Origin of the sequence: Gilliamella sp. B3892, assembly GCF_026536305.1 — a bacterium.
Taxonomy (GTDB): domain Bacteria; phylum Pseudomonadota; class Gammaproteobacteria; order Enterobacterales; family Orbaceae; genus Gilliamella.
In genome coordinates, this window is the sequence record NZ_JAFNOK010000005.1 from 1 (window position 1) to 115,343 (window position 115,343).

The 115,343-nt window shown below is 37.2% G+C and carries 101 protein-coding genes (1 of these 101 running past the window's edge); 40 read left to right on the forward strand and 61 right to left on the reverse strand.

The features are described 5' to 3' along the window. Positions 1–942: 942 nt before the first annotated feature. The 6 genes from J3U74_RS06445 to murA form a co-directional block, all read right to left on the reverse strand. Positions 943–2,013, reverse strand: coding sequence for an acyltransferase (locus J3U74_RS06445; RefSeq protein ID WP_267329490.1), 1,071 nt, complete (start codon positions 2,011–2,013; stop codon positions 943–945). 152 nt (positions 2,014–2,165) lie between these two features. Beyond that, positions 2,166–2,417 carry a GNAT family N-acetyltransferase gene (locus J3U74_RS06450; RefSeq protein WP_267329489.1) on the reverse strand — a complete coding sequence of 84 codons (252 nt, stop codon included), beginning with the start codon at positions 2,415–2,417 and terminating at the stop codon, positions 2,166–2,168. A 238-nt stretch (positions 2,418–2,655) separates the two neighbouring features. Further along, a complete protein-coding gene (gene pfkA / locus J3U74_RS06455) occupies positions 2,656–3,618 on the reverse strand; it encodes a 6-phosphofructokinase (protein ID WP_220218747.1) in 963 nt (320 codons plus the stop codon). Between the two features lie 92 nt (positions 3,619–3,710). After that, on the reverse strand, positions 3,711–4,607 hold the full coding sequence (locus J3U74_RS06460; RefSeq protein ID WP_267329488.1) for a cation diffusion facilitator family transporter: 897 nt from the start codon (positions 4,605–4,607) through the stop codon (positions 3,711–3,713). Positions 4,608–4,614: 7 nt separating this feature from the next. Then, positions 4,615–5,190 (reverse strand): DJ-1 family glyoxalase III, encoded by a 576-nt coding sequence (locus J3U74_RS06465; protein WP_267337965.1) that lies wholly within the window; start codon positions 5,188–5,190, stop codon positions 4,615–4,617. Positions 5,191–5,245: 55 nt separating this feature from the next. Continuing rightward, positions 5,246–6,496: a UDP-N-acetylglucosamine 1-carboxyvinyltransferase gene (murA, locus tag J3U74_RS06470; RefSeq protein WP_267329486.1), complete on the reverse strand. Its 1,251-nt coding sequence runs from the start codon at positions 6,494–6,496 to the stop codon at positions 5,246–5,248. A gap of 291 nt (positions 6,497–6,787) precedes the next feature. On the opposite strand from murA, the gene J3U74_RS06475 reads away from it, so the two are divergent. The 4 genes from J3U74_RS06475 (at position 6,788) to can (ending at position 10,006) form a co-directional block, all read left to right on the forward strand. Continuing rightward, complete coding sequence (locus tag J3U74_RS06475; RefSeq protein ID WP_220218743.1) at positions 6,788–6,985, forward strand: YbdD/YjiX family protein; 198 nt, start codon at positions 6,788–6,790, stop codon at positions 6,983–6,985. 17 nt (positions 6,986–7,002) lie between these two features. Continuing rightward, a complete protein-coding gene (locus J3U74_RS06480) occupies positions 7,003–8,043 on the forward strand; it encodes a CobW family GTP-binding protein (RefSeq protein WP_267329485.1) in 1,041 nt (346 codons plus the stop codon). Between the two features lie 178 nt (positions 8,044–8,221). Next, entirely contained in the window at positions 8,222–9,283 is a 1,062-nt protein-coding gene (locus J3U74_RS06485; protein WP_220218741.1) for an FAD-binding protein, read from the forward strand. 60 nt (positions 9,284–9,343) lie between these two features. Further along, entirely contained in the window at positions 9,344–10,006 is a 663-nt protein-coding gene (gene can, locus J3U74_RS06490) for a carbonate dehydratase (RefSeq protein ID WP_220218740.1), read from the forward strand. Between the two features lie 2 nt (positions 10,007–10,008). Here can and nrdG read toward each other — a convergent pair whose 3' ends face one another. From nrdG to trxA, 5 genes are all read right to left on the reverse strand, one after another. Further along, positions 10,009–10,482: an anaerobic ribonucleoside-triphosphate reductase-activating protein gene (gene nrdG / locus J3U74_RS06495; RefSeq protein ID WP_267329484.1), complete on the reverse strand. Its 474-nt coding sequence runs from the start codon at positions 10,480–10,482 to the stop codon at positions 10,009–10,011. A gap of 17 nt (positions 10,483–10,499) precedes the next feature. Then, a complete protein-coding gene (gene nrdD, locus J3U74_RS06500) occupies positions 10,500–12,635 on the reverse strand; it encodes an anaerobic ribonucleoside-triphosphate reductase (protein WP_220218738.1) in 2,136 nt (711 codons plus the stop codon). A 380-nt stretch (positions 12,636–13,015) separates the two neighbouring features. Next, positions 13,016–14,431 carry an NADP-dependent phosphogluconate dehydrogenase gene (gndA, locus tag J3U74_RS06505; RefSeq protein ID WP_267329483.1) on the reverse strand — a complete coding sequence of 472 codons (1,416 nt, stop codon included), beginning with the start codon at positions 14,429–14,431 and terminating at the stop codon, positions 13,016–13,018. A 182-nt stretch (positions 14,432–14,613) separates the two neighbouring features. Further along, on the reverse strand, positions 14,614–15,876 hold the full coding sequence (gene rho, locus J3U74_RS06510) for a transcription termination factor Rho (protein WP_220218736.1): 1,263 nt from the start codon (positions 15,874–15,876) through the stop codon (positions 14,614–14,616). A gap of 358 nt (positions 15,877–16,234) precedes the next feature. Then, positions 16,235–16,561, reverse strand: a complete 327-nt coding sequence (trxA, locus tag J3U74_RS06515; protein ID WP_220218735.1) for a thioredoxin TrxA — start codon at positions 16,559–16,561, stop codon at positions 16,235–16,237. A gap of 159 nt (positions 16,562–16,720) precedes the next feature. On the opposite strand from trxA, the gene rhlB reads away from it, so the two are divergent. Further along, positions 16,721–17,947, forward strand: coding sequence for an ATP-dependent RNA helicase RhlB (gene rhlB, locus J3U74_RS06520; protein ID WP_220218734.1), 1,227 nt, complete (start codon positions 16,721–16,723; stop codon positions 17,945–17,947). Between the two features lie 119 nt (positions 17,948–18,066). On the opposite strand, the gene J3U74_RS06525 is transcribed toward rhlB, so the two are convergent. Next, positions 18,067–18,675 carry a TfoX/Sxy family protein gene (locus J3U74_RS06525; protein WP_220218733.1) on the reverse strand — a complete coding sequence of 203 codons (609 nt, stop codon included), beginning with the start codon at positions 18,673–18,675 and terminating at the stop codon, positions 18,067–18,069. 317 nt (positions 18,676–18,992) lie between these two features. Here J3U74_RS06525 and J3U74_RS06530 point away from each other — a divergent pair, with 317 nt between their 5' ends. Beyond that, positions 18,993–19,637 carry a hypothetical protein gene (locus J3U74_RS06530; RefSeq protein WP_267329482.1) on the forward strand — a complete coding sequence of 215 codons (645 nt, stop codon included), beginning with the start codon at positions 18,993–18,995 and terminating at the stop codon, positions 19,635–19,637. Position 19,638: 1 nt separating this feature from the next. On the opposite strand, the gene glnB is transcribed toward J3U74_RS06530, so the two are convergent. Together glnB and J3U74_RS06540 are read right to left on the reverse strand one after the other, a co-directional pair. Then, a complete protein-coding gene (gene glnB / locus J3U74_RS06535; RefSeq protein ID WP_065586186.1) occupies positions 19,639–19,977 on the reverse strand; it encodes a nitrogen regulatory protein P-II in 339 nt (112 codons plus the stop codon). 22 nt (positions 19,978–19,999) lie between these two features. Next, a complete protein-coding gene (locus J3U74_RS06540; RefSeq protein ID WP_267329481.1) occupies positions 20,000–21,601 on the reverse strand; it encodes an NAD+ synthase in 1,602 nt (533 codons plus the stop codon). Between the two features lie 120 nt (positions 21,602–21,721). Here J3U74_RS06540 and aroB point away from each other — a divergent pair, with 120 nt between their 5' ends. After that, positions 21,722–22,801 (forward strand): 3-dehydroquinate synthase, encoded by a 1,080-nt coding sequence (aroB, locus tag J3U74_RS06545; protein WP_267329480.1) that lies wholly within the window; start codon positions 21,722–21,724, stop codon positions 22,799–22,801. 93 nt (positions 22,802–22,894) lie between these two features. Here the strand turns inward: aroB and J3U74_RS06550 are convergent, their stop codons facing one another. The 3 genes from J3U74_RS06550 to J3U74_RS06560 are packed head-to-tail and all read right to left on the reverse strand — an operon-like array spanning position 22,895 to position 27,172. Then, entirely contained in the window at positions 22,895–24,109 is a 1,215-nt protein-coding gene (locus J3U74_RS06550; protein ID WP_220218729.1) for an OFA family MFS transporter, read from the reverse strand. Beyond that, complete coding sequence (locus J3U74_RS06555) at positions 24,093–26,549, reverse strand: flavocytochrome c (protein WP_324099760.1); 2,457 nt, start codon at positions 26,547–26,549, stop codon at positions 24,093–24,095. Before J3U74_RS06555 ends, J3U74_RS06550 begins: the two co-directional genes overlap by 17 nt. Beyond that, entirely contained in the window at positions 26,546–27,172 is a 627-nt protein-coding gene (locus tag J3U74_RS06560; RefSeq protein ID WP_220218727.1) for an NADPH-dependent FMN reductase, read from the reverse strand. The genes J3U74_RS06555 and J3U74_RS06560 overlap by 4 nt, the downstream gene beginning before the upstream one ends. A 243-nt stretch (positions 27,173–27,415) precedes the next feature. Between J3U74_RS06560 and J3U74_RS06565 the strand changes: the two genes are divergently transcribed. Next, positions 27,416–28,372: a LysR family transcriptional regulator gene (locus J3U74_RS06565; protein WP_267329479.1), complete on the forward strand. Its 957-nt coding sequence runs from the start codon at positions 27,416–27,418 to the stop codon at positions 28,370–28,372. Positions 28,373–28,388: 16 nt separating this feature from the next. Here the strand turns inward: J3U74_RS06565 and J3U74_RS06570 are convergent, their stop codons facing one another. Then, on the reverse strand, positions 28,389–29,309 hold the full coding sequence (locus J3U74_RS06570) for an FAD:protein FMN transferase (protein ID WP_267329478.1): 921 nt from the start codon (positions 29,307–29,309) through the stop codon (positions 28,389–28,391). Positions 29,310–29,637: 328 nt separating this feature from the next. Between J3U74_RS06570 and J3U74_RS06575 the strand changes: the two genes are divergently transcribed. Then, the gene (locus J3U74_RS06575) at positions 29,638–30,723 is read left to right on the forward strand and encodes a 3-deoxy-7-phosphoheptulonate synthase (RefSeq protein WP_220218724.1); all 1,086 of its coding nucleotides are present in this window, start codon (positions 29,638–29,640) and stop codon (positions 30,721–30,723) included. A 51-nt stretch (positions 30,724–30,774) separates the two neighbouring features. Here the strand turns inward: J3U74_RS06575 and purL are convergent, their stop codons facing one another. After that, on the reverse strand, positions 30,775–34,677 hold the full coding sequence (gene purL, locus J3U74_RS06580) for a phosphoribosylformylglycinamidine synthase (RefSeq protein ID WP_267329477.1): 3,903 nt from the start codon (positions 34,675–34,677) through the stop codon (positions 30,775–30,777). 363 nt (positions 34,678–35,040) lie between these two features. On the opposite strand from purL, the gene J3U74_RS06585 reads away from it, so the two are divergent. Continuing rightward, the gene (locus J3U74_RS06585) at positions 35,041–37,758 is read left to right on the forward strand and encodes a DUF2339 domain-containing protein (RefSeq protein WP_267329476.1); all 2,718 of its coding nucleotides are present in this window, start codon (positions 35,041–35,043) and stop codon (positions 37,756–37,758) included. Positions 37,759–37,968: 210 nt separating this feature from the next. On the opposite strand, the gene glnS is transcribed toward J3U74_RS06585, so the two are convergent. The 3 genes from glnS to J3U74_RS06600 form a co-directional block, all read right to left on the reverse strand. Beyond that, entirely contained in the window at positions 37,969–39,645 is a 1,677-nt protein-coding gene (gene glnS / locus J3U74_RS06590; RefSeq protein WP_267329475.1) for a glutamine--tRNA ligase, read from the reverse strand. A gap of 477 nt (positions 39,646–40,122) precedes the next feature. Beyond that, positions 40,123–41,466: an ATP-binding protein gene (locus J3U74_RS06595; RefSeq protein ID WP_267329474.1), complete on the reverse strand. Its 1,344-nt coding sequence runs from the start codon at positions 41,464–41,466 to the stop codon at positions 40,123–40,125. Then, positions 41,463–42,191 (reverse strand): winged helix-turn-helix domain-containing protein, encoded by a 729-nt coding sequence (locus J3U74_RS06600; RefSeq protein ID WP_267329473.1) that lies wholly within the window; start codon positions 42,189–42,191, stop codon positions 41,463–41,465. The genes J3U74_RS06595 and J3U74_RS06600 overlap by 4 nt, the downstream gene beginning before the upstream one ends. 159 nt (positions 42,192–42,350) lie before the next feature. Between J3U74_RS06600 and J3U74_RS06605 the strand changes: the two genes are divergently transcribed. Genes J3U74_RS06605 through J3U74_RS06620 form a run of 4 tightly spaced genes read left to right on the forward strand, consistent with a single transcriptional unit; the run spans position 42,351 to position 44,685 of the window. Next, positions 42,351–43,079, forward strand: a complete 729-nt coding sequence (locus tag J3U74_RS06605) for an MtnX-like HAD-IB family phosphatase (protein WP_220218718.1) — start codon at positions 42,351–42,353, stop codon at positions 43,077–43,079. Between the two features lie 13 nt (positions 43,080–43,092). Then, complete coding sequence (locus J3U74_RS06610) at positions 43,093–43,926, forward strand: alpha/beta hydrolase (RefSeq protein WP_267329472.1); 834 nt, start codon at positions 43,093–43,095, stop codon at positions 43,924–43,926. Continuing rightward, on the forward strand, positions 43,926–44,282 hold the full coding sequence (locus tag J3U74_RS06615) for an EamA family transporter (RefSeq protein ID WP_220218716.1): 357 nt from the start codon (positions 43,926–43,928) through the stop codon (positions 44,280–44,282). The genes J3U74_RS06610 and J3U74_RS06615 overlap by 1 nt, the downstream gene beginning before the upstream one ends. A gap of 1 nt (position 44,283) precedes the next feature. After that, on the forward strand, positions 44,284–44,685 hold the full coding sequence (locus tag J3U74_RS06620; RefSeq protein ID WP_220218715.1) for a DMT family transporter: 402 nt from the start codon (positions 44,284–44,286) through the stop codon (positions 44,683–44,685). A 78-nt stretch (positions 44,686–44,763) separates the two neighbouring features. Here the strand turns inward: J3U74_RS06620 and J3U74_RS06625 are convergent, their stop codons facing one another. The 3 genes from J3U74_RS06625 to J3U74_RS06635 all read right to left on the reverse strand — a co-directional run bounded on the left by J3U74_RS06625 (position 44,764) and on the right by J3U74_RS06635 (position 48,158). Further along, positions 44,764–45,633, reverse strand: a complete 870-nt coding sequence (locus J3U74_RS06625; protein WP_267329471.1) for an arginase family protein — start codon at positions 45,631–45,633, stop codon at positions 44,764–44,766. Next, positions 45,630–46,679, reverse strand: a complete 1,050-nt coding sequence (locus J3U74_RS06630) for a GNAT family N-acetyltransferase (RefSeq protein ID WP_267329470.1) — start codon at positions 46,677–46,679, stop codon at positions 45,630–45,632. The genes J3U74_RS06625 and J3U74_RS06630 overlap by 4 nt, the downstream gene beginning before the upstream one ends. 69 nt (positions 46,680–46,748) lie before the next feature. Further along, positions 46,749–48,158, reverse strand: coding sequence for an aspartate aminotransferase family protein (locus tag J3U74_RS06635; protein ID WP_267329469.1), 1,410 nt, complete (start codon positions 48,156–48,158; stop codon positions 46,749–46,751). A gap of 156 nt (positions 48,159–48,314) precedes the next feature. Between J3U74_RS06635 and J3U74_RS06640 the strand changes: the two genes are divergently transcribed. The 7 genes from J3U74_RS06640 to gyrB all read left to right on the forward strand — a co-directional run bounded on the left by J3U74_RS06640 (position 48,315) and on the right by gyrB (position 57,577). Next, complete coding sequence (locus tag J3U74_RS06640; RefSeq protein WP_220218711.1) at positions 48,315–49,079, forward strand: MipA/OmpV family protein; 765 nt, start codon at positions 48,315–48,317, stop codon at positions 49,077–49,079. A gap of 125 nt (positions 49,080–49,204) precedes the next feature. Further along, entirely contained in the window at positions 49,205–50,113 is a 909-nt protein-coding gene (locus J3U74_RS06645) for a recombination-associated protein RdgC (protein ID WP_267329468.1), read from the forward strand. A 151-nt stretch (positions 50,114–50,264) separates the two neighbouring features. Further along, a complete protein-coding gene (gene ompA / locus J3U74_RS06650; protein ID WP_220218709.1) occupies positions 50,265–51,365 on the forward strand; it encodes a porin OmpA in 1,101 nt (366 codons plus the stop codon). A gap of 160 nt (positions 51,366–51,525) precedes the next feature. Next, positions 51,526–52,881, forward strand: a complete 1,356-nt coding sequence (gene dnaA / locus J3U74_RS06655) for a chromosomal replication initiator protein DnaA (RefSeq protein WP_220218708.1) — start codon at positions 51,526–51,528, stop codon at positions 52,879–52,881. A gap of 14 nt (positions 52,882–52,895) precedes the next feature. Further along, on the forward strand, positions 52,896–53,999 hold the full coding sequence (dnaN, locus tag J3U74_RS06660; protein WP_220218707.1) for a DNA polymerase III subunit beta: 1,104 nt from the start codon (positions 52,896–52,898) through the stop codon (positions 53,997–53,999). 50 nt (positions 54,000–54,049) lie between these two features. Next, entirely contained in the window at positions 54,050–55,123 is a 1,074-nt protein-coding gene (gene recF, locus J3U74_RS06665) for a DNA replication/repair protein RecF (RefSeq protein WP_220218706.1), read from the forward strand. A 42-nt stretch (positions 55,124–55,165) separates the two neighbouring features. Further along, positions 55,166–57,577: a DNA topoisomerase (ATP-hydrolyzing) subunit B gene (gene gyrB / locus J3U74_RS06670; protein ID WP_220218705.1), complete on the forward strand. Its 2,412-nt coding sequence runs from the start codon at positions 55,166–55,168 to the stop codon at positions 57,575–57,577. A 420-nt stretch (positions 57,578–57,997) separates the two neighbouring features. On the opposite strand, the gene J3U74_RS06675 is transcribed toward gyrB, so the two are convergent. The 9 genes from J3U74_RS06675 to gss form a co-directional block, all read right to left on the reverse strand. Continuing rightward, complete coding sequence (locus tag J3U74_RS06675) at positions 57,998–58,483, reverse strand: hypothetical protein (protein WP_220218703.1); 486 nt, start codon at positions 58,481–58,483, stop codon at positions 57,998–58,000. Between the two features lie 2 nt (positions 58,484–58,485). Continuing rightward, positions 58,486–59,175 carry a hypothetical protein gene (locus J3U74_RS06680; RefSeq protein ID WP_220218702.1) on the reverse strand — a complete coding sequence of 230 codons (690 nt, stop codon included), beginning with the start codon at positions 59,173–59,175 and terminating at the stop codon, positions 58,486–58,488. Beyond that, on the reverse strand, positions 59,172–60,791 hold the full coding sequence (locus J3U74_RS06685) for an SUMF1/EgtB/PvdO family nonheme iron enzyme (RefSeq protein ID WP_267329467.1): 1,620 nt from the start codon (positions 60,789–60,791) through the stop codon (positions 59,172–59,174). Before J3U74_RS06685 ends, J3U74_RS06680 begins: the two co-directional genes overlap by 4 nt. Next, positions 60,748–61,971 (reverse strand): ABC transporter permease, encoded by a 1,224-nt coding sequence (locus J3U74_RS06690; protein WP_267329466.1) that lies wholly within the window; start codon positions 61,969–61,971, stop codon positions 60,748–60,750. Before J3U74_RS06690 ends, J3U74_RS06685 begins: the two co-directional genes overlap by 44 nt. Before the next feature lie 2 nt (positions 61,972–61,973). After that, positions 61,974–62,690, reverse strand: a complete 717-nt coding sequence (locus tag J3U74_RS06695) for an ABC transporter ATP-binding protein (protein WP_267329465.1) — start codon at positions 62,688–62,690, stop codon at positions 61,974–61,976. A gap of 2 nt (positions 62,691–62,692) precedes the next feature. Then, positions 62,693–64,648, reverse strand: coding sequence for a vWA domain-containing protein (locus tag J3U74_RS06700; protein ID WP_267329464.1), 1,956 nt, complete (start codon positions 64,646–64,648; stop codon positions 62,693–62,695). 12 nt (positions 64,649–64,660) lie between these two features. Beyond that, positions 64,661–67,141 carry a hypothetical protein gene (locus J3U74_RS06705; RefSeq protein WP_267346918.1) on the reverse strand — a complete coding sequence of 827 codons (2,481 nt, stop codon included), beginning with the start codon at positions 67,139–67,141 and terminating at the stop codon, positions 64,661–64,663. A gap of 111 nt (positions 67,142–67,252) precedes the next feature. Continuing rightward, the gene (locus J3U74_RS06710) at positions 67,253–68,077 is read right to left on the reverse strand and encodes a virulence factor SrfC family protein (RefSeq protein WP_267329637.1); all 825 of its coding nucleotides are present in this window, start codon (positions 68,075–68,077) and stop codon (positions 67,253–67,255) included. Positions 68,078–68,238: 161 nt separating this feature from the next. Continuing rightward, positions 68,239–70,134 carry a bifunctional glutathionylspermidine amidase/synthase gene (gene gss, locus J3U74_RS06715; protein ID WP_220218695.1) on the reverse strand — a complete coding sequence of 632 codons (1,896 nt, stop codon included), beginning with the start codon at positions 70,132–70,134 and terminating at the stop codon, positions 68,239–68,241. A 198-nt stretch (positions 70,135–70,332) separates the two neighbouring features. On the opposite strand from gss, the gene ybeD reads away from it, so the two are divergent. Then, positions 70,333–70,602, forward strand: coding sequence for a DUF493 family protein YbeD (ybeD, locus tag J3U74_RS06720; RefSeq protein ID WP_294954205.1), 270 nt, complete (start codon positions 70,333–70,335; stop codon positions 70,600–70,602). Between the two features lie 66 nt (positions 70,603–70,668). Then, positions 70,669–71,946: a bifunctional O-acetylhomoserine aminocarboxypropyltransferase/cysteine synthase gene (locus tag J3U74_RS06725; protein WP_267329636.1), complete on the forward strand. Its 1,278-nt coding sequence runs from the start codon at positions 70,669–70,671 to the stop codon at positions 71,944–71,946. Positions 71,947–72,006: 60 nt separating this feature from the next. On the opposite strand, the gene adk is transcribed toward J3U74_RS06725, so the two are convergent. The 11 genes from adk to putP all read right to left on the reverse strand — a co-directional run bounded on the left by adk (position 72,007) and on the right by putP (position 83,061). Next, positions 72,007–72,651: an adenylate kinase gene (gene adk, locus J3U74_RS06730; protein ID WP_220218692.1), complete on the reverse strand. Its 645-nt coding sequence runs from the start codon at positions 72,649–72,651 to the stop codon at positions 72,007–72,009. 38 nt (positions 72,652–72,689) lie between these two features. Continuing rightward, positions 72,690–72,941, reverse strand: coding sequence for a zinc-ribbon domain-containing protein (locus J3U74_RS06735; RefSeq protein WP_220218691.1), 252 nt, complete (start codon positions 72,939–72,941; stop codon positions 72,690–72,692). A gap of 3 nt (positions 72,942–72,944) precedes the next feature. Further along, on the reverse strand, positions 72,945–74,411 hold the full coding sequence (der, locus tag J3U74_RS06740; RefSeq protein ID WP_267329635.1) for a ribosome biogenesis GTPase Der: 1,467 nt from the start codon (positions 74,409–74,411) through the stop codon (positions 72,945–72,947). Between the two features lie 18 nt (positions 74,412–74,429). Continuing rightward, the gene (gene bamB, locus J3U74_RS06745; protein WP_267329634.1) at positions 74,430–75,602 is read right to left on the reverse strand and encodes an outer membrane protein assembly factor BamB; all 1,173 of its coding nucleotides are present in this window, start codon (positions 75,600–75,602) and stop codon (positions 74,430–74,432) included. A 46-nt stretch (positions 75,603–75,648) separates the two neighbouring features. Beyond that, positions 75,649–76,353, reverse strand: coding sequence for a YfgM family protein (locus tag J3U74_RS06750; RefSeq protein WP_220218688.1), 705 nt, complete (start codon positions 76,351–76,353; stop codon positions 75,649–75,651). A 23-nt stretch (positions 76,354–76,376) separates the two neighbouring features. Continuing rightward, a complete protein-coding gene (gene hisS / locus J3U74_RS06755; protein WP_267329633.1) occupies positions 76,377–77,654 on the reverse strand; it encodes a histidine--tRNA ligase in 1,278 nt (425 codons plus the stop codon). Between the two features lie 24 nt (positions 77,655–77,678). After that, positions 77,679–78,788 (reverse strand): flavodoxin-dependent (E)-4-hydroxy-3-methylbut-2-enyl-diphosphate synthase, encoded by a 1,110-nt coding sequence (gene ispG, locus J3U74_RS06760; protein WP_220218686.1) that lies wholly within the window; start codon positions 78,786–78,788, stop codon positions 77,679–77,681. Positions 78,789–78,874: 86 nt separating this feature from the next. Then, positions 78,875–79,315 (reverse strand): helix-turn-helix domain-containing protein, encoded by a 441-nt coding sequence (locus J3U74_RS06765; protein ID WP_220218685.1) that lies wholly within the window; start codon positions 79,313–79,315, stop codon positions 78,875–78,877. Between the two features lie 59 nt (positions 79,316–79,374). Beyond that, entirely contained in the window at positions 79,375–80,241 is an 867-nt protein-coding gene (pdxY, locus tag J3U74_RS06770; protein WP_267329632.1) for a pyridoxal kinase PdxY, read from the reverse strand. 4 nt (positions 80,242–80,245) lie between these two features. Continuing rightward, positions 80,246–81,517 (reverse strand): tyrosine--tRNA ligase, encoded by a 1,272-nt coding sequence (tyrS, locus tag J3U74_RS06775; RefSeq protein ID WP_220218683.1) that lies wholly within the window; start codon positions 81,515–81,517, stop codon positions 80,246–80,248. A 50-nt stretch (positions 81,518–81,567) separates the two neighbouring features. Beyond that, positions 81,568–83,061, reverse strand: a complete 1,494-nt coding sequence (gene putP, locus J3U74_RS06780) for a sodium/proline symporter PutP (protein WP_416379788.1) — start codon at positions 83,059–83,061, stop codon at positions 81,568–81,570. A gap of 259 nt (positions 83,062–83,320) precedes the next feature. Between putP and nth the strand changes: the two genes are divergently transcribed. Together nth and smrB are read left to right on the forward strand one after the other, a co-directional pair. Then, positions 83,321–83,959, forward strand: coding sequence for an endonuclease III (nth, locus tag J3U74_RS06785; RefSeq protein ID WP_267329630.1), 639 nt, complete (start codon positions 83,321–83,323; stop codon positions 83,957–83,959). A gap of 6 nt (positions 83,960–83,965) precedes the next feature. Further along, positions 83,966–84,496, forward strand: a complete 531-nt coding sequence (gene smrB / locus J3U74_RS06790) for an endonuclease SmrB (protein ID WP_267329629.1) — start codon at positions 83,966–83,968, stop codon at positions 84,494–84,496. Positions 84,497–85,069: 573 nt separating this feature from the next. Here smrB and cgtA read toward each other — a convergent pair. From cgtA to rplU, 4 genes are all read right to left on the reverse strand, one after another. Next, positions 85,070–86,239 carry an Obg family GTPase CgtA gene (cgtA, locus tag J3U74_RS06795; RefSeq protein WP_267329628.1) on the reverse strand — a complete coding sequence of 390 codons (1,170 nt, stop codon included), beginning with the start codon at positions 86,237–86,239 and terminating at the stop codon, positions 85,070–85,072. Then, the gene (locus tag J3U74_RS06800) at positions 86,239–87,204 is read right to left on the reverse strand and encodes a DMT family transporter (protein WP_220218679.1); all 966 of its coding nucleotides are present in this window, start codon (positions 87,202–87,204) and stop codon (positions 86,239–86,241) included. The genes cgtA and J3U74_RS06800 overlap by 1 nt, the downstream gene beginning before the upstream one ends. Before the next feature lie 86 nt (positions 87,205–87,290). Then, a complete protein-coding gene (gene rpmA, locus J3U74_RS06805; RefSeq protein WP_025314437.1) occupies positions 87,291–87,551 on the reverse strand; it encodes a 50S ribosomal protein L27 in 261 nt (86 codons plus the stop codon). Between the two features lie 15 nt (positions 87,552–87,566). Then, complete coding sequence (rplU, locus tag J3U74_RS06810) at positions 87,567–87,875, reverse strand: 50S ribosomal protein L21 (protein ID WP_220218678.1); 309 nt, start codon at positions 87,873–87,875, stop codon at positions 87,567–87,569. A gap of 214 nt (positions 87,876–88,089) precedes the next feature. Between rplU and narX the strand changes: the two genes are divergently transcribed. Further along, positions 88,090–89,913 (forward strand): nitrate/nitrite two-component system sensor histidine kinase NarX, encoded by a 1,824-nt coding sequence (narX, locus tag J3U74_RS06815; protein WP_267329627.1) that lies wholly within the window; start codon positions 88,090–88,092, stop codon positions 89,911–89,913. Between the two features lie 4 nt (positions 89,914–89,917). Further along, entirely contained in the window at positions 89,918–90,571 is a 654-nt protein-coding gene (gene narL / locus J3U74_RS06820; protein ID WP_220218676.1) for a two-component system response regulator NarL, read from the forward strand. Between the two features lie 142 nt (positions 90,572–90,713). Here narL and cysG read toward each other — a convergent pair whose 3' ends face one another. The 4 genes from cysG to nirB are packed head-to-tail and all read right to left on the reverse strand — an operon-like array spanning position 90,714 to position 95,759. After that, complete coding sequence (gene cysG, locus J3U74_RS06825; protein ID WP_267329626.1) at positions 90,714–92,087, reverse strand: siroheme synthase CysG; 1,374 nt, start codon at positions 92,085–92,087, stop codon at positions 90,714–90,716. A 10-nt stretch (positions 92,088–92,097) separates the two neighbouring features. After that, the gene (nirC, locus tag J3U74_RS06830) at positions 92,098–92,871 is read right to left on the reverse strand and encodes a nitrite transporter NirC (protein ID WP_267329625.1); all 774 of its coding nucleotides are present in this window, start codon (positions 92,869–92,871) and stop codon (positions 92,098–92,100) included. Between the two features lie 25 nt (positions 92,872–92,896). Next, positions 92,897–93,232 carry a nitrite reductase small subunit NirD gene (gene nirD / locus J3U74_RS06835; RefSeq protein ID WP_267329624.1) on the reverse strand — a complete coding sequence of 112 codons (336 nt, stop codon included), beginning with the start codon at positions 93,230–93,232 and terminating at the stop codon, positions 92,897–92,899. A gap of 1 nt (position 93,233) precedes the next feature. Next, positions 93,234–95,759 (reverse strand): nitrite reductase large subunit NirB, encoded by a 2,526-nt coding sequence (gene nirB / locus J3U74_RS06840; RefSeq protein WP_267329623.1) that lies wholly within the window; start codon positions 95,757–95,759, stop codon positions 93,234–93,236. Positions 95,760–96,318: 559 nt separating this feature from the next. Here nirB and J3U74_RS06845 point away from each other — a divergent pair. The 11 genes from J3U74_RS06845 to agp all read left to right on the forward strand — a co-directional run bounded on the left by J3U74_RS06845 (position 96,319) and on the right by agp (position 106,787). Next, complete coding sequence (locus J3U74_RS06845; RefSeq protein WP_220218671.1) at positions 96,319–96,816, forward strand: MarR family winged helix-turn-helix transcriptional regulator; 498 nt, start codon at positions 96,319–96,321, stop codon at positions 96,814–96,816. 76 nt (positions 96,817–96,892) lie between these two features. Further along, entirely contained in the window at positions 96,893–98,005 is a 1,113-nt protein-coding gene (locus J3U74_RS06850; RefSeq protein ID WP_267329622.1) for an HlyD family secretion protein, read from the forward strand. Continuing rightward, the gene (locus J3U74_RS06855; RefSeq protein WP_267329621.1) at positions 98,002–99,171 is read left to right on the forward strand and encodes an ABC transporter permease; all 1,170 of its coding nucleotides are present in this window, start codon (positions 98,002–98,004) and stop codon (positions 99,169–99,171) included. Before J3U74_RS06850 ends, J3U74_RS06855 begins: the two co-directional genes overlap by 4 nt. A 431-nt stretch (positions 99,172–99,602) precedes the next feature. Further along, positions 99,603–100,385 carry a transcriptional repressor AgaR gene (gene agaR, locus J3U74_RS06860; RefSeq protein ID WP_220218668.1) on the forward strand — a complete coding sequence of 261 codons (783 nt, stop codon included), beginning with the start codon at positions 99,603–99,605 and terminating at the stop codon, positions 100,383–100,385. 50 nt (positions 100,386–100,435) lie between these two features. After that, complete coding sequence (locus tag J3U74_RS06865) at positions 100,436–101,602, forward strand: SIS domain-containing protein (RefSeq protein ID WP_267329620.1); 1,167 nt, start codon at positions 100,436–100,438, stop codon at positions 101,600–101,602. A gap of 45 nt (positions 101,603–101,647) precedes the next feature. Beyond that, positions 101,648–102,136: a PTS N-acetylgalactosamine transporter subunit IIB gene (gene agaV / locus J3U74_RS06870; protein ID WP_267329619.1), complete on the forward strand. Its 489-nt coding sequence runs from the start codon at positions 101,648–101,650 to the stop codon at positions 102,134–102,136. 15 nt (positions 102,137–102,151) lie between these two features. Then, positions 102,152–102,934 carry a PTS N-acetylgalactosamine transporter subunit IIC gene (gene agaW / locus J3U74_RS06875; protein WP_220218665.1) on the forward strand — a complete coding sequence of 261 codons (783 nt, stop codon included), beginning with the start codon at positions 102,152–102,154 and terminating at the stop codon, positions 102,932–102,934. After that, the gene (locus J3U74_RS06880) at positions 102,924–103,820 is read left to right on the forward strand and encodes a PTS system mannose/fructose/sorbose family transporter subunit IID (protein ID WP_220218664.1); all 897 of its coding nucleotides are present in this window, start codon (positions 102,924–102,926) and stop codon (positions 103,818–103,820) included. Before agaW ends, J3U74_RS06880 begins: the two co-directional genes overlap by 11 nt. Positions 103,821–103,829: 9 nt before the next feature. Further along, on the forward strand, positions 103,830–104,267 hold the full coding sequence (gene agaF / locus J3U74_RS06885; protein ID WP_220218663.1) for a PTS galactosamine/N-acetylgalactosamine transporter subunit IIA: 438 nt from the start codon (positions 103,830–103,832) through the stop codon (positions 104,265–104,267). Further along, a complete protein-coding gene (gene nagA, locus J3U74_RS06890; RefSeq protein ID WP_220218662.1) occupies positions 104,257–105,414 on the forward strand; it encodes an N-acetylglucosamine-6-phosphate deacetylase in 1,158 nt (385 codons plus the stop codon). The genes agaF and nagA overlap by 11 nt, the downstream gene beginning before the upstream one ends. Before the next feature lie 113 nt (positions 105,415–105,527). Continuing rightward, positions 105,528–106,787 carry a bifunctional glucose-1-phosphatase/inositol phosphatase gene (agp, locus tag J3U74_RS06895; protein ID WP_267329618.1) on the forward strand — a complete coding sequence of 420 codons (1,260 nt, stop codon included), beginning with the start codon at positions 105,528–105,530 and terminating at the stop codon, positions 106,785–106,787. 123 nt (positions 106,788–106,910) lie between these two features. Here agp and J3U74_RS06900 read toward each other — a convergent pair whose 3' ends face one another. The 8 genes from J3U74_RS06900 to gatA form a co-directional block, all read right to left on the reverse strand. After that, positions 106,911–107,573, reverse strand: a complete 663-nt coding sequence (locus J3U74_RS06900; protein ID WP_267329617.1) for an HAD-IA family hydrolase — start codon at positions 107,571–107,573, stop codon at positions 106,911–106,913. Position 107,574: 1 nt separating this feature from the next. After that, positions 107,575–108,429 (reverse strand): tagatose bisphosphate family class II aldolase, encoded by an 855-nt coding sequence (locus J3U74_RS06905; protein WP_267329616.1) that lies wholly within the window; start codon positions 108,427–108,429, stop codon positions 107,575–107,577. 26 nt (positions 108,430–108,455) lie between these two features. Beyond that, complete coding sequence (gene lacC, locus J3U74_RS06910; RefSeq protein WP_267329615.1) at positions 108,456–109,394, reverse strand: tagatose-6-phosphate kinase; 939 nt, start codon at positions 109,392–109,394, stop codon at positions 108,456–108,458. A gap of 205 nt (positions 109,395–109,599) precedes the next feature. Further along, on the reverse strand, positions 109,600–110,373 hold the full coding sequence (locus J3U74_RS06915; protein ID WP_267329614.1) for a DeoR/GlpR family DNA-binding transcription regulator: 774 nt from the start codon (positions 110,371–110,373) through the stop codon (positions 109,600–109,602). 93 nt (positions 110,374–110,466) lie between these two features. After that, the gene (locus tag J3U74_RS06920) at positions 110,467–111,510 is read right to left on the reverse strand and encodes an alcohol dehydrogenase catalytic domain-containing protein (RefSeq protein WP_220218656.1); all 1,044 of its coding nucleotides are present in this window, start codon (positions 111,508–111,510) and stop codon (positions 110,467–110,469) included. A 96-nt stretch (positions 111,511–111,606) separates the two neighbouring features. Next, positions 111,607–112,992, reverse strand: a complete 1,386-nt coding sequence (locus J3U74_RS06925) for a PTS galactitol transporter subunit IIC (RefSeq protein ID WP_267329613.1) — start codon at positions 112,990–112,992, stop codon at positions 111,607–111,609. 4 nt (positions 112,993–112,996) lie between these two features. Further along, entirely contained in the window at positions 112,997–113,269 is a 273-nt protein-coding gene (gatB, locus tag J3U74_RS06930) for a PTS galactitol transporter subunit IIB (protein ID WP_267329638.1), read from the reverse strand. 30 nt (positions 113,270–113,299) lie between these two features. After that, positions 113,300–113,752, reverse strand: a complete 453-nt coding sequence (gatA, locus tag J3U74_RS06935; RefSeq protein ID WP_267329612.1) for a PTS galactitol transporter subunit IIA — start codon at positions 113,750–113,752, stop codon at positions 113,300–113,302. 293 nt (positions 113,753–114,045) lie between these two features. Between gatA and gntK the strand changes: the two genes are divergently transcribed. Next, on the forward strand, positions 114,046–114,576 hold the full coding sequence (gene gntK / locus J3U74_RS06940; protein ID WP_267329611.1) for a gluconokinase: 531 nt from the start codon (positions 114,046–114,048) through the stop codon (positions 114,574–114,576). Positions 114,577–114,622: 46 nt separating this feature from the next. Continuing rightward, positions 114,623–115,343, forward strand: the 5' portion of a protein-coding gene (gene edd, locus J3U74_RS06945) for a phosphogluconate dehydratase (RefSeq protein ID WP_267329610.1). Its footprint extends 1,085 nt past the window's final position; 721 of the gene's 1,806 nt are visible here — the first part of the coding sequence; the start codon lies at positions 114,623–114,625; its stop codon lies off the right edge, out of view.

Genomic DNA, 115,343 nt, shown 5'->3' on the forward strand with positions numbered 1-115,343 from the left:
TGTTAAGCCTGCCGCCAGCGTTCAATCTGAGCCATGATCAAACTCTTCAATTTAAAGTTTGATGCTCAATAACTGTCTCTGACATTATTCAAATGAATCTTCAGTGTCACTTATCAAGACTTAATTTTTTCAGTCCGTAGACTTTTAATTTTTCGTCTCGCAAGTGCCCACACAGATTGTCTGTTTCTTATTTTTAAAGAGCTGACAGCTTCAATTTAACTTCACAATTGCTTGCTTCAGTTTGCTGTCTCAAGGGCTGCGTATACTACGCTACACCTTTTTATTCGTCAAGATCTTTTTTTAAAAAATTTGATCTTGCTCACTAATCACTTTTCCCGTCTGCTTTCGCTGACGCCGTGTCAGTGGATGCGCATTATAGGCACTTCATTTTTTTTAGCAAGCAAAAAATTGGCATTTTTTTTCGTTTGTCTTATATTTGTTCAGATCAATGCTTTTGGCAGATTTGATTTTCTACAAATATAAATAGGAACATTACGAAAAAACAGATTATTAGCAGAAAAATTGTTGATAAACTCATATGGCAAGCATTATCGCAAAATTATTTATCTAAATGACCAGAATAAAACTAAGGCGCCATATAAAACAGTGAGAATATCTATCAAGCTGCACACCATTTCAAGGCTAAGCGCCATGTTATGCGATGATATTTTACCGTCTTGGATTGTCTATATAGGTTCAATTGTATAAATATCAAGCCCCTCTACTTACAATATCAATAAAGTAAATTGCTTGAGATCAAATCATACGCAGTAACAATTCATTTTTATCATAAGATTTGATCTTTCAATCTATTTTGCTGCTGATCAATAACAAAGAGTGAGGAAACAAAAAACCAGTGCTTCGACTTGAATGCACTGGCTTTTTCGGTCAACTAATAATTATTCTTTAATCGTAGTTGATTTGAATGTGGATCAATGAATCCTATCGACTACCACCAATGAGAAATTTGGCTTTATCTTTGAAAATAAATTTTATTAGATTAGCAATTAGCACACTTATTAATAGTGTTGAGATTAAAAAGCTTATTGCTCCTAAGGCAGCTAGCTCACCATTACCAGTTTTAATGATGTCGCCAAATGGTGAGGCGATAACTTGTCGCTCTAACAATAATATGACAATTTCATGTATAAAGTAGACAGGAAAACTGATGTTAGCCATATAAGAGAAGAATTTATAAACTTTCCCTTCATTTGTTTTATGATTAATACTATCTAAAAAATAGAGTGCTAAGATAAATAAGACAATTTTTTGTAGCGTATCATAATAAAGGTTTTCTACGCCAAAATAACTAACATAACGATAAGCATAGGGTATAAACAGACACAGGCAGAAAAAGAACATAACCAAAATTAAGTTATCTTTAACCGCTTTCATGATCTTTTCATAATTCTGCTTAATCATCATACCGGTTAAATAAACTGGTCCATAATGTAAGAGATTCAATAATGGCTTAGTAAAGTCAGGTTTAGTAAACATCACAACCCAAAACATGCAAATTAAACCGGCTATAATCAAACTTTTTTTAGACCAAGAATAAAGTAGTGGCCCCATTAAATAGATAATAATTATCATCGGCATAAACCATAAAGGTAAAAGCGCAGTACCAGTTAACATCATTTTAACTATGGCACTAACCATGCTTGTTTCTGTTGATGAATAAAATGGTAAACCGGATAAATATTGATAATTGAAAAAGAAGAAGCAGAATATCGATACGGATATATAAGGACAAACAACGGTCTTAAATTTGGATAAATAGTAGGTTTTAGTATCAAATTTATAAGTGAGATGTTGAAATAAAAAACCGGCGATTAAAACAAAAAAAGTAGTAAAGTTAAATGCAAATAAATTCAAAAAAGAAAACAGATAACTATTAGCAATTAAACCACTATTTTTAAATACCCCTAAGCTGTGGCTAAATACAATCATAATAATTGCTAAACCACGTAATACATGGATAGAATGAATTTTCTGAGCTTTTACTGATGTCATTTTCAAATACGGATAGTTAACAGATTTAATTTGCAATACATTAACACATATTCTTACAGAGAAAACTAGCTTTTACAAAAATAAAAAAACAAAATAAATCTTGACAAAAATAGACTTTAAATCCTTACATTATAATAAATATTTTCGCTTCGCTATTTTGCTAACTTTTTAGCTGCAAATGAACAGATAGGAATAATTTCCCGTTGTTCTTGCTGTAATTTATCAACCACCCGATCTAATAATTTATCAGCAATGCCTTGCCCACGATAAGACGGCTCTATATAAGTATGATTAATCGTTGCTTTATTTTGCCCAATACGAGTAAAGGTCATTTCACCAACTTGATTATCATTTTCATCACAAACATAAAACCGATTTTTATCTTCTAAATAATGTAGTGACATAAGTTCTTTCCTCATTGGCCGTTTTTAAGATTTATCGAGCGACTGCTAAGCTCACAGATGATTAAGAAAGGTAAAGACTACTTTAATATAAACGAAAAATTTGCAGAAACGAAGTTTAAATCTAAAAGGTGAATTTTTGCCGATAATAACTTTAGCGCTATAAACTTCAAAATTTCACCTAATTGTTAGTTATATTACTTTGATTAACATTGCTTGAGCAATTTAAAATCAATCAATATTAAAATAAGCGTTTTGCTGTATTATATAAATCCATATCAAATGGTCGTTTCATGGTGTTGATCGCTTCGATAATATCGTGATGTACTAATTTGCCATTTTGTACACCGACACAGCGCCCAGCGTGTCCTTGCTGTAATAATTCTACCGCAAAAGCACCCATACGAGAACCTAAAATACGATCGTAAGGCACTGGTGAGCCACCACGTTGTACATGGCCTAATACTGTTGCCCTTGTTTCATGATGAACCGCAGCTTCAATATCAGCAGCTAGCTTATTCACATCGCACATATGTTCTGTAACAGTGACGATGGCATGTTTTTTCCCTTTTGCAAATCCTAATTTGATCTCTTCAATTAAGTCTTCTTTAGTATAAGAAACTTCAGGAATAATCATAAATTCACAGCCGCCAGCAACCGCTGCATTTAAGGTTAAATCACCACAATCACGTCCCATAATTTCGATAACCGAAATACGGTGATGCGAAGAACAAGTATCACGTAATCTATCAATTGCTTCAACGGCAGTGCTTAGTGCAGTGAAATAACCGATTGTGTAATCAGTCCCACGAATATCATTATCTATTGTGCCTGGTAGACCAATACATGGAAAACCTTCTTCCGTTAATCGCATTGCTCCCATATAAGAGCCGTCACCACCAATAACGACTAATGCATCGATTTGATGTTGTTTTAAGTTAGCAATAGCTTTTTGCCTAACTTCTTTATCTTTGAACTCCGGAAATCTTGCAGAACCTAAAAAAGTACCACCTCGAGTAATAATATCCGATACACTCGAACGGTCTAACTGTGTGATTCGATTTTCACAAAGACCTAAATAACCGTCATAAATACCAAAAACATCCAGACCTTCTGTTAGTGCAGTTCTTACTACACCACGAATAGCTGCATTCATCCCCGGTGCATCACCACCACTGGTTAAAATACCTATTTTTTTTATCATACAAAATAACTCCAAATTATTGACTTTTGGCTATTATAGAGTCTTAACAGATATCTAACAATAGAAGATAAAAGCTATTTTGAATGATTTTTCTACTGATTTTTTTCAGTAGGTACAACCGAGAGAGGATCTTGATGAATAATAACTTTTGCCGGAGAGAACTCTTTTGAGATGCTTTTTTCGATAGCATCAGCAATAGCATGCGCTTTAATTAACGGTAAATTATCATCCAGTTCAATATGCAACTGAATAAATTTAACCGGGCCGGCTTGTCTGGTTTTGAGATCATGGAAACCATGCACATCTGAATACATCGCAACAATTTCAGCGATTCTAGTGTTATCACTATCAGGTAATGCACGATCAAGTAGATCTTGAATGGCATTGTAAGCAATTTTACAAGCATTATAAAAAATATAGAGCGATATAAAAAATGCAAAGCCAGCATCGGCATAAGCAACCCCGTACCAACTTAAACATAAAGCAATAACAACAGCAATATTCATAAACAAATCAGAAGAGTAATGCAACATATCCGCTTGTATGGCTTTACTTTTTGTGACTTTAATGACATGTCTTTGATATAAAATTAATGTTGCAGTAAAAACAGTAGAAATAGTTGATACCAAAATACCTAGTAACGGCGTTTGAATACTGGTTGGATAGATCATTGATTTGATACTTGATAGCAATAACACCGTTGCAGAGCCGATAATAAAGGTACCTTGCGCTAAAGCCGCTAGCGATTCAGCTTTACCATGACCAAAGGTATGGTCGTCATCAGCAGGTTTTAATGCATAACGAACCAAAAAGAAATTAAGACCAGACGCTAATAGGTCGATACCGGAATCTAACAATGACGCAAATAAGCTCATCGACCCAGTTAGCCAACAGGTAATTAATTTAATGATTATCAGAAAAGTAGAAATTAAAACAGCACTTAATGTCGCTCTTTTAACTAACTTTTCATACAATGCTGAAGATTGCATGTAATGGCTATTGATAGTTATCGATGCCAAGCGGTAAAACAAGTTGCTTTGCAACTTCCGCCGCTTTATCAGCCCCTAATAAAGCATCAATGATTTTTAATGCAAAATCAATTGACGTTGCCGGGCCTTGACTGGTGATCACTTTGTGTTTTACATCAAAATAAGCCCTATCAGATTTCCAATGTTTAAATGCATCTTTAGTCGTCGGATAACCGGTCATGTATGCATCAGGAAGTAAATTATGATATTGGAACACCATTGCTGGTGATGCGCAAATCGCAGCGATAATGTTACCGGCTTGATGCGTCTGTTTTAATTTTTCAATTAGCGCCGGGCAATCTCTGAAATTTTCAGCGCCTTTTAAGCCGCCCGGTAAAATCACAATATCAAAATTAAGGTCTTTAACTTCGTTAAATGTTTTTTGCGCTAAAATTGTTACGCCTCGTGAACATTTAACTTCACGTGTTTGGGAGATACTGGCATCGGTCACTTCAATGCCAGCACGGGTTAAAAGGTCAATAACAGTCACTGCTTCTGTTTCTTCACAGCCTTCTGATAAAAAGATTAATGCTTTTTTAGTCATCATTACACTCCTTTTAACCCTAATGATTTAACACAAATTTGACAGCGCAAAATTATTAGCATCTTTCAATTTTGGCCCCTAACTTTCTTAATTTGTCTTCTATATTGTCATAACCACGATCGATATGATAGATACGATCAACAATAGTTAAGCCATCGGCAATACAACCGGCTAACACCAAACTAGCTGACGCACGTAAATCAGTTGCCATAACTTGAGCGCCACTAAGTTTTTCAACGCCATGAGTGATTAAGGTATTACCTTCGATTTCAGCTCTTGCACCCATACGAATAAGTTCAGGTACATGCATAAATCGATTTTCAAAAATGGTCTCTTTAATAATACCGGTACCTTGTGCAACCATATTAAGTAAAGAGAATTGTGCTTGCATATCAGTTGGAAAGCCCGGATGTGGTGCGGTATGGATATTAACCGCTTGAGGTTGTTTACCTTGCATATCTAAACAGATCCAATCATCACCGGTTTGGATATCTGCACCGGCTTCTTTTAGTTTTGATAATACGGCGTCAAGTAAACTAGGGTCGGTGTTACGACAAGTAATTTTACCTTTTGATATAGCTGCTGCAACTAAAAAAGTGCCGGTTTCGATACGATCAGAAACAATTTCATGCACTCCGCCACCTAAACGTTCAACCCCTTCAATCTCAATACGAACAGTACCGGCACCTGTTATTTTCGCGCCTAGAGTATTTAAAAATTTAGCTGTATCCACAATTTCAGGTTCACAAGCAGCATTTTCAATAATGGTTTTACCTTCTGCTAATGTAGCTGCTGACATAATTGTCACAGTCGCACCAACACTGACTTTATCCATTACAATATGTGCGCCTTTTAATCGACCATCCACTGATGCTTTAACATAGCCTTCATCAAGGGTTATGGTTGCCCCGAGTTGCTGTAAGCCGGTAATGTGTAAATCAACGGGTCTTGCACCTATCGCACAGCCACCGGGTAATGAAACCTGTCCTTGACCAAAACGAGCAACTAATGGTCCTAAAGCCCATATCGATGCACGCATTGTTTTAACTAAATCGTAAGGTGCGCAATAGTTATTAAGTTGGCTTGCATCAAGTTTAATGGAGCCATTACGTTCACACTTCACCCCTAATTGACTTAATAAAGCTAAAGTCGTATCAATATCTTTTAATTTAGGAACATTTTGTAACTCAACAGGATCTTGCGCCAAAATTGCAGCAAATAAGATAGGTAGTGCCGCATTTTTAGCACCAGAAATAACAACTTCGCCATTTAAAGATGTTGGGCCGATTACGTGAAACTTTTCCATTATTAACTCGTTATTGTAAAAAATTGTCGGTATTATAAAAGTTATTTTAAGATAGATAAATGCATTTTATTAAATATTGTTATCTTTAGGCTTTAAATAAGTTACAACAAATATAAATGATATAAAATAACGTATTTAACCATGGTTACTGTTAATCAATGATTGACTCTAATTAATTGACATTTTATAGTGAAATGTCTTTAGTTGAATAATTTTGCTAGTTTATAAGAAACTAAAAAGTTATCATTTATAATATTATGCAATAAAACTTTACTGAGTAAGAGAAAATCTATGTTTGATTCAATTGCCAAAGCAGGAAAATACCTCGGTCAAGCAGCTAAACTCATGGTGGGCATTCCCGATTATGATACCTATGTGCAACATATGAAGTTGACGCATCCCGATCAGACCCCAATGACTTATGAAGAGTTTTTCAAAGAGCGGCAAGATGCACGTTACGGCGGTAAAGGTGGTTTTAAATGCTGTTAACCGTTGAGAGATAAGTAATGACAGACCAGCTCCCTTCTTCTTTACTGCCCGTCACTTTATTAACTGGTTTTCTCGGTTCCGGTAAAACAACGCTGATCAATTATCTGTTGAAACATCATCATGATGAGAAAATAATCATCATTGAAAACGAATTTGGTCCGGTCAACCTTGATAGTGAATTATTAACTACCAGCACAGATATTCAAATTGTCGAAATGACGAATGGTTGTATTTGTTGTACCGTGCAGGGTGAACTTACCGAAGCACTACATCAATTACATGCTCAACGAGCCAGCGGAGAGCTGCAATTTGATCGGCTTATTATTGAAACTACAGGTCTTGCCGATCCCGCACCGATTATTCAAACGTTTTTTATTGATGATTTAATCCGTCAAACCATTGAACTTGATGCAATTATTACTCTCGTTGATGCCCAACATATTACTCAACAGTTAGATGAGCACCGTGTTGCGCAATCACAAATTGGGTTTGCCGATCGCATAATTATCACAAAAACAGATTGCATTGATGATGAGCAAAAATCTCAAGTATTAAATAGAATCAATAAAATTAATAATAAAGCACAAATTTTTCAAGCCATTAAGGGGGAAATCCCGAAATCACAATGGCTAGACATTCATGCCTTTGATTTGAACGATGAGCTTAATATTAATCAAGGCTTTTTTGTCATCAACCCTTCAAAAAATCAAGAAGTTAATTTCAAATCTATCCCCTATGCCAAACCGTCTAACGCTTGGAATGATAATATCTGTTCTTATCTGTTTGAAGCCGGAGAACTTGATCTTAAAAAGATTGGCAGTTTTATGGAAAGTTTAGTCGAGCAGTACGGAAATGACATGTTACGTTACAAAGGGGTATTGGCAATTAAAGATAATGAACAACGTTTGATTGTTCAAGGTGTACATAAAGTGGTTGGATTTGACTATGGCTCACCATGGCAAGATCCAGCGCAAAAAGTGTCTCGCTTAGTGGTGATTAGTCGTAAATTACCATTTGAAACATTAAATGAAGCATTTTTAAAAACGGTTGCCAATTAACGCTTTGATTGAAAAAGCACATTTAATATTTGTTTTTTATACTGAAACGTAGGGTATTTCTGAAAGTTCTTGACAAAAATAACGAATCTCATCAATCATTGTACGAATAAACACATTTTGCAATAAATTGTGTTAATATAAGCGCCATTCAAAAGCTCAAAACTAACGAAATAAAAGCATGGATTACGATATTGCAATTATTGGTCTTGGACCAGCCGGCAGTACACTAGCGCGTCTACTTAGCTCATCTTTCAAAGTTATTGCATTAGATAAAAAACATCAAACTGGTGATGAAGGGTTTCATAAGCCATGCGGTGGATTATTGGCCGATGATGCACAAAAAGCTTTTGTCAGACAAAATTTAAATTTACCAAAAAGTATTTTGACCGATCCTCAAATCTTCAGTGTCAAAACATTTGATTTACAATCAAAACTTGTGCGTAATTATCAACGCAGTTATGTCAGCTTTGATAGGCACAAATTTGATCTTTGGTTGAAATCTCTCATCCCGGAAAATGTCACGGTTCTACATAATACATTATGTAAAGAAGTGAGAAGAGTCATTGATGGCTATCAAGTTACTTATCAAGACGAAAATAAAGTAGAACATAACATCACCGCACAATATGTTGTCGGGGCTGATGGTGCTAATTCAGTTGTCCGAAGAATGCGTTATCCAAATCATTCTATAAGGCAATATGTTGCCATTCAACAATGGTTTGCTGAAAAAAATCCGCATCCTTTTTATTCATGTATTTTTGATAATGCGACCACTAATTGCTATGCCTGGAGCATTTCTAAAGACGGATACTTTATTTTTGGTGGTGCCTTTGCCAAAAAAGAAGCCAATGAACATTTTGAGTTATTAAAAGAGAAATTAACTCAGCAAGGATTTGTTTTTGGTGAGCCATTAAAAACCGAAAAATGTTTAGTCGTTTACCCAAATCGATTCCGTGATTTTTATACCGGTAATGAAAACATATTTCTAATCGGCGAAGCCGCAGGATTTATCAGTGCCAGTTCGTTAGAAGGAATTAGCTACGCGCTTGATAGCGCTGAAATTTTAAGCAAAATATTCAATGATCGGCACCCCAAACCGAATAAACGTTATTATCAAAAAACCATGCCACTACGCATCAAACTGTATAGCAAAATCATTAAGGCCAAATTTTTAACCACACCATTATGGCGTAAATTAATCATGGCAAGCAAAATCCAACACATAAATACAATAAAGTAATTAGTACGTGTTAGCAGTTAACTCTGTCAAATAGTAATGAAATAAAAGGAAATAATGAGTATGTTTGATGTAAACGATCTGATTCGTTTTAATCACGAATGGTCAGAAAAAATAGAATTAGAAGATCCGGATTTTTTTAAACAGCTTGCAATTGCTCAAAATCCTAAGTTTTTATGGATTGGTTGTTCTGATAGCCGAGTCCCTGCTGAAAAGCTGATCAAATTAAAGCCCGGCGAATTATTCGTTCATCGTAATGTCGGTAATTTAGTCATTCACACCGACTTAAATTGTTTATCAGTCGTACAATATGCGGTTGATGTGCTTGAAATAGAAGACATTATTGTATGTGGTCATTTAGGCTGTGGTGGTATTCGTGCGGCGGTTGAAAATCCGGATTTAGGCTTGATCAATAATTGGTTATTGCATATTCGTGATTTATGGTTTCGTTACAGTTCGTTAATTGGTGAATTTCCGGCTAATATCCGTATGGATATTTTGTGTGAACTAAATGTTATTGAGCAAGTCTATAACCTTGGCCATTCAACCATTATCCAATCGGCTTGGCAACGAGGAAAGAAAATCAACTTACATGGCTGGGTTTATGGTATTGATAATGGCAAGATCACCGATTTACACATCAGCTCATCCAGCAGTGAAAATTTAGAAATCAATTATCGTGAAGCGATTTCTTACCTGTTAAATCTACACAAATCACAACAATAATTTTAGGATGGATCTTTAAAACGGTAGATGACTTGATTGCTACTTCCTCGCCATAATAGCCTTGGATCGGCAAGTTCTTGCACAAACTTGCCATCGATAAGTACATCAATATAAGGAATAACCGCTTGTTGTTCAGCGGTTAATTCGTCAAGTTTATACCCTGTCCATAACCAGATATCTTTATTCTCACACTCAGATTTTACCCGTTTAACCAATTTTAATATTGCCGGGACATTTTGCGGATGCAACGGATCACCGCCGGAGAGGGATAACCCTTGACGTTTAATTTCGGTGTCTTGTAAATCTTTAATAATTTGATCTTCAAGTGATTGTGTAAATGGCGAACCAGAGTTTAATCCCCAAGTACTTTTGTTATAGCAGCCGGGACACTGATGTACACAGCCTGCTACAAAAAGTACACAGCGAGTCCCTTCGCCATTAACCACATCGACTGGATAGTAACGATGATAATTCATAAGTTTTTCATGAATAATTAGCCAATTTGACCATTATTTAAGTGTTTTACTCGTCGCTTCACTTCTTCTTGCTTGCCAGCATTAAACGGACGAGCATCAGGACTACCTAAATAACCACAAACACGACGGGTCACAGAGACCTTTGATGAATCATGATTGCCACAACTAGGACAAACAAATCCTTTGCTGGTACATGAAAATTCACCCGTAAAGCCGCATTCATAACACTCATCAATCGGAGTATTAGTACCATAATATGGAACACGAGTATAACTATAATCCCATACATCTTCTAATGCTTTAACATTATTGATCATATTTGGGTATTCGCCGTAGCAAATAAAGCCACCGCTGGCAACGGGTGGATAAGGTTTTTCAAACTCGATCTTCTCGTATGGATTGACCTTTTTCTCAACATCAAGATGAAAACTATTTGTATAGTAACCTTTATCCGTCACGCCCGGTATGACACCAAATTCAGCCGTATCTAACCGACAAAAGCGATCGCATAGATTTTCACTCGGCGTACTATATAAACTAAAACCATATCCGGTTTCGGCTTTCCATTGTTCGACAGCTTTACGCAGATGTTCAACAATTGCCACACCTTTAGCTCGTAATGTGTCATTATCAAACGGATGTGTTTGGTTGCCATAAAGTGCATTTAAGGTTTCATGAAGCCCGATATATCCTAATGAAATTGATGCACGACCATTTTTGAAGATTTCAGAAACGCTGTCATCCTCTTTTAGCCTTACGCCACATGCCCCTTCCATATATAAAATAGGTGCAACACGGGCTTTAACACCATCAAGACGAGCGATACGCGTCATAAGTGCTTTTTTGCAAAGTGCAAGACGTTTATCTAATATTTCCCAAAAACGCGTTTCATCACCTTTAGCTTCAATAGCGATACGTGGTAAATTTAAGCTAATTACGCCCAGATTATTTCGCCCATCATGAATTTGCTCGCCGTCTTGTTCATAGACGCCTAAAAAGCTTCGGCATCCCATTGGCGTTTTAAATGAACCGGTGACTTCGACAACTTTATCGTAATTCAAAATATCCGGATACATACGCTTACTTGCACACTCTAAAGCAAGTTGTTTGATGTCATAATTTACATCACCTTGTTTATGATTTATGCCATCTTTAATCGCAAAAACCAATTTTGGGAATACGGCAGTTTTATGATTTTTACCTAAACCTTGAATACGGACTTTTAAAATAGATTCTTGAATCAAGCGTGATTCCCAGCTTGTTCCCAAACCAAAACCAAACGTCACAAATGGCGTTTGACCATTAGCAGTATGTAACGTGTTGACTTCATACTCTAAAGATTGGAAAGCATCATAACACTCTTTTTCGGTACGACTTTCAGCATAAGCTTCCGGATTTGGAATATCCCATTGTTCAGCAATTTTTTTATGTTTTTGATAACTGATTGTGACAAATTTTGCCAAAATCTCATCAATACGATTAATGGTTGTGCCACCATAAATATGGCTTGCAACTTGCGCAATTATTTGTGCGGTTACTGCTGTGGCTGTCGCAATCGATTTTGGTGGTTCGATTTCGGCATTTCCCATTTTAAAACCATTTGTTAACATGCCATCTAAATCGATTAACATACAGTTGAACATGGGGAAAAAAGGCGCATAATCTAAATCATGATAGTGAATTTCACCGCAATCATGAGCATGAGAAATGTCTTTCGGTAATAAATATTGTTTAGCATAGTGCCTTGCAACAATTCCAGCGAGTAAATCACGCTGAGTTGGGATCACTTTGCTGTCTTTATTAGCGTTTTCATTTAAAATAGCGACGTTACTTTGTTCAATCAACCCTCGAATATCTTGATTTAAACGACTGCGCTCTTCACGAGCACGATCACGATCATGACGATATTCAATATAAGTTCTGGCTAGTTTTTTATAAGGACCTGACATCAACTGATTTTCAACAGCATTTTGAATTTCATTAATATCAACACTGTCTCGTTCTGCCATTTGATTGGTAACAACTCGAGCGACAGCTGCACAATAATCAGGATCTTGAACGTTAGCTGCAACAGCAGCTCTGACAATAGCATCTTTAATTCGAGTCTCATTAAACGCAGTTTGACAGCCATCTCGTTTGATTACAACAGGCATATATACTCCCCTCAACATTCATTAATAATTAGCGCTTGGCATAGGCTTGGTATCAACATAAATATTCATTGTAATTATTAAGAACAATTTATTTTTTGTCAGAATATTTGGTTTTACTTGATAAAGACCAGGATTTTCACATCGCTTAAACAACACTATATATAGTGGATATAAATGAATTATACACCATATATTGTGCTTTTCTAGATTTTTTAATAAATAAATTTGCTTGACAACGCTAAAGCTAATCGCCGCCAGTATTTTTTTTCATAGCGAAAAAAGAAACGGCATAAAACAGATTAATCAAGAAAAGATAACTGAATTAGAGTGCAATTTTCATTGCACTCAATTTGAAAAGTTCAATAACAAAACAACACTATTTATGACTCAATGTTTAACCAATCAGTATGGAAAACACCTTCTTTGTCGATTCGTTTATAAGTATGTGCACCAAAATAATCCCGCTGAGCTTGAATCAAATTAGCGGGTAGCACAGCTGAACGATAGCTATCGTAATAAGCTATAGCTGAAGATAATGTTGGTACCGGGATCCCTTGTTGAACAGCTAAAGACACAACATCCCGTAACGATTGTTGATAAGCTTCAACTGTTTGGCAAAAATAAGGGGCAAGCAGTAAATTATCGATGTGATTATCAGCCGTATATGCATCGGTAATTTTTTGTAAAAACTGAGCACGTATAATACATCCGGCTCTAAAAATTTTAGCTATCTCGCCATAATTAAGTTGCCAATTATAGTGCTGTGAAGCCGCTTTTAACTGTGAAAAGCCTTGCGCATAAGAGATGATTTTACCCATATATAGCGCTTTACGCACTTTCTCTATTAACGCTTGTTTATCACCCGTAAAAGCAACCTGTTTTGGACCTTTCAAAATATTCGATGCCGCAACACGTTGCTGTTTAATGGCTGAAATATAACGTGCAAAAACCGACTCAGTTATCAATGATAAAGGTTCACCAAGATCTAAAGCGCTTTGGCTTGTCCATTTACCGGTACCTTTATTCCCGGCGGCATCTAAGATTTTATCAATTAAATAATCACCATTTTCATCTTTAAATCTGAAGATATCAGCGGTAATTTCTGTCAGATAGCTATCTAATTCACCTTTATTCCAATCCGCAAAGACATCAGCAAGTTCATCATTAGTCAAACCGACGACATGTTTTAATACCCAATAGCTTTCAGCAATCAGCTGCATATCACCATATTCAATTCCATTATGTGCCATTTTGACATAATGACCGGCACCATCGGGACCAATATAAGTTACACATGGCTCACCATTTACCGTTGCGGCAATTTTCTCTAAAATTGGGGCAACTAATTCGTATGCCTCTTTTTGACCGCCTGGCATGATAGATGGTCCTTTTAATGCACCTTCTTCACCACCAGAGACACCTGCACCAATAAAGTTAAACCCTTCATCAGAAAGCATCTTATTGCGGCGAATGGTATCTTCAAAATAGGCATTACCGCCATCGATAATAATATCACCTTTATCTAATAGTGGTCTTAATTCATTGATAACAGCATCAGTACCTTTACCAGCTTGTACCATAATTAAGATTCGGCGAGGCTTTTCTAAAGAGTTAACAAAATCTTCAATGGTAAAATAAGGAACCAAGTGCTTATCAGAATGTTCAGCCATGACTTGTTCTGTTTTATCTTTTGAACGATTATAAATCGAGACAGAAAATCCGCGACTTTCAATATTCAGCGCTAGATTTCGCCCCATAACGGCCATTCCAATAACACCGATTTGTTGTTTAGACATGATTTGGCTCCTTAATTTAATCTCAAATAACCCTGTTAATAAGGTTGTTTTTACAACATCTTTAATTTAAAAAGTTCTATAAATTATAAATTACGCTATATTTTGCCACAAAAAAAGCCGTATCAGTATATAACACGGCTATTTTTCATTACTTTAATAATATTTTGTACTGACTGCGCAAATCATGAACGCTTCATCATTTCAAAAAACTCGTCATTGGTTTTAGTCATGGCAAGTTTATCGATTAAAAATTCCATTGCGTCAATCTCACCCATTGGGTTAAGTATTTTGCGTAAGATCCACATTTTTTGTAGTTCATCAGGTGAGGTCATTAAATCTTCTTTACGCGTACCGGAACGGTTAAAGTCAATAGCAGGGAATACACGGCGCTCAGCAATTTTACGCGATAAATGGACTTCCATATTACCCGTACCTTTAAACTCTTCGTAAATAACTTCATCCATTTTAGAGCCGGTATCAATCAGTGCAGTAGCAATAATGGTTAAGCTTCCGCCCTCTTCGACATTACGAGCAGCACCAAAAAAGCGTTTAGGACGATGTAAAGCATTTGCATCTACACCACCCGTTAATACCTTACCAGATGAAGGAATAACAGTGTTGTATGCACGTGCCAAACGAGTAATTGAATCTAATAAAATAATGACATCTTTCTTATGTTCGACAAGACGTTTTGCTCGTTCAATTACCATTTCAGCGACTTGAACATGGCGAGCCGCTGGCTCATCAAATGTTGATGCAACAACTTCACCTTTCACTAATCGTTGCATTTCGGTCACTTCTTCCGGGCGTTCATCAATCATTAAAACAACTAATTCACATTCAGGATGATTGACCGCTAAACTTTGTGCAATATTTTGTAGCAACATTGTTTTACCCGCTTTAGGTGGGGCCACAATCAAACCACGTTGACCTTTACCGATAGGCGATGCTAAATCAAGAACTCTGGCTGTAATATCCTCAGTTGAGCCATTTCCGCGTTCCATGCGTAATCGAGAGTTGGGGTGAAGTGGAGTTAAGTTTTCAAAAAGAATTTTATTGCGGGCGTCTTCAGGTTTATCATGATTTACTTCATTAACTTTTAATAAAGCAAAATAACGCTCACCTTCTTTCGGTGGTCTAATTTTACCGGCGATGGTATCACCCGTTCTTAAATTAAACCGTCGAATTTGGCTAGGAGAAACATAGATATCGTCCGGACCTGCTAAATAAGAACTATCGGCCGAGCGTAAAAAGCCAAATCCATCTTGCAAAATTTCCAGCACACCATCACCAAAGATATCTTCTCCACTTTTGGCATGTTGTTTTAAGATTGCAAAGATAATGTCTTGTTTTCTAAGGCGGGCAAGGTTTTCAAGCCCCATTGTTTTTTCCCCAAGCGCTACAAGCTCAGAGACAGAAGTGTTTTTTAATTCAGTTAAATTCATAATTTTAAAAATTCTTGAGGATAAAATTGATATGTTTGCAATTACTGCTAAATTTGTATATTTCTTTCATTTACTTATAAAAAATTCTCTTTCTAACAATTCACAAACTTAATCTATTGTTAAACTTTTGATGATAATTATGTGTATAGGTTTATAGAATTTTCACCACTTTACCAAGAAAAACAAAGGATTGCTGAAAGGGGTTCTTGTAAGAAGCTAGCAATGTACACTAAAAAAACGGGCATGTCTATATTAAATTATAGATTTTGCCCATTTTTAAGCGAAATAGTGTAGAAAAACAAAATAAGCGTAACAATAATTACGCTTATTTTATTGTAATGGTGGATAGAATAAGAAACTAAAGTTGGGCATCAATAAAGCTTTTTAGCTGAGCTTTAGATACTGCACCTACTTGTGTTGCGACCACTTTACCGTTTTTAAAAATTAATAAAGTTGGTATTCCACGAATGCCAAATTTAGGCGCAATATTTGGGTTTTCTTCGACGTTTAATTTGGCAATAACAATCTTATCACTATATTCTGATGCAACTTCTTCCAAAATTGGGGCAATCATTTTACATGGTCCACACCACTCAGCCCAAAAATCCACTAAAACAGGTTTTGTTGATTCGTTGATAGTTTTATCAAAAATACTTTCTGAAAGTGCAACGATATTATGACTCATAGTCGTAATCTCCAATAATATAAATTTTATGGTTTTAATGTTAGGACATTTTACCGCTCTGTGCTAGTAATTATTTTAATAGGACATAATTATTAGTGATGCACTAGCTGTTAATATGTTATAATCGAAAAATTCTGATAATTATCTTTGACAACCACAATGATTCAATCATATCTTACAAAAACGACTTTTAGTCAGTTTCCTTTACATCCTTTAGTTATCAAAGCACTTGAAAAAAAGGGTTTTACTTATTGTACGCCTATTCAAGAACAAACGTTACCTTTTACTACAAAAGGTATTGATATTGCAGGACAAGGGCAAACAGGAACAGGCAAAACTATCGCTTTTTTAGCCTCAACCTTTAGTCACTTATTGAATCACCAACCGCTTGCTGATCATAGTATTAATCAACCTCGAGCAGTTATTATTGCGCCTACCCGTGAATTAGTTGTACAAATTTACAATGATGCGCAAATATTATCTGAGGAAACCGGTTTAAAATTAGGTCTTGCTTATGGTGGCGATGGTTATGATAAACAATTAAAAATGCTATCAGCAGGTGTGGATATTTTGATAGCCACTACCGGACGATTAATCGATTATGCTAAGCAAAATTACATCAATCTGGAATCGATTCAAGTTGTGGTGTTAGATGAAGCAGATCGGATGTTTGATTTAGGATTCATTCGTGACGTTCGTTGGATTTTCAGACACATGACACCACCACAAAAGCGCTTAACAATGCTCTTTTCAGCAACCTTAACCCACAACGTGCGTGAACTTGCCTTTGAGCATATGAACAATCCACAATATGTAGAAGTTGAACCCGAACAAAAAATTGGCCACCGTATTAAAGAAGAGCTGTTTTTTCCTTCTAACGAAGATAAACTGGCTTTGCTACAGACCCTTATTGAGGAAGAGTGGCCTGATCGTTGTATTGTATTTGCTAATACCAAAGTTGCTTGCGAAAAGATTTGGCGCCATTTAGTCGCTGACGGTCACCGTGTTGGATTACTAACCGGTGATATCGCACAAAAAAAACGGCTATCGATTCTTGAGCAGTTCACTCGCGGTGATTTAGATATTTTAGTGGCAACTGATGTTGCTGCACGTGGATTACACATTCCAAATGTAACACATGTATTTAACTATGATCTGCCTGATGATTGTGATGATTATCGACATCGGATTGGCCGCACCGGTCGAGCGGGTGCTGAAGGCTATTCTATTTCATTGGCTTGTGAACGTTATTCACAGAATTTACCTGCAATTGAAAAAGCTATCGATCATGCCATTCCGGTAAGCCAATATGATCCTAATGCGTTGCTAACCAATTTACCTGTACCTAAAACATTTAAAAGAACAACACGAAGAAGAACGTCATAAAAAGATGAACCTCATAAAATAGTTGCAACGTTAGCTAAAACAATTAAATACCATCACTAAGGTGCTTATGCCTGTGATGGTATTATCTTAATCAACAATTAATTATAAGCTATTAATACCTACTCTTTTTTTTCTAAAAAAGATTGGTAATCTTTTTCAATTTCTTTGATTAATGTTTCAGATAACGATGCAACATGCCGACCATTTAGCGAACCATATAACGTAAATAACAGATTGCTTGAAATATCTGGTTTTTTATTCTTTATTCGGTAAAAAGCTTCTAAATATCCGATTTCGATAAATTTTTCTAAATCTGTAATCCCAACACTGTACAACAATTTTTCCAATGAAAAAGTAATATTCGGTAGTGATTTAATACGCTTCTGTTTTTGTTCTTTTTTTTCATGCAGATCAAGTTCAGCATATTCAATTACCATTTTTACAATGGGAAGTAATTTTTGATGATCTTTCAACAAATCATCGCTAACTTTATAATAGTCAAGCTGCTTAGTTGCAATCCCTGCAGGTAAATTTAAAGGTTGCATGCCCAATTCAATAAAAATTGAGCGATAAAAAGCGTGCCCTCTTAAATAAAAATTTTGTTTATCAATCCAACCAAACATGATCTGCTTGCTGTTAATGCTAAACCCACCAAAAAACGTTTTAATCGACACATCTTCAAGACAAGAAAATTGTTTTAAGATTTCATTTGCAAATATAGAACTCATAATTTACTTCCATTTAAACTTAATAAAACAAATAACTTACATAAGTTACTACTCAATTTAAACTATCTTAAAATTTCTAATCCACAAACTATTTTTTTGATAAATTCATCATTATGGGATCTTCCTTCCATAAATGAATATAAAAAATATTTGTGCTTGATAAATTGAATTTTTGTGGGGCTAAATTCATTTATGATATTTGGTTGTTTATTAAGTAGACTGTTCTTAATAAATCTTTAAAAAGAAAAGCTGCTTTTACATTGTTATTCTGCTTAAATAATAATACAATCAGTACTTATTCGTTTAATGGTGCTTTTTTGTCAGATATAATCAATATGATCAAAAACCTTATTACTTTATTTTTTGTGTTTTGTTCATTTATCGCTTCAGCCGATAAAGTACCGTTAATAGAGTCACTAGCGCTTTGCTCGCCTGAGTTTTTTAAGGATGTTTATGCATCGAAAGATGAATTGAAAGCGCATACCAATATTGAAGTTTTTAATCAAAATCAAGCTTATATTCCTGTTGAAAATCGCGCCGATACAACCAAAAACTATATTTACTTTAAAACCCCAATTTTATATAAAAATCTTAAGATTATCGGTTATTATGATAGCGCAATGAATCTGGATAAAATGGGTAAATACTATTTTTGGGGATTTATTATTGATAATGATATCGATCAGATTAAAGATGCTTTAAATTTTCTCAATTGGAAAAATATGGAAGATAATTTGCTCTATATTGCTAATCCAATGATTCGCAACATCAACGATGATATTCAAGTTTGGCGTAAAAACACTGGCGCCGTTGTTGGTGTTAAAACCATTCCAGCACCGAATACCACTGAAAAACTACTGTTACTTGAGAAAGGTGATAATATGCGCCTTCTAATCTGTTCTATTCAAGGGGTCGTAACCCAAGAGTTACTTAAACAGGAAAGACCGGATATTCGCTACTAAGTTAAATAGCGGATTCATCCATTTCCCCGGTACGAATTCGTATCACTTGCTCCACGTTGTAAACAAAGATTTTACCGTCACCGATCTTGCCTGTTTGAGCCGTTTTCATAATTGTTTCAATGCACATTTCTAAAATATCATCAGGTACAATAAGTTCAATTTTAACTTTAGGTAAAAAATCGACCATATACTCTGCACCACGATAAAGCTCGGTATGCCCTTTTTGGCGACCAAAACCTTTAACTTCTGTGACTGTCATACCGGTAATACCTTGATCGGCTAGTGCTTCTCGAATGTCATCGAGTTTAAATGGTTTGATGATAGCTTCAATTTTTTTCATAGTTTTTGCCCTTAATTCGAGATTACCAGTTCTTAAATCCAAAAGCAGATGTAATTGGATATCGTCTGCCTTTACCAAAGTTGCGTGCTGTAATTTTTGGTCCTACCGCTGACTGGCGCCGTTTATACTCATTAATATCCACCAATTTAATGACACGTCTTATTGTTGATTCATCATAACCTTGCTCAATAAGTTGTTCAACGGAAAGATCCTGCTCTACATAACCTTTTAAGATACCGTCTAAAATATCATATGGCGGTAAGCTGTCCTCATCTTTTTGATCAGGTGCAAGCTCTGCTGAAGGTGGACGGGTGATCACTCTTTGTGGAATTACATAAGAACGTGAATTACGATATTTTGATAACGCAAAAACCATTGTTTTTGGCACGTCTTTAAGTACATCAAAACCACCAGCCATATCGCCATAAAGTGTTGCATATCCGACCGACATTTCACTTTTATTACCGGTTGTTAGTACTAATCGACCACGCTTATTCGAAAGCGCCATTAAAATAACACCCCGACAACGTGCTTGTAAATTTTCTTCTGTTGTATCTTTTCGGGTACCTGCAAACATTGGGCTTAAAGATGACATAAATGCATCAAACATTGGTTCGATCGATATAATATCAAATTCAACGCCTAAAATTTCGGCTTCTTCTTTAGCATCAGCAACGCTGATATCAGCGGTATAACGAAACGGCATCATCACCGCTTGAACTTTATCTTTACCTAATGCATCAACAGCAATAGCTAGTGTTAAAGCTGAATCAATACCACCTGATAGCCCTAAGACAGCACCGTTAAAACCATTTTTGGTGATATAATCTCGCGTTGCCAGTACAAGCGCATCATAAACAGACGCAAGCACATTATCTTCTTGGCTATCAATTGCTTTATAAGCTTGCCCTAATTGAAAACGAGCGACTTGCTCTTCAAAAGATTTTAATTGGCAAACGATATCGCCATGCTCATTACAAACAAAAGAGTCACCGTCAAATACCAGCTCATCTTGACCACCGACTTGATTGACATAAACAATCGGTAATTGTGTTCTTATTGCATGGTGCTTAACCAGTTCATGCCGATATCTTGGCTTCTCAATATCATAAGGGGAAGCGTTAACGGTAATGATAATATCCACTTGTGCTGAACTTAGCTGATCAATCGGTTCATCTTGCCAAAGATCTTCACAGATCAATAATCCCAGTTTTTTTCCTTTAAAATCGACAACACAACTTTGATTACCTGCGGTAAAGTATCGTTTTTCATCAAATACATCATAATTTGGTAAACACTGCTTATGGTAACAAGCCAATTGTTTGCCATTTGAAAATAATGAAAGAGCATTATAAATATGTCCGTTTTGCCAATGTGGGTGACCCACAATAACTGCGCACTGCTTACTTGCTTGCAAAATAGAGTCTAACGCTTTTTGACAACGATCTTTGAAATCAACACGATAAATTAAATCTTCCGGCGGGTAACCACAAATTGCCAGCTCAGAAAACACAATAAGATCATCAGCGGTATGGTTGCGCATCAGCTCAATAATTTGTTGGGTATTTGTTTCAATATCGCCAACACGCCAGTTTTTTTGCGCTAAAACAATAGATAAAGACATATAATATTCAACATCGCTTTTAAAAATTGGCATTAATTTTAAATGATTCTATGTTGCGCTGCCACATTTTTATCGCTAACATGCAACAATATATCGACTTTGAATTGTCCGGAAATCATCATGCAAAAGATCTTAAATGTTGCCCTCGAAAACCGCAGTTATCCTATTACTATCGGTGAAAACCTCCTGTCCCAGTTTCAACCATTTAAACTCAAAGCAGGTCAACGAGTTCTTATTGCAACCAATGAAACTATCGCCCCATTGTATTTAGCTACGTTAACTGAAATGTTGGAAAAAAACGGCATTAAAACAGATTCTGTAATTGTTCCTGACGGTGAAAAATATAAAACCATGGAAACATGGAATACCATGCTAACTGCCTTATTAGCTAATAATCATACCCGTAGTAGCACACTTATTGCGCTCGGTGGCGGTGTGATTGGCGATGTAGCGGGATTTGCAGCCTCTGCTTATCAACGTGGTATCAAGTTTATTCAAGTTCCAACAACGTTACTTTCACAGGTTGACTCCTCTGTTGGCGGTAAAACGGCTATTAATCATCCGTTGGGAAAAAATATGATTGGGGCATTTTATCAACCGCAATCTGTTGTCATTGATCTTAATTGCTTAAAAACCTTACCTCAGCGTGAACTGTCAGCCGGTTTAGCTGAAGTGATCAAATATGGCATTATTTTAGATAGTGCGTTTTTTAGCTGGTTAGAGCAGCATATTGATGATCTATTAAATTTAGATGTTAATGCATTAAGCTACTGTATTTATCGTTGCTGTGAACTTAAAGCGCAAGTTGTCGCCGCTGATGAAACTGAACAAGATATGCGAGCAATTTTAAACCTTGGCCATACTTATGGTCATGCAATTGAAGCTGAACTTGGCTACGGTAACTGGTTACATGGTGAAGCAGTTAGTGTGGGAATGGTTATGGCAGCTCAGACTGCTGCCCTATTGGGTAAGCTTTCTGTAACGGATATTGATCGCATCAAAAATTTACTGATTAAAGCGAAGTTACCGATTACTAAACCGGCGCAAATGTCAATTGAGTCCTATATTCCGCATATGCTTCGTGACAAAAAAGTCTTGTCTGGCAAACTTAGATTGGTTATTCCAACTAAAATTGGTCATGTGGAAGTGATTGACGGCATAGATAAAACTATCGTGTTAGAGTCAATTGCACGTACTTAAACGCTACGTTGAAATTAGCTTATCTGCAATAAAAAAAACAGGAGTACAATTGATGTACTCCTTTTACTTTATATTTTGCTAAGCAAAATTACCTTATCTTTTTTTAACCCATTTATAAATCATATTTAATACTAAGCCAATAAATGCAACCCCAATTGCCACATAAAAGGCGTTAGTATAATTTCCACCGTTATTGGCCAAGATATCTGCTGTTAATTTTGGCGCAAAGAAAGCAGCCGATGAGTAGCCAATAAAGATAACACCATAATTCACGCCTTGATTAATCGGGCCATAATTTTCCATTACCATTGGCGGAAAAACGCCCATAACACCACCAAAACATAAACCGAGTGCAATAATACCTATGGCAAAGCCAATTTGAGAGGGGATAAATAAAAATGAAACAAAAGCTAGGATGATAACTGAAAAAATGATATCTAACGTTTTGTTACGCCCTAGTTTGTCTGATACCGTTCCCCATACCACTCGCCCGGCACAATTACTTAATGAATACAAACTGACATAAAATGCCGCAATAGCCGACGTTAATCCGAACATTTTTTGCCCAATGCCAGATGCATTTGAGGCTATCATTAATCCGGAGAAAGCGCCGGCACCTAACATAAAAAATATGAGGTAAAAATATGGCGTTTTAAGCATCTGTTGCCAATTTTTATTCACAATAGCTTTAGCTTGTTGATTATTGGCCGGTGTCCAACCCGCAGGTTGATAGTTGGCGGGCGCAACTTTAATGAATAAACTTGCTATGATAATGACAACCATATAAGCAAAGCCTAAAAACTTAAATGCGCTAAGCACATCATAGTGTTCAATTAAAGCATTTCCGATAGGTGCAGCAATAATTGCTGCACCGCCCATACCGGCGGTAATAATACCGGAAGCAAGCCCCCTTTTGTCCGGGAAAAATTTAATGGTATTACTTAAACATCCCGAGTAAGCAAGCCCTTGCCCAAAACCGCTTAATAAACCATAGGTAATATAAAGCATGAAAGGCGAGGTAACAAAACCAGTCAATACAAAGCCAAGCGCAAAGAGTAATCCACCTAAAACGCTCGACCATTTTGCCAGTCCCTTATCAGTCAAAAAGCCACCGAGAATCATTGGGATCGGACCGACTGCCGAATTAATTGCAAAGGCAGTCATGACCTCTGACATACTCCAACCTTTTTCGATACTTAAAGGACCTGCAAACACGCTGAAAGCATAAATTGCACCGGTACAAAGTAAAATAGAGGTTGATGCAATGAGTATAAGCCATCGATTAGTATACTTATTTTCCGTCACCATAATTAGACTCCATTCTTGAACTTAAATCCTTTAATGCTGTTTTTCCGGCAATTCGACCAAACGTAAATATGTCTGTTAATGAATTACCACCGAGTCTATTACCTGCATGAATTCCGCCTGCGACTTCCCCGGCAGCATATAAACCAGAGATTTGATGCCCAGCTTCATCAAGCACATGTGTTTGGGTATCAATTTTTAGTCCGCCCATGGTATGGTGCACTGCCGGTTTTCTTGGCGTGGCATAAAATGGGGCAATTTCGACTTTTAAATCGAACACATCTTTACCAAACTCAGGATCATATTTTGCATCGACATAGGCGTTATAATTGGTAATTGTCTGTTTAAAGACTTGCGCATCCATACCCAGTTTTTCGGCTAATTCCTCTAAAGTATCGGCGCAAAACAGTGTGCCAGCGGCAATTTGTTTATCAATTTTTTCTTGCGAAGTATTATAAGCTGTCTTTTTAATGGCCTCATCGGCGATTAAGTAAAATAATCCACCATTATCAATAGCTGCTTGAGTGAGTTTATCCCGGCTACCATACTCATTAACAAAACGCTTACCTTGTTTATTAACCATAATAAAATTTTGCGGCGGCACTTGTAATCCACTAAACAAAGCACCGGTATCAGGGTCAGAAACAGGCATCATTTGTGAAAATCCCATACCAACTAAATCAGCACCAACACTTTGCCCTAATAGAATTCCATCACCGGTAATCGCAGGAGAGTTAGAGGTCTTGATATCATCATCAATTTCAGTCCAATACGTGTTGTACTGTTTGAGCATTTTGGTATTGGCGCCAAAGCCACCAGAAGCCAGAATAACCGCCTTAGCTTCCACGGTAACTTTTTTATTATTCAGACCTTGACCAATCACACCACAAACATGCCCATTATCGACAATTAACTCTTTAACGGCTGTATCAGTAATGATGATGCCACCATGATCTTCGACATATTTTTGTAACGCAGAAACATACGCATAACCTTCGCTTTTTAAAGGTTTATGACCTCTACGCCATAACGCGCCAACGGGCATAGTCACATCATGTTTATCAAATTCAACGCCAATATCTTCGAGCCATTTAACTGATTCTAGCGCTTCATCAGTTAAGATTTTAACGAGGTCATATTGACCATAAATCACATTACCGAGCTGGTCTGTTCGTTTACCGCCCAGATAAGTTTGAATTCGGTGAAGCAATGGCGAATCAAACAAGTAACCGGTTTTATCTTTATTTTCTGCTAAATAGGCATTAATTTGATCTTTTAAAGCTTTAAAGTCTGCCAGATACTCCGGATCAATCGTCGTTTCATCAATAGCGACGATTTCTGATAGCGTGTGGCTTTCTCCAGCAATAGCATTAAACGTGTTTTGCCATTTAGGATTTGCCGCATTCATTGGCCCCCCTGTTCGAACGGTATTACCGCCAACAGCCGGGAATTTTTCAACCACGATGACCTTTTTACCTTCTTGTAAAATACTGGCTGCGGCTGATAAACCGGCACCTCCGGCACCCACGACAACCACATCGGTGGTATATAGCGCATCACTATTATCAACTGCACTTGGGGCTTTCGGTCTTTTTCGTAACACATCAGGATTAGCACCAGCCATTTTAATTGCTTTGGCAACCCCATCAATCACCCCATTACTGGTTACCGAAGCACCCGATATAAGATCAACATTGAGCGTTTGACCTTCCAGAATTTGAGACGGAATACGTTTAAATACGACATCGGCAATACCTTCTGATTCGCCTTGCGTATCAATATCGATCGATTCAATGCGATCGCTCGATAGGGTAACAATCATCGGCAAATCGCCATTATGTCCCGGTGCTGTCACGCTATATTTTCCCGGCTCATAGCTGATTTCTTCAGGAACATTAAGTAAGTTAACAACTTGTGTGAAACGTAAGAAACGTAAAAAACAGCTATCGAGAAAATCAATGGTACGTTCAGATTTCAAATTGCCCTCTTCATCAAAAGCTTGATGAGCGCGCCCGAGTAAAAATTCAGACCCCGGCATCACCGTAGCATTCACGCCTGGCGCATCAAGAATTTGACGCAAATGAAGTTGCGCGCGTGATGATCCTTGCACATCATAAGATGCACCAACAATCATAACGGGCTTACCGTCAAAAGGATGTAAATTGAAAGACAACCATTCAATAATACTTTTCAAGGCTGAAGGTATAGAGTGATTATGCTCTGGCGTGGCAATAATCACGCCGTCTGCTTGCATAATCTTCTCATTAAAATTTTGAATAACAGGGCTATTAGATTGATCATCTGTTTCATTAAACATTGGCACATCGGTCAATTCTAATAGTTCAATTTCAGCTTTGTTGGCAAAATGTCGTTGCATAAATTGCAGCAACATACGGTTATAAGACTCTTTAGCATTCGTGCCTACAATTCCGATTAATTTCATGATGATGCTCCTTCTTCTGCCGCTTGTTTCCAACTAAATTTTTTATTTTGTTCAGTATTAAATTTACCTGTTTGCAGTAACTTATTTGTTAATTCCACAAATAATAAAAATTCATCGAAACACTCATCCAATTCTTTAACTTTATCGGCATAAACAAGATTACCTTGCTCATCAAAAGCTTGTAACGATTGCCCTAGCAAAAATTCCGAGCTAGGCATAATACGTGCTTTTAATTCCGGCGCATCTAAAATTTGGCGCAAATGCGCTTGTGCTCTTGAAGAACCAAGCATGCCATGAGAGGCACCAACAATCATGACACATTTATTAATGAGAGGGCGAGTTGTATAAGAAAGCCATTCAATAACACTTTTTAATGCTGCTGTTATTGAGTGATCATATTCTGGCGTTGCAATTATGACTCCGTCAGCCGCCTCAATTTTATCGGATAACGCTTGAACTGCGGCCGGTGGTGTTTTATCACTTGGCTCATTAAATGCAGGTAATGATTTAATTTCGCACACTTCAATTTCTGCTTTATCGGCAAAATGCGTTTTCATAAAATGGAGTAATTTTCTATTAGTGGAACGATCGGAATTCGTCCCAACTATACCAACAAATTTCACTTTAAAACCTCACTTAGTACCTTTCGGCACAATTTTTTAATATCAATATTTTATAATACAAATTCTTTCGCAAATGGCACAAAATGATAGAATCAATTATTGTTATTTTAAGTATGTTGACTAATGTGCAAATGATTATGTAAGCTAGTGTAGAACAGAAAAAAATATTTGTGAAATAGCTGATTAATTATAGACTTATAAGTAATTTGTTATAATTAAGTGGGATAGAGCGAGATAACTAGAATGGCTAAAATTAATTCACTTATTATGTTGCAATATATTGATGTTTTACTAAAGCACGGCAATTATACTAAAGCCGCCCAAAATCTGTATATATCACAATCATATTTAACCCAAACTATCAAAAAAATTGAAAGTGATCTGGGTACCGAAATTATCAACCGGCAGACAACACCGTTACAATTGACCGAAGCTGGAAAAATCTACTATGAATATCTTGCTTCATTAGTCGATAAACAAGAAACATTTAGAAAGAAAATCCAAAAATATACTGACAACAACTATACTGTTATTCAAATCGGCGTCTTACCCAGCCTGGGTACTTATTTATTACCGCTATTTTTACCGACTTTTATGCAAAAGTTTCCCAATATAAAGATCGAATTACACGAATATGTCCCCAAAAATAGTGAAGAAAAAACCGAAAATCAAACACTCGATTTTTTTATCGGGCAAAACGCTGAAACGATTTCACCAAATTTAATCAGTCATAAATGTGGTAAACACTGTTACTATGCACTGATACCGGAAAGCTCAAAATTGTATCAAAAAAATGCCAAAAACATTGCTTATAATCATGAGTTTATGAAAGGTTTATTACAAGAAAAGCTACTGCTAACTTCACACGGTTCCACCATTCGACATCAAATTGAATATCTCATTCAAAAATATAAAATCCAACCAAACATCATATTGGAAAGTAGTAATATTTTTACGATTGTTGAGCTTGCCAAAAAAGGGGTTGGTGTGACTTTTATACCGGAAAGTGTCAGCATCAATAATAAACCGGATGATGTTGCTTACAACTTGATTCCATTACCTTTGGAACTCATTTCACTGAGTTATTTTATTGCATACTCTGCCAATAAAACGCTTAGTGTTGCAGAAAAGGAGCTGATCAAACTTTTTGTATCATCTTTTGATAAAAAGGAACAGACCAATAATTTAAAAGTTAAATAAAACCAGTTAATTAAATTTAAATCAACAACCCTTTTGAGCTCGCAAATTCACGATTTACGGTCACAACCATTCCTTCGATATTTGCCATTTTGTTTATCCGCTGAATAACTTGTCTGGCATCATTGCCATACAGTTGTGTTGTCCAAATTTCGCCATCAAGCGCATGCTCGCTCACAATAGTTATACTTTCTACATTAGTTTGAACAGGATAACCGGTTTTGCTATCAAAAATATGGTGATAAGTTTTACCGTTATAACAAAATGTTCGTTCATAAATGCCCGAAGTTACCACCGACTGATTCTTGATTTTCAAAGCAGCAATGACATTGCCTCTGGCTAAAAATGGATTTTGAATGCCAACCTGCCAATATCCATCCTCATGAAAAGGACAGTCGCCAAAAGTTAATACATTGCCTCCTAAATCGATATAAGCTGATTTGGCATGTTGCTGTTTAAAAAACGCAATAATTTTATCAGCAAAATAGCCTTTGGCTAATGCACCAAGGTCAATTGCCATGCCTGGTTTTGTTAAAAATACCGACTGATTTGTGTCATCTAAGATAATGTCATTAGGATCAATGAGTTGTAATCGTTGGTCGATCTCTGCTTTTGAAGGATAACGTGCATCTGCAAATCCTACCCGCCAAGCTTGAATTAGCGGACCTATAGCAATATTTAAAAAACTATTTTCAGCCAAACTATGCGTTTTACCTATTTTGATGAGGGTAAAAAGATCTGATTGTAATTTTACCGGCTTGATACCGGCATTAAGATTAACTTGCATCAGTTCTGAACTCGAATTGTTAGCACTAAATCGGCGCTCATAGTCAATTAATCGCTTTTGAGCTTCGTTTAATATCTGTTGTGGGCTGTCATGCTGTAGCCAGATTTGAATTTTTGTGCCCATCAAATTAAGTACACACTTATCTTGATTCATTTTACTGATTCCTAGAATTAATCTTTCAACACATTATAGCGATAAAATAGTAAAAGCGATCGATTAGAATAAATACACTAAACAAAGAATTAACCAATCAAAATGTAAACATATCATTACATCCAATATCTTTAAGTTATTTTTTATCAGGTTATCATCTATAAAAAAGAGTTTAATTATATAGTTTAATCTATAAGAAATTCGAAATTATGTAAAATTCCAAAAATTTAGTTTACTGATATGTATTTTTGTGTTTACATAATGAGCGTTTATGTAATTAATATTTTACATATAAAATATTTGAATGATTTTAACAAGGAAAATAAAAATGTTAAAAGATACACTGAATAATGTCCGAATCCATGACGAACATATGTTGGTAACACCAGAAGAAATAAAAAAGCTTTACCCACTGTCAGTTGAATTAGAAAATCAAATTGCATCTTCTCGTCAAACGATTGTCGATATTTTAGAACGTCGTGATCACCGATTACTTATTGTTTGTGGTCCTTGCTCGATACATGATCCTGAGGCAGCAATAGAATATGCTCATAAACTTAAGAAGCTTGCCGATGAAGTTAAAGATAACCTATTTATCGTTATGCGAGTATATTTTGAAAAACCAAGAACGACTGTTGGTTGGAAGGGGATGATAAACGATCCCCATATGGATAGTTCGTTTGATATTGAGCATGGTCTAAAAAAAGCGCGTAAGTTACTTCTTGATATCACAAAAATTGGTTTACCTATTGCAACAGAAGCATTAGATCCTAATACTCCCCAATATATTGGCGATTTGATTAGTTGGGCAGCTATTGGGGCACGAACAACGGAATCGCAAACACATCGGGAAATGGCATCGGGTCTATCAATGCCTGTCGGTTTTAAAAATGGGACTGACGGTAGCTTAGATGTCGCAATTAATGCCATGAAATCGGCTTCAATGGGGCATCGTTTTGTAGGTATTAATCAACAAGGTCAAGTAACTGTATTACAAACATTAGGCAATCCACATGGTCATGTCATTTTACGTGGTGGCAAAACACCTAATTATGATGCTGAAAATGTCGCACTGTGTGAAATTCAAATGCAAAAAGCCGGGCTATTACCAAACTTAATGATCGATTGTAGCCACGCTAATTCAAATAAAGATTATCGCAACCAACCCATTGTGGCCAACTCAATTATTGAGCAAATTGAACATGGCAATAACTCAATTATTGGTGTGATGATTGAAAGTAATTTGAATGAAGGGAATCAGTCTTCTGAGCAACCCAAAGAAAACTTTAAATATGGGGTATCAGTAACGGATGCTTGTATTAGTTGGGAAACAACTGATCAGTTATTACGAAAAATGGATACCCTTTTAGCTAAGCCACTTACTGACAGGCAAAAACAGCCACCTAAAATTTAATGGTTTTATGACCAATGATATAGTATCGCCGACAAAGTGTCGGCGATTTTATTATCCAAGTTGTTTACGCGCGTTACGGAATATGCGCATCCAAGGGCTATCTTCCCCCCAATTATCAGGATGCCAAGAATTGGTCACAGTTCTAAATACCCGCTCAGGATGAGGCATCATAATCGTTGCACGCCCATCTTGCGACGTTACCGCTGTGATACCATTTGGTGAACCATTTGGATTAGCAGGATACTGCTCAGTAACTTGCCCAAAGTTATCGATATAACGTAAAACAATTAAGTTTGACGCTTCTAAATTAGCTAGGTGCGCTTCATCTTTCACTTCAACATGCCCTTCACCATGCGAAACAGCGATTGGCATATGTGAGCCAGCCATATCGCTAAACAGTAAAGAAGGACTTTGTTGGATTTGAACTAAACTAAAGCGTGCTTCGAAGCGCTCTGACACATTTCGCACAAAACGTGGCCATAACTGAGCGCCGGGGATAAGATCTTTTAAATTGGACATCATTTGACAGCCATTACACACCCCTAACGATAATGTGTCATTTCGCTCAAAGAACTGTGCAAATTCATTACGCACTTGTTCATTAAACAGTATTGATTTAGCCCAGCCTTCACCTGCACCTAGAACATCCCCATAAGAGAATCCGCCACAGGCAACTAGCGTCTTAAATTGATTTAGCGATACTCGACCTTTTAATAGATCCGTCATATGGACATCAATTGCTTCAAAACCTGCTCTGTCAAACGCTGCTGCCATTTCAACATGAGAGTTAACCCCTTGTTCACGTAAAATGGCAACTTTTGGTTTTATGCCTTTAACAATATAAGGAGCGGCAATATCATCTTGCAAATCGAAGGTTAATTTTACATTTAGCCCCGGATCGCTTTCATCTTGTTTTGTTTGATACTCTTGATCAGCACATTGCGGATTATCTCGTAAACGTTGCATTTGCCACGTCGTTTGTGCCCACCATGTACGAAGCGTTAAACGTGATTCACTATAAATGACCGCTGATTTATTTCGTACAATAAATTGTTGTCCGACTTTTGCTTGCCCCAGAAGATGAACTGCATGCGATAAACCAAAGCGATTAAAACAAGCCATGACATCATCTAAACGATCATTAGCAACTTGAATAACAGCACCTAACTCTTCGTTAAATAACGAAGCAATAAAGTCATGGCCTAGTGTAGTAATATCAACATCAATGCCACAATGGCCTGCAAAAGCCATTTCTGCTAATGTCACAATTAATCCACCATCAGAACGATCATGGTAAGCCAAGAGCATATCTTGAGCAACAAGGCTTTGTATTGCTTGATAAAAAGCGGCAAGCTCTTTAGCATCATGCACATCGGCCGTTTTTTGTCCTAAACTTCGATAAACTTGAGCGAGTGCGGTGGCACCTAACGCCTGATGACCTTTAGAGAGATCGATTAGCAATAACGTATTATCAATATTAGTGCTGAGCTGTGGTGTCACTGTTTTACGGACATCTTCAACTCGCGCAAAAGCTGAGATAACTAATGATAATGGCGATGTCACTGATTTTTGTTCGCCATTTTGTTGCCATGTTGTTTTCATTGACATGGAATCTTTGCCAACAGGGATCGCTAATCCTAAAGCCGGACACAGCTCTTCCCCAATGGCTTTAACCGCTTGATAAAGCCCCGCATCTTCACCGGGATGCCCCGCTGCTGCCATCCAGTTAGCTGAAAGCTTGATGCGTTTAATATCACCAATATTGGTTGCCGCTATATTGGTAATGGCTTCGCCTACCGCTAACCTTGCTGATGCGGCAAAGTTTAGTAATGCAACCGGTGCACGCTCACCCATTGACATAGCTTCACCATAATAACTATCTAAACTGGCGGTTGTTACGGCACAATCCGCTACCGGAACTTGCCAAGGACCAATCATCTGATCTCGAGCAACCATGCCAGTCACAGAGCGGTCACCAATGGTGATTAAAAATGTTTTTTCGGCAACAGTGGGTAAATGTAATACACGCTTGACAGCATCGTAGAGATTTATGTCAGTAGTTGAGAAATTATCACCAGACGCTTGATAAGTTTTGACGTCTCTTAACATTTTAGGTGTTTTACCCAATAATACATCCAGCGGTAAATCGATCGGATTATTATTAAAATATTCATCATGTAACTTAACTGATTTGTTAAAAGTGGCTTCACCAATGACCGCATAAGGCGCTCGTTCACGTTGGCAAAGCTTATCGAACAAATCTAGACTATCAGGATGTATTGCCAGAACATAACGTTCTTGCGACTCATTACACCAAATTTCGAGTGGTGTCATGCCGGGTTCATCATTCAAAATTTTACGCAATTCAAATTGACCGCCACAACCACCGTCGCTTACTAACTCTGGCATAGCATTGGATAAGCCACCAGCACCAACATCATGAATAAATAATATCGGGTTATCTTTGCCTAGCTGCCAACAACGGTCGATCACCTCCTGACAACGGCGCTCCATTTCCGGATTATCACGTTGAACGGAGGCAAAATCGAGATCGGCATCAGATTGACCCGATGTCATCGATGAGGCTGCACCACCGCCTAACCCAATATTCATTGCTGGCCCACCTAAAACAATCAATTTAGAGCCAGCAGGAAACTCGCCTTTTTGAATGTGTTCACGACGAATATTTCCCATTCCTCCAGCCAGCATAATCGGCTTATGATAACCACGCAGTTCATAACCGTTATAACTGTTAACGTGTTCTTCATAGGTACGGAAATATCCCAACAATGCAGGTCGACCAAACTCATTATTAAATGCCGCCCCACCTAATGGACCATCAATCATAATATCAAGCGCCGTCACAATGCGATCTGGTTTACCAAAATCTTGTTCCCACGGCTGCTCAAAGTTGGGGATGCGCAAATTAGATACGGAAAAGCCTACTAAACCGGCTTTAGGTTTTGCTCCACGCCCGGTTGCGCCTTCATCGCGAATTTCACCACCACTTCCGGTTGCCGCTCCCGGCCAAGGTGATATTGCTGTTGGATGGTTATGGGTTTCAACTTTCATCAAAATATCGGCATATTCTTGATGATATTGGTAAGTTTGATTCTCACTATCAGCAAAAAAACGCCCGACTTGAGAGCCGTCCATAACCGCTGCATTATCTTTATAAGCAGATGAAACATAGTCTGGCGTTTTTTCAAATGTATTTTTGATCATCTTAAATAACGATTTAGACTGTTTTTGACCATCAATAATCCAATCAGCATTGAATATTTTATGTCGGCAATGTTCTGAGTTAGCCTGCGCAAACATGTAAAGCTCTACATCCGTTGGATTGCGATTAAGTTTTTGGAAGCTTTCAACTAAATAGTCGATTTCATCAGGTGCTAATGCTAAACCTAGTTTAACATTTGCTAATTCCAAAGCCTTACGACCTTGCGCGAGCAGATCAATGGTAGTAACAGGTGCTGGTGATTCAACTTTAAATAATAATTCTGCTTGTTCCAAAGAAGTTAATACCGTTTCCATCATGCGGTCATGAATGAGTGCCAAAAAATCACTTTTTTGTGCCGCTGTTAATGATGAATCAACTTGAACATAATAGGCAATGCCACGCTCTATGCGATGGATTTGGGTTAAACCACAGTTATGCGCAATGTCGGTGGCTTTAGAAGACCATGGTGAAATAGTTCCTGTTCTTGGGGTAACTAAATATAGCGTTTTGTTGGATTTATCCAAAATATCAATTTGAGCGCTTTTAGGACCATATTGTAATAATCTTTCGAGCGTTGCTTGTTGAGTTGAATTTAATTCCTCAACTAAATCAACAAAATGCAAATATTGCGCCTCAATATTGATAACAGGAATCGATTTTTCACGGCATGCGGATAGGATTTTACTAATACGAAATGCAGATAAAGCAGAAGAACCAGCTAAAATTTTCATGCTAAGTACTCTTTTTAAGCCAAAACAGGTAAAAATAGAGCAATATTATAAAAGAAAGTCAATGAGCTGGCTATAATTAAAACAACAGATATTTTTTCTAAAAAGTGTCTGGTTTTATTAATCGATGCTGATAAATCCAATACAATATTGTATATATTGCTTTGCAATATTTTGTAGTCAAAATACTTTTAGTTACGCTCTTTAAGCGGCTTAATATTATTAGGTAAGTATGAAATTTAATCATTCTATTGAGTAATTAAGGATTTGCTGTAGATTAAGATAAAAAATTAGCCTCTTTTCTAACTAATAATTAAAACAAAGATCATTCATTAGTACCCATTCTAAAATATAAGGAATAATAAAGTGGAGTTTATTTTTGCTTTACTCGTTTTTATAATCATCATTGTTTTACTTTGTATTATTGCTTTTTTGAAACAGTATATTACTGTTCAACAAGAACAAGTGGCTGAGTTACAAAAAAAGCTATCACAGCTTACGCTAGAGAATATCGTTGCAGATAGAAACAATTGTAAGCCGTTAGATTGTGCAACTTTAGATAAACAATCACTATCAATGACCTCACAAATAGATAGTACTAACAAATCCAGTCAAATAGCCACAGAGACAAAGATTAATCATCACGCCTCATCTATAAATAGTGATCAAAATAATAAAGCGGCAAATAAGCTCAATAAATCTCATCGAGTAGTTAAAACTAGTTTCAGTTATAAGCTCTTTAGTTGGTTTATCATCGGAAATAAGATTACTCAACTGGGTATTGCGATACTTTTTTTAGGATTGAGTTCTTTATTTAATTATATTTTTCAACATCAACAAATTACCCCTGAGTTAATAATTTTGGGTGCGTTAGTTATCAGTTTTGGTTTATTAATAATTGGTTGGAAATTAAGACATAAACGTAAAATATATGCCGCTATTTTACAAGGTGGTGCCATTGCTATTTTATACCTTATTACCTTTGCCGCCTACCTATTGTATGGATTTATACCATTAACACTGGCTTTTCTATTGTTAGTACTGATTTGTGCAGTCAATATTTTATTTGCTGTTTTACAAAAAGCGCAAACTTTAACTTTCATTGCGTTTATCGGTGGCTATCTGGCGCCCATGGTTTTATCCAATAGCTTGGATAATTTGATTGTGTTATTTAGCTATTATCTAATATTATCAAGTCTTATTTTGGTTATTAATATTATTCAATCCTGGCGAATCCTTATTTTAATTGGTTTTTTCTTCTCTTTTATTCCACAAATTTTCATATTAAAAGAGCACTTTCGTCCTGAGATTTATACACAATGGCAGATATATATCATTGCTAATATGCTAATTTACGGTATTTTGGCGACTTTATTACCTTTGACAAAAACGCAGGCGCATCAACGTCATCCAGATCGGGTTGATTTTATTTTACTATTTGGTACACCATTGATAGGTTTTATTTTGCAATATTCCATTACCTGTCAATGGCAGTTTGGACCATTAGTCTCAGCATTAGCTTTTGGCCTATTTTATAGTATTGGCGCTTATCTTATATTTCGTCTGTGGTTAACATCTGAAAAAAACCTCTTTTTATCATGGCTTGCTATTGGTGTTACCTTTTGCTCACTCATCATACTATTCGTCGTCGATATGTCTTTAACTTCTTTGTTTATATTACTCGGTGGAAGCGCAGTGGGCTGGATAATGTTATCTAAAAAAAGCTATCGTATGGCTGCATTAAATATCATTATTATTTTCATAAGTTTCATTTATACATGTGGGGCTATTGAAACGACAGAGTCTAATAATATTTTAACCATTTCAATCTTGAGTATTACTAGCTTAACTTTATTAACTAACGGATGTTTATGGCATTATTATGCAAAGAATATCGATTATGTTATGTTTATTAAAATAGGGTATTTAGTTTTTACAATGGCAATATGGATTGCAATGATAGCAATTAGCGCAGCTAAAATTACCAATTATAATATGCCATCAATACTTATGCCTTATCTGTTAGGCTTTACAGTGTCAACTTGGTTATGGTATTTACTTGGCAAGATACTTAATTGGCAAGCGCTCAGGTATTCAGTCTTTATTTTATGGTTTGTTATACCTTCAATATTGTTGTTTAGTAAATTCTATCACTACTACTATTTAAATTTTGATATTTGGAATTTAGTTTGGGTTATTGCCCTAATTAGTTGTTACTATTATTTAGATAGTCTTAAAAAATTGACTTCCAATAATAATGTTCAATCAGAAAATCAAACTATTCATGCATTACTTATTTTATTGCATCTTAGTTTATTTTTTATGATTTTCATTGGATTCTATCGTGAGATAATGCATTTAATTAATCAATTAGTAGAATGTTATTCGCTGAAATGGTGCATTATCATTACTTGTGAAAGTTGTATTATTTTAATTTTCTATCTACTCATTAAGTACCAAACCACGACAAAACAATCACTTTTGAAATATTATTGGACAGTCGTTCTACTGCCTGTCGTTATCTTGATAGTATACCAGTTGTCCGTAGGACTTATCTTGAGTAGAGATATCATTCATGGTTATGTTATCCCAATATTTAATCCATTAGAGGCCTGTGCCATTTTTGGCATAATAATGCTCGGCATTTGGATAAAAGTTAAGGAACATATTTTACAATTAGATACGGATAATATTTCTTTGAATACTTCAAAGATACTACTTAACTTGCTTATTTTTTTCTGGGTAAATAGTATTTTACTGCATGCTTTAGCCCAAGCAACAGATACCGTTTGGCCAGCTCTTTATTTATGGCAAGATAATTTCATACAGGTATCAATTTCACTATTTTGGATGTTAAGTGCAGTGATATTAGTCATCATTGGCAATCATTTTTCAAAGCGGAGTATTTGGTATACCGGGGTAAGTATTCAAGCGATAGTTATCATAAAATCGATATTTGTTGATTACAACGAACTCGATAGATTGGCCAATGCATTAGCCTTTATTGGCCTCGCTTTGTTTATGTTGATTATTGGTTATTGTGCACCATTACCTTCCGAAAACAACGCTAAGGATAAAGAATAAAATTAATCATAAAGTATATCAACAAGGGGCAGATGCGTTATTAACGTGTCTGCCCAATAGATATCGTCAATGGAAGATTAACCGAAAAGGTCTTATGCGATCAGCAATTTTTATCTCAAACAAAATTTTTTTAAATTTGTTTAATAAAAAATTGAAAAAGAAAAATTGAAAAAAGAAAAATTGCCGACATCGGTCGGCAATGATTATAAATTATGCTACGTTAGAGCTATCTCTCAAACCTACTGTTCGATTAAAGACTAAATGATCTTCAGTTGCATATTTACTGTCTAAACAAAAGTAACCTTCACGTTCAAATTGATATGCTTGACCAACTTTAGCATTTTGTAAGTTTGGCTCAACAAAGCCTTGTTTGACTTCTAAAGAAGCTGGGTTAATAGTGGATAAGAAATCTTCCGCAGCTCCCGGATTTGGCGTATTAAATAAGCGATCATATAGACGGATTTCAGCCGGTTTAGCAAATTTAGCTGACACCCAATGAATAACCCCTTTAATTTTACGGCCGTCTTGCGGATTTTTGTTTAAGGTATCGGGATCATAACTACAAAAAATAGTTTGAATATTGCCTTGCGCATCTTTTTCAACTCGATCAGCCCGAATGACATAGGCATTACGTAAACGCACTTCCTTACCTAACACTAAGCGTTTGTAATTTTTGTTTGCTTCTTCTCTAAAATCGGCACGATCAATATAGATTTCACGAGTAAATGTCACTTCTCGGTTACCTAATTCAGGACGATTAGGGTGATTTGGGCAGCTAAGGACTTCATCAATAGTATCGGAGAAGTTTTCAATAACAACCTTAACCGGATCAAGGACTGCCATTGCTCTAGGAGCATTTTCGTTAAGGTCTTCACGTATACAAAATTCTAATGTACTCATTTCGACAGTATTTTCTTGTTTAGTGACCCCTATACGACGACAAAACTCTCGAATCGATGCAGGTGTATAACCACGACGACGAAGACCCGATACCGTAGGCATACGAGGATCATTCCAGCCATCAACTATTTTTTCTGATACCAATTGAGTTAATTTACGTTTTGAAGTAATTGCGTACTCTAAATTTAATCGTGAGAACTCATATTGATGAGGTCGAGCTTCAATTGTAATATTATCTAATACCCAATCATATAAGCGACGATTGTCTTGAAACTCAAGTGTACAAAGTGAGTGAGTGATATTTTCAATCGCATCAGAAATACAGTGAGTGAAATCATACATTGGATAGATACACCATTTATTACCGGTTTGATGATGTTCAGCAAATTTAATTCGATAGAGCACCGGATCACGCATCACAATAAACGGCGAAGCCATATCAATTTTGGCTCTTAGGCAAGCTTTCCCTTCAGCAAATTTGCCTTCTTTCATTTGAATAAATAGCGCTAAATTTTCATCGATGCTTCGGTCACGGTATGGGCTATTTTTACCCGGCTCAGTAAGCGTACCGCGATACTGACGAATCTCATCGGCTGAAAGTTCATCTACGTAAGCAAGCCCCTTATTTATTAGCTCAATGGCATACTCATAAAGTCGATCAAAATAATCAGATGAGTAACAGATTTCACCGTCCCACTGGAAGCCTAACCAACGTACATCTTCTTTGATAGATTCAACATATTCAATATCTTCTTTAGCCGGGTTGGTATCATCAAAACGTAAATTACATTTACCCTGATAATCTTGGGCTATGCCAAAATTTAAGCAGATTGATTTAGCATGACCGATATGTAAATAACCATTCGGTTCAGGCGGAAAACGGGTATGCGTGGTTTTATATTTTCCAGCAGCCAGATCGGCATCAATAATTTGACGTATAAAGTTAGTTGGACGAGTTTCAGTCTCTGTCGGTAGTGAACCGCTCATAAAAAACCTCTGATTATTTGTTTACTAATGACGAATTTAAACTTAGTTTTGTCATCTTTATCATTTTGACCAAAGAATATAACAAATTTTTTGTTTTTCTGAAATGGGAAAACCGGGTATTTAAATTCGCTCAAATATTTTTTGCTTAAACACCCCCATTTTCTGAAACTTCTTGCCAAGAATAATATCTAATGCATCATTTTTAAATATTGTTGATCATACTTTTAATTGTGCGTAACTGGCTATTTTTACTCAAAACGATTGAGTGTTATTAAGCGATAACAATCGCATATGAGTGACGTTTTTCGACAAAGCGCATCGCTGCAATCCTAACTGAGTTGATAGCTGGCGATAATAAAAAACACTATTTAATTTTGCGTTTTTATTTGTCAATAAGCCCACAAAATAGTCAGCAAATCACTATTTTAATTCGGTTTGGTTGATGAGCTATTTTAGACTCATGACAATAACGATAGCTTACTCATCACCCGATTTTAAAGAAACAACAAATCTGGCACCACCCAGCGGGCTGGTGACGACAAAGGCTTTACCACCATGAAATTCTGCCATTAATTTTACATAAGCTAACCCAAGACCATATCCACCCGTTGAACGAGTTCGACTGGTATCGAGTCTGGCAAATGGCATAAAGATTTTTTCACGAGCATCAAATGGGATCCCGGCACCGTCGTCATCAATTTCAAAAATGACTCTATTTTCTTGTTTAGATATATTTAATACCGCTTTATGCGCTGCATACTTAAACGCATTGAGTAATAAATTTTTAACAATCGTTTCAACAAGGTTTATATCAACGCTAGCCCGTGCATCTTGGCAATTACAGACTAATTCAAAACCTTGCGGTTTAAATAATTCTAGCGACTGGCAAATCTTTTCGCCTAACTGTTTTAACGAGACAGTTGTATAATTTAATTCGATATTATTTTGATGCATCTTAAAGTAACTTAAGCTGGCATTAATCAGCGTTTCAAGTTCATTAATATCATCACTTATCCCTTTTTGAAGCTGTCGCTTTTCCTGCTCATTATCACTTTCTTCAAGCATACTTAATTCAAAACGCATTCGTGCCAAAGGTGTTCTTAGCTCATGCGCCATAGCATGAGAAATGGTTTGATTGGTACTCACTAAATGTTCGATATGGGTTCCCATGTTATTGAGAACATTGGCGAGTGGTTTAAACAACCAGCCTTTAACATTATGAGTTCTAGCCTTTAAGTTACCTTGTCCGAGTTGCTCAGCGGTTTGTCTAATATGGACTAAATCTTTCCATACTGCGCTAAAAGCAAAATAGATTAAAATAAAAAAGACAATTGCGCTAAACAGCGCCCAAATAATAAGAAAGACACTTAATGACATGGTATTTGATTCTAAAATATCACGCATTAAAATTGGCCCCAATTGGAGTATATTGCCATTATTGAGATCCATATACACCACCTCTTTGTCGCCATCATAAGCAAAATCGAGTTGCTCTAATTCTTTTTTTATCGAATGAGGTAATGGCGTTTTGGCCGATAACACTTTTATTGGATAACCAAAATAGGGCTGTAATTCGTTTACCACTTCTTGCAGAGGTTTATCTTTGTTTTCATCAATTTGTTTGCGAATCAAGTTAACGGTACCACGCTGTGATTCACGAAACACAACATGGTCATCGGGCATATCAGTTAATGATGAAGGCAATGAGTCGAAAACTAATAATGCACCATAGGCAATGATACATTGTAATGAAAGTAAGATAATAAGATAAAATACGATACGACGATTGAAAAATAGCGGTTTAGCTAATAGTTGTCTCAATGATTATCTCCCTCTCGCATAAATAAATAACCTTTACCCCGAACAGTTTTGATTCGTGACGGGTTATCCGGATCATCAAGCAGTTTGCGACGTAATCTTGAAATACGTGCATCAATCGATCGGTCACTACCATCAAAATCGATTCCTCTGACTTGCGAAAAAATATCATCGCGCGACAAGATTTTGCCGGCATTGCTGGCTAATAACCAAAGTAGATCAAATTCTGCTGTAGTCAGATCGATCTCTTGATTATCGAGTAGTACTTTGCGATTTTCACCGTCAATAATCAGATTATCAAAGATTATAGATTTATTGTTTAATGTGATAACTTGATCTTTTGCGCTCTCTTTATCAGATTCAATTTGTTTGCGACGCAGTAATGCTCGAATACGAGCCAGCAGTAATCTTGGCTCAATCGGTTTTGCCAGATAATCATCAGCACCTAACTCTAAACCGACAATTTCATCGATATTATCTTCGCTAGCTGTCATGATCAAAATATAATTGGTAAACCATGTTCGTATATCTCGGCAGATATCAAAGCCAGACTTTTCGGGTAACATCACATCTAAAATGACCAAGTCGGGATTGATTTCCTGGATTTTTTCTTCAGCACCTTTACCACTATTATGCCAATCAACAAGATACCCTTGTCGAATTAGATAAACTTGAATTAAATTGGCTAGCTTTTCGTCATCTTCGATGATTAATATATGTTCACTCATTAGTCTTTCTCATTACCGTAGCTTGTACTTAGAGAGACTCTATTATACAGGCAATTTTCTGCTCGTTACAAAATATATACAAAGAGGCTACAAAGTTTAATGCAACTCTATGAGAAAATTTGCGCCAATATATTTAAATAGGCTATTTTTATTTTAAACATGAATAATTTTTCATCAATTGCAAATCATCTTTTTTCTCCAGCTTATGCACAACATCGAACTCCGATTGTATTGTGTGATTTCGATGGCACAATCAGTGTTAAAGATGTCACTGATACTTTGCTAAGCCATTTTGGTCAAGATGGCTGTGATGAGCTTGAAGAACTATGGGTTAGTGGCAAAATTGGTTCACAAGAGTGTATGAGTAAACAGATCGCACTAATGGATGCCAGTTTAGAAGAGCTTAACGAAGTTTTGTCGCAAATTGAAATTGATCCGGCGTTTAAATCCTTTGTTGATTATACCGAAAAAAATAACATTCCGGTGCATATTGTCAGTGACGGCTTAGATTATGCAATCGAATTTGTGTTAAAACGCCACGGTATTGAGAATTTACCGATTTTTGCCAATAAATTATTGCATGATAATGAGCGAAGCTGGCGTTTAGAATTTCCTTATGCAAATAAGGACTGTATCAAACAAAGTGGTAATTGCAAATGTAATCATGTCAAAAAACAGCAATATTTTCCACAAATTCTGTATGTTGGCGACGGAACATCTGACTATTGTGTGTCTCATCATGTGGATTTAGTTTTTGCCAAAGACAAACTTATTCAATATTGTGAAAACAATAACATTGAGCACTGTGCTATTAAAAGTTTTGCTGATGTAACTGAAGCGTTAAAACAGTCTCAGCAAGCGCTTATCCCAGTTATGATGGTAAAATGATACAGGAACAATAATGAGTACAATTGAAGATTTATCTTATTTTTTACCAGGCAATAAAAATGGCGTGCTTTTAATTCATGGATTAACCGGCACACCTAATGAGATGCGAATATTAGCTAATGGTTTACATAAAGCAGGATTCACAGTTTATGCCGTTCAATTAGCTGGCCACTGTGGTACCGAAGAAGATCTTTGTAAAACAACATGGCAAGATTGGTATAAAAGCGTGCAAGATGGCGCAGATTATTTGGCTCAACACGTAGATAACCTATTTGTAGCAGGATTATCCATGGGCGCACTGCTGGCACTTAAACTTGCCGCTGATAGACCAAACCAAATTAAAGGTGTTGGCGTGTTGGCTCCAACATTTTATTATGACGGTTGGAGTATGCCTTTTTGGGCAAAAAAATTCTTCTTTTTGTTGGTCTATTTAAAAAAATTCGGCCTCTTTCAAAAAGTCTCTTTTATCGAAAAACCGCCTTACGGTCTGAAAGATGAAAGAATTCGTGCGGTAGTTTCAGAAAGTATGCTAAGTGGTGATGCGGCATCAGCAGGACTTGCAGGCAATCCTTTTCCGGCATTAGCAGAAATGCAATTATTAGCTAAAAATGTACGTCAAGCACTGCCTAAAGTTACATCACCTTGTTTGATTATGCACTCAGGCAATGATGATATTGCCAATATTGATACTAATGCCAGATTGGTTGAAAAAAAGGTATCGGGATCTACAAAATTAGTTGTACTCAATGATAGTTATCACTTAATTACTATCGATAGCCAGCGCCGTGAAGTTATCAAAGAATGTGCTTCATTTTTCAATGAAATTGCGCAAGGAACAACAGCATAATGACACCTTTAGTTATCTTCCTTTGGGTCAGCAATATCTGTTTTGATACTTTGGGGCAAGTTGCCTTTAAATATGCAGCGATATCGCCAAACAATCGAGATGGTTGGTATTATTGGATTGATTTGGCTAAAAATCATTGGATTTGGATCGGTATCGTCTCGTATGTTGCAGAATTTTTATTGTGGCTAGCATTTTTGACCTTAGTGCCATTATCACAAGGTGTACTGCTTGCCTCGTTTAATATTATTACCATAATGTTAGTCGGTCGAGTGCTGTTTAAAGAATTACTCACGTTTTATCGCATCATTGGTATGTTACTAATCACAGCCGGTGTGATCTTTGTTGGGATGTCTTAATATGGCTAGATTCTATTTGATTGGTTTTACCGTCCTTCTATTTTTTGACACTATTGCGCAATGTAGCTTTAAATTAACAGCTATCCACGCTCAACCATTGGCAATGAGTATTGAATGGTTAGTAAGAGTATTTACCAACCCATGGATATATATATCCATTGCCGGGTATGTACTAACGTTTTTCACTTGGATGACGTTATTAAAAAAGGCGCCGGTAGGACCAGCTTTTGCCGCCTCTCATTTTGAAGTCGTTACGGTAATGATTGCGTCGATTTGGTTGTTTAATGAACAAATCACTTTATATAAATTGATTGGCACCATACTGATTATTTCGGGAATTTTATTTTTAGCCCTAGCTGAAAGTCAGATAGCTAAGCAAAATAAAGATAACCATTCACACTAAATTCAAATCTTAAAGATAATAATGTCGGCGGCATACCATCACAATGCCGCCACTTATTTGTTGCTGTTACCTTACTATTTAAGCTAATGCATTTAATAGCGTTAAATTAAGCTGATGCTGCTCTTGCTGCCAATCGTTTAATTTATCCGGAGAGATGGCGGGTTGTTTATCTAACGAACTAAGCAAACGTTTAAACCAATTAGCCGGTTGCCAAATTGACAGTTCACCGGTAATGTCACTGCCGATAATACGCTGCTTAATTGATGATATTGTATCAAGCAAATGATAGGTTTGTAGTTGTCCTTGATCCCAATTGGTATGAATGACTTTCTCACTTAGTGCATCTTTATCAATGGATAGATAGATCGGCTCAGCACTGTGATACTGTTCAGATAAGAAACCGGCAATCAGATCATCAGGCGTATCAAAATGGCGAAAGGCATGACCTAAACCAATTTTTTTAGCCCATTTAACATTGACATCCAAACTCCAATAAGTCAGTTTTTTGTGCAAAAGTGGTTTCCATCTATTTTCCCAAAAATGAGATAGACCGATATCATTAGAGGTGATCCCTAAAACATGAACATGGCTAACAAAGGGTAAGCTGGCAACATAGCTAACCCATGAACCACAATGAATACCGAACAAATAACGCATATTATCCGGATGATTATCAAAAATGACGACTTGAATCGGATTGTCGGCGGAATATTGCTCAGCTAAACGCTCAATGAGTAACAGTGAAATATGATGATAATCACCACTTCCCAGCAAAACTGTTCCATAATGTGCCGGTAAAAGTTGTTGAAGTTGTGCATCAAATTTTCGAAAAGCCTTCTTTGAACAACCAAATCGAATAGTGTCTTGCCATTTTGTCACATCAATAGTCGTTGCAGGCGTTATTTCACCCACACTCTGATCGAAGTCAAGTATAACAGGACATGTCATGCTACTTTCTCCTTGTCACTTTCAAAGTGACCAATCAGTTTACTTAATATGAATCTTAATAATGGGTTACGGATATAAACTAAATGCTTAGTTAGCGTAAAATTAGCGCCTAATGATGCTTTCACTTCAGGATCAGTCCAACCGGCAATATAGTGGCTAAACCCTTGTTCAAGAGCGTACTGTAGGTTGACAAACCAACTAACAAAATAGAGATTTAGTTCTCTAGCTTGTGGATACACCATACCAATATACTTATCGACCAGCATATTATTGACAACAAAACAGATATTATATCCAATTAATTCATTATTATGATGATAAGTAAAAATACGTGCTTGTGCTGATTTACTTTGTAATAATTGAATAAAAAACGGTTTGGTTAATTGATCAAAATGAATTTCACTTTGTTCATAGACATTCAGATAAAGTTGATAATATTTATCTAAAACGGCTTGATCAAAAAAACAGTCATCTCCGCTATTTAAAACATTAATCTCTAGTTTTTCCCGTGATTTTAATTTACGTCTAAAATTTTTACGACGACTGTAAGAAAAACGCGAGAAAACTTCATCAATATTATCAAAATCAATAGCTAGCCAAGCCAAAGCCTGCCCTTCAACTTCAATAAATCCTAAATTTTTTAAAGCAGAAATAAGCGCCGTTGAATATTGATTATCTTGTTCACTAAGTAAAGGAGAATCTAATGGTAGATCTTTAACAATAACAAACGGATATTGTTTGGTATAAGCTTTTTTTATATCATCTGCCAGCTGTTTTGCCGTAACTTTGTTAGTCAGTAATCCATATTCAGAAACTGTTGTTCCAACAAAACAGGTTTTCGGTTGTAACCAATGCTGCCATTTTTTGTAGAAAGGTAATTTTTGTACTTTATGTTTAAAATCATCATCAGCAGTCGTCAACAAATCAAACTTAGCACTAAACATCGGCACGTCATCTTGATTTATCCATGCCGAAAAATCCTTTGGCGGATGCAATAAAAAATTTTCGACAATTTCGTTAGGTTCTAGCTGATTGATATATTTCATATTTTTTTAATGATTGGTATAAATTGTGTTCCCGCCAACGAATGTTGACGGGATGATCAGATTTTATAATTAAAATTCTTTTTTCGCTCGTGTAATTAATTGATCAAGTAATTCGATACCTTGATCAATCTCTTGACGGGTAATATGTAGAGACGGTGCAAAAGTGATGACGTTTTTATAATAACCACCAATATCAAGCACTAAGCCCATTTTGTTACCTTTCCAATCAAGATCGCCTGACATACCGATATCAACCATTTTATCAACTAAAGCCTTATTAGCTGTAAAACCATCTTCAGTACAAATTTCAGCACGAAGCGCAAGACCTAAGCCATCAACTTCACCAATTTCTTTATGTTTTTTCTCAAGTGTTTTAAGACCTTCAAGGAAGTAAGCTCCACTCTCCATAACCATTTTTTCGTAATCAGTTTCAGAGGTCATTTTTAACACTTCAAGACCAACAGCCGTACCTAGTGGGTTTGAGGCAAATGTTGAATGCGTTGAACCAACAGGGAAGACTTCTGGATTAATCAACTCTTCACGAGCCCATAAACCACCTAATGGGTTTAGACCATTGGTTAATGCTTTAGCAAACACCACAACATCAGGCTTAACATCGAAATGTTCAATAGACCAAAGTTTACCTGTACGATAAAAGCCCATTTGGATCTCATCAACAACTAATAAGATACCATATTGATCTAAAACTTTTTTGAGTCCTTTAAAGTAGTTACGTGGTGGAACAATATAACCGCCGGTTGCTTGTAAAGGCTCTGCATAAAATGCTGCGTATTCTGCTTGTCCTACTTTCGGATCCCACACACCGTGATACTCTGTTTCAAATAGGCGGGCAAACTCAGCAACTAAGTGTTCGCCATATTCTTCTGCTGTCATACCTTTAGGACGACGGAACGGATAAGGGAATGGTACAAACATTGCACGATCGCCAAAATGACCATAACGACGACGATAACGATAACTTGAGGTAATAGAAGATGCCCCTAAAGTACGTCCATGGTAACCACCTTGGAAAGCAAACATTAACGATTTACCGCCAGTTGCATTACGCACAACTTTTAATGAATCTTCAATACATTGTGATCCACCAACGTTAAAATGGACTCGTCCTTGGTAACCAAAACGCTGTTCCATACCTTGGGCAATGGTTTTAGCTAATTCAATTTTAGTTGGGTGTAAATATTGGCTAGCACATTGTGGTAGGGTATCAATTTGCTTTTTAAGAACGTTATTTAAACGCTCATTAGCGTAACCAAAGTTACATGCCGAGTACCACATTTGTAAGTCAAGGTAAGGTTTACCTTCTTTGTCATACATGTAGCTACCTTCACAACCATCAAAAATCTTTGGCGGTTCAACATAGTGTACAGTATCACCAAAAGAACAATATTTTGCTTCGTCGGCAAGTAGTGTTGCATCATCAGGACGACGATTAATCATTTCTAAAGTTGGTTTACTCATAATTTATCTCACTAATCCATATTCAAACACGATAAAATGTGGCATTATTATTCAAGAAAATTGATTGTTACAATGTACATTTAATGTATAGATTGTGTGACGACAAATCACAGCTAACAAAACCATAATAATATTTGATGATAAATAGGTCAGTTTATGAGGATCAATAAATTTACTAACAAACGCTGTGTGATTGCGATATTATCCATCATTACTCTAGGCTACACTCAATTTACCTTTGCTGATCCCACTTCAATTGGTGTCGGTGTTGGTTGGTCAAATTCACCTTATAAAAGTTATAGCGCCAGTTTTTATCCGGTGCCACATATAGATTACGATAATGGTCTATTTTTTATTGATGATTTATCTGCCGGTTTTTATCTTTATAATGAGAATAACCAAAGTATTTCCCTAGGTGCCCGCTATTTATCAAATGAATTTAAACCACATGATTCAGATAATCATCGACTCAAACAACTTGATACTCGACATACAACAGTACTGGCTGAAATTGAATACTCGATCGTAACCGATTGGGGAGGCTTTTCGACCAGTATTGGGGCTGATGTGCTTAATGAAAGTAATAGCATTTTGTTTAATGCTGATTATACCGTACCTTATATACAAGGCGATTTAATTATCGCACCTACCATTGGTGTCAGTTGGGCTAATAGTAAACATAATAATTATTACTATGGTGTGTCGAATAAAGAGTCGCTCCGATCAGGTTTACATCATTTTAGTGCGAACAGCTCTTTTACACCTTATCTGGAAGTAGTAGCACAATATACATTAACCGATAATATTGCCACTTTTGGCGGCGTCCATATTGAAAAATTAACCGGTGATGCAGCAGATAGCCCAATGGTTGACAATAGTATCTTAACTTCAGTTTATATGGGGTTATCTTATAAATTTTAATCATTTTATTTTAGTTCTATTTAACTTTAACAATAAAATGATAACGACTTAATTTTTGATAAACCTTTATTTGAAACGCTTCATGTTAAAATGAATTTCACCCAAAATTTAGGAAATAGTTAAATATGCTTTGGTTTAAAAATGCCATTATTTACCAGCTTAATAGTAATAGTTTGCTTGATAAAGCTGTCATTGAAAAGGCGCTTAAATCCGCACCTTTCACGCCATGTGGCAACTTAGATACCTCTAAAACTGGTTGGGTGTCTCCTTATAATGATAATAATAATGAAGATTATATTGTTGATATGCAGGGGCATTTACTACTACGGATTAAAAAAGAGTCTAAGATTCTTCCCGCTCCGGTAATCAAACAAGCATTATTAGAAAAAATAGATAAACAAGAACAAGCGTTAAGTCGAAAATTAACCAAAAACGAAAAAGCAACACTAAAAGATGAAGTGATGATTGACTTAATGCCCAGAGCATTTAGCAAATATAATCATTATTGGCTTTGGATTGATACGCATAATAAACGAATCATTATCGACTGTAGTAGTTTCAAGCAAGCAGAAGATATTCTAGCCATTTTGCGTAAACAATTAGGGGCGTTGGCACTAACACCATTATCTATTGATACCCCTCTTGAGCAAGTAATGACAACTTGGGTTAAAGAAAAACTCAACTTCGCTCCATTTTTATTAGGCGATCAAGCCGAATTAAAAGATCCGCTGGAAGGAAACGGCATTATCAGTTGTAAAAATCAAGATATTACCAGTGATGAAATGCTTGTTCACTTTGAATCGGGAAAATGGATATCTAAAATCAAAATCATTGATGAACGAGGCGTTAATTTTATCGTTAATAGTGATTTAACTTTGAAGCGAATCAAATTTGACTCAGCTATTTTAGATGAAAATGAAGATATCGGATCTGATGAAATGGATAAACGACTCGAAGCTGATTTTTTCATTATGGCTAATACGTTAGCAAATACAATTAACGATTTTTATATTACAATTAATCAAATAATTTAACGATAAGATAATATCTTTTTAACACATTAGTATCTTTTGTTATGGATTTGTATATTATATGTGCTATAATCGATATTAGATTATGTGTATCATAATTAAATAAAAACAAATTAAACAACGTCTATTACAACATAATAAGTTGAGGCAAAAAATGAAAAAAACAACTCTAGCTCTAGCAATTGCTGTTGCAAGTTTAACTGCTACTGCAGCTAATGCAGCATATGAAGATAACACTTTTTATACAGGTGCTAAATTAGGTTGGTCAGAACTTTACAGATTAGATGCGAACAAAGTTCGTGCATTTGATGATACTGGTATCAAAACTTCTAACCGCAGCAATGTTGCTGGTGGTGCATTCCTTGGTTTCCAAGCTAACCCATACTTAGCATTTGAATTAGGTTACGACTGGTTAGGTTCTGCTAAATATAAAAGATCTTACAACCGTACAGGTAATGGCCATGCTGCTGGTAACAGCAAAATCAATGCACAAGGCGTATCTTTAACTGGTAAATTAAGCTACCCATTATCATTCATCTCTGATGATTTTGATATCTACGGTCGTGCAGGTGCAATGGTAACTATCGCTAAATGGAAAAATGGCGGCGATGTTAAAGATGTTTATGGTCGTGGCGGTACAAAAACTGACGTATCTCCAGTTTATGCGTTAGGTCTTGACTATCGTCTTGATGAAAACTTCTCTACTCGTTTAGAGTACCAATATGTTCAACATATTCATACTAAAACTGACGCATCGCCAGACGCTGGTACTGTTAGCTTAGGTATTACTTACCGTTTAGCTTCTCCTGCTGTTGCGGCACCAGTTGAAATCAAAACTGAAGTAAATCGTTATGTATTAAATGAAGACGTTCTATTTGCTTACGCTAAAGCTGACTTAAAAGCAGAAGGTCGTCAAGCATTAGATAATCTATTAGCTACTTTAGTGAAAATTAATCCATCTCAAAGTGCTATCGTTGTAATTGGTCACACTGACCGTATCGGTTCAGAACATTACAACCAAAAATTATCTGAACAACGCGCTCACTCTGTAATGAAATATTTAGTTGCTAGAGGCGTTCCTGCAGAAATCATCAGTGCACGTGGTATGGGTAAATCTCAACCAGTTACTGGTACTAAATGTAATGCACTTCGTGGCGCTGAATTAAAAGCATGTTTAGCACCAGATCGTCGTGTTGAAATCGAAGTTAAAGCACGTAACGTTCAAGAAGTTCAAGTAACTAATACAACAAATTAATTTTTGTTTATTTCTCAAAAACCCGGTTTTCACCGGGTTTTTTGTTCCGCTATTGTTGTTAGCAACTAAATAATATCTTACCTTTGATCTATAATTTATCCACAAAACAGATTATAATTATTACCAACGTTGTTAGTAATATAAAGTTAAAGGAGTTACTGTGCCTACCGCTATTTGGCAAGATTGTCTTTCTCAATTACAAGAAGAGCTTCCTACAACGGAATTCAACTTATGGATACGCCCGTTGCAAGCGGAAATGGTCGATGACAAACTTTATATTTATGCACCTAATAGATTTGTGTTAGATTGGGTAAAAAATAAATACCTATCTGCTATTTCTCAACTATTAAATAAACTTTTTGATAATGATTCACTGAAATTATATCTTGAAGTTGGATCGACTTTATCTTTAGAGAAAAAATCTCAACAAAGCAAACCTAAAACCGATATTGTTCCGGCATGGAAAACAACGAAAGAAACGAACAATCACACTTATCATTCCGGTATTAACCATAAGCATACTTTTAGTAGCTTTGTAGAAGGTAAATCAAACCAACTTGCCGTTGCGGCAGCTAAACAGGTTGCTGAAAATCCGGGGAAAGCTTATAACCCGCTATTTTTATATGGTTCAACCGGTTTAGGAAAAACCCATTTATTGCATGCAGTTGGTAATCAAATCATGGATGAAAAAATGAATGCCAAAGTTGTTTACATGCATTCAGAACGTTTCGTTCAAGATATGGTAAAAGCATTGCAAAATAATGCTATTGAAGAGTTTAAAAATTATTACCGTTCAGTTGATGCTTTACTCATTGATGATATTCAATTCTTTGCTAATAAAGAACGTTCTCAGGAAGAATTTTTTCATACCTTTAATTCATTATTAGAAGGTAATCAACAAATTATTTTAACATCTGACCGTTACCCGAAAGAAATTAATGGCGTTGAAGATCGTTTAAAATCACGCTTTGGCTGGGGATTAACTATTGCCATTGAACCGCCAGAACTTGAAACTCGCGTTGCTATTTTAATGAAAAAAGCAGAAGAGAATAAAATAAAATTACCAGAAGAAGTGGCTTTTTTTATAGCTAAACGATTACGTTCTAACGTGCGTGAATTAGAAGGCGCGCTTAACCGGGTCATAGCGAATGCAAATTTTACTGGTAAATCAATTACCATTGATTTTGTAAAAGATGCTTTAAAAGATTTACTTGCCTTGCAAGAAAAATTGATTACTATTGAAAATATTCAAAAAACGGTGGCTGAGTATTATAAAATCAAAGTTTCAGATTTATTATCTAAACGCCGTTCTCGCTCAGTTGCCAGACCTAGACAAGTGGCAATGGCTCTTGCTAAAGAATTAACCAATAAAAGCCTCCCTGAAATTGGAGATGGATTTGGTGGAAGAGATCATACCACGGTACTACATGCATGCCGTAAAATTGCCGATTTAAAAGAAGAAAGCAATGATATTAAAGAGGATTATTCCAATTTAATTCGAACATTATCAACTTAACAAGAATAAACACTATGAAATTTATTATAGAACGAGAAAAACTGATTAAGCCATTGCAACTTGTTAGTGCACCACTAAGCAGTCGACCAACATTACCCATTTTGGGCAATTTATTACTACAAGTCAGTGACAATACATTATCAATGACAGGTACTGACCTTGAAATAGAGATGATAGCGCATTTACCGTTAACACAAGCATGTGAACCGGGTGCAACAACAGTGCCAGCAAGAAAGTTTCTCGATATCTGTCGTAATCTTCCCAATGATGCTCAGATTTCGATCAGTGTTGATGATAATCGATTAATAATCCAGTCTGGTCGGAGTAAATTTTCTTTAGCAACTTTGCCGGCGAGTGATTTTCCAAATTTAGAAAATTGGCAAAGTGATGTTGATATTTCTGTTCCACAAAAAACGATAAAACGTCTCATCGATGCTGTTCAATTTTCAATGGCAAATCAAGATGTGCGATATTATTTAAATGGAATGCTATTTGAAATTGAAGACGGGTTATTAAAATCTGTTGCCACCGATGGTCACCGATTAGCAGTTTGTGCACAACCTGTTGGGCAAAATATTACTGAAACTTGCTCGGTGATATTACCTCGAAAAGGGGTTATTGAACTGGCGAAATTGGTAAGTGATAGCGACGATCCGATTAATATGCAAATTGGTAACAATAATCTGCGTGTCAATCTTGGTGATTTTACTTTTACCTCTAAGCTGATTGACGGTAGATTTCCTGATTATAAACGTGTATTGCCACGTAACCCCGATAAACCACTTGAAGTTTCCTGTGATGAGCTGAGAAACGCATTGTCTCGTGTGGCAATTTTATCCAACGAGAAATTCCGTGGGATTCGATTATATGTACACAATAATCAAATAAAAATTACTGCTAATAATCCGGAGCAAGAGGAAGCTGAAGAAGTCATTGATGTAAAATATGAGTCCTCAGAGCTTGAAATTGGCTTCAATGTGACCTATTTATTAGATATATTAAATACTTTGAAATGTGATAGCGTACAACTGCTATTCACCGATGCAACATCAAGCGTGCAAATTGAAGATATTAATAATCAATCTGCAACTTATGTTGTGATGCCAATGCGCTTATAACATACGCCTATTCAACTTCCGGCTTCGGCCGGAGATTGTATTTTAATCCTATGACTCTTGCACAAATTAATATTCACCATTTCCGTAACATTAGCCACGCTCAATTATCTTTATCTCGCCATTTTAACTATGTGGTAGGTGATAATGGTAGTGGTAAAACTAGCCTACTTGAAGCGATTTACATGTTAGGTCATGGACGTGCATTTAGGCATATACAATCAAATCGAATTATACAACACGAACAACCAGAGCTGGTGTTATATAGCCAATTAGAATCATTAAATCAGCAATGTCGTACAATAGGATTGGCAAAAGCTCGTAACAATGAAAACAAGATAAAAATTGATGGCGATGAAGGCTTTCGGTTAACTGATTTAGCAAAATTATTACCCATTCAGCTCATTACGCCGGAAGGTTTTGATTTGTTAACAGGCGGCCCTAAATATCGACGTTCATTTCTTGATTGGGGGTGTTTTCATCATTATCCGGAGTTTGTCCAGCTTTGGAATAATTTGAAACGTCTGTTTAAACAACGTAATGCATTATTAAAACAATCCCAAAACTATAATCAACTGTTACCTTGGGATAAACAATTAGTCCCCATCGCTGAAAAAATAAGTGAAATTCGAGCTGACTATGCTGAAAATATTTTCCCTGAAATTATAAAAACCACGAAAGACTTTCTACCTGAGTATGAACTTAACTGTTCATACTATCAAGGTTGGGAGTATGGTGTAGATTATGCAGAGATATTACAAAGACAATTTGAACGAGATAAATTGCTTAATTATACCTCGCTAGGTCCACATAAAGCCGATATCAAATTACGTGTTGATAATATACCGGTTGAAGATCTTCTATCACGAGGCCAATTAAAATTGTTAATGTGTGCCTTACGTTTGTCACAAGGTGAGTATTACACTAAACAAACAAACCAATCATGTATTTACCTGATTGATGACTTTGCTTCCGAACTGGATAAAAATAAACGTAACTTATTGGCAAAACGTTTAAAATCAGCCCATTCACAAGTTTTTATCACGGCTGTCAGTGAAGAGCAAATTAGCCACATGATTGATGAAAATGATAAGATTTTTCACATAAAATCTGGTATAATTTCATAAATATACGAAATGATAAAAGAAATTAAATAGGTCGAGAAATCCATGTCTAACTCTTATGATTCATCTAGCATTAAAGTGCTTAAAGGACTTGATGCAGTCCGAAAACGTCCTGGTATGTATATTGGAGACACCGATGATGGAACAGGCCTTCATCATATGGTTTTTGAAGTAGTTGATAACGCCATTGACGAAGCATTAGCAGGATATTGTAACCATATCGAAGTAATCATTCATCCCGATAACTCTGTGTCGGTACGTGATGATGGGCGTGGTATTCCTACTGGAATACATGAAGAAGAAGGAATTTCTGCTGCCGAAGTGATTATGACCGTGTTACATGCAGGCGGTAAGTTTGATGATAATTCCTATAAAGTATCTGGTGGTTTGCATGGCGTTGGTGTTTCAGTGGTAAATGCACTATCCGATAAATTAGAACTCGTGATTTACCGTGAAGGAAAAATTCATAAACAAACCTATCATTTAGGTGTTCCGCAAGAACCCCTTAAAGTCATAGGTGAGACAACTGAATCGGGTACATACGTTCGTTTCTGGCCAAGTCCACAGACATTTACCAATATTGAATTTGTCTATGAGCATTTAGCGAAACGGCTGCGTGAACTTTCATTCTTAAATTCCGGTGTTTCAATTAAACTGATTGATGAACGCACAGGTAAAAGCGAACATTACCACTATGAAGGTGGTATTCAAGCTTTTGTTGAATACTTGAATAAGAATAAAAACCCGATTCATCCCAAAATTTTCTATTTTAGTACTGAAAAAGACGGGATTGGCGTTGAAATTGCCTTGCAGTGGAATGATGGTTATCAAGAAAATATCTACTGCTTTACCAATAATATTCCACAACGAGATGGCGGTACGCATTTAGCTGGTTTTCGTGGTGCAATGACACGTACCTTAAATAACTATATGGAAAGTGAAGGATATAGTAAAAAAGCTAAAATCAGTGCAACCGGTGACGATGCTCGTGAAGGTTTGATTGCGGTAGTATCGGTAAAAGTACCTGATCCTAAGTTTTCATCACAAACCAAAGATAAACTCGTTTCATCTGAAGTTAAATCAGCGGTTGAATCTGTTATGGGTGAAAAACTGTCTGAGTATCTGCTGGAAAACCCAACTGATGCTAAAATTGTTGTTGGTAAGATCATCGACGCAGCAAGAGCACGTGAAGCGGCACGAAAAGCACGTGAAATGACACGCCGTAAAGGTGCATTAGATTTAGGTGGTTTACCGGGTAAACTTGCTGATTGCCAAGAAAAAGACCCTGCCTTATCTGAACTGTATCTGGTGGAAGGGGACTCTGCGGGCGGCTCGGCAAAACAGGGGCGTAACCGCAAAAACCAAGCGATTTTACCGTTAAAAGGAAAAATCCTAAATGTAGAAAAAGCCCGTTTTGATAAGATGCTCTCTTCTCAGGAAGTGGCAACCTTAATCACGGCATTAGGCTGTGGAATTGGTCGTGATGAATATAATCCGGATAAAATGCGTTATCACAGTATCATCATCATGACTGATGCCGACGTTGACGGATCACATATCCGAACACTACTGTTAACATTCTTCTATCGTCAAATGCCAGAAATTATCGAACGTGGGTATGTATATATTGCTCAACCACCACTATATAAAGTGAAAAAAGGTAAGCAAGAACAATATATTAAAGATGATGATGCCATGACGCAATTCCAAATTGCTTTGGCGCTTGAAGATGCATCATTGCATGTTAATGATCATGCACCGGCATTGGCAGGAGAAGCATTAGAAAGACTGATTGCTGAATATCAAAAAGTTGAAAAATTAATCACCAAAATGGAACGTCGTTATCCTAAAGCATTACTTGCTGAATTGGTGTATCAAGATGTATTAGACGAAAACATTTTGCAGGATCAGCAAAAAGCTGAACATTGGGTAACAACCATTGTTGAAAAGTTAACAAATAAAGAGCAACACGGTAGTAGTTATTCGTACTCAGTGCAGTACAATGATAAAACACAACTATATGTGCCAATCATTAAAGTCAGAACACACGGTGTTGATACTAACTATGCGCTCGATCAAGTCTTCATTCATAGTAATGAATATCGTAATATCTGCCATTTAGGTAAGCAACTAAAAGATTTACTTGAAGATAGTGCATTTATTCAAAGAGGCGAACGCAAACAACCTGTTAGCTCTTTTGAAGAAGCTGTAGATTGGCTAATCAAAGAATCGCGTCGAGGATTAACTATCCAACGTTATAAAGGTCTGGGTGAAATGAATCCGGAACAATTATGGGAAACGACAATGGATCCGACCAGCCGTCGCATGTTGCAAGTCACCATAAAAGATGCGATAGAAGCGGATCAGTTGTTCACCACCTTAATGGGTGATGAAGTTGAACCTCGTCGAATGTTTATTGAAGAAAATGCATTAAAAGCGGCTAATTTAGACTTCTAAAAGCATTTCAATACAGCATTTAACACCAAAAAACCAGACTTAATGTCTGGTTTTTTATTGTTAAAATCTCAGATAATTTTATTGCCCAAAATTCGACAATAATCCTAGATACCTATAATTTTCTTATATACTGAAAGTTTCTACTGGCAAACATGCCAACTAGTTTACAACGTGACAAGGCTGATTTTGGTGTTTATGGGGTAATACCATGGCAATATATCGATAATAACTAATATATCGCCATGTTTAAGATAGGAAAAGCTCATTCAGTTAAATATGGTTTGAATAATAGCAACAAGAAAATATTAATCGAATAAAAACACTTTGTTTCCCATTATGATGATCTTTATTTCTTATTATTCACTCATTGATCATAGTTAACTTCCCGTTTTTACTTCACTAATTTATCAAACTAAATCATTATATATTTAATGCTTTTTGTAATTGTTGAAGTTTTTTATGTAATTTTTCCAACTCAATTTGCTTTTCAAGTTCTGAGCCATATGAACTATTCACTTTTTTAATGAGTTGCTGTTCAATATCGTTAACTTGAGCTTGCAAATCATCACGACCTTTTGCCTTTTGTTTCACTTCATCAGTTAACTGAGATACCTCAGTTTCCAATTTTTGCTGGAGTGACCGTCTTTGTTTTATCGTTAATGAAGTATCATTTTTCTGTTTCTCAATAATGGCATAAATCTGTCTAAACTGACGATTAGCTCTTTTTTCATTCTCTAGAATTTGCACTTTTCGATCAACTCGAGCTTGATAATTGCCCGAATTATGACAACCCATTTTATGGAAAAAACTAATGTCTTCATTAGTTGGATCACATTGTTCAACTGTAGTTGAACAACCAGTTAAAAATATAAACGGACAAAGTAATAACAGATATCTTTTTTTCATAATTAACTTACCTTAACTGCTGAGCGCTGTTTAGACACAATATTTATTTGATTTTCAAGTACTGCAATTTGTTTATTTAATTGATTGATTTGTTTATCAAGTTGAGAGACATTGACACCAGCTTGTTTTTCTTCAGAAGATACTGTCACCCAATCTCTTTCGATTTTTTTCATACGTTGTAACTTATCGTTTAGATAAGTAATATTGGCATCAATTTGGGTCAAATCATTTTCAGCCTGTTTTTTATTTACCGTATCGTTTTTAATTTGATTTCTTAATGCGTTAAGTGTCATCAAATTCTTGTCTAATACTGCTTTAGCTACTTGTGTCACAGCTTGCACCTCGTAAGTATCTTTCTGAATATCTTGAATATAGATATCAAGACGCGCTTCAGTATTAGCATAGTCTGCGCGTTTAGAGTCAAGATAATAATTTACGCCCATCGCTAAACCACAACTTACAGCCGCAGAAGCGACACAAGTACCAGCTCTACCACCTAGTAACAAACAACCAACACCACCTATACCTGCACCGACTGCACAAGCTTGCCATGCAGATTTACTAAAAAATTTAGCTGTATGACTTTTAGTCAATGCGGGATCAACATTTCGAGTATTTACACCACCAACACCTTGACATCCAGCTAAAACAAGAGATACACATAAACTAAGGACTACTAAAATTTTATTCATCGTTTGTTTCCTTTTATTTCATTACAAGTTTGTAGCCAAGCTGTTCGCTCAACTTTTCCTGATTCAATATATTCGTTGATGTGTTTGAAATAGAGCGCCAAATAGTCGCTCATATTTGCTTTTCCACTATTCTCAAGAATAAATTGAGTCGATTTGGATTGATCGTTGATTGTTTTTTTCTCGTAGTTCGAGGCTGTGTTAACAATGGTGTCGGAATAGTATTTCAAGATAAAATCCCGAGCACTTTTGGACTCATCAACAACCTGTTTTAAATTTTCCAACTTCACTTTTGAACACATATTATCGTCATTCAAAGTATTAGTCTCGTTTGCATCACAAACTTCATTGACCATTGTTTCATAGAGATTATTATTATATTCGTACTTACTATGTAAATCAGATACATTGGCACATAAAAAGGCACCGAGTTGCAAAGCAGATTGAATAGAGCGATCACGTTGCTCATCACGGGCTTGATTAGCACTCCTTAAAAGTATATTGAGTTGATTTAATTCTTGTTTAGTTTTCTCATCCTCAACTTGTTTAGTGATTTTTTCAAGCTCATTAACTACATTGCCATTTTGGTTATTATTTGTTTCGTTACCTAGTTCGTTCCATTCTTTTTCAAGCTCTTTGATTTTTTCATTCGAACTCATCACATTTGTGGTATAGACTAAACGGATCCCAACATCCTTACTTTTATAGGCAGTTTTATCATCATAAAAAGGTTTCTCAATACGAAAATAACTGGTAATTGATGATTCCGGTGTCAAATAGCTACCACCACGAACAATGATGCCACCTTGCTGACCATGATAACGATCCAATTTATTCATTTTAAATGAATCAAACATCATTTCGTGTACATTACCTAAGATATCATAAAGATCTAAAGGGTTAGGCTCAAGCCGACCTATAAGCTGTAATTTTCCATTGGCTGACTTAGATCCGGAAAACCAGGCATAACTTTCAACATTAGTGGTCATCGGGAATCGTGATTCACGAAATTCTGATTCCGTCACTTTCGCTCCTCCCCGTGCGGCATATTCCCACTCGGTGTTACTAGGTAAACGGACATAGCCGTTAGGTAAACCCTTTTCATTCAACTTAGCAGCGTTTTCAATCAACCAGCGATTATATTTATCGGTAAAAGCGACTGCATCAAACCAGCTAATATCTGTAATAGGAAAAGAAAGATTGATCTTAGGTTTTGGGCAGGTATCATTCATTACCGATTGATATTGTAATGCGGTAATCTCATACTTACCTATTAAATAATAACGCTCTTTACCGGAATCTGAAAAACTGCCTGCAATATAGTTTGGTGTTGCATACTCAGCAAAACCAAGCTCTTTTTGATTACTGCCCAAAATAATTTTGACATCATCTAACGGCTTGTTTGTTGGTGTAAATACCTTTTTCATTACCAAACTACCGTCACAAGGCATTGGTAAAATAACATCATCTTTTGCTGGTTTAGGGTTATAGAATTTTTCATCCCAAGCTTGAGCATAACCGAAGGACGGAAATAAGCTTATTGCAGCCAAACCCCAACTAGCAAATCTGAGACTGTTAGGCTTCACGTAAGCTTTCTGCTGGTTGAATTTTAACAGCACGACGCCCTCCTATAACCACAACGGTACTTGAAATGAGTAAAGTCAATAAAAATGCAAAAATAAAATGGTAAAATTGTAATTGACTCACAACAGATTGTGAAACCAAATTTTCACCTAAAACTAAATTGAACGCATAATTTCCTGCCATAAAAAGTATGCAGGACAGAATAAAAGCTAAACAACTAAGCATCATAGCTTGATTGAGTAGATAAAGCATAATATCTCGGGAGCGAAAACCAAGTAATCGCATAAAAGCAATATCTTTACGCTTCCGTTCAATATTGGATAAAAACGAGCCGGTAAATGATAAAACACATCCAAATACGGCTGTCATTGCAATCACACTAAAAATAAAATTAAGTACGCGATCAATTGCTTGCATATTTTCAATTGCTTTAGCTTGAGTGCGAGTATCAATATTCTTTTCTCGTAATTTAAATGCTAATGGTGCAACATTCTCAAGTGCTTTAGCATATATTCGGGCACGAGCAAAGGAAGTATGAGAGGGAGGGTTAATATTTCCTTTAGATGTTATAAAAACATTACTGACATAACCATCATAATAGTTTTCCATTTCTATTAGTAAATCTAATGTAACAAATGCGGCTGCTCGGCTGTAATTAATTTCGGGAATAATACCAATAACTTCTAATTCTGCAATGCCTTTCTCCAGCTTCCCGTCTAGCTGTCGGGTAATTACCATTTTCACACGATTCCCAACGTCTACCTGCATTTTTTCGGCAGATAATGAACTCAATAAAATTTGATTTTTGTCATTGAGTAACGGTAAATTTTCGGTTATTGGATCGCCCTTCGCAGTGGGAATAACTTCGGCATTATTAACAAAATGACTGGCATCTTTCATTAAGTCTGCTTGTGTATTTAATGAACGTGTCAATGGAATCACAAAAGCGGTCTCTGGTTGTTTCTCTATCCATTGAAACATTTCATTATCGAGTTGTAAATTACCCACAATTTTTACTTCTAAATTTTGCGGATCATTAAGTAATTGTTGTCTAAGTTGTGAAACAATGCCATATTTTAAACTAAATAGTAATAGTAACGGTGTGATGACCGATATTACCGACGCAATAATACAAAATGAAACTTTTTTGTCGTACCATAAGTCTGCCAAGGATAAACGAGCGATAAAAAGCCATTTTGAAAACGTTTTAATCATTTTTACGCCCTATCCTGTAATGGCAGAAAAACGGATGATTGCGGAGAAGTTAACTTAGCTGATAAAGTATAAAGCCCTTTATTTGCTATTCGTTTCCAATCATGCGTAACAATCATTGCTGCAATATTATCTTGCAAAGCCTGTTCAATAATTAATTCAAAAAGCAAATTAGCATTATAAGGATCTAACGCTGACGTTGGTTCATCTGCCAGTAATAACGCAGGTTTATGAATAATAGAACGAATAAAAGAAGCACGTTGTCTTTCACCAATAGAGAGCTGATTAGGATACTTATTGATTAAATGTGCAATATTAAGCTTCTGCACTAAGTAATCAAAGCGTTGGTTATCAACGCTTTTTTGTAATAACTTAAAGGACATTAATATATTGTCACGAACGGTCAAAAATGGCAGCAATCCACCTGTTTGCAACATAAAACCTAAATAGTGAGCTCGTATATCGGCTAATTGCTCCCATTTATCATGCTTAATTAATTTAGCAATATCAATATCGTTATCCCCTACTAGCAGGTTGTAGCAACCCACTTCGGCAGGTTTTAGAATCATACCCACCATTTCAAGTAAGGTGCTTTTTCCAGCACCACTATCACCCTGAATAACCACAACTTGACCCGCGTTAACTCTCAGTTGTGGCAGGCAAACACTAAAAAAGGATTTGCCGGTTGTTCTTGAAATGGACAATTGATTAATGACTAACATTTTTACGGTAACATTTCTAATGGAATAGGATAAACATTTTCACGCGGATCACTTCCTTCGGATAATGAGATCCAGCGATCGACATCGGCATTACATTTTTGATAATAACGAATCTTACTGTTTAAATTCCGGATAAATTTTTCTTGTTCAAGCCCACTCATACTTTTCCAAGCATCTTGATCAAGTCCCGTTACGTCACTTTTATAAGGAATATTATCCAAATATTCACCTAATAAACCTAAATCAGCAATTTTAGTCACAGAATCAGATTTTAACTTACTTGGATCTTGCCCCATAGCCGCTGCAACAGAACGAAGTTGGGAAAACATATCATCGGCAGAAATCAAACCATCATTGGCGGCATTAGCAATCTTGCTAACAACATCACTTAAATCACTTAGTTGCGATTTGGTTAACAAAATGCGTGGCTCTGCTGTCGGAATGGTTGGTTTAACAAAGTCTTTATCAGCAATCCAAGCCTTGAAAACTGTTGGGGCTTTAGCGCCTTTAGTATCCCCAAGATATGCAAGCTGCATGGCTTTACTTAATAATAAAGCATCTTTGATCATATCAGCATTTTCATCTTTTGAATTCAATGCGCTTCCAACGGAAACCTCACCTTTATAAGCAAGTTTCACTTGTGTGGATAATGCTTCGGCTAATAAATCAACCTTCTGACCAAATTGTTGTACATTACCAGCATTAACCGGATAATAGAGTGATTTATGGATGAAATCGTTAAAAGTTAAATCAGAGTATTGCGCTTTAGCAATAGGATGATCTTTTATACCATTTGCTGTTTTGAGATGTAAAGCATAGATAGCAACACCTTTATGTTGCGCTTCAAGTCGCAATTGAGCGGCATCCATTTTCGTACTTGATAGTTTATCGTCGCCTGGAATAGCGCTAGCATCAGTAATTAAAATTATATAACGGGCGCTAAAGTTATCCCAATTAATCTCATTTAAAGCTTGATTTATACCTGCAAATGCATCTTCGGCAAAATAAGCCGTTGAAACTTTAGCTTGTTTAAGTGAGGCGCTTGCTTTTAGAAAGCTATCTTTACTCTTAACTTGATTAGGATCGACAAAAATTTTAGAAACAAATTCAAGTTTTTTGGAAGTTTTTAAACTCGATCTAAAAGAAACCAGACCGAATTTAACTTGATCTTGTAAATGTTCTTTTTCAATTTTCTTATAAACCCGCTTAACCGCTTCTCTAGTGCGAGAAATATAGGGATCCATTGAAATCGTTGAATCTATCACAAATACAATTGCCGCATTAAAAGGGGTTTGATTGCTAGCCTTATCATTAGATTGAGAATTTGATGATCTTTTTTTAACTAGCTCATCTTGTTTGCTCAGTGAAGCAACTTCTAATACTCGTTCATAAAACCCTTGCCCATTCATAACTTCCTCACCTTGTAAAATCGGTAATAAATAGAAGTTACTTTTGAAATCGACATACTCTTTAGGCTCTTGTGCAAGCACTTGTGATACTGATTTATTACTTTTGAGTGCATCACGAATAGGTTTTAATAGCGTTTCGGGATTTTCAGCATCGACAATTTTAGTTAGATCTGCTTTATCTTTAAAAAATAATAAAGGTTCACGATCAACCGGATTAGTAAATACTAAAGTCATTTGCATATTCCAATCGATAGCACATGAATCATTAATCCAACCGATTGTTTTACCGAATGAATCCGGACCTACTTTTAGCCATTTCTGATTATTTTCATATTTACGCTCATAAACATAGTAACGCGAAAAAGCCGGAACAGATTTACCTTTAGAATCGGTGAAATTACTCTTTAATTGGCAGCTTGGCGTACTTAACACACGCTGATACAAGGTTGTTTTACCAGCCTGTTTAAGTGGCTCTGCTGCAAATCCCAATAGAGGAAAACACGTTAAACCTATTGTAAAAAAGAGTTTGGAAATATCTATTTTATTCATTTTTGCTCCTTACTATTTCTGCAATTGAGATAAACGATCTTTAACAAACTCGCTATTTGGATCATTAATTAAAGATGTTTCATACCAATAAATGGCTGCTTCTTTATCGGCTTTGAAGCATTTATTCGCTTTATAAAATTTTTCGTCATACTCTTTTGCATACAGCAGAGCAATTTTAGTATTTTTTTGCGCCTTATTTGCATATAAGCGCTGCGCGATATTACATTTTCCTGCATTTTTAGCTTCAGTAATTATCTCAATAATTGCATCTATATCGGGTTTAGTCTGTAAACATTGTTGAATAAACGTTAAATCATCACTTGTTGCATTTTTTAAACTACATTTACTGCTGATTTTGGAATCCGGTTCTACCGGTTTCGTCGGTGCTGTTGGCGTTGACGCTACTGGTTTCGTCGGCTCTACCGAATTCGTCGGTGCCGTTGACGTTGACGCTACTGGTTTCGTCGGTTCTACCGGTTTCGTCGGTGCCGTTGGCGTTGACGCTACTGGTTTCGTCGGCTCTACCGGTTTCGTCGGTGCCGTTGGCGTTGACGCTACTGGTTTCATCGGCTCTACCGGTTTCGTCGGTGCCGTTGGCGTTGACGCTACTGGTTTTGTCGGCTCTACCGAATTCGTCGGTGCCGTTGGCGTTGACTCTACTGGTTTTGTCGGTGCTGTTGGCGTTGACGCTACTGGTTTTGTCGGCTCTACCGGTTTCGTCGGTGCCGTTGGCGTTGACGCTACTGGTTTCGTCGGCTCTACCGAATTCGTCGGTGCCGTTGACGTTGACGCTACTGGTTTCGTCGGCTCTGGTTTCGTATCAGACTCTACCGGTTTCTTCTGCTCTACTTTTGGCTCTGGCTTCGTATCAGATCCTGCCGGTTTCTTCTGCTCTACTTTTGGCTCCGGCTTTATTGATACCGTCGGCTCTGGCTTCGTATCAGATCCTGCCGGTTTCTTCTGCTCTACTTTTGGCTCCGGTTTTACTAATGCCGCAGGCTCTGGCTTCGCATCAGACTCTACCGGTTTCTTCTGCTCTACCTTTGGCTCCGGTTTTACTAATTCCGCAGGCTCTGGCTTCGCATCAGATTCTACAGGCTTTTTCTGCTCTACTTTTGGCTCCGGTTTTACTGACGCCGTCGGCTCTGGCTTTGCATCCGACTCTACCGGCTTTTTCTGCTCTACTTTTGGCTCCGGTTTTACTGATGCCGTCGGCTCTGGCTTCGTATCAGACTCTGCCGGTTTTTTCTGCTCTACTTTTGGCTCCGGTTTTACTGATGCAGTCGGCTCTGGCTTCGTATCAGATTCTACCGGCTTTTTCTGCTCTACTTTTGGCTCCGGCTTTATTGATACCGTCGACTCTGGCTTGGCATCCGACTCTACCGGCTTTTTCTGCTCTACTTTTGGCTCCGGTTTTACTAATGCCGCAGGCTCTGGCTTCGCATCAGATTCTACAGGCTTTTTCTGCTCTACTTTTGGCTCCGGTTTTACTAATGCCGCCTGCTCTGGCTTCGCATCAGACTCTACCGGCTTTTTCTGCTCTACTTTTGGCTCCGGTTTTACTGATGCCGTCGGCTCTGGCTTCGCATCAGACTCTACCGGTTTTTTCTGCTCTACTTTTGGCTCCGGTTTTACTGATGCCGCCTGCTCTGGCTTCGCATCAGACTCTACCGGTTTCTTCTGCTCTACTTTTGGCTCTGGTTTTACTGATGCCGTCGGCTCTGGCTTCGTATCAGACTCTGCCGGTTTTTTCTGCTCTACTTTTGGCTCTGGTTTTACCGACTCTTGTTGTGTTTGCAACGTTTGCTCTGTTTCATTTTTGAAGATCATAAAATACCATGTTGCAAAAGCGGCACCACCAAACATCATAAGAATAAAAAATAGAATAAAAATTATTCCCAAACGGCTTTTTTTCTTAACAGTCTTTAAGTTCTGTCCTTTCTTTTCTTCAGGTTTTTGCGGATCTTGTACCGTTTCGTCTTCAGATGTAGACTCGTCGTGTTCAGCAACTGTTTCATTTTGAGAATCAATATTCGGCTCTTCAATGAATGCTGATTCATTTTCACTAGCCGATTCTTTTACAGACTCTGACGCTTGTTGCATGTCTACTTGCTCATCGTCGGGTAATGTATCTTGCATACTCGATGCTGTTGAAGGACTGACTGTTTCTGAAAAATTGATTACACCGCCACAAACACAATTTACATTTTGTTTATCACGGATTTGCATTGAAAATTGAATCTGACCTTCTTGGGATAATAATGAATCAATCAACCATTCATCAATTTGACCTATTAATTGTTCATTATCTAGTGTGATCTTTTCAATTGTATGCCAACACTCTTCTGGGCCCCATTGATTGTGTTCCAATAGATAATAGTTATCCTGAGCTCGTTGTATTAGTATCTCAACATCAGAACTACCAATCCATTCATGTACTAAAAACTTAATACTATCGGGGTTATCTCCAATTAATTCAATGCGTAATGCCATGATATCCTCTACCTTATACTCAAAAATTTATGAGCTTTATTTATTTAATTTATGAAGTAGAAAAATGCCTTTCGCTCAAAAGACGTTGTTACTTCAATTTTATTATTTATTTTAAAGAATATGATACTGCTCGAAACAATTCACAATTTTATCTGATTGGTGATTGTTTTCTTGATTGATTTCGCAATCTCTATAATGTGCTATGTTTGTATTCACAAATGTAATAAGCCGATTTAATATTGCATTCTGAGAATAATTTCTAGTTATATTGTTTAATCCTATTAATGAATGCGTTACTTGAATATTAAATTCACCGTTTGGTGAAGAAAAAATCGGTTTATTATTATTTAATCTTTTTATAAATTTATCACTTGCTCGATTTTTAACAAAAACATACCAAACAATAAAATCTGCTAATAAAGTATGGGCAGTACCAGCTTGTCTGAACGCCATATCGTCACGTTTACGGCTTGTATAATTGTTTTTGAAAAGCCCAAGGGTTAAATTTGCTTGGATCTTCATACTACCAATAGCAGTAATGAGTTGTTTCACTATAAAAGAAAGCGATTTTATAAACTTTGAGTGGATTGATAATCGGGTGGAGGGTTTGACTGTTAGCGATGATTTAGATTGAGAAAAGAATTTAGAATCTACTTTTAATCTTAATTTATTGAGGATATTAAGAGCGGTTTTTAGTTTTTCACTGACCGAACTGCAAGCAATATCGTTGTTACTTGCATCAGAAGGTGTGTACCAATCAATCCTATTGGCTATAGCATTTTTTTGCAAAATAGCTAAATCATTGGCATATTGCTTACCAATTTTTAGTTTAAATATTTCACAATTTTGCACGCCAACAAGATAGAAGGCTGTTCTATCATGTTCTAGCTTTTTGAAACATTTGATATCACTACTTCTGAGCAATGCACTTGCCATATGTTCCTTTCTATTCCCTATGTATTATTTCTTATTAATTTTTAATTTTTAATTTTTATTAATTTTTTAATAATTATATTATTATTGATTATTATATTATTTTATATATTAAAGCTAAGTTTAACAGAAAATACTATTAATGTAATCGATATCATCAATTTTTAATTATTCTTTTTGGCAACTTGTTTTAAAAATTCCTCATCGGTTAATACTCGTAATGGTTGCATATCACTTTCACCTCGTATCACTAAAGAAGGATCGGAGCGCAAGCAGGCGCCACCATAATGTCCTCCAACAGTGAAGGTACAAACCTGTAGATAGCGATCATCAACTTTTGGTAAGCACCATAGTTCTTGATAAATATTCTCTTGCTTAGCAAATTTACCAACCGTTTTATCAAGGATTTGCTCTTTACTGCTAACTAATTCAATATCACTACCTCGGCGACCAGCAATTGGCTTAATAGCATAACCTTTTTTAATTAGATCATCATTGAGCTCAAACGTTGATTCTAACAAGTAACGATGATGAGGAAATAAAGACCATAACACAGGTAATATCGCTTTATTACTTGGGATCACAGTCCATAAAGGTTCAAAAACAGATACTTCGGGACGTAACAAAACATCAATTAGTCTCACAGCATTTTCAGGATGCCAAGTACGAATAGGCAATCCGGCAACTTGTGCTTCACTTTCTTGACGCAGTTGCTCTAAAACAGTTTCCCATGCCCATGTTTTCCATACGCAAGTAACTTGACGATCTTCATCATCAACCAATCTACCTTGTTTATCCCATTTTAAACCAGTAAGGCCACGTAAAATTTTACTCTCAAAACCAGCTTGCGTTAGCGCTTTTTGCATAAATAATGCATGATAATTCTCTTCACTATCATTATCTTGCATGATATGAACAAAGGCTTGAGCATCACTATGTTTCCAACAGTTTGCTAAAGAATTGAGCAAGCCAGCACTTGGATTCACACCAACATTTAGTTCAGCTTGTATTGCCCAATTTTGTAATATTTGCCCGGCTTCAGTATGGCACGATGCAGAGTCTGCATTATATTCATAAACTTTAAAACCTCGTTCATCCATACAAAAATCTAAACGACCGGTTATCATTTGATAACGCCGTTGTTGCCAAGAGAGTCTTAACCTTGGCCAGAGAATTTCCGGTACATTAAAATTGAGTAATAATTTATCATCTTTTAAAACTTTATCAGTAGCATGTAAATACATTAAATGCAGTTCATTGGTTGCGCGAATAAGTTCTTGCTCAGCACTTTCTGAAATAGTGAAGTAACGATAATGGTCATCATGGCTAATAGCATGCCCGGCAGCTAGCACATATGCACTCTCGAGCGGGTCAAGCTCATTTAACCACTTCTTATCAAATTGACCTTTGTTTTTAATATGTACACTATGAATAGCAAGTAATGGCGCTGGAACATTAGGTTGAGGTAAACTGTGTTGGTTTTTTTCGGTTTGAATCATCCACCCTAAAATAGTGGTATCGTCAAAGGTGTCATGAATATAATAACCTTGATCGTTAACGGTCATCTTTAATTCACGTGTCCATTGTTGGCCAATTGGTAAACGTGTGTGAATTACATTTTGTTCAGCAATGCGGATTTTATCTTCGAACACTTCAGTAATAATGGCAACATGTCCTGTTCTATCAAACACGCCACCATCATCCCATATAAGCAAAGAGCCAGCTTCTGGCATTTTTTTGCTACCGTTAGCAAATGCTTGCAAAGGTAAGATGGCTTCATTGATAACTTGGCGAAGAAAACGCAAGGAGAAAATTTCGTGAGCCATACCTACATCGGTAAACACAATACCATAATTGAGAAATAAAAACCGTCTGGCAAATTCAACACATTGCCACTTGTATCCCATATATTCGTGACCGGAATAACTACGAAATGAGGCATCATTAGGGTATTGGCAAGGATCTAATGTTTCATAATCAGATGAATAAATCGCAACGCCACCAGGCGCATAACCTAATAATGTTCCAAAAGGCTCTTTAATAGTAGACTGGGATGACATATTTTTTGACCTTTTTAATTGAAAGCAAGCCACAGTTAGCAAGCTGTGTTAGAATTTTATTATCATAGATCAAATTATAACCTTTAAAAAGAAATGTTTATTTCTCATCACTTGAAGAATAATAAAGAGGCTATATATGAGCTATTATAATTAGTAATACCAATTAAAACAGTTAGATTAAATGAGAATAATAAAATGATGCAACAAAAGACCAAATTAAATGAATTATTAGAATTTCCATGCTCTTTTACTTATAAAGTCATGGGAGAAGCAAAACCTGAACTTGTTGATAAAGTAGTGAGTGTGATTCAAAAACATGCTCCCGGGGATTATACACCTTCTATAAAACCGAGTAGTAAAGGTAATTATCATTCAGTTTCTATTACTATTAATGCAACACATATTGATCAAGTCGAGAATTTATATAAAGAATTAGGTGAAATTGATATTGTGAGAATGGTTTTATAACGCTTTACATTTTTATCATTTTTTGCACAAAATAGAGCCTTATTGTTTTACTTTTGAGGCTCTACCATGAAACCAGAAACGATCGCTCTTCACGCAGGCTATACGCCAGAACCAACAACCCATGCTGTTGCGGTACCAATTTATCAAACAACCTCTTATGCTTTTGATGATACTCAGCATGGTGCTGATTTATTTGATTTAAAAGTTGCGGGTAATATTTACACACGAATTACCAATCCCACGAATGCTGTACTTGAAGCTCGCATAGCTGCCCTTGAAGGAGGCATTGGCGCACTAGCTGTCGCATCGGGCATGGCTGCCATTACTTATGCCATTCAAGCGATCACTTTTGCGGGTGAAAATATTGTATCGGTTTCTAAATTATACGGTGGAACCTATAATTTACTGGCACACACTTTACCTAATTTTGGTATTACCACAAAATTCGCACCACATGATGATCTTCAAGCACTAGAACAACAGATTGATGATAAAACAAAAGCCATATATTGCGAAAGTATCGGTAATCCAGCGGGTAATCTTGTTGACTTAGCAGCACTTGCAGATATTGCACACCGTCATGGGATCCCTTTGATTGTTGATAATACTGTCGCCAGTCCGGCGCTTTGCCGTCCGTTTGAATTTGGTGCTGATATTGTTGTCCATTCATTAACTAAATATATCGGTGGGCACGGTAATAGCCTTGGTGGCATGATAGTGGATTCAGGTAAGTTCCCATGGAAAAAATACACTGATAGATACCCGATGCTTAACCAACCTGATCCATCTTATCATGGGGTCGCTTATACCGAAACTTTTGGTGATGCAGCTTATATTGCTCGATGCCGAGTGATACCATTACGAAATATGGGGGCGGCACTTTCACCATTTAATACATTTTTATTGTTGCAAGGGCTTGAAACGCTTTCTTTACGTATGGAGCGCCATTGTCAAAATAGCCTCAAAGTTGCACAGTATCTCCAATCTCATCCACAAGTTGAATGGGTCAATTATGCCGGTTTGAGTGATCATGCTGAACATGCTTTAGCACTAAAACAGATGGATAATGGACTACCAGCAGGTATTTTATCTTTTGGTATTAAAGGGGGTAAGCAAGCCGGAGCTAAATTCATTGATGCATTGAAGTTAATTATTCGCTTAGTCAATATTGGCGACACCCGATCATTAGCCTGTCATCCGGCATCTACTACACATCGTCAACTTAACGATGAAGAGCTACATAAAGCTGGCGTAAGCCAAGAGATGATTCGTTTGTCTATTGGCATCGAACACATCGATGATATTATTGCCGATCTAGCGCAAGCTCTTACTGCCGCGAAATAATTCAAAGCACAAAAAAAGCGAAATAATCTATCCTATCTCGCTTTTTTTAATTAAAACTAATTAACCTAAAATTTTAATTAATTCGTTGGTTACATCTGCCACCGGTTGAGTACCATCTACACGGAAATATTTGGTACGCCCTTCTTTAGCTTCATGTTGATAGTAGTTAATAAGTGGTTTAGTTAAATCATGATATTCAACTAAACGTTTACGTACAATCTCTTCATCATCATCTTTTCGGGTGGTTAATGGTTCACCAGTGATATCATCAATATCTTCAACTTTTGGTGGGTTGTGACGCACATGGTAAACACGACCTGAAGGCGCATGAATTCGACGCCCGCTCATTCTATCGATGATAACTGAATCCGGTACATCAAATTCCAGCACATAATCAACATTAATACCGGCAGCTTTCATAGCGTCAGCTTGTGGTACAGTACGCGGGAAACCATCTAATAAAAAGCCATTTACACAATCACTTTCAGCAATGCGCTCTTTTACTAATGCAATAACAAGTTCATCGGTAACAAGCTTACCGGCATCCATTAGCTCTTTTGCTTGTAATCCCAGTGGAGTTCCTGCTTTTACTGCTGCACGTAGCATATCCCCGGTTGAAATTTGTGGAATGCCATATTTTTTCATAATAAATTGTGCTTGGGTTCCTTTCCCTGCCCCTGGTGCTCCTAATAAAATAATTCGCATAAACTAACCTCGTATGGCTCTAATAAAAATAGATTGTTCTATTCTGGTAAATAATGAAATATCACCTTACTGCTGGATATTAAACCGTCAGTAGGACAAATGTAATTGATTGCGCCACAGCCTTTAATCATTTGTAGATTTTGTTGGCAAATTGGACATATATACTGTTCAAGATAGTGCGTCTTACAACTAGGACAATCATAATGCTGAGGTGATAATACACTCATTTTATTATGACATTTTGGACAAAACCCTTCTTTTCCACTATCAACTGTGACTTTTTTTGGCATAAATTATTTACGACCTCTAACATGTTTCATTAATCGACGTCGTTTGCGTTGTTGCGACGCTGTTAGGCTATTTTTACGCCCTTCAAATGGGTTGGCACCTTCTTTAAACTGAATACGAATTGGCGACCCCATAATTTTTAATGAACGTCTAAAATAATTCATTAAGTAGCGCTTATAGGAATCCGGTAAATCTTCAACTTGATTACCATGGATCACAACAATTGGCGGATTATAGCCACCAGCATGCGCATATTTCAACTTAACTCGACGACCTCGAACTAAAGGAGGTTGATGATCGTCTTGCGCCATTTGCATAATTTTAGTTAAAAGTGCAGTATTGACACGACGAGTTGCACAATCGTATGCCTCTTGAATTGAATCAAATAAATTCCCAACACCTGAACCATGAAGCGCAGAAATAAAGTGTACTCGGGCAAAGTCAATAAAATCTAACCTATCATCTAAAGTTGCTTTGACCTGCTCTTTAATATCTTGTGACAAACCGTCCCACTTATTCACTGCTATAACAAGTGAGCGCCCACTATTAATAATGAATCCAAGCAATGATAAGTCTTGATCAGATACCCCTTCTCTGGCATCTATAACCAAAATAACGACATTGGCATCTTCAATAGCTTGTAAAGTTTTGATCACTGAAAACTTTTCAACCGTTTCCGTCACTTTACCTCGCTTACGTACACCCGCCGTATCAATCATGATGTACTCACGTTCATCCCGAGTCATTGGTATATAAATACTGTCTCGAGTGGTGCCGGGCATGTCGTATACGACAACCCTTTCTTCACCAAGTATACGATTGGTTAGTGTTGACTTACCAACGTTTGGTCGCCCAACAATCGCCACTTTAATTGGTTGATCAATTAGCGATTGAGTTTCATCGTTGAGCTCATCATCAGAGAAAGATTCATCATCAAATGGCTCATGACTTGCAAACTCATCATCTTGTTCATTTGCAAATTGGAAAATAGGATCTAAAGCGGTTTCAATTAGGACACTTACACCACGACCATGACTGGCAGCTATTGGATGAATTTCACCTAATCCTAAACCATAAAAATCTGAAATAGCGGTATCGGCATCAATGCCATCAATTTTATTAGCGACTAAAAAAGTTGCTTTTTCACGTGAACGGAGATGCTTAGCAATAGCATGATCAGCAGGCATTGCACCAGCTCTGGCATCAACTAAGAAAAGAACAATATCAGCTTCTTCGATCGCTTGCAGGGATTGTTCAGCCATAAAGCTTTCAACCCCATCTTCTGTGCCATCAATACCACCAGTATCAATGACAATATATTCATGACCTTTGATTTCAGCACGGCCATATTTACGGTCGCGTGTTAATCCTGGGAAATCAGCGACTAATGCGTCTCGAGTTCGAGTTAAGCGATTAAATAAAGTCGACTTTCCAACATTCGGACGCCCAACTAGTGCTACTACAGGTACCATGTTTATTCTCTAATAACCTTAATTTTTTGTGAAAGCGTAGATATCACCATTTTTTGCTTGAACAATTATTTTATTATCAACAACTAATGGTCGGGATATTAACCCACTACTACTCACTTGTGTTTTAGCGACAACTTCACCATTTTCTTTATTTAACCAATACAGGTAACCTTCAAAATCACCTACAACAATATTATCTTGGTAAATAACCGGATCAGTCAATTGACGGTGTGAAAGTGCTGACTGAGTCCATAATACCGAGCCACCATCTTTAGAGACAGCTTGAATATTATCATCTTGGTCAACAACAAATAATTCTTGAGAGTCTACCACAAAGCTATGCGTCGATCCTAACTGTTTGCGCCAAACAACTTGTCCATTACTTAAATCAAGCGCAGCAACATATCCATTATAACCAATTGCATAGACCAGACTACCTTCAACTACTGGGGTAGAATCAACATCATTTAATTTTGCAATTTCTGTCGATCCTGTTGGATTTGATATACGTTGTTGCCAAATCAATTCTCCGTCATTGACATAATAGGCATTAACACGTCCATTATCATCACCAAAAATTGCCGCACCATGTGCAATTGTCGGTGTTGAATTTCCTCTTAAGGTTAATAATGGAACTTCAAGTAACACATCCCATAATTCATCACCAGTATTACGATCGAAAGCTTGTAACATGCCATTTGCAGTATGGACGATTAATTTATCTTCGGTAGATACCGGGCGAGCAAGAACTTCACCTTTAGCCGCTTTTTCCCATACTACTTTACCATTACTACGATCTAGAGCATAAACAACGGCACGTTCACTACCCACATAAACATATTTATCATCTGCACTCACGCCACCAGAAAATAAGGCTGTTTTGCTACTGAAAAAAGAACTTTGCGATAAATTGACATCCCATAACGTATTGCCACTGGTTAAATCAATCGCTTTAACTTGTCCACTGCGGCTAGCAGCGTAAACAACATTATCATAGTTTATAGGACCTAATAATGAATAGATTTGAGTATTGCCAGATGTACTGTTTCGCCATACTTGTGGTATAGAAAATTGATTATTTACTGCTGGTGAAGGTGAAACTTGTACAACTTCTTCTTCTCCACCAAACAAAGAACATCCAGCAAGTGAAAACATAAAAACACTAATAAAAAGATATTTTGATAACTTCATTGTATAGACCCTTATACCAGGATGAATTAATTCTTGTTTAGTTCAGTTATTTATTTTCTGTCTGAGCCGCCTGTTCGGCTTTCTCTTTAGCTGCCTGTGCCTCTTGTTCAGCTTGTTGTTTTGTTTTTAGAAATTCAACTTGATTTAACTTCATTTTAATACTTTGCTCAAGCCCTGGCATCGGTGATGAAGTTAACGCCACATTATAAGCGGCAATCGCATTAGTGTAATCGGCCATTTTTACCAATATATCACCACGAATATCATTAACAACTGGCGCCCAACTCTCTTCAGTGACTTGATTTAATGTTGTTAAACTTTGTTGATATTGCTCAAGTTGATACTCTAATCGTGCAATACGGATATTAATAATTGAAGCAATTGTTTCAGAATCATTTTTCTTTAATGCATCAAGTAATAATGCTTTGGCACCCGAATAGTCTTTAAGTACTTCAACATAAAATTTGGCGGCCTGCAAATTAGCAAACACACTAAAAACAGTGGTGTTATCTTTAGCAAATGCGACTAATTCATTCACTGACTCAGGTTTAGTATTATCTAAATTAGCAACTAATTGTTCATACTTGTCAGATGATTGCGTTATTTTTTCTAAATTGTAAGATTGCCAGTATTGCCAGCCATAAAAGGCTAAAAGTCCAATAACAATAATCGCAACTATCAATTTCCACGTTTTAGCAAGAAACTCTTTTATCTCTGAAAGCTGCTCTTCACTCGATAATTGATGACTCACATTTTTCTCCTATTTCCCTTACTTTACAGTATCGCCATACAAGTCGGAACAATATCGTTTTGTGCTACTTCAACTTGTTCGCCTGTTTGTAAATTTTTAATTGTCACTGACTGGTTAGCGATTTCATTTTCACCAATAATGACTGCTATTTTAGCACCTAATTTATCTGCTTTGGCAAATTGTTTCTTAAAATTACTACTACCATAATTTGTAACGATGCGTCTTTCCGGTAATCCGTCACGTAATTGCTCAGCAACACACTGCGCAGCAGATATGGTATTTTCATCACCAGACGATATCATATAAATATCAATCGAATTATCTCGATTTAATGACGGATTAACTGCTTGAACCAGTAGAACCAAACGCTCAAGCCCCATAGCAAAACCAACTGCGGGCGTTGGCTGTCCACCGAGCTGGCTAACAAGTCCGTCATAACGACCACCACCGCAAACCGTACCTTGTGCACCTAAACTACTGGTGACCCATTCAAACACGGTACGATTATAATAGTCCAAGCCACGAACCAATCTTTGATTAATATTGTATTTTATGCCTGCATTATCCAGTAACCGGCATAAGCCTTCAAAATGTTGTTTAGACTCTTCATCTAGATAATCAAACAGTTTCGGCGCTTGATTAAGAAGCTCTTGCACAACCGGATTTTTGGAATCCAGAACACGTAGTGGATTAGTATACATTCTACGCAGACAGTCTTCATCCAATTTATCTTTATGTTGTTCAAGGAAGTTAACTAACGCATTTCGGTAATTCGCTCTTGCTTCAACTGAACCAATTGAATTAAGCTCAAGTGAAGTATGATTTTCAATACCTAACGCTTTCCAAAAACGTGCCGTTAATAAGATAAGTTCGGCATCAATATTAGGTCCTTCAAGTCCAAAAACTTCCACACCAAATTGATGAAACTGTCGATAACGACCTTTTTGCGGTTTTTCATAACGAAATGCCGGACCTAAATACCAAAGACGCTGCTCTTGATTATAAAATAGACCATGTTCAATACCGGCACGTACGCAACCAGCAGTAATCTCTGGGCGCAAAGTAATACTTTCATCATTACGATCATTGAAAGTATACATCTCTTTTTCGACAATATCGGTCACTTCGCCGACAGCGCGTTTAAATAGTGCAGTATCTTCAACAATTGGCGTTCTAATTTCGTTATAACCATAACTGTTTAAAACACCTTTTACAATTTTCTCTATTTGTTGCCAACTCGCACTATCACTAGGGAGTAAATCGTTCATTCCCCGTATAGATTGGATTTTTTTCTCTGTCATTTATTTATTCGCTATCTAATAAAATTATAGTTCAGTTGCTGCAATTCTGTTTTTTAATAGTGATGCTTTTGCTCGTATTTTGGCTTCTAACTCATCGATCATTTGCTCGTTATCGATACGACCAATACGAACGCCGTCTTCATAAAAACCACTTTTATTATGACCACCAGCAACACCCATAGTCGAAGCTAATGCTTCGCCTGGACCATTGACCACACAACCAATAATTGATACATCCATTGGCGTAATAATATCTTCTAAACGTTGCTCTAGAATATTTACCGTATTAATGACATCAAACTCTTGCCTTGAACAGGTTGGACAAGCAATAAAATTAATACCACGAGAGCGGATACGTAACGATTTTAAAATATCAAAACCAACTTTTACTTCTTCGGTTGGATCCGCTGCTAACGAAACACGCAACGTATCACCAATGCCTTGAGCTAACAACAACCCTAATCCTATTGCAGATTTTACCGCACCACTGCGCACACCACCAGCTTCAGTTATCCCTAAATGTAATGGTTGCTTGATCTGTTTTGCAAGCAAGCGATATGAATCAACCGCAGTAAAAACATCTGATGCTTTAACACTTACTTTAAACTGATCAAAGTTTAATTTGTCCAGTATCTCAACATGGCGCATAGCTGACTCAACAATAGCTTGCGGTGTTGGCTCACCATATTTTTCTTGAATATCTTTTTCTAATGAGCCCGAATTTACCCCAATACGTATTGGGATATTTTTATCTTTAGCACAATCAACAACCGTTCGAATCCTTGATTCATTACCGATATTTCCGGGATTAATCCTTAAACAATCAACCCCATATTCAGCTACTTTTAAAGCAATACGATAATCAAAATGTATATCGGCAATAAGTGGTACTTTTGCTTGTTGTTTTATAAATTTGAATGCTTCAGCTGCATCCATTGTTGGTATTGAAACACGAACAATATCAACACCAACTCGCTCAAGTGCTTGAATTTGAGCAACTGTTTTTTCAACATCAGTTGTACGCGTATTGGTCATGGACTGAACAGCAATAGGCGCACCGCCACCAATAGGAACATTGCCGACATAAATTCGGGTTGATTCTCTTCTGTTAATTGGTGAATCGTGATGACTCATAACCTGCCTAATCATATTACAAAATAACTAGCTGGCAATCTTAACAAGAATTACAGCAAATGTCTGTATGAGATTAAGAAAATTTGCTAACTGTTAACACGATCTGATGTTGGTGGGGAAATATAATGGCTAACTTCAACAAGATTACTTTTATCTTGCTTAGTCACAAAATAAAGTGTGGCACCTAACGCACATAAGAAAATAAATAAGAAGGCAAATAGAACTTTACTACTACCTTTTGTTTTTTTATCTTTCGGAACAAGCTCAGCAATCTTCTGAGATGAATACTGTTTTTTCAAATCTTCAAGATAAGGTTGATACTCTTCATTTGGCAAACCAACAATTTCAGCATAAGCACGAATATAACCTTTAACAAAAACAAAAGGGGCATGAACAAGCTGGTCGTTTTCAATTTCTGATACAACCGCCTTACGTACATGAAGTTTATTGGCAATATCTTCTTGAGTTAATCCTAAATTATCTCTTGAATTGGAAAGAATCTTACCCAATGAAATATTGTCTTCCATTAATCCCCTCGTTTAATACTGTATCCGTAAATTTTCTATATTTTTACATATTTACAAAATTAATCAATTCTTTTCGCTTTGAACCATTGATTTGGTGTTTCAATTTCATTTTGGGCAGCCACTAATTGTAATTCATACGCCTCTCGTTTCAACGTTTCTAGCATAACTGCATATACAGCTGATGTAGTATGTTCTAAAGCTTCAACCAATGATTTTCCAAGCAAAATATTGGCTAAAAACAAGCCACTTGTCATATCACCGACACCAACTGGTTGTCTTTCACCAAAATCAACTAATGGGCGTTCAATATGCCATGCTTCTTGCTCAGTCACTAAAAGCATTTCAAAACGATCTTTACGATAACCGGCACGACTTAAGTGTTTTACTAAAATAGCTTTCGGTCCTTTTTTACAAAGTTCACGACAGGCAACAACCGCTTCATCAACATTTTTGATTTGCTGCTTACCATTTAGCTCCTCAAGCTCTAATATATTAGGCGCCATCATATCGGCCATTGGTAAAGCGCTATTACATAAAAATTCAGCGACCCCTGGGGCGACAAAACAGCCTTTTTCAGGGTGCCCCATAACAGGATCACATAGATAAACTGCATTAGGGTTAACTGCTTTTACTTTTTTTACAATTTCAATAATTGCATTACCCTGCTCAGGCGATCCCATATAACCACTTAGGATCGCATCACAATGCTTTAATTCATCAATTGCATTAATTCCATCAACAATCTCAGTTAGATGAGATGCAGGCATTACCGTTCCAGTCCATTGACGATATTGAGTATGATTAGAAAATTGTACTGTATTTAAAGGCCAAACATTCACGCCCAATCGACGCATCGGGAAGACGGCGGCACTATTTCCAGCATGACCAAATACCACATGTGACTGAATCGATAATATATTTTTCATAAAATTAATTCCAAATTAATAAGCAGTAATATTTCTTACCACGACGAAGTAAAGTATAACGGTTAAAAAGTTTATCACTATCAGCGAATCGATAATCCGTGGTTGCATTACGCTCACCATTAATCGAAATAGCATTTGATTCAATCATTGTTCTTGCTTGACCTCTGGACGGGGCAAACTCAGCATTAACAATTGCTTGTTGTAAATCAATTTCATCACTCACCGCTAAAGTTGGCATACCGTCTTGCGCTAATTGTTCAAAATCAGCCTCGGACAAGTCGGTCAATTTACCGGAAAATAGACTTTCGGTGATTCGTTTAGCAGCAATAAGCCCTTCTTCCCCATGAACTAAACGGGTAACTTGTTCGGCAAGTACATATTGAGCTCTTGGCGCAACACCACTATTTTTATCTTCTTGTTCTAATGCATCTATTTCATTCAATGGCATGAAAGTAAAGAATTTCAAGAATCGATAAACATCAGCATCAGCAGTATTAATCCAAAATTGATAGAATTTATAAGGACTGGTTTTCTTAGGATCAAGCCATACCGCACCACTTTCAGTTTTACCGAATTTAGTCCCGTCAGACTTAGTAATCAACGGTACAGTTAAACCATAAACTTGTTTTTGATGTAATCGTCGGGTTAAATCAATACCAGCGGTAATATTCCCCCACTGGTCAGAACCACCAATTTGCAAAACAACATTTTGTGATTGATTTAAACAAGCAAAATCATAAGCTTGCAGTAAGCTATAAGAAAATTCTGTAAATGAAATACCCACTTCGTCACGGTCAATACGTTGCTTAACTGATTCTTTATTAATCATCGCATTAACCGAAAAATATTTGCCAATATCACGCAAAAAAGCCAGTACATTCATGCCACTAAACCAATCATAGTTGTTAGCTACAATTGCGGCATTTTCACCACAATTAAAATCTAAAAATGGCGATACTTGTTGTTTGATTTTCTCACTCCATTCAACAACTGTCTGTTCGGTATTGAGTTTTCGTTCAACAGCTTTAAAGCTAGGATCGCCAATCAAACCAGTTGCGCCACCAACTAGAGCCACAGGCTTATGCCCGGCTAGTTGAAAACGTTTTAAACAAAGTAATGGAACTAAATGACCAAGATGCAAACTATCAGCCGTTGGATCAAAACCACAATAAAGCGCAATAGGATTTTGTTCGACTTGTTCTATCAGTGCTTTTTCATCAGTAAGCTGAGCAATCAGTCCACGCTCTTGTAGTTGTTTGATCACATTTTTTGTCATGATTTTTACCTATTAAATTTTGTTACAATGATATTCTACTAAAGTAAGATTTACTCAGTTTTGTTATGATAACGTTTATACGCTTGTTTAAAATGATCTTCCACTATTTCGTTAGGTTTTTTATCACATAAACTAAAAATCACAATAGCGATTGAAGCAAATAAAAATCCGGGAATAAGTGAATAGAGATTGAACCAATTAAAATTGATCCAAAGTAAAACGGTTATCGCACCAACCACCATACCTGCTAGTGCACCATTTCGGGTCATACGAGACCAAAATACTGAAAAAACCACAATAGGTCCAAAAGCCGCACCAAAGCCAGCCCAAGCATGGCTTACTAAATCAAGTACACTATTGTTAGGATTAATGGCAAGTAAAATCGCAATAATAGAAACAATTAATACCATAATGCGACCAACCCAAACCAATTCACGTTGCTTAGCTTGTGGTCTAAAAAATGCACGATAAAAATCTTCCGTTAAAGCACTTGAGCAAACTAAGAGTTGGCAACTTAAGGTGCTCATCACTGCGGCTAAAATAGCAGCAAGTAAGATGCCTGCAATCCAAGGGTTAAACAGTAGTTTAGATAACTCAATAAAAATTCGTTCATGCTTACCATTATTAATTAAATAAGCCAGATCAGGATTATTAGCAAAAAAGGCAATACCAAAAAATCCAACCGTTATTGCACCAGCTAAACATAAAATCATCCATGTCATACTGATTCGACGAGCATTTTTCATCACCTCATGCGAATCTGCCGCCATAAATCTAGCTAAAATATGTGGTTGCCCAAAATAGCCTAACCCCCAACCTAATAATGAAACAATAGCAACAAAATCCATATGGGCAAATATGTTAGTATAATCAGGATTAAGCGATTTGATATTAGCCATTGCATCGGTAAATCCACCGGCATTGACCATAACCATAATCGGCGTCAGAATAAGTGCAAACATCATCAAACTAGCTTGAATGGTATCTGTCCAGCTAACAGCTAAAAAACCACCGATAAACGTATAAGCTATGGTAGCGCCGGCTCCAGCTAACATTGCCCAGCCGTAACTCATACCAAAGGTACTTTCGAACAATTTTGCACCAGCAACCACGCCAGAAGCGCAATAGATAGTAAAAAAGATAAGAATAATGACCGCCGAAATAATCCGTAACAACGTACTTTTATCATCAAATCGACGAGCAAAATAATCAGGTAAAGTTAAAGAGTTGTGATTGATCTCAGTAAAAACTCGTAGCCGACCGGCAATAAGTAGCCAATTAAGGTACGCCCCAATAATTAGACCTATTGCAATCCAACTTTGCGAAATACCAAATAAAAAAACGGCACCCGGCAGTCCCATTAATAACCAACCACTCATGTCGGAAGCACCTGCAGAAAGCGCTGTCACAACACTACCAATACGACGTCCACCCAATATATAATCACCAAAGTTTCGCGTTGCACGAAACGCAAAAAAACCAATCGCAATCATTCCTAAAATGTACACAGCAAAGGTGACAATCATTGGTAACGACATTTTTATAACAAACCTTGTATTTATGAAATTAAAAAATGGTTGACTAGCTTATCACAAAAACCCCTTGCTAAAAAGCAGGCAATCGAGAGATGTTCAACAACAAAAAAGGAAAAATCACCTTAATCAAATCACTACACAGCGCTTCTATAAATACGCACGATATTTTTGATAGAATATATCAATATAAAAACTCAGTTTAATCTAAAGATAATACCAAAATTAAAGTATATAATAACGAATAATCTTTCTTATATATAATTATTACGTGAAACAATCAACTCGCATTCAGATTTTAGAAAAGTTAAAACAGCACATTAAAGATCCAACAACCGAACTGGTATATCAAACCCCTTTTGAATTACTTATTGCGGTTGTGCTTTCAGCGCAAGCAACCGATGTGAGCGTTAATAAAGCGACTAAGCCTTTATTTGCTGTTGCTAACACACCTGAACAAATTTTAGGACTTGGGGTTGAGAAGCTCAAACAGTACATACGCACAATTGGACTGTATAATAGCAAGGCTGAAAACATTATTAAAACCTGTCAGATATTAATTGAAAGATATCAAAGCGAAGTACCGGAGAATTTTAATGCGCTTATTTCGCTACCCGGTGTAGGCAGAAAAACCGCCAACGTAGTTTTAAACACGGCTTTTGGTTGGCCAACTATAGCGGTTGATACCCATATCTTTCGGGTAAGTAATCGTACTGGTTTTGCGCCCGGAAAAACCGTTGAAGCTGTTGAAGAAAAATTATTAAAAGTTGTCCCCGAAAAATATAAAATTAACTGTCACCACTGGTTAATTTTGCATGGGCGTTATACCTGCATTGCCCGAAAACCTCGTTGCGGGGCTTGTGTTATTGAAGATTTATGTGAATTTAAACAAAAAGTTTACCCAGAGTGATAACCAATGTCTGATAAATTTAATTTAAGTGATGAAGACCTAAGCTTGTTTAAAAGTAGTATTGGTAATACTAAAAAAATAAAACAAGACACCGTGATTCATAAACCACAAAAACGCACCCAGAAAGTGATTGAAACACAAAAACAGCAATTAGCAAAAATAAATGCTGAGTTTTATTTTTCTGATAATTATCAGCCACTGTTACAACAAGATCCTATTCGCTACAGTCGTGAAAATGCTGATCCTTATGAGATTAAACAATTACGTCGGGGATTTTATGAGCCAGAATTCTTTTTAGATCTGCATGGACTAACTCAGAAAGAGGCGAAAAAAGAAATAGCCGCACTCATCGCGGCCTGTTTACGCGAAAAAGCACAATGTGCTTGTATTATGTATGGGCATGGCAAAAATATTCTGAAAAAACAGACTCCGATGTGGTTAGCACAACATCCTAACATTATCTGTTTTCATCAAGCACCGAAAGAGTTTGGTGGAAGTGCCGCATTACTCATTTTATTTGATATCATCAATGAGTAGAAATAAACCTGAATAGTATCAACCTTATCATATAAAGTTTTACTGAACCAAATCATGTTTATCTGTGTTATTCATGTCTTTTTATTATCAATGTGCTGGATTCGATACTATTTTGGGGAATATAAGTGATTATATTGAACTTACCAGGCGAATAAACAACGATATGTTTAGATTGAAGCTGTTTGCGCTTTGCTTGAAGTAAGTAGATCACTTTATAGTAGGCATAATAAATAAAGTGCGATTAACTCACCATACAAAATAAAAAAGCCAGCATAGTTGGCTAGGCTGGCAAACATTGGAAGCAATGTGAGCAATGTCATACTTTTTCAGAAGTCTTTCAACTCTCTAACAAAGTACAATTGAATGATAATCATTCTCATTAATAAAAGCAAGTAGTTTTTTTTGATTTTTTCCAAATAAAGAAGATAGACCGGTCTAATTAAACGGCATGAAAATACTAACTAATTGATTCTATGAAAAGAAATTAAGATAAGTGCAGGGTAAGTTACCCTGCATTGTAGAAATTATTATTTTTATTTAACAAATGAGATAGCCGCGATAAATACCGCTTTATTATTTTTGGTAAATGAATTCAACGCCTTCTTCGTCGCTTTCATCCCAGTCATCGAAATCATCATCGTCATCATCAAAAGCATCATCCATAGCCTGTTGATGATAATCATCCCACATAAATTCCACTTTTTCTGCTGCCGTTTCTGCTTCTTCTGCTTCACGAGGATGCGCATTCATGTAATCCATGAGATCCCAACATAAAGCTTTTACACCTTCATGATTAACCGCTGAAATCACATAATATTTATCATTCCAATCGAGTGCTTTTGCAATTTCCGCTGCACGTTTGGCGCTTTCTTCTTCACCCAATACATCCATTTTATTAAATACTAACCAGCGTGGTTTATTGGCTAATTTTTCACTATATTGGTGAAGTTCTTGAATAATAACTTTAGCATTTTCAATTGGATCTGATTCATCAATTGGAGCAATATCAATTAGATGAACTAAAACCCTACAGCGTTCTAAGTGTTTTAAAAAACGAATACCAAGCCCAGCGCCGTCTGATGCACCTTCAATTAAGCCGGGAATATCAGCAACCACAAAACTTTGCTCGTTATCCATTCTCACCACACCTAAACTCGGCACTAACGTGGTAAATGGATAATCGGCAACTTTCGGCTTAGCGGCCGATACGGAACGAATAAAGGTAGATTTACCCGCATTTGGTAATCCTAACATTCCTACATCAGCAAGTAATAACAGTTCTAATAATACATCACGTTTTTCACCGGGAGTTCCGTCGGTTTTTTGTCTAGGCGCTCGATTAACCGATGATTTAAACCGTGCATTGCCAAGCCCATGGAAACCACCTTTAGCAACTAAAACCTTTTGTTGGTGATGCGTTAAATCACCAATGATCTCACCAGTATATTTGTCAGTGATCCTTGTTCCAACCGGAACTTTAACAGTAATATCTTTACCACGCTTACCGGTACAATCTGAGCCTTGCCCATTTTGACCACGCTCTGCACGGTAGTTTTTTTCAAACTGAAAATCAACTAATGTGTTGAGATTCTCATCTGCGATAAAAAATACATCACCACCGTCACCACCGTCGCCACCATCTGGTCCACCTTTTGGAATATATTTTTCACGACGAAAACCGACACAACCATTTCCGCCATCACCGGCTTCAACTCGGATTGATGCTTCATCAACAAATTTCATTATTTATCCTCTTTGTTGCGGTTAATTAGCAAACCTTTTCTTGGGTGCCATATATAATGCCCAATAGTTGCAAACATAGCACCAGCTACAACCGATAATGCGCCAATATAACCTAAAATATTTAAATATTGCATTGCAAACTTTTCCGGCCAAATTAAGGCAAACAAATCCGAAAAGATTAACGCAAACAGTGGTGTTAATGTTGTTATCGCACTCACTTGCGCCGCCTGCCAACGCTCCATTGCCATCACTAATGCACCATAAGCAATAATGGTATTTAAACCACAAAATACAATAGCAAATAGCTGAGTAGCATCAGCATTAGCCAATTTGGTTGGAGAGGTGAACGGTAATAGACCGACCGTACAGATCAAATAAATCAACCATAATAGCTGTTCTGCCCGTAATTTTCGCAATAATACTTTTTGCGCAAGCGCATAACATGCCCAAGAGACCGAAGCAAGCAACCCTAGCCAAACGCCAATGCCATAGGTAGACATGTTTGAAAACAGATCTGCAATATTTTTATTAAAAAATAGTACTAACCCAATTAATAATACCAAAATCCCAATGATCTGGGTTGGTCTTAATCTTTCTTTAAAAACAAAAGCACTTGAAATCATAAATACCACAATGCCCATTTGCCCCACAACTTGAGCCGTTGTCGCAGAAAGGTACTGAACTGCACTGGCAAATAAAGCAAAATTGCCGAGCAAACCAAATCCGGCAATCATCAATAAGACAAAACGACGACGTTTTTTAAACATCGCTAAATTAGGGAACTGTTTTTTATATGCCAGCCATATTGTGATGCCAACAGCTGAAATAGCCAATCTCGACCATGCTAAGGTTAACGGATCGACAACCACTAAAGCATATTTCATTGCAATTGGCACAATGCCCCACATAACAGCGGTTAACATTGCTAATGCAAAACCTAATTTGACATTTTGTGGTGTTATCATAATGGGCAATATTATATAAAATTCAAGAAATGAAAAAAGCCCCACAATAACTGTGAGGCTTCTATAAACTTTTGAACCGCTTTTAATTAGCTGTTAGCAATTACACTAACATAACGACGGTTTTTTGGTCCTTTAACTTCGAATTTTACTTGTCCATCGATTAAGGCAAATAGTGTATGGTCACGACCACAACCTACGTTTGTGCCTGGGTGGAATTGAGTTCCACGTTGACGAACTAAGATATTTCCAGCAAGAACTTCTTGACTACCATAACGTTTAACACCTAAACGTTTACTTTGGGAATCACGACCATTACGTGATGAACCACCAGCCTTCTTATGTGCCATTGTTCGATACTCCTATTAAGCGATTGCAGTGATCTTCACATCAGTGAACCACTGACGGTGACCTTGTTGTTTACGATAGTGTTTACGACGACGGAATTTAACGATTTTCACTTTGTCACCACGACCGTGTTCAACAATCTCTGCTTTAATTGTTGCACCTTCAACAAACGGAGCACCAACTTTGATGTCTTCACCATTTGCTACCATTAAAACTTTATCGAAAACGATTTCAGAACCAGTTTCGACTTCAATTTTTTCCAAGCGAACGACTTGTCCTTCGCTGACTCGGTGTTGTTTGCCACCACTTTGGAAAACTGCGTACATACTCAACTCCGCAATAAAAAACAGACCATTACTTGATTGTACATATTTGTCTGCATTGATTAATCTTATAGGGCGTGAATTTTACGCAAAATTTATTCTTGTTGCAAGCTCTGTTTACTAAAAGATCGCAAAAAGTTATAAAAAAGATCTGAGACATACCGTTTTAGCGTTACAATATGATAAATCATTATTTACTTGGTAATTTATTTATAAGATGTCAAGCGGCAAAATACCCCAAAAAAAGACCAATTATCACGCCTCGACAATTAATCGCTTCTCATTATGGATGTTTTTTCTCGGGATAATTGCGTTAATCGCATTATCCATCTCCATTCAAGTTGCTAATGATACCAAAGGTAGTGCTTACCTAATTAATCAATTAGGGCTAATTCGCATGAAAAGCTATCAGCTATTATCGATGATCCCATTAAGCCAACAAGATAATTATCGCTTAGATATATTTAATGATATTACCAGCGAAAAACAACACTCGACTCTTTTTAAACAATATCACTTATCAAGTGAATTTGAACAGTTACAACACAAATGGGCAAGCTCAATAAAACCCAAAATACATCAAGCCCAACAAATGGATGCAATCAGAGAGGATATTGAACAATTTGTCCTACAAACTAATGAGTTAGTAAATAAAATAGATCAGAAAACTGAAAATCAAATTCAATATATTTTCCGCTTACAACAACTGTTTATCATTATTATAGCGATATTTCTTATCGCACAATGTTACTATTTACGCCGTTATCTTCTCAACCCTTGGCGTAAACTTATTAATATGGCCGAAGCCATTTCCAAACACAATTTCAGTGAACGTTTTACTATTAGATCAAGAAAAAACGAATTTGATTTATTGGGCTTAGCATTAAACAATATGTCTGAGCAAATTGAATCCCAATACTTATTACTCGAAGAGCGGGTAGCCGAAAAAACAGCCGAATTACAACAAACCAATAAAATCATTTCGTTTCAATATCAAGCAACCAAACAACTCCACACATCAGAACCATTATGTGAACGTTTTTTAATCATACTGCGCCAATTAGAAGAGTTAGTTCCACTTACCCAATTCCAGATTCGCTTTTATGAATCAAAAGACCCTGAACACTATCAACAGATCAGTTATGATAATGAGCAAAAATTGCCTTATTGCCAAAATCCCCATTGCCATGCTTGCTTAATTCCTTCGAAACCTTATCCAAAAAATGGTTTTCAACGTTATTGGTACCTACAAGATAATGGAGAAAAGCTCGGCGTTTTATTTGCCAGTCAACCACTAGAGGTAACCCTAAGTGACGAGCAAGAAAATCTAATTACCGGGTTAATTGAGCAGATGACAACAGCCATAATGCTCGATAGGCAGATAGAACAACAAAAACAGTATCTATTAATGAAAGAGCGCTCAGCAATGGCTAGAGAATTACATGACTCGATAGCTCAATCCCTTTCTTGTCTAAAAATACACCTAAGTTGTTTACAAATGCAATCGGATCTGACTTCACAAAATAGCATTGATCTATTGGCTACCATGCGTAAAGAGGTCAATATCACCTATTCGCAATTAAGAGAGTTGATCACCTCTTTCCGGTTACGCCTTAACCAGACAGGTTTTTATGCCAGTTTAATGGAGTTAATAGAAGAATTTAATCAAAAGCTTAAATTTAATATTCAACTCAAATATCAATTGCCGCTCAACATTATCCAAAGTAAACATGCTTTTCATTTATTGCAATTTCTTCGTGAAGCACTCAATAATGTCTACAAACATGCAAAAGCGACGCAAGTCATCATTGATTTAACAATTGATGACAATCAAATTATTACCTTAAGCATTGCTGATAACGGCATCGGTATACAAAACAATGTAAAACAAGACAACCATTATGGTATGGTGATAATGCGTGATAGAGCTGAAATACTTAATGGCAATTTGATCATCAATAGTCAACCACAACAAGGTACGCAAGTTATGATAAAATTTAAAGCCAACAACACCATTCCATTTAAGACAATAGAAGAGTAACCAAATGGAGCAGATAAAAAGTTCAATACTGCTAATTGACGATCACCCTATGTTAAGAAATGGCGTAAAGCAATTAATTAATACTGTTAACCACTTTGAAGTTGTAGGTGAAACAGGATTAGGTACTGAAGGGATTAAATTAGCGGAAAAACTTGAACCGGAAATTATTTTATTAGATATCAATATTCATGGTATGAGTGGTTTAGAAATTTTACGCTATTTACGTGAAAAAAACATCTCAAGCCGGATCATCATGTTTACCGTATCAGATGACAAAGAAGATATTATATCCGCCCTTAAAAATGGTGCTGACGGCTATTTATTGAAAGATATGGAGCCAGAAGACTTTCTCAACGCTTTAAAAGATATTGCGGAGGGAAAAGTTATTATGGATGAAGCCATTTCGCACATAATTATCAATTATATGCGCCAAAGCACAAAGCCACAGACCAAACAAATTCATGATGTAAAGTTACTCACACCAAGAGAACATGAGATATTTAATCTACTGGTGCAAGGTCTATCTAACAAATTGATCGCAAAAGATTTGGATATAGTGGAAAGTACCGTAAAAGTGCATGTAAAAAGTATTTTTAAGAAATTAAATTTCAAATCACGCATGGAAATGACCGTATGGTATTTACAGAGCAAAGAGTAATGCATTAATTGAAGATAATTGATTATAGTGAACTCAATTGAAGCTTTTAAAGGCCGTTGCCTATTAAATGATGCTATTAAACGGCTAACGTTTAGATAATCGGCAAGACCACCATTTTGTAAAGTAGCCTTGCCGGCTTAAATTAATGATTTGAAAACCAATTGAGTTTTTCTCGCAGCGCAACAACTGGCCCGACAATGATTAAACTTGGACTACGGGCTTGTAAAGCCAATGAGGCTAAATCACAAAGCAAACCTGCTACCACTTTCTGTTTGGTGCTGGTACCTTCCTCAACAATTGCTACCGGCGTTTGCTCATTCATGCCATGCTGAATTAATTGCTGACTAATATTTTGCGCTTGTGAAAGTCCCATATAAAAGACTAACGTCTGCTTTTCCGCCGCTAAACTTTGCCAATCAAGATGACTACCATCTTTTAAATGTCCGGTAATTAAACGAACACTATGTGCATAATTACGGTGAGTCAATGGAATACCGCTATAAGCTGAACATCCAGAGGCAGCGGTAATACCGGGCACGACAGAAAATGGAATATTTGCATTAAATAAGGTTTCAAGTTCTTCCCCACCACGACCAAAGATAAACGGATCGCCCCCTTTTAACCGAACCACCCGCAAACCTTTTTGCGCTTGTTCTAATAAGATCTGATTGATCTGTTCTTGAGGAACGCAGTGATACCCTGCCCGCTTACCCACAAATATCCGTTGAGCATCACGCCTTGCCAGATTCATTATCTCATCGGAGACTAAACGGTCATAAACAATAATATCAGCTTGTTGGATCTGCAGTAATCCTTTTAATGTCAATAACCCTGCATCACCCGGACCTGCACCGACTAAAACAACTTCGCCCCGATCATCAAGCGAAAGTTCAAATAGCTCGTTGGTTAACTTTTCAACCTGCTGTGAATCATTATTGGCAATGGCTTGCGCTAACCGATCATGAGTAAAAAGCTTCTCCCAAAAACGGCGACGCTCAGTCAGTGTTTTATAAGTCTGTTTGGCTTTATTACGTAAATAACCTGCATATTGCGCTAATTTACCTAAATGCTGAGGTAAAATCGATTCAAGTTTTTCTCGTAATAAACGAGCTAAAACCGGTGCATGCCCGGCAGAAGATACGGCAACCATAATCGGCGAACGATCAATAATAGAAGGCATAATAAAGCTGGCATCTTTCGGTGAATCAACTACATTACAAAAGATACGGCGATTTTCCGCCGCTAAACTGACCGCTTGATTTGTCTGCTGACAATTTGTTGCAGCTATAACCAACCATTTATTATCCAGCAATTGGGCATTAAATTCGCCTTGCTCAAGTACCAACTGATTCTGTTTTTGCCAGCATAAAAATTGCTCATTAAATTCAAGCGCATTAACCGTTAACTTTGCACCCGCTTCAAGTAATAGCCGAGCTTTTCGCTCGGCAATTTCACCACCACCAACTAACAGACATTCACGGTTTTCTAACTTACAAAATAGTGGTAAATAATCCATAATGGCGCTGTTATCCTTTTGGTCGCTCTGTTTTAGGCGTTGAATACCAGTATCCTAATCCCATAAAGACCGCACCGGAAACAATATTACCCAGCGAGACCCAAAGTAAATTATGACCGATACCCACTAAATTATAAGCTTCACTATGATCACCAAACCATGAAAGTGAAAACAACGTCATATTGGCAACGGAATGTTCATAACCACAAGCAATAAAAGCAAGTAAACACCACCAAATGGCAATAAATTTGGCTGACCCTTCAACACGATTTGCCATCCAAATGGCTAAACACACTAACCAGTTACACAAAATGCCACGAAAAAATAGCGCACTCGCCGGTGCCATTGTTTTAGCCAGTGCAGCGCTATGCACTAAGCTGGTATTGACTGATAATAATGGTGTTGAGGCATAAAAATATAATGCGGCTACAAAAATAGATCCCAATAAATTAGCTAACCACGTCTGCGGTAAAACAAGCCACATTTGCTTATTTGTGATCTTGTTACATTTAACACCAAAAGTTAAAAACATGGTGTGACCAGTAAACAACTCTGACCCGGCGATAACAACTAAAGTTAAGGCGATACCAAATGTTGCACCCATAACTAACGGTCTTAACGAAGGATCGAGCAAATTGCCTAATGTGAAAATTAAAATAATGCCAAGACCAACATAAGCGCCCGCCATAGCAGAACTTAACCAAAACCCAAATGGATTAGTTTTGGCTAAACGAACAATACGTGCTGCATTAGTAGCACATTTATTAATTGTTTCGGTATACATAACTATCTAAACCTTTAAAACTGTTTTAACAAGACGATTTAATTTCAACAAAACCGTCTGCATTCACTTTGACTTGATAATGTGCAATTGAGTATTTAGCATCATCGATGCAATAGCCATCTTTCAAACGAAAACGCTGTTTTTTTAATGGGCTTGCAACATACAACTCATTTTCATGCTGTCCAATAATGCCTCGCGATAATACACTTGCTTCGGCAAAAGGATCGATATTACTGATAGCATAAAGTTCAGCGGTATCATAAGGGCGAAAAATGGCCACATGCTCATTACCAACCAATGCACACACCCCTGTTTCAGGTAAAATGTCATCAAGTTTACAAATGGTTATCCATTGACTCATATTATTGCTCCTCTAACATTGCTTTACGTTCTGCTGCTGTCGCCGGGCGATGTTGTTCTCGTTCTGCGATAAATTGCACATTATCATCACGCTGATTACTATTAATAAAATGGCTAAATCGTTGTTGATTCTCTTGATGCTCAACGGTCTGTTTCCATTCACAAACCGTTAACTTGCGTAATCGTGTCATCTCTTTTTCAAGCTCGTCATTAATGCCAAGCTTATTATCAATAATGACACTTCGTAAATAATCAATTCCGCCGTCTAAATTCTCCAGCCACACAGATGTTCGCTGTAATTTATCCGCAGTACGAATATAGAACATAATAAAACGGTCAAGATATTGAATTAAAGTTTGCTTATCCAAATCAGCGGCAAGCAAATCAGCATGTCGTGGCTTCATACCGCCGTTACCACAGACATAAAGATTCCAACCCTTCTCCGTTGCGATAACACCAATATCTTTACCTTGCGCTTCAGCGCATTCACGGGTACAGCCGGAAACACCAAGTTTAAATTTATGCGGTGCACGGATACCTTTATAGCGATTTTCCAGTTCAACACCCAAACCGACACTATCGCCTACACCATAGCGACACCAAGTGCTACCAACACACGTTTTAGCCATTCTAAGTGCTTTAGCATAAGCATAACCACTTTCAAAACCGGCATCGATTAACTCTTTCCAAATAGCTGGCAAATCATCTTTTTGTGCGCCAAACAGTCCGATACGTTGTGAGCCGGTTATTTTTGAATAGAGATGATATTTTTTGGCAATTTGACCAACAGCAATCAAGCCTTCTGGTGTGATTTCACCACCGGCACTACGAGGAATAACCGAATAAGTTCCATTTTTTTGAATATTACCCAAAAAGATATCATTACTATCTTGCAACGGGATTAAATTTTGTTTGAGGATATAATCATTCCAACAAGAAGCCAGTAGTGAACCAATGGTTGGCTTACACACTTCGCAACCATAACCACTACCATGTTTTTTAATCACTTCATTGAACGATTTTAACCCTTCAACACGAATCAAATGGTATAACTCTTGACGTGAATATTTGAAATGCTCACATAAAGCATGACTGACTTCGATACCTTGTTTAGCTAATTCTGAGTTTAATAGCTGAGTCACTAATGGAATACAACCACCGCAACCTGTACCAGCTTTAGTTTCAGCCTTGATTGCCGCAACCGTATGACAACCAGCATGAATCGCATCGATAATTTTTGCTTTGGTGACATCAAAACATGAGCAAATTTGTGCCGTATCTGGCAATGCCTCAACCCCCATGGCAGGTTTAGCCCCTGCATGAGCAGGTAAAATTAAGGTATCGGGATGCTCAGGAAGATCCATTTCATTTAACATTAACTGTAATAAATTACTGTAATCTGCCGTATCACCGACTAACACCGCACCCAATAATCTTTTATTATCACCGCTAACCACCAGCTTTTTATAAACAGGTGCATTTTCATCTAAGTACACATAACTTCGGCTGTTTGGTGTTTTACCTTTAGCATCACCAATGCTACCAACATCAACACCCATTAATTTCAATTTAGCGCTCATATCAGCACCGTTAAATTGGCTTTGCTCACCGATTAAATGGGCAAGTGCGACCCCAGCCATTTTATAGCCGGGCGCCACTAAACCAAACACCTTACCTTGCCAGCATGCGCACTCACCAATAGCGTAAATATCCGGATCTGAGGTTTGGCAATTATCATTAACAACAATGCCGCCTCGTTGACCAATCTCAAGCTGACAATCTTTAGCCAGTTGATCATTTGGTCTGATGCCGGTTGAAAACACGATAAAATCGACTTCCAGTGCAGAGCCATCAGCAAACTGCATAATCTTACCGGACGGCGTATGCACAATTTCTTGTGTATTTTTACAGGTATGAACGCCAACGCCCATTTCCTCGATTTTACGACGTAGTTGCTCACCACCCATAACATCCAGTTGTTCAGCCATTAATACCGGCGCAAATTCAACAACATGCGTTGCAACACCTAAATTTTTAAGCGCTCCGGCAGCCTCTAGCCCAAGTAAGCCCCCACCAACAACGGCGCCCGACTTACTACGCTTAGCACATTCGGCGATAGCATCAAGGTCTTCTATTGTTCGATAAACAAAACAATCACAACCATTTGCCCCTTCAATAGGTGGAACCCAAGGATAAGATCCCGTTGCAATAATTAACTTATCATAAGAAACAATACGACCGGTTTGCGAGTGAATCTCTTTACGTTGACGATTAATTAAGATAGCGCGCTCATTAAGTAGTACATTGATATTGTTTTCTTCATAAAGTCCAGCTCGAACAAGTGAAAGTGCTTCAGCGGTATAGTCAGAAAAATAAGAAGAAAGATGCACACGGTCATAAGCAAGGCGAGGCTCTTCACAAAAGATAGTAATATTGAACTGATCAGACAACGATTTACCAACTAACTCCTCGATAAAGCGGTGCCCAACCATCCCATTACCAATGATAACGAGATTGGTTTTACTCATACAAATGCTCCAATTTTATTTTAATTCAATTATTTAATTTATTACTGATAGCTATTGTATGTGACTTTGACAAGAATATAATTACCCTCAAGGATTACCACTTTAGTAGTAATCCACAGAACAATATTTAAAACAAAGAATTACAGATAACGGCTTCATGACTTTATCGAATTTGGTTAGGTTGATATTGCACTCGATTTTGTTATCAATAATCACCAATCAAAAAATCAGCATTAATATACTTACTAAGTACTACTTGTCATGAAAGATAACAGTCTATGATTTAAGCATGATCAGATTAAAAAGCAGCTGGTTTAACGATGAAGAAAGTTCCCGGTTATTAATTAAATATAGTCAACTATAAGGCTGACCAAAATAGCAAAGTAAGCACTTAATCACGTTACAAGTGATGTCATAAAAACCTTAATTATCAATACAATCGCTAATAAATTATCAGGAGATTGATTAACACCATTTTAAGTTAAAAAACAACAAATTTTGTTGCCAATTGAGATTAAAATAGTATAATTAGCCGACTAAATAAATTGAGTAGTGATAATTGAATTACAAGTCTAGAGTACTTCCGTCTCGTGAAACCTTAGCACGAGCTCAAAGATTTAATGATGAAATTGTCGATGTTTCAGGCGTCGATCTCGTTTTAAGCTTGATTACCACAGCTGATTTAATACGATCTAATATTTATGCACAACTTGCTAAAGATTATGATGTTTCTGAAGGCAAGTTTGCCTTATTAATGTCACTGTTTTCCGAAGGTGAAACTTGTGCAAGTGATCTTGCATTACGTATAGGAGTGACACCAGCAACAGTATCGGTAATGGTTAAACGAATGCTAGCAGCAACCAACCCACTTATATCCATGACAAAAAATGATGAAGATGGCCGGTCACGTTTAATTACATTAACACAAGCAGGCATAACATTAATTCAAAATGCATTACCCAATCACCTAAAATCGATTCGTGCTTTTGCTCAGGTTTTAAATCCACAAGAACAAGAATCTTTAATATTGATGTTACGTAAATTATTACGAAAATAACTGACTTTATTAGCATAAAGTCATCTTACTTTACTTAAATACTTAGCTGACTAAATAAATGGAAAATAAGCTATATATGAAAAAAAATATCAAAATCCCAGTTATATTTTTATTAATATTAACTTTTGCATCATTCTTAATCTTTTTAGGCTCACGAAACGACGCTGTAACTGTTGCCAAAAGCATCAAATCTGGCGTATTAACTGCTGATGAGATTAACATTGCCTTTCAAAATGTGGGCGGAAAACTCATTAAACGTTACGTGCAAGAGTCACAAATAGTGAAAAAGGGTGATCTTTTAATGCAACTCGAAGATGTCGATACAAAATTAGCTATTAACCGTGTTCAAGCACAAGTTGACAGCCAAAAGGCAATGGTTGCCCAAGAGCAAGCCGCTATTGAAATCACCGAAAATGAAACTAACCTAAATGAGTTATCAACATGGCGTAAAATTGAAGAGGTTAAAGCCAATTTAGAAGCGGCAAAATCGACAGAAAATTTAAATCGCATTGAGTATAACCGTTACATGCAAATGCGTAAGGGCGGTAACACATCGCAATCGCAACTCGATAATGTCAGTAATGCTTATACCGCATCAAAAATGCAAGTGTTGCAAATTAAAAGCCAGCTATCAACACTGATGATTGGTGCAACACCAGAGCAAGTCAGCCAGTTTGAACAAACACAAGATGCAACCGGTATGACTTTACAATCAATCACCATTGCCAGACAAAAACTGCAAAATCGCCAAAATCAGTTAGCTCAACTCAAAGCACAACTGGCTCAAGCTGAAACAGAATTAGAACAGTTACAAATCAATTATAAACGTCTTACTTTAACTGCTCCGGAAGACGGTAAAGTTTTAAAACTGATGTTTGAAGATGGCGAAATGGTACCAAATGGTGCGCCAGCGGTATTGTTAGAAACCGATCGAAAATATATCGACATTTATGTTAACGAAAAAATGGTCAACGATTATCAGCCCGGCACCATGGTAAAAGCCAATGTTATTGCACTTGATAAAGAAGTAAAAGGTAAAGTTCGTTTTGCAACTGCCGCACCGTCTTTCGCTGACCTCCGTATGACACGCGAACGTGGGCAAGCGGATTTAACTTCTTACCAAGTCAGAATTTATATGGAATCTATTCCACATCTATTAACCGGAATGACACTTGAGGTCGATCAATGATGCAAAACATCATTAAATCTATTCTTGAAGAGCTTGACGCAATGTTGTCAGGCCATTTTATACCTTACTATAAAGTTGCCATTGGCTTAGCGGCAATTGTTGCGCTGGTTTTCTCAATAGTACTGAGTCACGGCGCTGTATTTGAAGGCAAAATTGCCGTTATTGATCTTGACGGTTCGAACTATTCAACCGAACTAATTAGTAAAGTGAATACTTCGCCTTACATTGAAGTTTCCGAAGTTATTCGCTCACCGGTAAACCCAATTACCTTAGTTTCGCATGATCGTAATTTAGGCGTGTTATACATTCCTAAAGGTTTAGAAAAAAGCCTAAAACGAGGTGATCAAACTGTTCGTTTAGGTTATTTTGCCGATGATACTAATGACGCGCAAAACGCTAAAGTATTACAAAGCCTTAATGAATATATCCCAGAATTAGGTGCCGAACTGAGTGTCGGTAAAGTTGATGCATTAGGATTAGGACGTGAAGCTACTGAAGCGACCTTATCGCCAATGCAACTTAAAACACGGTATATGTTTAACCCAGCCAGTTCATCAACAATATCAACTATCATCTACTTTGTGTACTTTTTCTCATCACTGACTTATGGATTAACCTCACTGATGATTGTTGGTCGACTAAAAGTTACCGGCATGTGGGAAATGGCATTAGAACGAGGGTTTGTATCACTTTTAGCAAGAACGATCCCCTACGCACTTTTTTATACAACAGGATTAACCTTAATTACCGCAGTGCTGGTGATTTTTGGGCAATTGCGTTTTGACGGTAACTATTTTGCATTTCTTCCGAGTATCTTTATGACCGGACTGGCTTTCGGTTGGCTAGGCTTACTCCTATCTTGGACAACCAATAACCCGGGCGAAGGTGCCAGCCGGATGATTTTCCTAGTACCACCAGGATTTATTATGGGCGGTTCAACCATGGCGGTCGGCATAATGCCAATTTGGACTTACTATGTCAGCCATGCATTTCCTTTAGTCTGGTTATTTCGATTCTTCCGCGATTTTGCCATGCGAGGGCGATCATTGGTTGATATGCTAGCAACTTATGGTATGTACATTATCTATTTAACTGTGATTGCTTTTGTCGTGATGTTAGTGGTTGAACGGGTAAAAAAACCAGCAGAGCAAGCGCAATTAAATTAATCTATTCAAACATAAGTTATTGAAACACCCTAGGGTTTCAATAACTTTCTTTTTTTTCGCTGTTTTCTTTTTGGTTTTTACACTAAAAATAGCTTCAATATTTGGGTAAACAGCTCAAAGCCTTTAGGTATATTGGGTATTAATTGCTCATTTTGTGATATTCATCACACTTCAAAATGAAATTAGCCTTATTTTTATCATTCTAAAATATTTTTCTTATCGTCACTAATTTTGCCTTAATTGATTGAATTATCGAAGCAATATTACCTTTCCTTGCCGCTAAAGGGCACCTTTCCCCCTTTCAATTCATTTCAAACGAAAGCATTTTCTGTTCTTTTTTAACAAAATGAGTTTTGTGACTTATTTATCGTTTTTCGATCCTTTTCGTATGTTTAAATCGAATAACACAATGAAAACAAATTAAGAATTATATGAATAATGAAATAATTAACGCACTACAACGACGAGAAAAAATTATTCACCTCCTCGGTAAAAAAAACACAGTAACAGTTAACAAACTCAGTAAATTATTTAACGTTTCAACTGTCACCATTCGCAATGACCTGCGTTACTTAGAGCAAAAAGGTTGTGTATTACGCTCCTACGGTGGCGCAATGCTAAACAAAACTTTTGCTTTCGATCGCCCTTTATTGGATAAAAGTCGCATTAATTCAACCATTAAAAACAAAATCGCTCAAAAAGCGGCAGCAATGGTGCACGACGGCGATCGAATTATCCTCGACTCAGGCTCAACGACAGCGGCGATGGTGCCCTATTTACGCCAAAAACAAAATCTTATTGTCTTTACTAATGCCATTAATATTGCCTACGACTTATCAACTAATACCGATATTGAAGTAATTATTGCCGGCGGCAATATTCGCAAAAATGCTTACTCCATTTCGGGACCTACCGTTGAACAGCAATTAAAAATGTACCACTTCAATAAACTCTTTTTAGGTGTTGACGGATTTGATTTAAGCGCCGGCATTACCACCCCTAATTTTGGTGAAGCATCGGTTAACCGTGTCATGTGTCAGGTTTCGGGGCAAATTATCGCTGTCACCGACTCAAGCAAATTTGGTCGTAAAAGCTTTTGTATGATTGAAAAGATTAACCCAATTGAAACACTGGTCACTGACTCAAAAATCCCCAAAGAATACTTAACGCAATTACATACTTTAGGCATTAATGTTGTTATTGCAGATATATAAACAGCCTCTTTTTTTAACCAGATAAACACTTAATAAATAGGATAAAGAACATGCAAAAATATTTAGATTACTCATTAGATTGGCTCACAAAACATGGCGCAGAAAATACCGCTAAAGAGATTTGCCAACAACCCCAAATTTGGCGGGACTTATTAGAAATCATTACCCAACAACACGAGCAGTTAAACGCATTTTTACAGCCATTACTTGCCGATCCCGATCTGGAAATCATTCTAACAGGCGCCGGCTCCTCTGCTTTTGGTGGCGTTGCGCTGGCACCTTGGTTAAGAGAGCATACAAAGCGTAATGTCCGTGCATATGGCACAACTGAAATTGTTGCTGATCCATTGCAATATTTATCACCGAATAAAAAAACATTAGTGGTATCTTTTGCTCGCTCCGGTAACAGTCCGGAAAGTATCGCAACGGTAAAATTAGCCGATCAATTAGTATCAGATTGCTATCACCTATTTTTAACCTGTAATCCAACCTGCGCACTAACCGATTATGCGCATGAAAAAAACGACCCTAAACGTATATTGCAATTTGTTATGCCTGAAGGATCACATGATTTAGGTTTTGCCATGACTTCAAGTATCAGCAGCATGATGTTAGCCACGTTATTACTACTTGGTGATATTGGCCATGACGATGCTTGTAAGACAGTTACAACCATTGCCAACATCTGTGAAGATAAAATTTTAACCTGGCAACCTATTACCAAACAACTTGCACAACAACCACATGAGCGAGTGATTTATGTTGGCAGTAGTTGCTTTACCGGTGTAGCACAAGAATCAGCTTTAAAAATTTTAGAATTAACCGCCGGCAAAATAGCCAGCCGCTTTGATTCAATACTAGGGTTACGCCATGGGCCTAAATTTATGGTTGATTCGAGCAGTTTAGTGGTCTGCTTTTTCTCTAACGATCCTTACATTCGTCAATATGATAACGATTTATACAATGAGCTAGCACATGACAAGATCGCTATGGATGTGATCGCCCTCAGTGGTCAACCTAGTTCAGACAAACAGATGCAGGTAATCGATTGCCCATTGGCGGATTGTTGGTTGATGTTCCCGTATCTGCTTTTTGCACAAATGTTAGCCTTTGAAAAATCACTAAGGTTTGAATTAACCCCAGATAATCCTTGCCCAACAGGCGAAGTAAATCGGGTTGTAAAAGGCGTACATATTTATCCGTTTAATCAAAAATAAGCAATTTAATCGATTTAACAAATCAACAAAAGGATACAAAAACATATGAGCACACCTAATATTCTTATGACACGTATTGATAATCGTTTAGTGCATGGTCAAGTTGGTGTGACTTGGGTCAATGCGCTAGGCGCTAATCTACTGTTAGTTGCCAATGACAGCGCAGCGCAAGATCCGGTTCAACAAAGCCTAATGGATATGGTTATCTCACAAGGAATCCAAACCCGATATTTCACCTTACAAAAAACAATCGACATTATTGGCAAAGCCGCAGAACGGCAAAAAATATTTATTGTTTGTAAAACCCCGCAAGACGTATTAACACTGGTTCAAGGTGGAGTACCTATCAAATTTGTCAATGTCGGCAATATGCACTTTTCGGAGGGAAAAAAGCAAATTCACAAAACGGTATCAGTTGATGACGATGATATCGCCGCTTTTAAAGCGCTGACGCAATTAGGCGTCACCTGCGAAATTCGTCGTGTACCTGATGAAACAGGCGAAAACATTACTGATTTACTTAATCTAACTTAAGACAGGGAGCAAACTATGTTATTCGATGCATTGTTAATTGGATTACTCGCCGGTATTGCAGGTGTCGACCTATTTGACGGACTCACTCACTTACACAGACCAATCGTGATTGGTCCATTAGTTGGTCTGATATTAGGCGATATCCAAACCGGCTTATATGTTGGGGGATCACTCGAACTGGTATGGATGGGAATGGTACCTTTAGCCGGCGCTCAACCGCCCAATGTGGTAATCGGTGGCGTGATTGGTACCACTTTTGCCATTTTAACTGATGCCGATCCTAAAGTTGCCATTGGTATTGCCGTACCATTTGCCATTGCGGTACAAGGTTGTATCACCATTTTATTTACTATCTATTCGCCGATGATGCATAAATGTGATCGCTTTGTCGATAAACTCAATTTCAAAGGAATTGAATGGGTTAACTACTTAGGCATGATTATTCTATTTTGTTTCTATTTTATTGTGGCATTTTTGCCGATCTATTTCGGCGCCGATGCGGCAACCGCATTAGTTGAAAAATCGCCTAAATGGCTACTCGACGGCTTAAGCGTTGCTGGCGGAATGATGCCTGCGATCGGTTTTGCCATGTTAATGAAAATAATGATGAAAAAAACATATGTTGCCTACTTTATTCTCGGCTTTTTAGGTGTGACATATCTTAACTTACCGATTTTGGCTATTGCCTTAGGCGCTTTAGCCATTGCCATGATTGATTTTTATAATGGTAGCCGAAATAACAATGACAATACCCCGTCAGAAAACACAAATGCAATGGAGGTGGAAGATGGAATTTAACCATGATGAAGATAAAAAAATGGCCGAAAAAGCAGAAAAACGTATGGCACAAGCATTAGCAACAAGTAAAGGCACGTCCGATACTTACATCGATCAAAGTCAGGATGTGATATTAACTAAAGGTGATATCAACCGTATGGCGTTTCGATCACTGGCACTTCAGGCCTCTTTTAACTACGAACGTATGCAAGCAGGTGGCTGGCTTTATACTATCTTACCGGCACTGCGCAAAATCCATAAAAATAAAGATGATTTAAAAAACGCCATGCACATGCATATGGAGTTTATTAATGTTCACCCTTTCGATGCCACTTTTTTATCCGGCTTAGTGCTGGCAATGGAACGAGGTAAAGAGAACATTTCAACCATACGAGCGGTCAAAGTTGCCTTAATGGGGCCATTAGGCGGGATTGGTGATGCACTGTTTTGGTTAACATTACTGCCGATATGTGCCGGCATTGGTGCGTCGTTAGCTTTAGAGGGCAGTTTGTTTGGACCCATCATTTTTCTATTAATGTTCAATATCGTCCATTTTGGTTTACGTTTTGGTCTTGCACATTATGGCTATCATGCAGGTACCAGCGCATTGCCTTTATTAAAAACCCATACCAAACGCATTTCACATGCTGCTTCAATTGTTGGTATGACGGTAATTGGCGCATTAGTGGCGTCGTATGTACATCTCACCACACCGTTAGAAATTAACGCCGGTCAAGCCCATATTGCACTGCAAGCTGAAGTGTTAGATAAATTGATGCCAAATCTATTACCACTAGGCTTTACGCTAGCGGTTTACAGCTTGATGAAGCGTAACTTTTCGCCCGTCAAATTAATTGGTTTAACCGTGATTATCGGGGTGGTAGGTAAATTAGTGGGCTTTTTATAAGGGGGATAAATGATAGGTGTAATTTTAACAGGTCACGGTAGCTTTGCTACCGGACTTTATCAAGCGGCTTGCCAAATTATTGGTGAACAGCCACAATTTATTGCCGTCAATTTTCCCGACGGTATGAGTAGCGAACAGTTAGAACAACAATTAAATAGCGCGTTAACACTTTGTGATAGTGGCGAAGGTGTGATATTTTTAACAGATATTGTTGGTGGCTCGCCATTTAGGCTGGCAGCAACGATAAGTTATCAATATAATAATATTGAAGTTGTCAGTGGTATTAATATGCCACTATTACTTGAAGTATTACTTCGGCGTGATGAGCTGGATTTACCCACACTCCGCCACCATACCATTGAAAACGGTAAAAATACGGTCACCAGCTTATGGCATGAACATCAAAAAAAATCGCTAACAAATAAGGAGCGTACGGATGGAATTTAAACAAATCCATGCTAAGCAAGTGTTTACACCTGTTGGTTGGCTTGATAATGCTATCGTTGACATCAAAGATGGCAAAATTATCGATATCAAGCCAAGTAACACGCCCTGTCCCAATCAATTCAAACTTATGCCGGCACTGATTGATACCCATATTCATGGCGTAATGGGTGCCGATACAATGGACGCCACTCATCAATCACTTAATACCATTAGCTCATTTTTAGCCAGCCACGGCGTCGGTGCATTTTTGGCGACAACAGTGACAGAAAGCCATGAAAAGATTGAAGCGGCGTTAGTTCAAGTCAAAGAGAGTATTAAACAGGGAGTCGCTGGCGCCACCATACTAGGTTCTTATTTAGAAGGTCCTTTCTTTAATGCCGTTCATAAAGGCGCACATCCGGAAGAACTTTTACAAGCCCCCGACCGTGAACTTATTGAAAAGTGGCTTAAGTTAGCTGACGGCACACTAAAATGTATTGCGCTGGCGCCGGAATACCCAAGCGCCTTACCGATTATTAAATGGTTATGTAGTCAAAATATCCGAGTCATGATTGGTCACACTAATGCCGATTATGAAACTACTAAAGCGGCACTTTTAGCCGGCGCCAGTGGTGTTGTACATTGCTATAACGGCATGTCCGGTTTGCATCACCGTAATCCGGGTGTGGTCGGTGCGGCACTGAGCATTGATAATTGCCAAACCGAAATCATTGTTGACGGTCATCATGTGCATCCGGCAGCGGTTAGCATTGCACATAAGTGTTGCGGTCACAATCTGCTATTAATTACCGACGCCATGCGAGCAACCGGAATGCCAAACGGCGATTACTATTTAGGTCAATTACCCGTGCACATGGAAAACGATGTAGTGCGAACTCAAGACGGTAGTTTAGCTGGCAGTACCTTAACGCTCGATCGGGCGGTGAATAATCTTGCCAACTTTACCCGTATTACCTTTGAGCAAGCTTGGCTCCATGGTAGCCATTATCCGGCAAAAGCATTAGGCATTGATAATCAGTTAGGTACTATTGCGGTCAATAAAGTGGCTAATTTAGTGCTGCTTAATGAACAAAATCAAGTTACTGCAACCATGGTAAATGGCAATTTTGTCTATCAAACCGAGCAATTTAAAAGCCAATATCAATGACCAAACCCGATGCACAGCAAAGCTTAAATAAAAGGAATTAAACGTATTGATTAATGGTCAGCAGTTATGAACCTCATCAATTACAACATGTTATACCAGTCAAAGGAGAGCATATGAAAAAAATACGATTAAAAGGCGTGTTAGCTTTAACGTGTATTTTATCTTTTTCAACTCAAGCATTAGAAACACTGAATCATTACACGTTGGAACAAGTGGTCGTTTTTAGCCGTCATGGTTTACGAGCCCCCTTAGCCAGTCCCAATAGTACTTTGGGCAAAGTCACCCCTAATCAGTGGCCACAGTGGGATACCCCGGCAAGTTACCTCACCACTCGTGGTGGGGTGTTAGAGAGCTATTTTGGTCATTATTTTAGTCAATGGTTAGCCGATAATAAGTTATTAGATCAAAAAGATTGCCCTGACCAAAACGATGTATACATCTATACCAATAGCCTACAACGCACTATCGCAACCGGACAATATTTTGCGGTTGGTGCCTTTCCTGGCTGCAACGTGCCTGTTGTGCATAAAGAAACCTTAGGCACAATGGATCCGCTATTTTTCCCGGTGATCAGCGATGATAGCGCTGAATTTAAACAATCGGCGATTAATGCCATTAATAACATTGCCGACAATGACGGTGTGAAAGGTTTAAATAACAAATTGGCTCATGCCTATCAAGACATGTCAGATATTCTAAATTATTCACAATCGCAAAATTGCCTTACCGATAAACAGTGTGATTTTTCGACTTTACCCACTAAGCTCATCATTGAAAAAGGAAAAGAGCCGGGTATCACCGGACCATTACGCACAGGCACATCGATTGCTGATGCATTTATTCTACAATACTATGAAGGCGCCCCTTTGCAAGATGTTGCATGGGGTAAAATAAAAAGTAATCAACAATTTGAACAGCTGGTTGCCATAAAAGAAAATTACAACACGGTATTATTTGGTTCACCGGTTGTTGCTAAGCAAGTTGCCACAAAGTTAGTGAACTACATCAATCAGTCGTTTAGCGAAAATGAAAATAAACCAAAATTCACTTTACTTGTAGGCCATGATTCTAATGTCGCTTCACTATTTTCAACCATAAAGATTAAACCTTATCAGCTTGCCGATCAGTTTGAAACAACGCCTATCGGTGGCAAGGTTGTCTTTCAGAAATGGCGTAACAATCAAACTGGTGAAGCGATGATGAAAATTGAATATTTTTATCAATCTACCGATCAAATTCGTCATTTAACCGAATTAAACCGACAAAACCCACCACATAAGGTGACGTTGGAAATGGAGAATTGCCCAATTAACACGCTGGGCTTTTGTGCTTTTTCAACCTTTAAACAAGCGATGAGTAAGGCAACGCAATAACCTTTAACGAGTTGAAAGTATGCATAAATTTAGCTAATTTTTGTATACTTTCAATCTAAAGACGGTTAAATCAATTGCGCTTGTGTGGAGCAAAAGCAGGTAACACCGCCGAGGATTATCTTATTAGCAAAACGTTTTTTTATTAATGATGAATTGATCGCTACCTGTGATTTTTTCAACAATCAGATCATTAAAGTTATCGATAGTTAGCTGGGCATGATGATTAATCAAATTAGACGTATTAACACCAATCACCTGACAATTAGCCTTATTTGCTGACTCAATGCCCGCAGCGGAATCTTCAAAAACAATACACGAACTGGCAGCTAAACCTAATAGTTTTGCGCCTTGCAAATAGCCGTCCGGCGCTGGTTTGGTGTTAGCTACCATTTCGCCGGTGATAAATACCGGCGGTTTGGCAACCTGTAGCAAACTAAATCTTGCTTCAGCCACAATTTTAGTGCCGGAAGTAACAATCCCCCAAGGGATATTCATTGATGATAATAGCTGCAGAAAATCGCTTGCGCCCGGTATTTCATCAATCCCTTGTACATCATTTGACTCTAATTGCTCCATCCAATGATATTCTTGCTCAATCAAACTAGCGGGTTGATCAGGTAAAAACAGCTCAATATTATCGATAGCTTTACGCCCATGAATGGTTGTTAATACCTGAGTGGCATCTAAATGATGCCGCTGAGCAAATTTCAACCAGCAGCGTTCAACTGCCGGTAGAGAGTTCACCAAAGTTCCATCTAAATCAAACAAAATACCTTTAGCTTTCATATTATAATTTACCTGCACTTCCACAAATACGGATTTTATCTTCCACAATTTTCGTCATTGCCAGTTTAGCTGGTTGCATGTAGTGCCTTGGATCGTTAGCATCCGGTTGCGCTTGAAAGTATTGTTTCAACGCATCTGAAAAAGCAATTTTTAATTCAGTTGCCACATTCACTTTACAGATACCTAATGAAATCGATTTTTTCACCATTGCTTCAGGTATTCCCGAAGCGCCATGCAACACCAATGGAATGGTAACTTTTTCGCGTATTTTGGCTAATCGATCAAAATCCAATTTAGGCTCACCTTTATACATCCCATGAGCGGATCCAATTGCCACCGCTAAAGAATCGATACCAGTGCGCTCGACATATTCCCTTGCCGCATCCGGATCGGTAAAGGCACTGTCTTTATCATCTACGATAAGATCGTCTTCTTGCCCGCCCAGACGCCCTAATTCAGCTTCAACACTGGCATTAAATTTATGACTAAATTCGACCATTTTACGCACAATGTCAATATTTTCTTCAAAGGGATGATGTGAAGCATCGATCATAATTGAACGAATGCCGCCGGCAATTTTGGCTTGAATATCATCGACATCTTCATGGTGATCAAGATGCAAAGCAAACGGGAAATGCTTAATTTGGGCTGCTGTTTTACAAATATTGATTAAATACTCTGTGCCGGCATAACGATAAGTGCCGGGGGTGGCGGCTAATATAACCGGCGACTGCAACTGTTTTGCGGTATCAACCACAACTTGAATTGTTTCAAGATTATGAATATTAAATGCCGGAACAGCATAATTTTCACGTTGCGCTTTTTTTAACATCTCTTGACTTGAAATAAGATACATAATAACTCCTGAATTAATCTTGATATTTAATAAATTTGGTTAACAATAACTTGTTGAAAATAATCATCATAATTGTGCATATTCACAAACCCGGTTTGCGATTCCATGGCATTTAACATGCCCATTGTCATCGCCCGTTTGAGCATGGTTTCTATCGATTCGTTTTCATGGATACTCACCGCAAGTCCCGCTAACGTTACATCGCCAGATCCAACCGGATTGACAACATTAATTTTAGGGATTGAAACTTGATAATATTGCTGATGACAACGCGCAAAAGCACCATTTTTACCCAGTGAAATAATGATGTAAGGGATTGCATTTAGCAGTGGATGATCAACCGCCTTAATCAACGAAGCCGTATCATTTACATCAATATCCATTTGAATTATTTGTTGTAATTCATCTTTATTCGGCTTAATTAAGTAAGGTTTATGTTCAGACACCAGCGTAGCTAATAACATCTTGCCGGAGGAATCTAGCAAAACAGGAATGCCCTTTTTATTGGCGATTTGAATTAATGTGGCATAAAAATCAACCGGAAAACCTTGTGGCAGCGATCCGGAAATGGTCATCACTTTGGCTTTGTCCATTAACGTTTGATAGTGCGCTAAAAAGGCCTCCACCTCTTTTTGTCCGAGTGTTGGCCCGGATTCGAGAATTTCGGTTTGATTGCCTTCATGTAGTATTGCAATACAATTTCGTGATTCATGCTTGGTAACATAAAAATGGTAGTGGATATTGTCACTATCTAACTGTTTTTGTATATATTCACCTGTTGTACCGCCAACAATACCGGAAGCTAACACCTCGATGCCGGAAAACTTCACACCTCGTGTGACATTGAGTCCTTTACCACCAGCAGTTTTTCTAACATTGGCAACACGATTAATATCATTAATATGGAGCGTATTGAGTGGATAAGAGATATCCACGGAAGGATTCATGGTAATTGTTAATATCATATTCTCACCTACGTATTGATTGCAAAGTCATAGCATTGGGAGAAATAACAAGCTTAAATAATCAAATGAGTTCAATAGTATTAATCAACCAAATAGCCAACAACAATCCATTGCTATCATTACGTTCATTACCCAAAATCGACTATTTAGCTAAAAGATCTTTTAAGCTTTGTTCAAAAAGATACACAATCACCAGTTAAAAAATTTAAACAGCTATAAAACCAATGCCTTTTTCTTCAAATTGTTGTTTATAACTGTTATCGACATCAGTATCGGTAATTATGGTACTTAGTTTATTAAGTGGTAATACGATATTAATGCCATTTCGTCCAAATTTTGATGAATCTAAAACCGCAACAACCTGCCTTGCCGCATTAGCCATCACACTACTGATAGTGTAGCCTTCGTTAAACGTTGTTATTCCTCTTTTTGCATCTATTCCATCTGCACCCACAAACAAAATATCAGCAGAAATGCCGTCTAACGATTGCTCAGCAAGTTTTCCATGAAAAGAACGGGTCTTATGCCTCAGCGTACCACCACACATAAATAACATAATGTCACTGTTATCCGATAAAATAAATGCAGAAGTAAGACTGTTGGTAATGACAGTGATATGCTTGAGTTTTACTAACTCTTCAGCTATCAACATTGTGGTACTACCACTATCTAAAATAATGGTATCCCCCTCTTTAACATGTTTAACTGCTTCAATTGCAATGCGTTTTTTGGCTTCTATAAAACGTTGATAACGTTCTTCTAATTGCAACTCTTTAAATGATTTTAAATCGCCTTTACTCATGATTTTGGTTGCGCCGCCATGAAATCGAGTCAAAACCCCTTGTTTTTCCAACAAACGAAGATCTGTTCTGATTGTCACTTCCGAAACATCATATTGTCCTGATAAATCACTAACCAAAACAGTTCCTTTCGTATTAAGAAGTTCGACTATTTGTTGACGTCTTTCACTTGCATTCATAATATTTCCTTTTTCGAAAATTTTTCAGCAGTGTATAACAAACAAAATCAAAAGATAAGCGCTCATTTTTATTGGCTGATTTAAATCAGATAATTACATGCAATTTAATAAAATCTTACCGTTCATTGGATGACCGTTTAACGCACTAACTTGCTGAGTAAATTCATCAAAATCCCCCACCCCAGCAATTAACTCATCAAGCCTGATTTTACCGTCAACAAAAAACTGACTAACGAGTTGCCACTCTTTGCCAGGCCATGGTGCTGAGTAATTCATCCAGCTACCTAAAATCTCAAGCTCTTTGCGTAAAATCATTCCGAACGTTTTTTCTGAAAGGGTCACATCATGATGCAATGTGCCAATCAAACCGACTTTGGCTCTAGCGCCAGCTATTTCAATGGCTAAGCTTACTGTCGCTGGTGTGCCGGCGGTTTCTAATACCACCTGATCAAATCGATGTGGCATCAATGCTTCATAGATCGCCGAAGCTGTCATATTTTTTGAGTGATAAACCGCATCAGCACCTAGTTTTTTAGCCAGATCTAAGCGCTCTTGATTAATATCTAATACCGCAACAAATTTAGCGCCCATCGCTTTGGCACACTGCATAGCAAGCAAACCAATGGTACCGCCGCCAACAATCACTACATTTTTATTTTGACAACCGTCAGCCAATAATAGTGCATGCATCCCAACAGTCATTGGCTCAAAAAATGCCCCTTCAATAGGGCTAACACTTTTCGGTAACTTAAAGGCATTTTTCTTATTTATGACGATATACTGTGCCAAACCGCCGGTAATTCTTGAACCAACGAAGGTGTAGTGTTTACAAAGTGAATAGTAATGTTTTTGACACTCATCACATTTAAAACAAGGCAATAAAGGTACACAAGAGATCAGATCACCAATCTCAAACTCTGTCACATCGCTGCCCATTTCGACAACCGTGCCACTAAATTCATGACCAAGTGTGATTGGGTAAAAATGTGCACCATGATGAAAAATACGTGGAATATCAGAACCGCATAACCCACAATACGCCACTTTCACCAGAATTTGATCTGGTGAAGTGATTTTGGGCATCTCAATATCTTCTACAGATAAAGTCCCCTCATCATTAACAACGACTGCTTTCATATTATTTTCCTATGTTAATAATCAAATAGGTTGCTGTTTTAACGTTCACTGGTTTAACAGTGAACGTTGCTAATTGGATTTTAAAAATTACTATTTTTATGATTTGTTCGCGCCATTATCACTTTCTACCTGTTGCTGTTTTAATAACAATTTGTATTTTTGCGCACGTTGCCAGGTCAAAAATAGGCAAAACAGGTAAAAGAGACCAATGCAGGCAAACCCGATCGGTTGTTTTAAATTAACCAGTTGAACTAAGATATAGGTAATTGGCGAACCACCTTGATCCATTGCGCCAACCGAGATGCCATTACCGGCAGTAATGGTACCGGCATTGACGGCAAGCTGAGTGGTTAATGGCACCATTTGCGTGGCAATCCATAAAGTAATAGCAATAATGATTGAACCGGAAATAATAATCCTAAACAGATTGCCTTGATGAATCGCCACACCCATTGCGATAAAAAAGCCGATAGTTGCTAAGTCACCAAAAGGAAGCACTTCATTACCGGGCAGTACAATGGCAATAAAAATACTTAATGGGATAAAAATTAAGCTGGCAGAAACAACGGTTGAATGACCCAATAATAGTGCCGGATCTAAGCCGATAAGGAAGTCTTGCCCACCAAATTTTGATTGCAGATGTTTACGCGCTTGTTTAGATATTGGGGTTAAACCGTCCATAATAGGTTTAATCACTCTTGGCATTAATAGCATGACTGCTGCGGTTTGAATCGCAAGTTGTAAAGTCTGTTTCACCCCATAACCGGCTAATACGCCTAATAAAATCCCCATAAATAAACCAACTGTGACGGGCTCGCCAAATGCGCCAAATCTTTTTTGCATATCTACCGCATTGAAATTAATCTTTCTAATGCCGGGTATTTTTTCAATCACCGCATCGACAAAAACCGCTATCGGTCCACAATAGGCCGATGTACCATGTGGCACGGCAATGCCGTCAAGCTCAAAAAAATCTTTGGTATCTTTAGCAAACCAATCCCCCAATTTATAAGCAATAATTGCATGCACAACCACGCCAGCAATGCCTAGCCAGTAAGAGCCGGTTGCAATATAAACCAGCGCCCCGCTGAAGGTCATATGCCAAATGTTCCAAATATCAACATTAACAACACGGGTTAATCTTAAAAGTAACATGGCAATGTTTACTGCAATGGCAATGGGAATGGCAACCAGCGCAATTTGCGATGCCCACGTCATAGGGGCAGCGCCAGGCCAACCAACATCGACAACATTCAAACTGATATCAAATCTTTCTGCCATAGCTTGAGCTGCCGGCCCAACTGAGCTGGTTAATAAGCCAACCACCAAACCAATACCGACAAAGCCAATCCCAATATGAATCCCGGCTTTTAATGCATCACCAATTTTCATTCTTAGCGAAAGTGAAAACAGAATAATCACAATGGGTAGCATTACAGACGGCCCCAAATCTAAGATGTACTGCATAATTTCAGTAAACATAGGTTCATCCTTTTAAAATAGACAATATTTTTGCTTTTAACTGCTCAATTCCAACGCCAGACACAAAAGGCATACCATGCACAATCGGAATATCACCAAATGTTTGATCCATTTTTGCCGTCGTACAGATCAGGTCGACATCATCAATAAAGGTATTAATTTCATTAATACGACACTGCACTAAATCGAGCTCAATATTATTTTCATTACATAGCTCTTTTATCTCTTCTGCTGCTAAAGTTGACGTCGCAACAGCGCCACCACATGCAACAATAATCTTTTTTTTTCATAATGCCTCCTAAACAACTTATTGATTAAATATCACTTCATTAAAACGTTCGGTAACTTCGTCTTGCGAGCGATTTAATAAAAAGTGATAAAATTCTTTATCTTGTAAATGGGTAAAAAGTGCTTTTAACAGTGATAGTTGATCAGCCGGTGAAGTCACTACCAATGAAATAATCAATGAAACATCAACGGTGCCATCGTCATCTGCACGTTGAAATGAAACCGGAGATTGGGTGCGAAGAATAAAAATCGCAGGACTGTTAGCATGCTCAGCTTCACAATGTGGAATCGCCACTGCATAGCCATCGAGCAAAATACCGGTTGGATATAATGCTTCCCGATCAAGTAAAGCTTTCAAATGGCTCTGTTTGACAATCCCTTTTTTTTGTAACTGTTGACTTAAATAAGTCAGTAAGGCTAACTCATTGTCAAATTTAAGATTGTCTTCGAAAAGAAGCTGACATTTATTCATATTTACTCTCCATTTTTTATCTTTTTGATATTACGTTTTAGGTTATTACTTTCGAAAACAAAAACAATATCGAAAGATTAAATACTTTCGAAATAAAAAACAAATAGGATTTTATATTTTTGTGATCGAAATCTATTTTTTAAAATAAAGTTAAGATCCCAAATCGGGATAAAAACCTTTACCCAAAACAAAGTATGATCCAGATCACAAAATCAACTTTTTTGAATTGCAATAACGGATTAAAATGTCAAAATGTTACCCGTAACAACATGGGAGCAAATTAAGGACAAGTAATGACGAAAAATAATAAACATGTTTTTGTTTTAATGGGGGTATCGGGTAGTGGTAAATCAGCAGTTGCCAAACAAGTAGCCTATAATCTTGACGCCGCTTTTTTAGACGGTGATTTTTTACATCCGAAAGCCAATATCTTAAAAATGCGCAGCGGTACGCCGTTAAATGATCAAGACCGTATGCCATGGCTTGAACTAATCAGTAATGCTGCCTTTGCGATGAGTAATGTTAATGATGTGTCGTTAATTATCTGTTCATCCTTGAAACGACAATATCGGGACATTATTCGTGGCGAAAATGAAAATGTTCATTTTATCTATCTAAAAGGCAGTTTCGATGTGATTGCTAAGCGACTTGCTGAGCGTAAAGGGCATTATCAAAAAGCCGGCATGTTGCAATCACAATTTGATACGCTCGAAGAGCCCGATCAAGATGAGAAAGATGTTTACACGGTCGATATCGAACAATCATTAGACGGGGTGGTTAACGATACTGAACAAGTGATTTGTTCAATTTGCCAAGGTCAGTAACATATAAAAATTAATAACAAGAATAAAGATAGTCCAAGAGGTTAATGTGAATCCTACCGTTGAAGCTGTAACACAACGTATTATTGAACGATCGAAAGCTTCTCGTGAAGCTTATTTGCAAAAAATTGAGCAGGCGATGCAACATAACGTAAACAGAGCCAAATTGCCATGTAGCAATCTGGCGCATGGTTTTGCCGCCTGCTGTGCGGATGAAAAAAACGATTTAAAAAATATTTTAAAAAGTAATATTGGTATTATTAGTGCCTATAACGATATGCTCTCAGCGCATAAACCCTATGAGTTTTATCCGGAGCAAATACGTAAAGCGCTACACCAAGCCGGGGCAGTTGGGCAAATGGCTGGGGGTGTGCCGGCTATGTGTGATGGGGTAACGCAAGGCGAACCGGGCATGGAACTGTCTTTAATGAGTCGAGATGTGATTGCCATGTCGGTTGCTGTCGGTCTGTCACATAACATGTTTGACGGAGCATTGTATTTAGGGATCTGCGATAAAATCGTACCGGGTTTATTGGTTGGGGCTTTAACATTTGGTCACTTACCGGCAATTTTTATTCCAGCCGGACCGATGCCGTCAGGACTATCAAATAAAGAAAAAGTTCGCATTCGTCAGCTTTATTCGGAAGGGAAAGCATCACGTGAAGATCTGTTAGAATCTGAGTCAGCCTCTTATCATACCAGTGGCACATGTACCTTTTATGGCACAGCCAATAGTAATCAAATGGTTATTGAGTTAATGGGATTACATT

Bases quoted from the DNA above. Each gene is read 5' to 3' on its own strand.
- ompA (WP_220218709.1), top strand. From the start codon at position 50,265: ATGAAAAAAACAACTCTAGCTCTAGCAATTGCTGTTGCAAGTTTAACT.
- J3U74_RS06485 (WP_220218741.1), top strand. From the start codon at position 8,222: ATGGATTACGATATTGCAATTATTGGTCTTGGACCAGCCGGCAGTACA.
- J3U74_RS06900 (WP_267329617.1), bottom strand. From the start codon at position 107,573: ATGAAAGCTAAAGGTATTTTGTTTGATTTAGATGGAACTTTGGTGAAC.
- J3U74_RS06925 (WP_267329613.1), bottom strand. From the start codon at position 112,992: ATGTTTACTGAAATTATGCAGTACATCTTAGATTTGGGGCCGTCTGTA.
- adk (WP_220218692.1), bottom strand. From the start codon at position 72,651: ATGCGAATTATTTTATTAGGAGCACCAGGGGCAGGGAAAGGAACCCAA.
- J3U74_RS06645 (WP_267329468.1), top strand. From the start codon at position 49,205: ATGCTTTGGTTTAAAAATGCCATTATTTACCAGCTTAATAGTAATAGT.
- J3U74_RS06525 (WP_220218733.1), bottom strand. From the start codon at position 18,675: ATGAGTTCTATATTTGCAAATGAAATCTTAAAACAATTTTCTTGTCTT.
- gatA (WP_267329612.1), bottom strand. From the start codon at position 113,752: ATGAATAAATGTCAGCTTCTTTTCGAAGACAATCTTAAATTTGACAAT.
- J3U74_RS06570 (WP_267329478.1), bottom strand. From the start codon at position 29,309: ATGAATCAAGATAAGTGTGTACTTAATTTGATGGGCACAAAAATTCAA.
- J3U74_RS06615 (WP_220218716.1), top strand. From the start codon at position 43,926: ATGACACCTTTAGTTATCTTCCTTTGGGTCAGCAATATCTGTTTTGAT.
- pdxY (WP_267329632.1), bottom strand. From the start codon at position 80,241: ATGAAAAATATATTATCGATTCAGTCACATGTGGTATTTGGTCATGCT.
- J3U74_RS06695 (WP_267329465.1), bottom strand. From the start codon at position 62,690: ATGTTAGTCATTAATCAATTGTCCATTTCAAGAACAACCGGCAAATCC.
- J3U74_RS06700 (WP_267329464.1), bottom strand. From the start codon at position 64,648: ATGAATAAAATAGATATTTCCAAACTCTTTTTTACAATAGGTTTAACG.
- rpmA (WP_025314437.1), bottom strand. From the start codon at position 87,551: ATGGCACATAAGAAGGCTGGTGGTTCATCACGTAATGGTCGTGATTCC.
- narL (WP_220218676.1), top strand. From the start codon at position 89,918: ATGGAGCAGATAAAAAGTTCAATACTGCTAATTGACGATCACCCTATG.
- J3U74_RS06625 (WP_267329471.1), bottom strand. From the start codon at position 45,633: ATGACATGTCCTGTTATACTTGACTTCGATCAGAGTGTGGGTGAAATA.
- J3U74_RS06920 (WP_220218656.1), bottom strand. From the start codon at position 111,510: ATGAAAGCAGTCGTTGTTAATGATGAGGGGACTTTATCTGTAGAAGAT.
- J3U74_RS06710 (WP_267329637.1), bottom strand. From the start codon at position 68,077: ATGGCAAGTGCATTGCTCAGAAGTAGTGATATCAAATGTTTCAAAAAG.
- gyrB (WP_220218705.1), top strand. From the start codon at position 55,166: ATGTCTAACTCTTATGATTCATCTAGCATTAAAGTGCTTAAAGGACTT.
- J3U74_RS06880 (WP_220218664.1), top strand. From the start codon at position 102,924: ATGGAATTTAACCATGATGAAGATAAAAAAATGGCCGAAAAAGCAGAA.
- J3U74_RS06480 (WP_267329485.1), top strand. From the start codon at position 7,003: ATGACAGACCAGCTCCCTTCTTCTTTACTGCCCGTCACTTTATTAACT.
- cgtA (WP_267329628.1), bottom strand. From the start codon at position 86,239: ATGAAATTTGTTGATGAAGCATCAATCCGAGTTGAAGCCGGTGATGGC.
- J3U74_RS06675 (WP_220218703.1), bottom strand. From the start codon at position 58,483: ATGAAAAAAAGATATCTGTTATTACTTTGTCCGTTTATATTTTTAACT.
- glnB (WP_065586186.1), bottom strand. From the start codon at position 19,977: ATGAAAAAAATTGAAGCTATCATCAAACCATTTAAACTCGATGACATT.
- J3U74_RS06765 (WP_220218685.1), bottom strand. From the start codon at position 79,315: ATGGAAGACAATATTTCATTGGGTAAGATTCTTTCCAATTCAAGAGAT.
- gss (WP_220218695.1), bottom strand. From the start codon at position 70,134: ATGTCATCCCAGTCTACTATTAAAGAGCCTTTTGGAACATTATTAGGT.
- nrdD (WP_220218738.1), bottom strand. From the start codon at position 12,635: ATGCCTGTTGTAATCAAACGAGATGGCTGTCAAACTGCGTTTAATGAG.
- J3U74_RS06850 (WP_267329622.1), top strand. From the start codon at position 96,893: ATGAAAAAAAATATCAAAATCCCAGTTATATTTTTATTAATATTAACT.
- rhlB (WP_220218734.1), top strand. From the start codon at position 16,721: ATGATTCAATCATATCTTACAAAAACGACTTTTAGTCAGTTTCCTTTA.
- gntK (WP_267329611.1), top strand. From the start codon at position 114,046: ATGACGAAAAATAATAAACATGTTTTTGTTTTAATGGGGGTATCGGGT.
- agaW (WP_220218665.1), top strand. From the start codon at position 102,152: ATGTTATTCGATGCATTGTTAATTGGATTACTCGCCGGTATTGCAGGT.
- smrB (WP_267329629.1), top strand. From the start codon at position 83,966: ATGTCTGATAAATTTAATTTAAGTGATGAAGACCTAAGCTTGTTTAAA.
- J3U74_RS06460 (WP_267329488.1), bottom strand. From the start codon at position 4,607: ATGCAATCTTCAGCATTGTATGAAAAGTTAGTTAAAAGAGCGACATTA.
- murA (WP_267329486.1), bottom strand. From the start codon at position 6,496: ATGGAAAAGTTTCACGTAATCGGCCCAACATCTTTAAATGGCGAAGTT.
- J3U74_RS06445 (WP_267329490.1), bottom strand. From the start codon at position 2,013: ATGACATCAGTAAAAGCTCAGAAAATTCATTCTATCCATGTATTACGT.
- J3U74_RS06620 (WP_220218715.1), top strand. From the start codon at position 44,284: ATGGCTAGATTCTATTTGATTGGTTTTACCGTCCTTCTATTTTTTGAC.
- J3U74_RS06540 (WP_267329481.1), bottom strand. From the start codon at position 21,601: ATGTCTTTATCTATTGTTTTAGCGCAAAAAAACTGGCGTGTTGGCGAT.
- der (WP_267329635.1), bottom strand. From the start codon at position 74,411: ATGGTACCTGTAGTAGCACTAGTTGGGCGTCCGAATGTTGGAAAGTCG.
- rho (WP_220218736.1), bottom strand. From the start codon at position 15,876: ATGAATTTAACTGAATTAAAAAACACTTCTGTCTCTGAGCTTGTAGCG.
- J3U74_RS06600 (WP_267329473.1), bottom strand. From the start codon at position 42,191: ATGAGTGAACATATATTAATCATCGAAGATGACGAAAAGCTAGCCAAT.
- tyrS (WP_220218683.1), bottom strand. From the start codon at position 81,517: ATGACAAAAAATGTGATCAAACAACTACAAGAGCGTGGACTGATTGCT.
- hisS (WP_267329633.1), bottom strand. From the start codon at position 77,654: ATGACAGAGAAAAAAATCCAATCTATACGGGGAATGAACGATTTACTC.
- J3U74_RS06855 (WP_267329621.1), top strand. From the start codon at position 98,002: ATGATGCAAAACATCATTAAATCTATTCTTGAAGAGCTTGACGCAATG.
- J3U74_RS06450 (WP_267329489.1), bottom strand. From the start codon at position 2,417: ATGTCACTACATTATTTAGAAGATAAAAATCGGTTTTATGTTTGTGAT.
- agaV (WP_267329619.1), top strand. From the start codon at position 101,648: ATGAGCACACCTAATATTCTTATGACACGTATTGATAATCGTTTAGTG.
- dnaN (WP_220218707.1), top strand. From the start codon at position 52,896: ATGAAATTTATTATAGAACGAGAAAAACTGATTAAGCCATTGCAACTT.
- glnS (WP_267329475.1), bottom strand. From the start codon at position 39,645: ATGAGCGGTTCACTACCGACAGAGACTGAAACTCGTCCAACTAACTTT.
- gndA (WP_267329483.1), bottom strand. From the start codon at position 14,431: ATGTCTAAACAACAAATCGGTGTTATTGGAATGGCCGTTATGGGGCGA.
- J3U74_RS06610 (WP_267329472.1), top strand. From the start codon at position 43,093: ATGAGTACAATTGAAGATTTATCTTATTTTTTACCAGGCAATAAAAAT.
- nagA (WP_220218662.1), top strand. From the start codon at position 104,257: ATGGAATTTAAACAAATCCATGCTAAGCAAGTGTTTACACCTGTTGGT.
- J3U74_RS06550 (WP_220218729.1), bottom strand. From the start codon at position 24,109: ATGGTGACGGAAAATAAGTATACTAATCGATGGCTTATACTCATTGCA.
- J3U74_RS06915 (WP_267329614.1), bottom strand. From the start codon at position 110,373: ATGAATGCAAGTGAAAGACGTCAACAAATAGTCGAACTTCTTAATACG.
- J3U74_RS06705 (WP_267346918.1), bottom strand. From the start codon at position 67,141: ATGGCATTACGCATTGAATTAATTGGAGATAACCCCGATAGTATTAAG.
- J3U74_RS06565 (WP_267329479.1), top strand. From the start codon at position 27,416: ATGGCTAAAATTAATTCACTTATTATGTTGCAATATATTGATGTTTTA.
- cysG (WP_267329626.1), bottom strand. From the start codon at position 92,087: ATGGATTATTTACCACTATTTTGTAAGTTAGAAAACCGTGAATGTCTG.
- J3U74_RS06905 (WP_267329616.1), bottom strand. From the start codon at position 108,429: ATGTATCTTATTTCAAGTCAAGAGATGTTAAAAAAAGCGCAACGTGAA.
- trxA (WP_220218735.1), bottom strand. From the start codon at position 16,561: ATGAGTCATAATATCGTTGCACTTTCAGAAAGTATTTTTGATAAAACT.
- nrdG (WP_267329484.1), bottom strand. From the start codon at position 10,482: ATGAATTATCATCGTTACTATCCAGTCGATGTGGTTAATGGCGAAGGG.
- agaF (WP_220218663.1), top strand. From the start codon at position 103,830: ATGATAGGTGTAATTTTAACAGGTCACGGTAGCTTTGCTACCGGACTT.
- aroB (WP_267329480.1), top strand. From the start codon at position 21,722: ATGCAAAAGATCTTAAATGTTGCCCTCGAAAACCGCAGTTATCCTATT.
- bamB (WP_267329634.1), bottom strand. From the start codon at position 75,602: ATGAAGTTATCAAAATATCTTTTTATTAGTGTTTTTATGTTTTCACTT.
- J3U74_RS06635 (WP_267329469.1), bottom strand. From the start codon at position 48,158: ATGAGTAAACCAACTTTAGAAATGATTAATCGTCGTCCTGATGATGCA.
- J3U74_RS06725 (WP_267329636.1), top strand. From the start codon at position 70,669: ATGAAACCAGAAACGATCGCTCTTCACGCAGGCTATACGCCAGAACCA.
- can (WP_220218740.1), top strand. From the start codon at position 9,344: ATGTTTGATGTAAACGATCTGATTCGTTTTAATCACGAATGGTCAGAA.
- J3U74_RS06605 (WP_220218718.1), top strand. From the start codon at position 42,351: ATGAATAATTTTTCATCAATTGCAAATCATCTTTTTTCTCCAGCTTAT.
- J3U74_RS06475 (WP_220218743.1), top strand. From the start codon at position 6,788: ATGTTTGATTCAATTGCCAAAGCAGGAAAATACCTCGGTCAAGCAGCT.
- ispG (WP_220218686.1), bottom strand. From the start codon at position 78,788: ATGAGTCATCACGATTCACCAATTAACAGAAGAGAATCAACCCGAATT.
- J3U74_RS06865 (WP_267329620.1), top strand. From the start codon at position 100,436: ATGCAAAAATATTTAGATTACTCATTAGATTGGCTCACAAAACATGGC.
- J3U74_RS06630 (WP_267329470.1), bottom strand. From the start codon at position 46,679: ATGAAATATATCAATCAGCTAGAACCTAACGAAATTGTCGAAAATTTT.
- pfkA (WP_220218747.1), bottom strand. From the start codon at position 3,618: ATGATAAAAAAAATAGGTATTTTAACCAGTGGTGGTGATGCACCGGGG.
- nirD (WP_267329624.1), bottom strand. From the start codon at position 93,232: ATGAGTCAATGGATAACCATTTGTAAACTTGATGACATTTTACCTGAA.
- agp (WP_267329618.1), top strand. From the start codon at position 105,528: ATGAAAAAAATACGATTAAAAGGCGTGTTAGCTTTAACGTGTATTTTA.
- J3U74_RS06555 (WP_324099760.1), bottom strand. From the start codon at position 26,549: ATGAAATTAATCGGAATTGTAGGCACGAATGCTAAAGAGTCTTATAAC.
- J3U74_RS06465 (WP_267337965.1), bottom strand. From the start codon at position 5,190: ATGACTAAAAAAGCATTAATCTTTTTATCAGAAGGCTGTGAAGAAACA.
- nirB (WP_267329623.1), bottom strand. From the start codon at position 95,759: ATGAGTAAAACCAATCTCGTTATCATTGGTAATGGGATGGTTGGGCAC.
- recF (WP_220218706.1), top strand. From the start codon at position 54,050: ATGACTCTTGCACAAATTAATATTCACCATTTCCGTAACATTAGCCAC.
- narX (WP_267329627.1), top strand. From the start codon at position 88,090: ATGTCAAGCGGCAAAATACCCCAAAAAAAGACCAATTATCACGCCTCG.
- J3U74_RS06690 (WP_267329466.1), bottom strand. From the start codon at position 61,971: ATGATTAAAACGTTTTCAAAATGGCTTTTTATCGCTCGTTTATCCTTG.
- nirC (WP_267329625.1), bottom strand. From the start codon at position 92,871: ATGTATACCGAAACAATTAATAAATGTGCTACTAATGCAGCACGTATT.
- J3U74_RS06575 (WP_220218724.1), top strand. From the start codon at position 29,638: ATGTTAAAAGATACACTGAATAATGTCCGAATCCATGACGAACATATG.
- J3U74_RS06800 (WP_220218679.1), bottom strand. From the start codon at position 87,204: ATGATAACACCACAAAATGTCAAATTAGGTTTTGCATTAGCAATGTTA.
- J3U74_RS06680 (WP_220218702.1), bottom strand. From the start codon at position 59,175: ATGAATAAAATTTTAGTAGTCCTTAGTTTATGTGTATCTCTTGTTTTA.
- rplU (WP_220218678.1), bottom strand. From the start codon at position 87,875: ATGTACGCAGTTTTCCAAAGTGGTGGCAAACAACACCGAGTCAGCGAA.
- lacC (WP_267329615.1), bottom strand. From the start codon at position 109,394: ATGATATTAACAATTACCATGAATCCTTCCGTGGATATCTCTTATCCA.
- agaR (WP_220218668.1), top strand. From the start codon at position 99,603: ATGAATAATGAAATAATTAACGCACTACAACGACGAGAAAAAATTATT.
- ybeD (WP_294954205.1), top strand. From the start codon at position 70,333: ATGCAACAAAAGACCAAATTAAATGAATTATTAGAATTTCCATGCTCT.
- J3U74_RS06735 (WP_220218691.1), bottom strand. From the start codon at position 72,941: ATGCCAAAAAAAGTCACAGTTGATAGTGGAAAAGAAGGGTTTTGTCCA.
- J3U74_RS06640 (WP_220218711.1), top strand. From the start codon at position 48,315: ATGAGGATCAATAAATTTACTAACAAACGCTGTGTGATTGCGATATTA.
- purL (WP_267329477.1), bottom strand. From the start codon at position 34,677: ATGAAAATTTTAGCTGGTTCTTCTGCTTTATCTGCATTTCGTATTAGT.